At 70.8% G+C, this 115,343-nt stretch carries 96 protein-coding genes, 14 pseudogenes and 1 other annotated feature; of the genes and pseudogenes, 67 read left to right on the forward strand and 43 right to left on the reverse strand.

Annotated elements, in window-relative coordinates; translation table 11 throughout:
• The first annotated feature begins 89 nt into the window (after positions 1-89).
• Positions 90-947: pseudogene (locus KPL60_RS21555) on the forward strand (transposase family protein).
• A gap of 589 nt (positions 948-1,536) precedes the next feature.
• On the opposite strand, the pseudogene KPL60_RS21565 reads toward KPL60_RS21555, so the two are convergent.
• Together KPL60_RS21565 and KPL60_RS21570 are read right to left on the reverse strand one after the other, a co-directional pair.
• Positions 1,537-2,793, reverse strand: a pseudogene (locus KPL60_RS21565) (IS3 family transposase).
• Positions 2,378-2,509 (reverse strand) — a sequence feature (AL1L pseudoknot). (Overlaps the previous pseudogene by 132 nt.)
• A 400-nt stretch (positions 2,794-3,193) precedes the next feature.
• The gene (locus KPL60_RS21570; RefSeq protein WP_226366998.1) at positions 3,194-3,535 is read right to left on the reverse strand and encodes a hypothetical protein; all 342 of its coding nucleotides are present in this window, start codon (positions 3,533-3,535) and stop codon (positions 3,194-3,196) included.
• Positions 3,536-3,863: 328 nt separating this feature from the next.
• Between KPL60_RS21570 and KPL60_RS21575 the strand changes: the two genes are divergently transcribed.
• Complete coding sequence (locus KPL60_RS21575; protein ID WP_226366999.1) at positions 3,864-4,076, forward strand: hypothetical protein; 213 nt, start codon at positions 3,864-3,866, stop codon at positions 4,074-4,076.
• Positions 4,077-4,152: 76 nt separating this feature from the next.
• Positions 4,153-5,196: an alcohol dehydrogenase catalytic domain-containing protein gene (locus KPL60_RS21580; RefSeq protein WP_226367000.1), complete on the forward strand. Its 1,044-nt coding sequence runs from the start codon at positions 4,153-4,155 to the stop codon at positions 5,194-5,196.
• Positions 5,197-5,295: 99 nt separating this feature from the next.
• Here the strand turns inward: KPL60_RS21580 and KPL60_RS21585 are convergent, their stop codons facing one another.
• Entirely contained in the window at positions 5,296-6,030 is a 735-nt protein-coding gene (locus tag KPL60_RS21585) for a GntR family transcriptional regulator (protein WP_226367001.1), read from the reverse strand.
• Positions 6,031-6,086: 56 nt separating this feature from the next.
• Between KPL60_RS21585 and KPL60_RS21590 the strand changes: the two genes are divergently transcribed.
• The 6 genes from KPL60_RS21590 (at position 6,087) to KPL60_RS21615 (ending at position 12,298) form a co-directional block, all read left to right on the forward strand.
• Positions 6,087-7,280, forward strand: a complete 1,194-nt coding sequence (locus tag KPL60_RS21590) for a TIGR03364 family FAD-dependent oxidoreductase (protein WP_226367081.1) — start codon at positions 6,087-6,089, stop codon at positions 7,278-7,280.
• 14 nt (positions 7,281-7,294) lie between these two features.
• Complete coding sequence (locus tag KPL60_RS21595; protein ID WP_226367002.1) at positions 7,295-8,206, forward strand: phosphate/phosphite/phosphonate ABC transporter substrate-binding protein; 912 nt, start codon at positions 7,295-7,297, stop codon at positions 8,204-8,206.
• Positions 8,203-8,982: a phosphonate ABC transporter ATP-binding protein gene (locus KPL60_RS21600; RefSeq protein ID WP_226367003.1), complete on the forward strand. Its 780-nt coding sequence runs from the start codon at positions 8,203-8,205 to the stop codon at positions 8,980-8,982. Before KPL60_RS21595 ends, KPL60_RS21600 begins: the two co-directional genes overlap by 4 nt.
• A complete protein-coding gene (phnE, locus tag KPL60_RS21605) occupies positions 8,979-9,809 on the forward strand; it encodes a phosphonate ABC transporter, permease protein PhnE (protein ID WP_226367004.1) in 831 nt (276 codons plus the stop codon). The genes KPL60_RS21600 and phnE overlap by 4 nt, the downstream gene beginning before the upstream one ends.
• Positions 9,806-10,480, forward strand: coding sequence for a phosphonatase-like hydrolase (locus KPL60_RS21610; RefSeq protein ID WP_226367005.1), 675 nt, complete (start codon positions 9,806-9,808; stop codon positions 10,478-10,480). The genes phnE and KPL60_RS21610 overlap by 4 nt, the downstream gene beginning before the upstream one ends.
• Before the next feature lie 417 nt (positions 10,481-10,897).
• Positions 10,898-12,298: an IS1380 family transposase gene (locus tag KPL60_RS21615; RefSeq protein ID WP_226365313.1), complete on the forward strand. Its 1,401-nt coding sequence runs from the start codon at positions 10,898-10,900 to the stop codon at positions 12,296-12,298.
• Positions 12,299-12,693: 395 nt separating this feature from the next.
• Here the strand turns inward: KPL60_RS21615 and KPL60_RS21620 are convergent, their stop codons facing one another.
• Both KPL60_RS21620 and KPL60_RS21625 read right to left on the reverse strand, forming a co-directional pair.
• Positions 12,694-12,855: a hypothetical protein gene (locus KPL60_RS21620; protein WP_226367006.1), complete on the reverse strand. Its 162-nt coding sequence runs from the start codon at positions 12,853-12,855 to the stop codon at positions 12,694-12,696.
• Between the two features lie 456 nt (positions 12,856-13,311).
• A complete protein-coding gene (locus tag KPL60_RS21625; RefSeq protein WP_226367007.1) occupies positions 13,312-13,878 on the reverse strand; it encodes a L,D-transpeptidase in 567 nt (188 codons plus the stop codon).
• Positions 13,879-14,483: 605 nt separating this feature from the next.
• Between KPL60_RS21625 and KPL60_RS21630 the strand changes: the two genes are divergently transcribed.
• Positions 14,484-15,263: a M23 family metallopeptidase gene (locus KPL60_RS21630; protein ID WP_226367008.1), complete on the forward strand. Its 780-nt coding sequence runs from the start codon at positions 14,484-14,486 to the stop codon at positions 15,261-15,263.
• A gap of 20 nt (positions 15,264-15,283) precedes the next feature.
• Here the strand turns inward: KPL60_RS21630 and KPL60_RS21635 are convergent, their stop codons facing one another.
• On the reverse strand, positions 15,284-15,994 hold the full coding sequence (locus tag KPL60_RS21635; protein WP_226367009.1) for a cytochrome c biogenesis CcdA family protein: 711 nt from the start codon (positions 15,992-15,994) through the stop codon (positions 15,284-15,286).
• 128 nt (positions 15,995-16,122) lie between these two features.
• On the opposite strand from KPL60_RS21635, the gene KPL60_RS21640 reads away from it, so the two are divergent.
• The 13 genes from KPL60_RS21640 (at position 16,123) to KPL60_RS21700 (ending at position 31,563) form a co-directional block, all read left to right on the forward strand.
• Complete coding sequence (locus tag KPL60_RS21640; protein WP_226367010.1) at positions 16,123-16,740, forward strand: ATP-binding cassette domain-containing protein; 618 nt, start codon at positions 16,123-16,125, stop codon at positions 16,738-16,740.
• On the forward strand, positions 16,737-17,414 hold the full coding sequence (locus KPL60_RS21645) for a heme exporter protein CcmB (RefSeq protein WP_226367011.1): 678 nt from the start codon (positions 16,737-16,739) through the stop codon (positions 17,412-17,414). The genes KPL60_RS21640 and KPL60_RS21645 overlap by 4 nt, the downstream gene beginning before the upstream one ends.
• On the forward strand, positions 17,411-18,187 hold the full coding sequence (gene ccsA, locus KPL60_RS21650) for a cytochrome c biogenesis protein CcsA (protein ID WP_226367012.1): 777 nt from the start codon (positions 17,411-17,413) through the stop codon (positions 18,185-18,187). The genes KPL60_RS21645 and ccsA overlap by 4 nt, the downstream gene beginning before the upstream one ends.
• Before the next feature lie 115 nt (positions 18,188-18,302).
• The gene (locus KPL60_RS21655) at positions 18,303-18,749 is read left to right on the forward strand and encodes a cytochrome c maturation protein CcmE (protein ID WP_226367013.1); all 447 of its coding nucleotides are present in this window, start codon (positions 18,303-18,305) and stop codon (positions 18,747-18,749) included.
• Entirely contained in the window at positions 18,746-20,743 is a 1,998-nt protein-coding gene (locus tag KPL60_RS21660; RefSeq protein WP_226367014.1) for a heme lyase CcmF/NrfE family subunit, read from the forward strand. Before KPL60_RS21655 ends, KPL60_RS21660 begins: the two co-directional genes overlap by 4 nt.
• Positions 20,744-20,768: 25 nt before the next feature.
• Positions 20,769-21,236 (forward strand): cytochrome c-type biogenesis protein, encoded by a 468-nt coding sequence (locus tag KPL60_RS21665; protein ID WP_226367015.1) that lies wholly within the window; start codon positions 20,769-20,771, stop codon positions 21,234-21,236.
• Positions 21,233-22,021 carry a tetratricopeptide repeat protein gene (locus KPL60_RS34795; protein WP_226367016.1) on the forward strand — a complete coding sequence of 263 codons (789 nt, stop codon included), beginning with the start codon at positions 21,233-21,235 and terminating at the stop codon, positions 22,019-22,021. The genes KPL60_RS21665 and KPL60_RS34795 overlap by 4 nt, the downstream gene beginning before the upstream one ends.
• A complete protein-coding gene (locus KPL60_RS21675) occupies positions 22,018-22,647 on the forward strand; it encodes a redoxin domain-containing protein (protein WP_226367017.1) in 630 nt (209 codons plus the stop codon). Before KPL60_RS34795 ends, KPL60_RS21675 begins: the two co-directional genes overlap by 4 nt.
• A gap of 531 nt (positions 22,648-23,178) precedes the next feature.
• Positions 23,179-23,874, forward strand: coding sequence for a thioredoxin domain-containing protein (locus tag KPL60_RS21680; RefSeq protein WP_226367018.1), 696 nt, complete (start codon positions 23,179-23,181; stop codon positions 23,872-23,874).
• A 789-nt stretch (positions 23,875-24,663) separates the two neighbouring features.
• Positions 24,664-26,418, forward strand: a complete 1,755-nt coding sequence (gene ctaD / locus KPL60_RS21685; protein WP_226367019.1) for a cytochrome c oxidase subunit I — start codon at positions 24,664-24,666, stop codon at positions 26,416-26,418.
• A gap of 5 nt (positions 26,419-26,423) precedes the next feature.
• On the forward strand, positions 26,424-28,727 hold the full coding sequence (locus KPL60_RS21690; RefSeq protein ID WP_226367020.1) for a cation-translocating P-type ATPase: 2,304 nt from the start codon (positions 26,424-26,426) through the stop codon (positions 28,725-28,727).
• Complete coding sequence (locus KPL60_RS34800) at positions 28,724-30,595, forward strand: cytochrome c oxidase assembly protein (RefSeq protein WP_226367021.1); 1,872 nt, start codon at positions 28,724-28,726, stop codon at positions 30,593-30,595. Before KPL60_RS21690 ends, KPL60_RS34800 begins: the two co-directional genes overlap by 4 nt.
• Positions 30,592-31,563, forward strand: a complete 972-nt coding sequence (locus KPL60_RS21700) for a cytochrome c oxidase assembly protein (RefSeq protein WP_226367022.1) — start codon at positions 30,592-30,594, stop codon at positions 31,561-31,563. Before KPL60_RS34800 ends, KPL60_RS21700 begins: the two co-directional genes overlap by 4 nt.
• A 4-nt stretch (positions 31,564-31,567) precedes the next feature.
• Here KPL60_RS21700 and KPL60_RS21705 read toward each other — a convergent pair whose 3' ends face one another.
• Positions 31,568-32,302 (reverse strand): hypothetical protein, encoded by a 735-nt coding sequence (locus KPL60_RS21705; RefSeq protein WP_226367023.1) that lies wholly within the window; start codon positions 32,300-32,302, stop codon positions 31,568-31,570.
• Positions 32,303-32,905: 603 nt separating this feature from the next.
• Between KPL60_RS21705 and KPL60_RS21710 the strand changes: the two genes are divergently transcribed.
• Together KPL60_RS21710 and KPL60_RS21715 are read left to right on the forward strand one after the other, a co-directional pair.
• On the forward strand, positions 32,906-33,193 hold the full coding sequence (locus KPL60_RS21710; protein ID WP_226367024.1) for a hypothetical protein: 288 nt from the start codon (positions 32,906-32,908) through the stop codon (positions 33,191-33,193).
• A gap of 57 nt (positions 33,194-33,250) precedes the next feature.
• Positions 33,251-34,509 (forward strand): annotated as a pseudogene (locus KPL60_RS21715) (IS256 family transposase).
• Positions 34,510-34,637: 128 nt separating this feature from the next.
• Here KPL60_RS21715 and KPL60_RS21720 read toward each other — a convergent pair.
• Positions 34,638-35,878: pseudogene (locus KPL60_RS21720) on the reverse strand (IS256 family transposase).
• Between the two features lie 430 nt (positions 35,879-36,308).
• Between KPL60_RS21720 and KPL60_RS21725 the strand changes: the two are divergent.
• Positions 36,309-37,520: an IS256 family transposase gene (locus KPL60_RS21725; RefSeq protein WP_226367082.1), complete on the forward strand. Its 1,212-nt coding sequence runs from the start codon at positions 36,309-36,311 to the stop codon at positions 37,518-37,520.
• Positions 37,521-37,919: 399 nt separating this feature from the next.
• Here KPL60_RS21725 and KPL60_RS21730 read toward each other — a convergent pair whose 3' ends face one another.
• From KPL60_RS21730 to KPL60_RS21740, 3 genes and pseudogenes are all read right to left on the reverse strand, one after another.
• Entirely contained in the window at positions 37,920-40,109 is a 2,190-nt protein-coding gene (locus KPL60_RS21730) for a bifunctional SulP family inorganic anion transporter/carbonic anhydrase (protein WP_226367025.1), read from the reverse strand.
• Between the two features lie 286 nt (positions 40,110-40,395).
• On the reverse strand, positions 40,396-40,728 hold the full coding sequence (locus KPL60_RS21735) for a hypothetical protein (protein WP_226367026.1): 333 nt from the start codon (positions 40,726-40,728) through the stop codon (positions 40,396-40,398).
• Between the two features lie 683 nt (positions 40,729-41,411).
• Positions 41,412-41,525, reverse strand: a pseudogene (locus tag KPL60_RS21740) (transposase); the annotation flags it as partial.
• Between KPL60_RS21740 and KPL60_RS21745 the strand changes: the two are divergent.
• Positions 41,511-42,291, forward strand: a pseudogene (locus KPL60_RS21745) (IS256 family transposase); the annotation flags it as partial. The pseudogenes KPL60_RS21740 and KPL60_RS21745 sit on opposite strands and share 15 nt — an antisense overlap.
• Before the next feature lie 76 nt (positions 42,292-42,367).
• On the opposite strand, the gene KPL60_RS21750 reads toward KPL60_RS21745, so the two are convergent.
• Entirely contained in the window at positions 42,368-42,853 is a 486-nt protein-coding gene (locus KPL60_RS21750) for a hypothetical protein (protein ID WP_226367027.1), read from the reverse strand.
• Positions 42,850-44,358 (reverse strand): hypothetical protein, encoded by a 1,509-nt coding sequence (locus tag KPL60_RS21755; RefSeq protein WP_226367028.1) that lies wholly within the window; start codon positions 44,356-44,358, stop codon positions 42,850-42,852. Before KPL60_RS21755 ends, KPL60_RS21750 begins: the two co-directional genes overlap by 4 nt.
• A 233-nt stretch (positions 44,359-44,591) precedes the next feature.
• Between KPL60_RS21755 and KPL60_RS21760 the strand changes: the two genes are divergently transcribed.
• From KPL60_RS21760 to KPL60_RS21775, 4 genes and pseudogenes are all read left to right on the forward strand, one after another.
• Positions 44,592-44,864, forward strand: coding sequence for a hypothetical protein (locus tag KPL60_RS21760; protein ID WP_226367029.1), 273 nt, complete (start codon positions 44,592-44,594; stop codon positions 44,862-44,864).
• A 51-nt stretch (positions 44,865-44,915) separates the two neighbouring features.
• Positions 44,916-45,864, forward strand: a pseudogene (locus KPL60_RS21765) (IS3 family transposase); the annotation flags it as partial.
• A gap of 139 nt (positions 45,865-46,003) precedes the next feature.
• Positions 46,004-47,305: an IS30 family transposase gene (locus tag KPL60_RS21770; RefSeq protein ID WP_226367080.1), complete on the forward strand. Its 1,302-nt coding sequence runs from the start codon at positions 46,004-46,006 to the stop codon at positions 47,303-47,305.
• A gap of 7 nt (positions 47,306-47,312) precedes the next feature.
• Positions 47,313-47,629 (forward strand): annotated as a pseudogene (locus tag KPL60_RS21775) (integrase core domain-containing protein); the annotation flags it as partial.
• 41 nt (positions 47,630-47,670) lie between these two features.
• Here KPL60_RS21775 and KPL60_RS21780 read toward each other — a convergent pair.
• Both KPL60_RS21780 and KPL60_RS21785 read right to left on the reverse strand, forming a co-directional pair.
• A pseudogene (locus tag KPL60_RS21780) lies at positions 47,671-48,020 on the reverse strand (IS5/IS1182 family transposase); the annotation flags it as partial.
• 676 nt (positions 48,021-48,696) lie between these two features.
• Positions 48,697-49,245, reverse strand: a complete 549-nt coding sequence (locus KPL60_RS21785) for a hypothetical protein (protein WP_226367030.1) — start codon at positions 49,243-49,245, stop codon at positions 48,697-48,699.
• A gap of 111 nt (positions 49,246-49,356) precedes the next feature.
• Here KPL60_RS21785 and KPL60_RS21790 point away from each other — a divergent pair, with 111 nt between their 5' ends.
• Positions 49,357-49,689, forward strand: coding sequence for a hypothetical protein (locus KPL60_RS21790; protein ID WP_226367031.1), 333 nt, complete (start codon positions 49,357-49,359; stop codon positions 49,687-49,689).
• 307 nt (positions 49,690-49,996) lie between these two features.
• Here KPL60_RS21790 and KPL60_RS21795 read toward each other — a convergent pair whose 3' ends face one another.
• Positions 49,997-50,929, reverse strand: coding sequence for a GNAT family N-acetyltransferase (locus tag KPL60_RS21795; protein WP_226367032.1), 933 nt, complete (start codon positions 50,927-50,929; stop codon positions 49,997-49,999).
• A gap of 1,027 nt (positions 50,930-51,956) precedes the next feature.
• Here KPL60_RS21795 and KPL60_RS21800 point away from each other — a divergent pair.
• Together KPL60_RS21800 and KPL60_RS21805 are read left to right on the forward strand one after the other, a co-directional pair.
• Positions 51,957-52,244 carry an AbrB/MazE/SpoVT family DNA-binding domain-containing protein gene (locus tag KPL60_RS21800; RefSeq protein ID WP_226367033.1) on the forward strand — a complete coding sequence of 96 codons (288 nt, stop codon included), beginning with the start codon at positions 51,957-51,959 and terminating at the stop codon, positions 52,242-52,244.
• Positions 52,241-52,687, forward strand: coding sequence for a type II toxin-antitoxin system VapC family toxin (locus KPL60_RS21805; RefSeq protein WP_226367034.1), 447 nt, complete (start codon positions 52,241-52,243; stop codon positions 52,685-52,687). The genes KPL60_RS21800 and KPL60_RS21805 overlap by 4 nt, the downstream gene beginning before the upstream one ends.
• Positions 52,688-53,355: 668 nt before the next feature.
• Here the strand turns inward: KPL60_RS21805 and KPL60_RS21810 are convergent.
• Positions 53,356-54,639, reverse strand: a complete 1,284-nt coding sequence (locus tag KPL60_RS21810) for a hypothetical protein (RefSeq protein WP_226367035.1) — start codon at positions 54,637-54,639, stop codon at positions 53,356-53,358.
• Between the two features lie 661 nt (positions 54,640-55,300).
• Here KPL60_RS21810 and rfbB point away from each other — a divergent pair.
• The 12 genes from rfbB to KPL60_RS21870 all read left to right on the forward strand — a co-directional run bounded on the left by rfbB (position 55,301) and on the right by KPL60_RS21870 (position 64,955).
• The gene (rfbB, locus tag KPL60_RS21815; protein ID WP_226367036.1) at positions 55,301-56,308 is read left to right on the forward strand and encodes a dTDP-glucose 4,6-dehydratase; all 1,008 of its coding nucleotides are present in this window, start codon (positions 55,301-55,303) and stop codon (positions 56,306-56,308) included.
• Positions 56,305-56,646, forward strand: a complete 342-nt coding sequence (locus KPL60_RS21820) for a TcmI family type II polyketide cyclase (protein WP_226367037.1) — start codon at positions 56,305-56,307, stop codon at positions 56,644-56,646. Before rfbB ends, KPL60_RS21820 begins: the two co-directional genes overlap by 4 nt.
• Positions 56,643-56,957, forward strand: coding sequence for an antibiotic biosynthesis monooxygenase (locus KPL60_RS21825; RefSeq protein ID WP_226367038.1), 315 nt, complete (start codon positions 56,643-56,645; stop codon positions 56,955-56,957). The genes KPL60_RS21820 and KPL60_RS21825 overlap by 4 nt, the downstream gene beginning before the upstream one ends.
• Before the next feature lie 59 nt (positions 56,958-57,016).
• Positions 57,017-58,399 carry an NDP-hexose 2,3-dehydratase family protein gene (locus tag KPL60_RS21830; RefSeq protein ID WP_226367039.1) on the forward strand — a complete coding sequence of 461 codons (1,383 nt, stop codon included), beginning with the start codon at positions 57,017-57,019 and terminating at the stop codon, positions 58,397-58,399.
• On the forward strand, positions 58,396-59,661 hold the full coding sequence (locus KPL60_RS21835) for a beta-ketoacyl synthase (protein WP_226367040.1): 1,266 nt from the start codon (positions 58,396-58,398) through the stop codon (positions 59,659-59,661). The genes KPL60_RS21830 and KPL60_RS21835 overlap by 4 nt, the downstream gene beginning before the upstream one ends.
• Positions 59,662-59,669: 8 nt before the next feature.
• Positions 59,670-60,830 carry a beta-ketoacyl synthase N-terminal-like domain-containing protein gene (locus KPL60_RS21840; RefSeq protein ID WP_308016805.1) on the forward strand — a complete coding sequence of 387 codons (1,161 nt, stop codon included), beginning with the start codon at positions 59,670-59,672 and terminating at the stop codon, positions 60,828-60,830.
• 51 nt (positions 60,831-60,881) lie between these two features.
• On the forward strand, positions 60,882-61,154 hold the full coding sequence (locus tag KPL60_RS21845; RefSeq protein WP_075334875.1) for an acyl carrier protein: 273 nt from the start codon (positions 60,882-60,884) through the stop codon (positions 61,152-61,154).
• A gap of 36 nt (positions 61,155-61,190) precedes the next feature.
• Positions 61,191-61,643, forward strand: a complete 453-nt coding sequence (locus KPL60_RS21850) for an SRPBCC family protein (protein ID WP_226367041.1) — start codon at positions 61,191-61,193, stop codon at positions 61,641-61,643.
• A complete protein-coding gene (locus KPL60_RS34805; protein WP_226367042.1) occupies positions 61,640-62,071 on the forward strand; it encodes a cupin domain-containing protein in 432 nt (143 codons plus the stop codon). The genes KPL60_RS21850 and KPL60_RS34805 overlap by 4 nt, the downstream gene beginning before the upstream one ends.
• Positions 62,072-62,248: 177 nt before the next feature.
• Positions 62,249-62,956, forward strand: a complete 708-nt coding sequence (locus tag KPL60_RS21860) for an AfsR/SARP family transcriptional regulator (protein WP_226367043.1) — start codon at positions 62,249-62,251, stop codon at positions 62,954-62,956.
• Between the two features lie 11 nt (positions 62,957-62,967).
• Positions 62,968-63,696 carry a BTAD domain-containing putative transcriptional regulator gene (locus KPL60_RS21865; protein WP_226367044.1) on the forward strand — a complete coding sequence of 243 codons (729 nt, stop codon included), beginning with the start codon at positions 62,968-62,970 and terminating at the stop codon, positions 63,694-63,696.
• A gap of 101 nt (positions 63,697-63,797) precedes the next feature.
• Positions 63,798-64,955 carry a nucleotide disphospho-sugar-binding domain-containing protein gene (locus KPL60_RS21870; RefSeq protein WP_226367045.1) on the forward strand — a complete coding sequence of 386 codons (1,158 nt, stop codon included), beginning with the start codon at positions 63,798-63,800 and terminating at the stop codon, positions 64,953-64,955.
• Positions 64,956-65,008: 53 nt separating this feature from the next.
• On the opposite strand, the gene KPL60_RS21875 is transcribed toward KPL60_RS21870, so the two are convergent.
• Both KPL60_RS21875 and KPL60_RS21880 read right to left on the reverse strand, forming a co-directional pair.
• Positions 65,009-65,590 (reverse strand): dTDP-4-dehydrorhamnose 3,5-epimerase, encoded by a 582-nt coding sequence (locus KPL60_RS21875; protein ID WP_308016806.1) that lies wholly within the window; start codon positions 65,588-65,590, stop codon positions 65,009-65,011.
• A 111-nt stretch (positions 65,591-65,701) separates the two neighbouring features.
• Positions 65,702-66,211 carry a MarR family winged helix-turn-helix transcriptional regulator gene (locus KPL60_RS21880; RefSeq protein WP_226367047.1) on the reverse strand — a complete coding sequence of 170 codons (510 nt, stop codon included), beginning with the start codon at positions 66,209-66,211 and terminating at the stop codon, positions 65,702-65,704.
• Between the two features lie 108 nt (positions 66,212-66,319).
• On the opposite strand from KPL60_RS21880, the gene KPL60_RS21885 reads away from it, so the two are divergent.
• The 8 genes from KPL60_RS21885 to KPL60_RS21920 all read left to right on the forward strand — a co-directional run bounded on the left by KPL60_RS21885 (position 66,320) and on the right by KPL60_RS21920 (position 74,536).
• Positions 66,320-67,540, forward strand: coding sequence for a class I SAM-dependent methyltransferase (locus KPL60_RS21885; RefSeq protein ID WP_226367048.1), 1,221 nt, complete (start codon positions 66,320-66,322; stop codon positions 67,538-67,540).
• Positions 67,541-67,543: 3 nt separating this feature from the next.
• Positions 67,544-68,446, forward strand: coding sequence for a glucose-1-phosphate thymidylyltransferase RfbA (gene rfbA, locus KPL60_RS21890; protein WP_226367049.1), 903 nt, complete (start codon positions 67,544-67,546; stop codon positions 68,444-68,446).
• The gene (locus KPL60_RS21895) at positions 68,443-68,886 is read left to right on the forward strand and encodes a DUF1772 domain-containing protein (protein ID WP_226367050.1); all 444 of its coding nucleotides are present in this window, start codon (positions 68,443-68,445) and stop codon (positions 68,884-68,886) included. The genes rfbA and KPL60_RS21895 overlap by 4 nt, the downstream gene beginning before the upstream one ends.
• A gap of 21 nt (positions 68,887-68,907) precedes the next feature.
• On the forward strand, positions 68,908-70,017 hold the full coding sequence (locus KPL60_RS21900) for a DegT/DnrJ/EryC1/StrS aminotransferase family protein (RefSeq protein WP_226367051.1): 1,110 nt from the start codon (positions 68,908-68,910) through the stop codon (positions 70,015-70,017).
• A 94-nt stretch (positions 70,018-70,111) separates the two neighbouring features.
• The gene (accA, locus tag KPL60_RS21905) at positions 70,112-71,713 is read left to right on the forward strand and encodes a carboxyltransferase subunit alpha (RefSeq protein WP_374228734.1); all 1,602 of its coding nucleotides are present in this window, start codon (positions 70,112-70,114) and stop codon (positions 71,711-71,713) included.
• Positions 71,710-72,192 carry an acetyl-CoA carboxylase biotin carboxyl carrier protein subunit gene (locus KPL60_RS21910; RefSeq protein WP_226367053.1) on the forward strand — a complete coding sequence of 161 codons (483 nt, stop codon included), beginning with the start codon at positions 71,710-71,712 and terminating at the stop codon, positions 72,190-72,192. Before accA ends, KPL60_RS21910 begins: the two co-directional genes overlap by 4 nt.
• Positions 72,189-73,544 (forward strand): acetyl/propionyl/methylcrotonyl-CoA carboxylase subunit alpha, encoded by a 1,356-nt coding sequence (locus tag KPL60_RS21915; protein ID WP_226367054.1) that lies wholly within the window; start codon positions 72,189-72,191, stop codon positions 73,542-73,544. The genes KPL60_RS21910 and KPL60_RS21915 overlap by 4 nt, the downstream gene beginning before the upstream one ends.
• Positions 73,541-74,536 carry an NAD(P)-dependent oxidoreductase gene (locus KPL60_RS21920; RefSeq protein WP_226367055.1) on the forward strand — a complete coding sequence of 332 codons (996 nt, stop codon included), beginning with the start codon at positions 73,541-73,543 and terminating at the stop codon, positions 74,534-74,536. Before KPL60_RS21915 ends, KPL60_RS21920 begins: the two co-directional genes overlap by 4 nt.
• A 64-nt stretch (positions 74,537-74,600) precedes the next feature.
• Here KPL60_RS21920 and KPL60_RS21925 read toward each other — a convergent pair whose 3' ends face one another.
• The 4 genes from KPL60_RS21925 to KPL60_RS21940 are packed head-to-tail and all read right to left on the reverse strand — an operon-like array spanning position 74,601 to position 78,005.
• A complete protein-coding gene (locus tag KPL60_RS21925; RefSeq protein WP_226367056.1) occupies positions 74,601-75,053 on the reverse strand; it encodes a nitroreductase/quinone reductase family protein in 453 nt (150 codons plus the stop codon).
• A gap of 39 nt (positions 75,054-75,092) precedes the next feature.
• Positions 75,093-75,695 carry an ester cyclase gene (locus KPL60_RS21930; RefSeq protein ID WP_226367057.1) on the reverse strand — a complete coding sequence of 201 codons (603 nt, stop codon included), beginning with the start codon at positions 75,693-75,695 and terminating at the stop codon, positions 75,093-75,095.
• Positions 75,692-77,152, reverse strand: coding sequence for an MFS transporter (locus KPL60_RS21935; RefSeq protein ID WP_226367058.1), 1,461 nt, complete (start codon positions 77,150-77,152; stop codon positions 75,692-75,694). The genes KPL60_RS21930 and KPL60_RS21935 overlap by 4 nt, the downstream gene beginning before the upstream one ends.
• Before the next feature lie 34 nt (positions 77,153-77,186).
• Positions 77,187-78,005 carry an SDR family oxidoreductase gene (locus KPL60_RS21940; RefSeq protein WP_226364806.1) on the reverse strand — a complete coding sequence of 273 codons (819 nt, stop codon included), beginning with the start codon at positions 78,003-78,005 and terminating at the stop codon, positions 77,187-77,189.
• A gap of 191 nt (positions 78,006-78,196) precedes the next feature.
• Here KPL60_RS21940 and KPL60_RS21945 point away from each other — a divergent pair, with 191 nt between their 5' ends.
• Positions 78,197-78,919 (forward strand): hypothetical protein, encoded by a 723-nt coding sequence (locus KPL60_RS21945; RefSeq protein ID WP_226364807.1) that lies wholly within the window; start codon positions 78,197-78,199, stop codon positions 78,917-78,919.
• 37 nt (positions 78,920-78,956) lie between these two features.
• On the forward strand, positions 78,957-79,667 hold the full coding sequence (locus tag KPL60_RS21950; RefSeq protein ID WP_226364808.1) for a class I SAM-dependent methyltransferase: 711 nt from the start codon (positions 78,957-78,959) through the stop codon (positions 79,665-79,667).
• A gap of 155 nt (positions 79,668-79,822) precedes the next feature.
• Here KPL60_RS21950 and KPL60_RS34810 read toward each other — a convergent pair whose 3' ends face one another.
• The 3 genes from KPL60_RS34810 to KPL60_RS34815 all read right to left on the reverse strand — a co-directional run bounded on the left by KPL60_RS34810 (position 79,823) and on the right by KPL60_RS34815 (position 81,587).
• Positions 79,823-80,524, reverse strand: coding sequence for an Lsr2 family protein (locus KPL60_RS34810; RefSeq protein WP_308016632.1), 702 nt, complete (start codon positions 80,522-80,524; stop codon positions 79,823-79,825).
• Positions 80,525-80,700: 176 nt separating this feature from the next.
• On the reverse strand, positions 80,701-81,273 hold the full coding sequence (locus KPL60_RS21960) for a Fic family protein (protein WP_226364804.1): 573 nt from the start codon (positions 81,271-81,273) through the stop codon (positions 80,701-80,703).
• Positions 81,270-81,587: a type II toxin-antitoxin system Phd/YefM family antitoxin gene (locus tag KPL60_RS34815; protein WP_226364803.1), complete on the reverse strand. Its 318-nt coding sequence runs from the start codon at positions 81,585-81,587 to the stop codon at positions 81,270-81,272. The genes KPL60_RS21960 and KPL60_RS34815 overlap by 4 nt, the downstream gene beginning before the upstream one ends.
• Before the next feature lie 176 nt (positions 81,588-81,763).
• Here KPL60_RS34815 and KPL60_RS21970 point away from each other — a divergent pair.
• A pseudogene (locus tag KPL60_RS21970) lies at positions 81,764-83,027 on the forward strand (IS256 family transposase).
• A gap of 652 nt (positions 83,028-83,679) precedes the next feature.
• Here KPL60_RS21970 and KPL60_RS21975 read toward each other — a convergent pair.
• The 3 genes from KPL60_RS21975 to KPL60_RS21985 are packed head-to-tail and all read right to left on the reverse strand — an operon-like array spanning position 83,680 to position 86,407.
• On the reverse strand, positions 83,680-84,471 hold the full coding sequence (locus tag KPL60_RS21975; RefSeq protein ID WP_226364809.1) for an ABC transporter ATP-binding protein: 792 nt from the start codon (positions 84,469-84,471) through the stop codon (positions 83,680-83,682).
• Positions 84,468-85,595, reverse strand: coding sequence for an iron ABC transporter permease (locus tag KPL60_RS21980; protein WP_226364810.1), 1,128 nt, complete (start codon positions 85,593-85,595; stop codon positions 84,468-84,470). Before KPL60_RS21980 ends, KPL60_RS21975 begins: the two co-directional genes overlap by 4 nt.
• Positions 85,592-86,407: an ABC transporter substrate-binding protein gene (locus KPL60_RS21985; RefSeq protein ID WP_226364811.1), complete on the reverse strand. Its 816-nt coding sequence runs from the start codon at positions 86,405-86,407 to the stop codon at positions 85,592-85,594. Before KPL60_RS21985 ends, KPL60_RS21980 begins: the two co-directional genes overlap by 4 nt.
• Positions 86,408-86,470: 63 nt before the next feature.
• On the opposite strand from KPL60_RS21985, the gene KPL60_RS21990 reads away from it, so the two are divergent.
• Genes KPL60_RS21990 through KPL60_RS22010 form a run of 5 tightly spaced genes read left to right on the forward strand, consistent with a single transcriptional unit; the run spans position 86,471 to position 92,308 of the window.
• Positions 86,471-86,773 (forward strand): hypothetical protein, encoded by a 303-nt coding sequence (locus KPL60_RS21990; protein WP_226364812.1) that lies wholly within the window; start codon positions 86,471-86,473, stop codon positions 86,771-86,773.
• 37 nt (positions 86,774-86,810) lie between these two features.
• Positions 86,811-88,181 carry an MFS transporter gene (locus tag KPL60_RS21995; RefSeq protein ID WP_226364813.1) on the forward strand — a complete coding sequence of 457 codons (1,371 nt, stop codon included), beginning with the start codon at positions 86,811-86,813 and terminating at the stop codon, positions 88,179-88,181.
• The gene (gene asnB, locus KPL60_RS22000) at positions 88,181-90,022 is read left to right on the forward strand and encodes an asparagine synthase (glutamine-hydrolyzing) (RefSeq protein WP_226364814.1); all 1,842 of its coding nucleotides are present in this window, start codon (positions 88,181-88,183) and stop codon (positions 90,020-90,022) included. The genes KPL60_RS21995 and asnB overlap by 1 nt, the downstream gene beginning before the upstream one ends.
• 10 nt (positions 90,023-90,032) lie before the next feature.
• Complete coding sequence (locus KPL60_RS22005) at positions 90,033-91,277, forward strand: cytochrome P450 (RefSeq protein ID WP_226364815.1); 1,245 nt, start codon at positions 90,033-90,035, stop codon at positions 91,275-91,277.
• Between the two features lie 59 nt (positions 91,278-91,336).
• Positions 91,337-92,308, forward strand: coding sequence for an isocyanide synthase family protein (locus tag KPL60_RS22010; RefSeq protein ID WP_226367059.1), 972 nt, complete (start codon positions 91,337-91,339; stop codon positions 92,306-92,308).
• A gap of 225 nt (positions 92,309-92,533) precedes the next feature.
• Here KPL60_RS22010 and KPL60_RS22015 read toward each other — a convergent pair.
• The 3 genes and pseudogenes from KPL60_RS22015 to KPL60_RS22025 all read right to left on the reverse strand — a co-directional run.
• Positions 92,534-92,947, reverse strand: a pseudogene (locus tag KPL60_RS22015) (transposase); the annotation flags it as partial.
• 51 nt (positions 92,948-92,998) lie between these two features.
• Positions 92,999-93,934: an IS3 family transposase gene (locus KPL60_RS22020; protein ID WP_226367060.1), complete on the reverse strand. Its 936-nt coding sequence runs from the start codon at positions 93,932-93,934 to the stop codon at positions 92,999-93,001.
• A 59-nt stretch (positions 93,935-93,993) separates the two neighbouring features.
• Positions 93,994-95,121 (reverse strand): IS30 family transposase, encoded by a 1,128-nt coding sequence (locus tag KPL60_RS22025; protein WP_226367061.1) that lies wholly within the window; start codon positions 95,119-95,121, stop codon positions 93,994-93,996.
• A gap of 69 nt (positions 95,122-95,190) precedes the next feature.
• On the opposite strand from KPL60_RS22025, the pseudogene KPL60_RS22030 reads away from it, so the two are divergent.
• Positions 95,191-96,197, forward strand: a pseudogene (locus KPL60_RS22030) (IS3 family transposase); the annotation flags it as partial.
• Between the two features lie 41 nt (positions 96,198-96,238).
• Here the strand turns inward: KPL60_RS22030 and KPL60_RS22035 are convergent.
• The 3 genes from KPL60_RS22035 to KPL60_RS22045 are packed head-to-tail and all read right to left on the reverse strand — an operon-like array spanning position 96,239 to position 98,333.
• On the reverse strand, positions 96,239-97,084 hold the full coding sequence (locus tag KPL60_RS22035) for a hypothetical protein (RefSeq protein ID WP_226367062.1): 846 nt from the start codon (positions 97,082-97,084) through the stop codon (positions 96,239-96,241).
• Positions 97,081-97,944 (reverse strand): ATP-binding cassette domain-containing protein, encoded by an 864-nt coding sequence (locus KPL60_RS22040; RefSeq protein ID WP_226367063.1) that lies wholly within the window; start codon positions 97,942-97,944, stop codon positions 97,081-97,083. The genes KPL60_RS22035 and KPL60_RS22040 overlap by 4 nt, the downstream gene beginning before the upstream one ends.
• The gene (locus KPL60_RS22045) at positions 97,941-98,333 is read right to left on the reverse strand and encodes a GntR family transcriptional regulator (RefSeq protein WP_226367064.1); all 393 of its coding nucleotides are present in this window, start codon (positions 98,331-98,333) and stop codon (positions 97,941-97,943) included. The genes KPL60_RS22040 and KPL60_RS22045 overlap by 4 nt, the downstream gene beginning before the upstream one ends.
• 279 nt (positions 98,334-98,612) lie before the next feature.
• Between KPL60_RS22045 and KPL60_RS22050 the strand changes: the two genes are divergently transcribed.
• Positions 98,613-100,013, forward strand: a complete 1,401-nt coding sequence (locus tag KPL60_RS22050) for an IS1380 family transposase (RefSeq protein ID WP_226365313.1) — start codon at positions 98,613-98,615, stop codon at positions 100,011-100,013.
• A gap of 344 nt (positions 100,014-100,357) precedes the next feature.
• Here KPL60_RS22050 and KPL60_RS22055 read toward each other — a convergent pair.
• The 6 genes and pseudogenes from KPL60_RS22055 to KPL60_RS22080 all read right to left on the reverse strand — a co-directional run bounded on the left by KPL60_RS22055 (position 100,358) and on the right by KPL60_RS22080 (position 108,719).
• A pseudogene (locus KPL60_RS22055) lies at positions 100,358-102,071 on the reverse strand (ABC transporter ATP-binding protein).
• 33 nt (positions 102,072-102,104) lie between these two features.
• Positions 102,105-102,650 (reverse strand): DUF2076 family protein, encoded by a 546-nt coding sequence (locus KPL60_RS22060; protein ID WP_226367065.1) that lies wholly within the window; start codon positions 102,648-102,650, stop codon positions 102,105-102,107.
• Between the two features lie 105 nt (positions 102,651-102,755).
• Positions 102,756-103,742 (reverse strand): sensor histidine kinase, encoded by a 987-nt coding sequence (locus KPL60_RS22065; protein ID WP_226367066.1) that lies wholly within the window; start codon positions 103,740-103,742, stop codon positions 102,756-102,758.
• 137 nt (positions 103,743-103,879) lie between these two features.
• Positions 103,880-104,527: a response regulator transcription factor gene (locus KPL60_RS22070; RefSeq protein WP_226367067.1), complete on the reverse strand. Its 648-nt coding sequence runs from the start codon at positions 104,525-104,527 to the stop codon at positions 103,880-103,882.
• 71 nt (positions 104,528-104,598) lie between these two features.
• A complete protein-coding gene (locus KPL60_RS22075; RefSeq protein ID WP_226367068.1) occupies positions 104,599-105,912 on the reverse strand; it encodes an alpha/beta hydrolase family protein in 1,314 nt (437 codons plus the stop codon).
• An 11-nt stretch (positions 105,913-105,923) separates the two neighbouring features.
• Positions 105,924-108,719: a phosphatidylglycerol lysyltransferase domain-containing protein gene (locus KPL60_RS22080; RefSeq protein WP_226367069.1), complete on the reverse strand. Its 2,796-nt coding sequence runs from the start codon at positions 108,717-108,719 to the stop codon at positions 105,924-105,926.
• 237 nt (positions 108,720-108,956) lie between these two features.
• Between KPL60_RS22080 and KPL60_RS33970 the strand changes: the two genes are divergently transcribed.
• Together KPL60_RS33970 and KPL60_RS33975 are read left to right on the forward strand one after the other, a co-directional pair.
• Entirely contained in the window at positions 108,957-109,691 is a 735-nt protein-coding gene (locus KPL60_RS33970; protein WP_255656349.1) for a cation:proton antiporter, read from the forward strand.
• Positions 109,643-110,266 (forward strand): cation:proton antiporter, encoded by a 624-nt coding sequence (locus KPL60_RS33975; protein WP_308016807.1) that lies wholly within the window; start codon positions 109,643-109,645, stop codon positions 110,264-110,266. The genes KPL60_RS33970 and KPL60_RS33975 overlap by 49 nt, the downstream gene beginning before the upstream one ends.
• Here KPL60_RS33975 and KPL60_RS22090 read toward each other — a convergent pair.
• Entirely contained in the window at positions 110,258-111,475 is a 1,218-nt protein-coding gene (locus KPL60_RS22090) for a DUF418 domain-containing protein (protein ID WP_226367070.1), read from the reverse strand. The genes KPL60_RS33975 and KPL60_RS22090 overlap by 9 nt on opposite strands.
• Before the next feature lie 2,086 nt (positions 111,476-113,561).
• On the opposite strand from KPL60_RS22090, the gene KPL60_RS22095 reads away from it, so the two are divergent.
• Entirely contained in the window at positions 113,562-114,497 is a 936-nt protein-coding gene (locus tag KPL60_RS22095) for a CorA family divalent cation transporter (RefSeq protein WP_226367071.1), read from the forward strand.
• Between the two features lie 248 nt (positions 114,498-114,745).
• On the opposite strand, the pseudogene KPL60_RS22100 reads toward KPL60_RS22095, so the two are convergent.
• A pseudogene (locus KPL60_RS22100) lies at positions 114,746-115,173 on the reverse strand (transposase); the annotation flags it as partial.
• Positions 115,174-115,343: the final 170 nt, after the last annotated feature.

Consider the following 115,343-nt stretch of genomic DNA (forward strand, 5'->3'; position numbering starts at 1 on the left):
GCGGTGACAGGTCGTGGCGACACACCGAGGGCGGTGAAATGACCGGAGACTGGACAGGACCCCGGTAGATCAGGTCGGTCCGACCAAAGATCGACTCCGCTACCGAGGTCCTGCGTGCCCGATCCTGTCACCTACACCGGTGTGCTCCCGATCGGGGTATCCACCGTGCGCTATCTGGCCCGGCTCCTGGCCGGCGAACGCGCCCGCCGCGGCACCCGAGCCGGCCGCCGGGCTCTGGATCCGCTCGGTCAGGCGGTGCTGGTTCTGCGATGGTTCCTCGACGCGAACCGGGTGGTAGGCCTGGCAGCCGACAACGAGGTCAGCACTGCGACCGCCTACCGCTACCTGCACGAAGGCATCGACGTCCTCGCCTCAGCCGCGCCCGGTCTCCACGGCGACCTGCTGTCGACGGCGCCCTGCTCGCCGCCCGCGCAGCCGGCCACACCCATGTGAGTCTCGACGCCACCCTGATCGCCACCGACCGGTGCCGCGCGCTCGGACCCACCGCCGGGGTGGACCTGTGGTGGTCGGGCAAACACCACCGCCACGGCGGCAACATCCAGGTCGTCACCGCACCCGACGGATGGCCGTTGTGGACCTCTCAGGTGCGACCAGGCCGCGAGCATGACACCCACCCCGGCCTGCTCGACACCCTGGCCGCGTTCACCGACGACACCCACGCCGCGCTGGGTGACCTCGGCTACGAAGGCGAGGCCGACCGCCTCACCGTGCCGATCAAAGCCGTCCACGGCGGCGGGCGAACGGTCGACCAACGCACCGTCAACAGCCTGCACTCGGCCGTCCGTGCTCTGGCCGAACGAGGAAACGCCCTGCTCAAGACCAGCTTCGCGGCGTTAAGGCGAGTCACGCTGTGTCCCTGGCGGATCGGCGCGATCACCGCTGCCGCGCTCGTGCTGCTCCACATCGAACACAACCGCACGACATGATCACCGCGCTACTGAGAACACCTCACTGCACGCCAGCGGTTCTGGGCGGCCTCGATGAGTTTGAACGCCATCGCCAGCCCAGCCGCCCAGGAGCCGGGCCCGTGAGTGATCTTCGTGCCGTGCCGCACGGTCGCGAACGTGGACGGGTCTGTAACAGGAACGGTGGTTCCGGCGTTATTGGTCAGTAGTGCTCGGCGGACGGCCAGCGGTCACCGAACGTGATCGCGAAGGCGTTGATCACCGGCTTCCAACCACCCGGCCGCGGGTCGGGCGACCGGGAGCGCGACCGCGCAGTCTGCTGACGGCAACGGTCTCCCTGGTAGGGGCCACCAAGGTAACCACGATGCGAAGTGCTGTCGACAGGGCCTCATGGGCAATGTGGTTTCTATCGCCGGACGGTTCATAGGCGGCATCTGCTTCGAGGCCCGCCGGTGGTGGTTCAAGGACCGGCTCGGACTCCACTAGGTTGCGAACCTGCTCGACCCCGAACCGGGATGGGCCGGCCGACCCACGGAGCGCGACTGGAACCGTGGGTCGGCCGGTTGCGGTGCTGGACGGTTGCTGAGCCTTGGGCTGAACCGCCCCGGGTTCAGTGGAGGCTGGGTTCTGCCCGTTCAGCATGCTGCTGCGGGGCGTGATTGCGGTAGTAGGTGGCTTCGGCTTCGGTCGGTGTGATCATCCCGAGTTGGCCGTGCAGGCGCCGATGGTTGAACCAGTCGATGTACTCAAGGGTGGCGATCTCGAGGTCGTCCACGCCGCGCCACGGGCCCCGCGGACGGATCAACTCGGTCTTGAACAGGCCGTTGAAACTCTCCGCCAGAGCATTGTCGTAGGAGTCCCCGCGACTACCGACCGACCCGACCGCGCCTGCCTCGGCGAGGCGTTCGGTGTAGCGGATCGCCAGATATTGCACCCCGCGATCGGAGTGGTGCACCAGCCCCGAGATGTCGGCCTGTTGCAGCTCACGACGCCACAACGCCATCTCCAGAGCGTCGAGGGCCAGGTCGGTGCGCAGATGCCGGGCCAGTTGCCAGCCGACCACCATCCGGGAATACACATCGACGACGAACGCGGCATAGACCCAGCCCGAGAACGTGCGCAGGTAGGTCAGATCCGCCACCCACAACCGGTTGGGCCCTGGCGCCCGGAACCGGCGTTCAACCAGATCCGCCGGCCGCTGCGCGCCGTGCTCGACAACCGTGGTGCGCACCGTGCGGCCCCGGACCGCACCGCGAATCCCGAGCTCACGCATCAGGCGCTCGACGGTGCAGCGCGCCACCCGGGTGCCTTCCCGGTTGAGCGCGGCCCAGATCTTGTCCGCCCCATAGACCCGGTAGTTCTCGGCGAACACCCGCCCGATCTCAACCTTGAGGACCTCATCGCGGCGCGCCCGCAACGAGAGCGGACGGGTCTTGGCCGCGTAGTAGCTGCGGGGCGATCGGCACGCCGGCCGCGGCCAGCACTGTGCAGATCGGCTCGACCCCGAACCGGTCGCGATGGGTGTCGATGTAGTCGATCACTTGCTGCCGCTGGGGCGGTCGAGCTCCGCCGCGAAGAAAGCCGACGCCGTGCGGAGAATCGCGTTCGCCCGCCGCAGCTCAGCGTTCTCCTTCTCCAGAGCCCGGATCCGGTCCCGCTCCGAGGTCGACGTCCCCGCCCGCACGCCCTGATCGATCTGGACTTGTTTGACCCAGCCCCGCAACGTGTCCCGATTGATCCCCAGCTGCTCCCCGACCCGGGTGCACGCCGCGGTCACGTTCACCTGCTCCTCGCCCTCGACCAGGTCCAGGACCAACCGGACCGACCGCTCCCGAATCTCATCGGGGTACTTCTTCGGCGCTGGCATGACTCCAACCCTTCCGTGGGTTCAGAGCCTCCATCAAGACCGGGGCGGTTCAGGCCATCGGGCCCCGGGTCGGGCCAGCGCCTCCGGGCGTGGTCGCCGCTGTCGTCGCGGATCATGCCGCCGCCGAAGTCGGTGGCGCTCGTCTCCACGTCGACCCCGCCAGAGGGAACAGGCATACCAGCGCGGTGGCGCGCAGCAGAGATGACCAACCCCGCCGGCTGGCTCCGCGAGCAACCCCCACGGCATGCCAGCCAGCACTAGATTCGATCGCCATGATGGTCCAGGAACACCACCACCAGATCCACCCAAGGTACGGCTCCCGGAGCAGCTCGCCGGCGGGCTGAGCGTTCACAAGCCCAGCCGGGTTACGGCGTTGCCGACGAGGGGGGCGTGGTCGCGGTCATAGGGCCGGCAGTTCCTCGGCCGACACCTGAGATGATGAGTACGGGCGACCGATCACGCCGCATCCGGTAGCTGCTGTCGGTAGGTCGCCGTCATCGAGGCCCGTGGCAACGGCTGTCGATGACGGCGGCTGGCAGCAGCCTAGCCGCGAGAATGCGCGAGGATCCTCCACGGCTCCAGCCTCGCCGACGCCGCCTACCAAGGCTCCGCGCCCGCCGTCGCAGTCCCGCAGCGACGGCGTTGCACGGGGCCCCGACACCGGCCGGTACCGGAGGCCGCCGAGGTTCCAGAGCACCGCCGACGAGCTTATCGCCGCAGTCCAGAGCTTCATGATCGCCATCGCATGATCGGAGATCCAAGACCAACCAGACCGGTGACCAGGCAGAACTCATCGGCCTACCCCGCGCCGAGCGCCCCGACTACTGCCCGCTCACCGCCCTGGAGGCCTGGCTCGACGTCGCCGTCATCACCACCGGCCCGATCCTGCGCAAGGTCTCCACCGGCAACCGCGCCCGCGACCAACCCCTGCACCCCGAGTCGATCAACAACCTCGTCCAGGCCGCCACTACCCGCGCCGGGCTACCCGGCGGCCCCTACGACACACAGGCCGACTCCGGCCGTTCCCACCGAGCGGGCCGACCACCGGTGGGGTCGCGGTCCCGATCGCGATGCCGTCGGGCCCGGCCTCGCTGGATCCCGTCCGGCCGTTCGGTGCCGACCTCCACGCGGCGTGGTGGAAGCCGCCGGTGCTCCTCGTCGTGCTGTCCGCTGGTCCTTCTGGGGTGCAGGTGGCCCGCCGGGCGCTGGGGGCGCGGCGGTGCCACCAGCCGTTCGGCTGCGACCGGGTGTGGCGGCTCGTGACCGGTGGCGGGCCCCTGTGATTGTTCACCAACTTGTCAATACAGGGTAGTGGACGCCCCGGCGAGGTGGTGCGACGGTGGGGGAGTGACGGTTCCCGTGACGACCGCTCGCTATGCTCGCTGGGACGGCGCCGGCACCCCGTTCCGGCTGGTCGGGACCCCACTCGCCGAGCCGGGGCCCGGTGAGGTCCTCGTCGCGGTCGACCTGGCGACGGTGTGCGGGTCGGACCTGCACACGACCCGCGGCCACCGGCTGTCGCCGGTGCCGGGGGTGCTGGGCCACGAGCAGGTCGGACGGGTCGTCGCGACGTCCCCGGGCCGGCGCCACGTCGACGGCACGCCGGTCCGCACCGGCGACCGGATCGTCTTCTCGGTCGCCGCATCCTGCGGGGACTGCGGGCGCTGCCGTCGCGGGATCCCGCAGAAGTGCACCGCCCTGCACAAGTACGGCCACGCCCCGCTCGACGAGGCCCGCCCGCTGACCGGCGGGTTCGCCACCCACTGTCTGCTCGCCCCGGGCACCGCGACGGTCGTCGTCCCCGACGCGGTGCCCGACGAGGTCGCCGCCCCGGCCTCGTGCGCGACGGCGACGGTCGCCGCCGTCCTCGACGCCGCAGGCTCGCCGGGCCCGGGGTCACGGGTGCTGGTGACCGGCGCGGGCATGCTCGGCGTGACCGCCGCGGCGATGGCCTCGGGCGCGGGCGCCGAGGTCGTGGTCACCGACCCGCACGCCGACCGCCGTGACCGGGCCCGCCGCTTCGGCGCCTCCGCCGCGGTTGGTGTCCCGCCGGAGCGGGCGTTCGACGTCGTACTGGAGCTGTCCGGCGCCCCCGCCGCCGTGCGCACCTGCCTCGACGCGCTCGACGTCGGCGGCACCGCGGTCCTCGCCGGATCGGTCTCGCCGGGCCCCGCGGTGGGCCTGGATCCCGAACGCCTGGTCCGCGGGCTGCACACCGTCGTCGGCGTGCACAACTACGCCCCCCGCCACCTCGCCGCCGCGGTCGCCTTCCTCGTCGCCGAGCACACGCGGTTCCCGTTCGCCGAGCTGACCGGCGGCCCGTGGGCCCTCGACCAGCTCGACGACGCCTTCGCCGCGGCCGGGGCACCGGGTGCGGCGCCGCGGCAGGCCGTGCGGCCCTGACGCCGCGTCCGCCGGCGGGACCGATGCCGGGCTGCCGTCGTGCCTCTGCGGTCGCGGACGGGCGTCCGGCGCCGCCCGGCCCCCGGCGCGCCGGCCCGGTCACTCCCGGGCGAAGCCGACCGGCCCTGTGCGGGTGTTGGTCACCGTCACGGTCGCGACGTCCGGGCGGTAGCGGTCCTCCGACCACTCTAGGGCGTTCCCGGCGGAGTCCCAGGTCAGCCGCCGTTCGCGGAGCAGGGGATGCCCGACCTCGACGTCGAGGAGGGAGGCGTCGAGCTCGTCGGCGGCGACGGCGTCGAAGGTGTGCCGGGCCTCGTGCAGGTCGACGCCCTGGCCGGTGAGCAGGGCGTAGATCGACCCGGCGTTGAGGTCGGTGTCGAGCAGCGCGCGACCGACCTTCTCGACGTAGGTCATCCGCTCCAACATCGCGGGCCGGTCGTCGAGCAGCCGCAGCCGGACGAGCTGGACCGCGTAGTCCTCCGGCTCCAGTCCCAGCGCCGCCGCGACCCCGGCCCCCGGGTGCCGCAGCGCGATCTCGTGCAGGCACTGGCCCGGGACGTGACCGGTCAGCTCGGCGCGCCGGGTGAACGACAGGAACGACTCGAACGGCTGCGCCGGGACCGCGTCCAGCACCACGGGGCGCCGGCCTTGCCCGCCCCCGATCAACCCCTCGTCGCGCAGGGCGGCCAGGGCCTGCCGGACCGGCCCGCGCGAGGCCGAGAACTCCCGGCACAGCTCGGCCTCGGACGGCAGCGCCTCCCCAACGCCGATCGCGCCGCTGCGGATGCGGGAGCGCAGCTCGTCGGCCAGTGTGCGGTGCAACGGAGTCCCCACGCCGGGTGACTCTACAAGCGCGGGGCCGCTGAGCAGTACCTCCAGTGATCGGCCAGGTGAACAACGGTCAACTTGTATCGACAAGTCGTTGCAGTCCGGGACGGGCGGCTGGCACCGTCCCCGCTGTGACCCGGACGAGTGACCTCCTGATCGTCGGGGCCGGCGTCGTCGGCCTCGCCCACGCCGTCGAGGCCGTCGAGCGCGGCCTGACCGTGACCGTGCTCGATCGCGACGAGCGGGCCGTCGGCGCGTCGGTGCGCAACTTCGGCCACGGCTGCCTGACCGCACAGACCGGTGACACCCTCGCCTACGCGGCCCGCGGACGCGGCACCTGGCTGCGGCTGGGCGCGGCGGCCGGGTTCGGCGTCGCCGAGTGCGGCACGGTGGTCGTCGCCCGGTCGGCCGAGGAGCGCGCCGCGCTCGATGAGCTGGCCGGCACCCGCGGTGACGACGTGACGCTGCTGGACCCCGCCCAGGTCGCCGAGCGCGTCCCGGTCGCCCGCGACGGACTGCACGGCGGGGCGTTCCTGCCGCGCGACGTGCGGGTCGAGCAGCGCCGCGCAGCCGGGGCGATCGCCGCCTGGCTCGGCGGGCGGCCCGGTGCCGCCGTCCACTTCGGCTGCCCGGTCCACGGCGTCGAGACCGGCTCCGCGGACGGGCCGGTGGTCGTCCGCACCGGGCGGGGGGAGTTCCGCGCCAGCCGGGTCGTGCTCTGCGTCGGTCACGACCTGGACCGCCTCGTCCCCGGCGTCGCCGACGACGCGTGCCTGCAGCGCTGTGTCCTGCAGATGCTGCAGGTCCGCCCGCGCACCCCGATCACCGTCGGCCCGGCGGTGCTCACCGGCAGCTCGATGCTGCGCTACCCGGCGCTGTCGGGCACCGCGGGCGCCGCCGCGCTGCGCGAGCGCTGGCGCACCGAGCGGCCGGAGCTGCTCGACGCGGGCGTCAACCACATGCTCACCCAGCTGCCCGGCGGCGACCTCGTCGTCGGCGACACCCACCACTACGACCGCACACCCGAGCCCTGGACCGACGAGACCCTCGACGACCTGCTGCTCGCCGAGACCCGGGCGCTGCTCGGGACCGGCGTCGACGTCGTCCGCCGCTGGCGGGGCGTCTACGCCGATGCCCCCGGCGAGTTCCTGATCCGCCCGGTCGCACCCGCGACGACCGCCGTCACCGTCACCTCCGGGATCGGCATGACCACCGCCTTCGGTCTCGCACCGGCCGTGCTCGACCGCGTCCTCTGAAACGGGAGACCCCCATGCGCCGCCCCCGCCTGCTCGCCGCCGCCGTGCTGGCCGCGAGCCTCACCCTCACCGCCTGCGGCGGACCGTCCGGCCCCGCCGCCGCCGACTCACCCACCTGCCCCGGCGGGCAGATCCGGATGGGCGTCGAGCCCTTCGAGGACCCGGCGAAGCTCGTCCCCGCCGCGGAGATCCTCGGCGACGCCCTCGAACGCCGGCTGTCCTGCCCGGTCGAGGTGCAGGTCACCGAGGACTACTCCGCCGAGGTCCTCGCGATGCGCAACGACCGTCTGGAGCTGGGCATCTTCGGCCCGCTCGGCTACGTCTTCGCGTCCGAGCGCGCCGGGGCCGAGCCGGTCGCCTCGTTCGGCACCGCCGCCGGCGAGCTCTCGACCTACACCGCCGGCATCTGGGTGCCGGCCAGCTCCGACGTCACCGGGGTCGAGCAGCTGCGCGGGCGCACCCTCGCGCTCGGCGCCGTCGGCTCCACCTCCGGCGACGCCCTGCCCCGCCAGGCCCTGCTCGACGCCGGCCTGGCCCTCGGCGACGTCCGCGTCGACTACGCCGGCGGCCACCCCGAGGCGCTGCTGGCGCTCACCAGCGGCAAGGTCGACGCCGCCGAGATCAACACCCAGCAGCTGGCCTCGGCCACCGCGTCCGGGATCTTCGACCCGACCCGCTTCCGGCAGGTCTGGACCTCACAGCCGATCCCGAACGACCCGGTCACCGTGCGCGGCAACCTCGACCCGCAGTTCAAGGCCGCGGTCACCGACGCGCTGCTGAACCTCGACGCGCAGGCCGTCGGCGAGATCGGTGCCCTGCTCGACGTCAGCCCGCCCGGGAAGCTCGTCCCGGTCACCCGCGACACCTACGCCCCGCTGTTCGAGCTCGCCACGAAGCTCGGCCTCACCGAGAGCGATGTCGAGTGAGCACTACCGGCCCCCTGCTGCACGTCCGCGGCGCCCGCGTCCGCTACGGCGTCCGCGAGGTCCTGCACGGCGTCGACGTCCGGGGCGCGGCCGGCGAGCTGCTGGCCGTGCTCGGCGCCAACGGCTCCGGCAAGTCGACCCTGCTGCGCGCCGCCGCCGGGCTGACCCCCTGCGACGGCGAGGTCCTTGTCGACGGCCGCCCCCGCGGCCGCCTCGACGTCGCCCTGGTGTTCCAGCGCATCCACCTCGTGACCAGTCGCACCGTCATGGACAACGTGTGCGCCGGGGCGCTGGGCCGGCTCCCGCTGCGGTCCTCGCTGGTCCCGGCCCTGTTCCCGCGCGCGGTGCGGGAGGAGGCCATGGGCTGCCTGGAGCGGGTCGGGCTCGCCGACCGCGCCCACGACCGCGCCGGGTCGCTGTCGGGCGGCCAGCAGCAGCGGGTCGCCGTCGCCCGCGCGCTGTGCCAGCGGTCCCGGGTGCTGCTCGCCGACGAGCCGGTCTCCGCGCTCGACCCGGCCGCCGCCGAGCAGGTCCTCGGGCTGCTCGCCGAGCTGGCGCACACCGAGCGCCTCGCCGTGCTCGCCGTGCTCCACCAGCCCGACCTGGCCGCCCAGCACGCCGACCGCGTCGTCGGCCTGCGCGACGGGCGCGTCGTCCTCGACGGCCCGCCCGGCCTTGACGTCCGGGAGCTCTACCCCGCACCGCCCGCCGACGGAACCGGCCAGGACCTGGCACCCGCCGGTGTCGCCGGCCCCACCCGGGAGGCCGCACCGTGACCACCACCGCCCCGAACGTCCGCCGCGTCCCCGTCCCGCCGCGCCGGCGCGAGCCGCGCACCCTCGCCCTGGCCGCCGCGATCGTCGCCGGGCTGCTCGTCGTGCACATCATCGCCTGGCGCACCACCGAGATGTCGTTCGCGACGCTCGTCGACGGCGCCGGCGGCATGGCCGACTTCCTCGCCGAGTCGATCCCGCCCGACCTGTCCTGGGCGGTGCTCGGGCCCAGCCTCGAGGGCGCCCTGGTGACGCTGTGGATCGGGCTGCTCGGCACCACCCTGTCCATCCCGTTCGCGCTGCTGCTCGCCCTCGCCGCGGCCCGCGGCACCGCCGCCGGGCCGGTCACCTACCAGACGGCCCGCGGGCTCCTGTCGTTCCTACGCGCGGTCCCCGACGTCGTCTTCGCCCTGATCTTCGTCACCGCGGTCGGGCTCGGCCCGTTCCCCGGCGTGCTGGCGCTGCTGCTGCACAACGTCGGCGTCATGGGCAAGCTCTGGGCCGAGACCCTCGAGGACGCCGACCCCGGACCGCCCACCGCGCTGCGCTCGGCCGGCGCCGGGCGGCTGCAGGTCGCCGCGCACGCGCTGCTGCCCTCGGTCACCCCGCAGCTGGTCGGGCTGCTGCTCTACCGTTTCGACGTCAACGTCCGTTCGTCGCTGGTGCTGGGTCTGGTCGGCGCCGGCGGCATCGGGTTCCTCATCAACCAGTCCATCCAGCTGTTCCGGTTCGACGAGATGCTCACCCACATTCTCGTCGTGCTGGTGCTGATTGTCGCGGTCGACCGGGTCTCCGCCCTGGTCCGACGCCGCCTCGGGAGTGACGCATGATCCGCCTCGCCGCACTCGACATCGCCGGCACCACCGTTGACGAGGGGGGCGCGGTCTACCGCGTACTCGCCGACATCGTGGCCGGCGCCGGGAACCCGCCCTCCGAAGCCGCGATCCGTCGCTGGATGGGCGCCGACAAGCGCGAGGCCCTCGCCGCACTGACCGGACGCAGCGCCCCCAGCGAGGTCGAGGAACTACACGACGCGTTCGTCGCCGCGCTCGCCGACGCCTACGCCGCCGCCCCGCCGCGCCCGCTGCCCGGCGTACTGCGGGCCTGCGCCACGCTGCGTGCCGCGGGCGTCGCTGTTGTGCTGACCACCGGGTTCGACCGGCAGGTCACCGACCCGCTGCTGGCCGCTCTGCCCGGAAAGTTCACAGGCGCCCTTGACGCCGTAGTGTGCGCCGAGGAGGTCGGTGCCGGCCGCCCGGCTCCGGCGATGGTTCACCGGGCGATGGCGCTGGCCGGCGTCGACGACCCCGCCGCCGTGCTCACCGCGGGTGACACCGTGCTCGACGTCGAGGCCGGGCGCAACGCCCGCGCCGGACGCGTCGTCGCGGTCCTGACCGGCGCACAGACCCGCACCGAGCTGATCGCGGCCGGGCCGACCAACATCGTCGACGGAGTCGCGGACCTGCCGGGCCTGCTGACCCTCGCTGCCCGGACGCGGTGACCGGCGCAACCGCCCCCGCAGTCAGCGACTGCGACTCGTGCGCTCGAGGTCCAGCGAGTAGAGATTGCGCCCGTTGAGGACCAGCAGTTCCTTGACCCGCCCGGTGACGAACAGTCGCCGTCGTCGAGGGCGCCGAGGTCACCGGTACGCAGGAACGGCCCCGCCACGGGATCGTTGTGCAGTCGGGCGCCGAACACCGCGGGACGAGGCGCGTCGAGCACGAGCTCCAGCACCCCCCGTTCGTCCAACGACCAGACTGCCCGGCGCGATCGCCGCTACTGATGGTGCCCACTGAGCCTGGATCCACCGCAGGTATGCGCCGGTAGGGGCGGGTCGTGACACACGAATGCCCTTCTGAGCTGGGAAGATGTGCTTACCACGGCAACATCGATCCCTGCAGAGAAGGGCATCCGCTGGATGCGACTATCCCACGCCTGCCGCGCGATCAGCGTGCGCTTCGATGATCCGAATCTCGTGTCGTGTGTCGGGCTGGTCCCGGTCATGGCGCTGGCCGCCAGGTGCGGGCTGCGGTCCCTGCTGGCCGAGACGTTGACCCTGACCGGGACGGGCGCCGCGAACGCGGCCGCGAAGATCACCGCGCTGATCGGCGGGATGGTCGCCGGGGCGGACTCGATCACCGACATGGACATGCTGCGCCACGGCGGCATGGGCCGGGTGTTCGACCAGGTGCGGGCTCCATCGACGCTGGGGACGTTCCTGCGCCGGTTCACCTTCGGTCACGTCCGCCAACTCGACGCCGTCGCCGCGCGCCTGCTGGCTCGGCTCGCCGCGGCGACCCCGCTGCTGAGGAGCGCCGATCAGGTCGCCTACCTCGATCTGGATGACACGGTGCGCCGCACCTACGGGTACGCCAAGCAGGGCGCCGGACGCGGCTACACCGGGGTGAAAGGGTTGAACGCGCTGCTCGCGGTGCTGTCCGCCCCGGCCGCGGCGCCGGTGATCGCGGCGACCCGGCTGCGGCGCGGCGCGACGAACTCCGCCCGCGGCGCGCCCCGGCTGCTGGCCGAAGCGCTGGGCACTGCACGCCGGATCGGTGCCGGCAGCGCCCGCCACGCGATGCTGCTGGTCCGCGCGGACTCGGCCTACTACGGCCACGACATCATCAACACCTGCCGCCGCGCCGGAGCCCGGTTCTCGGTCACCGCCCGACTCACCAAGACCGTGACCAGGGCGATCAGCAGCATCGACGACGATGCGTGGACCGCGATCCGCTACCCGAACGCGATCTACGACCAGGACGAGCAACGCTGGATCTCCGACGCCGAGGTCGCCGAAGTGTCGTTCACCGCGTTCACCGGCCGCCGCAAGGCAGACCACGTCACCGCCCGGCTGATCGTGCGCCGCGTGCGGCGTCTCAACCCCCGCACCGTCACGGCCGGGCAGTCGGAGATGTTCGCGGTCTACCGCTACCACGCGGTGTTCACCGACACCCCCGAGCCGATGCTGGCGGCGGAGGCCACCCACCGTGACCACGCCATCATCGAGCAGGTCATCGCCGAACTGAAGAACGGCCCGCTCGCCCACCTGCCCTCCGGGGTGTTCACCGCGAACGCCGCCTGGCTGGTCTGCGCCGCGATCTCCCATAACCTCACCCGCGCCGCCGGTGCCCTGGCCGGCGGCCGGCATGCCCGTGAACGCGCCGCGAGCCTGCGCCGACGACTCATCGTCACCCCCGCCCGGGTCGCGCACTCCGCGCACCAACAGGTAGTCCACCTCCCCCGGGACTGGCCCTGGGAACCCGGCTTGGACGAACTGTTCCGCCGCGCTCTGCACGACCCCCTCCCCGCAGCGTCCTGACCACCCCCCACCAGGGCCGACCGGAGAACACCAGTGGAACAGCCGGACAGTCCGGCGGCTCACCCGCGCCCCGGCACCACTACCAGTCCCAAAAGATCAACAACCTGGCGGCTCAAGATCGACGGTGGATCCAGGCTGAAGCGAGCCAGAACCCTGAAGTGGGCCAGTCCCGCTTCCTAAACTTCCCCAGTTGATGAGTCCTTGCGGCGCGTCGTTCTGCGCTGCTCATGAGCACTTCGCACCACGGTTCGATGATCACCGGGTCGTCGGGCTGGAGGGTGGATGCTTTCACCGGAAGAAGATGTGTATGGTCGGCCCTCCGGCCAGGGCTGGGCAGTCGCAGCCACCGGAGAGGATGACCTGCTCCGCGAGCCCGCTCAGCCCGGTCCCCGCGGTCAGGTCGGCACCGCCGCGTCCGCCGTCGCGGATTTCGAGGACCAGCTGGTCGGCGTGCCGGGCCCGTTGATCGCCGCTGTGGCGGCCTCGCTGTGGCGGATGAGGTTGGTCAGGGTCGCGGTGAGCACGAAGTAGGCCGGTCGCGGCGATGGGGGAGTCATCTGGGATCGAAAGGTCCACCTCGACCGGGACCGAGCAGGGCCGCGCCTCTCATCGAGGGCCGCGGGGAGCCCGTCGTCGGCCAGGGTGGCGGGGCCAAGGCCTCGGACCAGGTCACGAAGCTTGGCGAGTGCGAGTCTCAGCTCGTCGCGCACGGTGTTCAGGTGTGTCGCGCACGCCGAGCCGTCGACGGCGTCGGGGCGGGCGAGGCCGAGGTTTCACGCCGAGCGCGACCAGGCGTTGCTGTGCTCTGTCGTACACGCCCCGCGGCTCCTGGGCTCGCACGACTCCGGTCCGCTCGACGTCCCGGACACGTGCCGCACGGGGCGCTGCTGTCTGGCGCAAGTCGGCCCCTGTTTCTTCCCCGGATGACCATCAGTGGATTGCGCTGTGGGTGGGCTCGTTACGAACCGTCGCCCTGCCACCCCGACATGGCGCCACTTGCGGCGGCCCAAATCTCAGCGGACTGCCCCGCCTCCACGCGCTTTCGCCTCGGCGGCGGCGCGGACGACTTGGACCTTGTCGCCCTCGATGAGATCGTTGAAGAACACCTCGGCTTCGCCGGCGTCGAGTTTGATGCATCCTGCCGACGCTCTCGCCCGGTCACCGCCGTGGAAGGCGACGCCGCCGTCGGCGAAGAAGACCGACCACGGCATCGGCGCAGGGTTGCCGTCAGGGCCGGTGAACTCACCGCTGACGTGGTCTTTGTTCTTGCGGTAGACCCGGAAGGAGTGTCCCAGGGGTGTCTCCTGGCCGGCTCCGCCGGACGCGATCGGAACCGGACCACGGGTGACCTTACCGCCGCGCAGGAGCCAAGCGCGTTGCGTGTCGAGATCGACGCACGCCCGTGCCGAGACCGAGCAGGGAGTGCCCGGTGCGACGGCCTCCGCGTGGGCCTGGGTCGCAACGTCGCCCTGCTCGACGTCGGCGAGCGCGGTCCCACCGAGGCCGATCCCGGCTGCGGCGGCGATCGCGGTGACAACGATCCGGCTGCGGCAGGGTCGTCGGGTCGTCGGGTTCGCCATCTGGTGCTCCTGTTCGTGGGTCGCCGTCACCGCACTCGAGGCAACGAGACTGGGCGTCATCCGTAACGAAAGACGTCCGAGAGTGACTGAGGTTGTCACGCTTCGGAGTAGGATCTGGCGGTGGGTAACCCCGGGGAGTCCCGGAGGCCGGTGACCGGGTGGCCGATCCTGCACCGTTAGCCTGGTTAATGACGGAGGGAGTGCACGTGCGGCGGAGCGCTCGGTGGACAAGTGCCATCGCGGTCGCCGTACTCACCGTGCTCGCGGTCGGTGTCCTGTGCGCGGGTGGCGCGACGGCGGGGGAGTCCCCGGCCCCTGTTGGTCAGGAACGCTCGCACGGATGCCACGGTGCTCCGCTGCAGGACATCGAGCACTCCGCCGCGAGTCCGGTCCGCCTCGCCGACGACGGGACGAGTGTCCCGACCGTCGGTCTCACCGTTCTCTGCGTCCGAACCGTTCCCGCAGGAGTGGTCCGCTCGGCGGTGCCGGACGACACCCCGCCGGCTCCCGCACGCGCCTCGACAGCTGATCTCCAGGTCTTCCGGATCTAGACACCGCTGCGCGCTCCCACGCCCGCAGACCCTTGTCAGATTCGGGATACCCGTATGTCGACGTCCTTTACGTCCCTGTCCGCCCGCCTCCCTGCTCCCCCGCCCGCCGGTGCCGGAGCCGTCGTCGCGCTCGCGGCCGGAGCCCTGGTCACCGGTGCTCAGGCCACCTACGACGAACTCGATCTCCAACTGGTCGACGACAAGGTCCGTCCGGCCGCGGCGCTGTCGCTCGAACCCGCCTCGATCCAGGCTCCCGACCGCCCCGCGGTCGTCACGCCTGTCGCTACCTCCGAGCTCCCGGACGCCGCCGATCCGGACGATCTCGCCGCCCTGGCGAAGGGCACCCGGATCGGACAGGAGTCCGCCCGGCGAGCCGACCAGCTTTCGGCCGCCCGGGCCGAGGGGGTCCCGGCCGCCGTGATGGCGGCCGGGGGTGAGGTCACCGTGCAGCCCGTCCGGGGTCGGATCACCTCGACGGCCGGTCCGCGCTGGGGCTCCACCCACTACGGCCTGGACATCGCCAACCGCATCGGGACCCCGATCTTCGCGGTCGCCGACGGTGTCGTGGAGAAGTCCGGTCCGGCGAACGGGTTCGGACTGTGGGTGGTCGTCCGCCATCCCGACGGCAGCCGATCGGTGTATGGCCACATCAACCAGGCGTTCGTCGCGGTAGGGGAGCACGTGGCGGCCGGGGACCGGATCGCCGAGGTGGGCAATCGCGGTCAGTCGACGGGGCCACACCTGCACCTGGAGATCCGGCAGGGCTCGGTGTCGGGCGAGAAGGTCGACCCTGTCGGATGGCTGAGAGCTCGCGGCCTGGAGCTGACCGGATGACGACGCAAGCCGGGGGTGCCTCAGATCGGAGGCCAGCCCCACCGCGCATATCCGGAGACGGCATCGGCCATCACGGTCGACCACACCCCGCTGAGCATCAGGACGCCGGTGACCACCAGCATCACGCCGCCGGCGACCTCCAGACGGTGGATATTGCGGCGGAGCCAGGCGAATCGGTCGCGGCCACGCAGGAGAGCCCGTGCCAGCAGCAGGAAGGGAACTCCGAGCCCGAGCGCGTACGCGGCGAGAAGCACGACACCGGTCATGAGCCGGCCCGAGGTCGCGGCAACGGTGAGGATCGTCGCGAGCACCGGACCGACGCACGGGGTCCAGCCGAGCGCGAACGCCGCTCCCAGGCCGAACGAGCCGATCGTGCCGGATGTCGCCCGGCGCAGGCCGGGCCGGAACTCGCGGGCGATCAGCGGAATTCGGAGGACCCCGGTCATCCCGAGCCCGAGAACGACGACGACCACTCCGGCGACCCGGGTGAGGACGTCGAGGTTCTGCCGCAGCAGGAGCCCGACCGCCGAGGCCGTGAGACCTATGGCGACGAAGACCGCGCCGAACCCGGCCACGAACAGCGCAGGTCCCCGGTGCGGTCGTCCCCTGTCCTGGCCGCCGGAGCGGCTGACGAAGGAGACGTAGCCGGGCAGCAGCGGCAGGACGCACGGGGAGCTGAACGACACGGCCCCGGCGACGAGTGCGAGCGCCGTCATGGCCAGGAGTTCCACGACACCTCCGAGGGCGACCAGGGCCCCGGTGGACCCGTCATGCGAAGTATGTCAGCTTCTATGGTCTGTAGAAGTGGGGAGTCCTCGTGAACGATGCGTCGCCGGTGGCCCGTCTCGCAGGAGTGCGGGTGGACCTGCACCGGACCCCGGTCCTGCGCGATCTGGACCTGTGTCTCGAACCTGGCGAGGTCGTCGGCCTGATGGGCGCCAACGGTTCGGGGAAGTCGACGCTGCTCTCCGTGCTCGCCACGCTCGTCCGCCCTACCGCGGGAACGGTCGAGCTGTTCGGCCGGCAGATCGACGCCACCAGCGCTCGCGCGGCGAGGTTGCGCGTCGCGCTCGTCGGGCACTCGGCGGCGCTCTACGACCGGCTCACCCTCGAGGAGAACCTGCGGCTGGTCGCTCGCCTCACCGGCCGTCCGCGTCGCCGGGTGCCCGAGGTACTCGCCGACGTCGGTCTCGCCCGGGCAGCCAGTCGGCTGACGATCGCCTGCTCGCAGGGAATGCGCAGACGCGCGGAGCTCGCCCGGGTGATGCTCACCGAGCCCGACCTGCTGCTCCTGGACGAGGTGCACACCGGCCTCGATCACGATGCCGCGCCGTTGGTGGGCCGGGTTCTCGCAGAGGTGTGCGCCCGGTCGGGAGCAGGAGTCCTCGTCTCCCACGAGGCCGGAACGGTTGCGGACCTCTGTGACCGGACTGTCGGTCTGCGCTCCGGTCGGGTCGAGACGGTGGTAGGTCGATGACTCCGTCGGTGTCTCCACTGGCGCAGGCGCTTGTGCTCGCCCGCAAGGATCTGTCTGTCGACCGTCGTGCCGGTGAGGTCTTCGGGGTCGTGGCGCCGTTCGGTGCGGTCGCGCTGTTCCTGGTGCCGTTGGGTGTGGGCGCCGAGACCGCCTTGCTGACCGCCGTCGGACCGGCGCTGTTCTGGTTGGTCGTGCTGCTCTTCGGAGTTCTCGTGACCATGCGGGGCGGCGCGGTCGACAACCCCGCCCATAGAGCGCTCCTGCATCTGTCCGGGGTGACACCCCGGGTCCGTCTGGCCGGTCGCGCCCTCGGGAACACGGCGCTCATGTTGGGGTTCCAGCTGGTCATCGCTCCGGTAGCAATCGTGCTCTACGCGCCGAACCTGGGCGGGTGGCCGTGGTTGCTGCCGATGCTCGTCCTCGTCGCTGCGGGCCTGGGCACGCTCGGCGCCTTCGCCGACCTCGTCTCCGAGGGGCTCGCCGGGCGCACCACACTCGGTCCCCTGCTCATCACCCCGATCGCGGTGCCGTTACTGCTCGGCGCCGTCGGAGTCGTCGACGCCACCCACTACGAGCGCCCGGCGTGGCCGTGGCTCGTCCTCGTGCTGGCCGTCGACCTCGCTGTCGTGTTGTCGGCCGCGTGGTGCGTCCGGCACCTGGAGGACCAGACATGACCGAACCAAACATGATCGAACCTGATCTGACCCGTACGACTGCGGTGACACCCCGGACCGTCTTCGGCCTCCGGTTGCCCCTCGCGGTCGCGACCGTCGTCGTCATCGCGGCGGGCGCCGCGTTGCTCTCGCCGCCCCACCGGTTGCAGGGTGAGCTCGTACGGCTGATGTATGTGCATGTCCCCGCGGCGTGGACGGCGTTCCTCGCCTACGGCGTGACCCTCGTCGCCGGCCTGGTCTGGTTGCGGCGGCGCACCGCCGTCTGGGATCGGCTGGCGGCATCGAGCGCCGAGGCCGGGGTGTTCTTCACCGGTCTCGCCATCGTGCTGGGCTCGATCTGGGGTCGGCCCACCTGGGGCGTGTGGTGGACGTGGGACGCCCGGCTCGTGACCACGGCGTTGCTGTTCTTCGTCTACCTCGGCTACCTCGCCCTGCGGCGCGCGATCGACGACCCGGTCGCTCGGGCCCGCCGGTCGGCGGTGTTCGGCGTCGTCGCTTTCGCCATGGTCCCGCTCGTGCACTTCTCGGTGCTGTGGTGGCGCACGCTGCACCAGCCGCCGTCGCTGCTGCGTCCCGCTGCACCGGCGATCGGCGGCGGGATGCTGGCAGCGCTGCTGCTTTCCGTCCTGGCCTTCACCGTCCTCTACGTGCTGGTCGTCCGGACCCGGATGCGGATCACCGCCGCCGAGGACGCCGCAGACGCTGCCGAGAGCGCGGGCGACCGGCCGGTCGCCGGTGATGCCGTGACCGCACCCCGAGGGGAGACCGAGTGATGCAGTGGGCCTGGGTGGTTCTCGGGTACGGCGTGACCGTGACCGCGACCGGCGCCTATCTCGGGGTGCTCCTGCGGGCCGCCGCCCGGATCGGCGAGAGAACGGAGGAGAGGCGATGACGACCTCACACGTCCGTGAGCGCCGTGTCGTGCGGCGCTATCGCCTGCTCGGCGCTTCGGCGACCGGTGTCTTGGCCGTCCTGGTCGGCCTGCTGCTGTTCGGTAACCTGAACGGCAACCTCGTCTACTACCTCGAGCCCGACGAGGCGCTGGCCCAGCGCACGAGCCAGGCCGACGGCACCCGGTTCCAGCTCGGCGGCCTAGTCGCGGACGGCACTGTTGTCGGAGAACCAGGCCGGGTGCAGTTCGAGGTGACGTCCTCGGCCGGGCCGGACGGTGTCCGGGTGCCCGTGGAGTTCAGTGGCGCCCCGGCTCAGCTGTTCGGCGCCGGCGTCGGGGTCGTGCTCGAAGGGGAGTGGCGGGGGGACACCTTCGTCTCGGACTCGATGAAGGTGAAGCACGACGAGAACTACCAGCCGCCCGGCGACGAGGGTTCGGTATGACGACGGCGGTGCCCTCCGCCGGGTGGACCGGCCTCATGCTCGGCCTCGCAGGGTCGGTGGTGCTGGCGGTCCTCGGCTTCCTTGCCCAGCACCGGCCCGGTGCCGTGCGTCGCAGGCAGCTGCTGGTCGGGGCGGGTTTCATGCTCGGTGGTTCGGTGCTGGCGATGGCGGCGCTCCAGGTCGCCCTGCTGACCGACAACTTCGCCGTTGCCTACGTCGCCGAGAACCACTCCCGTGCCACCTCGACGTTCTTCAGCATCACCGGGGCCTGGGCGGCGCTCGAGGGCAGCTTGGTCCTGTGGGTGCTCGTCCTGTCCGGGTTCACCGCAGCGGTGATGCGCGGGGTACGCGACACCGATGACCGGCTGGGCACCGGAGCGCTCGGCGTGCTGGGTTCAGTCGGCGCCTTCTTCTTCGCCCTGGTCGTGCTGGCGGGCAATCCTTTCGAGATTCTTGCCGAGGTACCAGCAGACGGGCCCGGGCCGAACCCGATCCTCGCCGACCACGTGCTTATGGCCGTCCACCCGCCCTTGCTGTATGTGGGCTACGTCGGTCTCACGGTGCCGTTCGCGTTCGCGATGTCCGCACTGCTCGGCAGTGTTGCGGGAGTGGAGTGGCTGCGCCGCACCCGCCGCGCGAACCTGACGGCCTGGAGCTTCCTCACCGCGGGTCTCGTGGTGGGCGCCGGGTGGTCCTACGAGGTCCTGGGCTGGGGCGGCTACTGGGCCTGGGACCCGGTGGAGAACGCTGCATTGGTTCCGTGGCTGGTCGCCACCGCCTTCCTGCACTCGGCCGTGGTACAGGTCCGGCGGGGGATGTTGCAGTCCTGGAACTTCGTCCTGGTGCTGGCGGCATTCGCCCTCACCGTCCTGGGCACGTTCCTCACCCGGAGTGCGGTCGTCCAGTCGGTACACAGCTTCAGCCAGTCCGACGTGGGCCCGCCGCTGCTGGTGTTCTTCGTCGTCGTGGTGGTGACGGGGTTCGTGCTCATAGCCCTGCGTGCCGAGCGCATCGCATCCCGGGGCGGTCCCGAGTCGCTGGCCAGCCGAGAGGGCATGTTCCTGCTGAACAACCTGCTCCTGAGTCTGTTCGCGTTCGTGGTGCTGCTCGGAACCCTCTACCCGGTCGTCCTCGAGGCGATCACCGACGAGCAGGTGTCGGTCGGACGGCCGTTCTTCGACCGGATGGCGGTTCCGCTCGGGTTCGCTCTGCTCCTCGCGATGTGGGCCGGCCCGGCCACCCCGTACCGCCATGCGTCGCCGGCGGTGGTCTGGAGACGCCTGCGCGTGCCGCTGCTCCTCGCGGCCTGTGCCGCGACGACTGCGGTCCTCGCCGGGGTGCGCTCACCGGGGGTCCTGGCCGTCGTGGCCCTGGCTACCGGGATCGCGTCGAGCACCGTGCGCCAAGCCCTGGTGACCGCCCCCGCACGGACTCCCGCCGGTCTGTGGCGCCTAATCTGCGGGCAGCGCGGATACTGGGGCGGGCAGCTGGCCCACCTCGGTGTTGCTCTCTTCGTCGTGGTCGTCGCCACCTCATCCGGTCTGGCCGAACGGAGCACCGTCACCGTCGACCGTGGAGAGTCCGTCGAGTTCGCCGGCTACACGCTGACCTTCGACTACGTCGACGAACACGAGCTGCCCGACCGGCTGCTCTCCGACGCCCACCTCACCCTCACCGACGGGGAGCGCGTCGTCCGGGAGATGTCACCGCTACTGAACTCCTTCCCCGGCAGGCCACAGGCGGTCGGCAACCCCGACGTATGGACGACCCCGATACAGGACGTCTACGTCGCCCTCGGAAACCTGGAGCCCGAGCGCGTCACGCTCAGCTTGTTCCGCTACCCGCTGATGGTCTGGATGTGGGTCGGCGGGGGCATGGTCGCGGCCGGTGGGTTCTGGGCGTTGGGCCGGCCGCGCCGGACCGCGTGGACCGCGTGGACCGCGGTCGATCCTGGCATGTCGCGGTCCGGGGAACCGGTGAACAGCGATGCCTAGCCCGCGCGAGAGGGCGGTCTCCGTCGTGATTGGCGGGACGACCCTTCTGCTGACCGTCGCCGTCGCACTGGTGCTCGCCATGGCCCCCGCAGCGGGGCAGGACCGGGTGCAGGAACTGGCCGAGCGGTTGCGCTGCCCGGTCTGCACGAGCGTGTCGGTCGCCGAGTCGCCGTCGGACACCGCTGTCGCGATGCGGCAGGTGATCGAGGACCAAGTGGCGGCGGGGCGGTCGGACGACGAGATCGAGGCCTACTTCCGTGCCCGGTACGGCGACTGGGCGGTGATCGACCCACCCGCGTCGGGCAGCACGCTGCTCCTGTGGCTGCTGCCCGTCGCGGCGACGACGGCCGCAGGTGCGGCACTGCTGCTGACCCGCCGGTCCCGGCGCGCCGGCCTCGACGCGCCGGAACCGTCCGAGGCAGAACAGGCACGAGTCGACCAGGCGCTCGACCGGAGCCGCGAATCGCAGGCCCAGCGGGAGCTCGAGCTGTGAGCCGGGATGACGAGATCGCCGACCAGGCGCTTGCGGACATCCTGGAACTCGAGGCGCAGGTCGCCGGAGGCGAGATCGACGAGGAACGAGCCCGGCGGATGCGCCGGCACTATGTCTGCGTCGCCGCCGAGGCGATGTCCTCGCCGGACGACACCGGATCGCCCGCCCCCCGGATCCCGGCAGGTCGAGCACCCCGTCCGTGGACACTCGCCTACGTGCTGGGCGCCACGGTGGCGCTGGTCGCCGGGATCATCGTGCTCCCGGCGTCGATCGTGGAGCGCCCCGAAGGTGGAGCGGTCACCGGGATCGAACCGATGGCCGACGCCCCCGGTGATGCCCCGGTGGTCGACCCGGCCGCGGTCGACGACGAACAGCTGGAGCAGGTGGTCGCCGAGAACCCCGAGGTGATCGGGATGCGGTTGGCCCTGGCGGACCGCTACGTCGCGGCAGGCGACCACGGTGCCGCGATGCGCCACTACGTCGAGGCGGTCCGCCTCCGGCCCGACGACCCGCAGGTCCGCACGCGGCTGGCCTGGCTGCTGCTGACGATCGGGCAGACCGGACCGGCCCTCGAGAACGCCGACCGGGCACTCGCCCTGAGCCCCGGCTCCCCTGACGCGGCCTGGGTCCGGGCAAATGTGCTGATCGACGGCACCGGCGACGTGCCCGGTGGCGTCGGTGTCCTCGACGGCCTGCTGGCCCGTCCGGACCTCACCCCGGACATCCGGGGCCAGGTGGAGGACCTGCGCCGCCGCGCGCTGACCGACCCAGGAGGTGGGCGATGACGACGCGCACTCGTCGATGGAGTGGGGTCCGCGCAGCGGCGGTCGCGGTGGTCGTCGTGGCGATCGGGGTCGGTGCCGTGTTCGGTTGGCGCCTTGTCGGAGGATCGACGGTCGTCGACAGCCCGCTGATCGGCCGCCCGGCCCCAGCAGCGGCCCTACCGCAACTGGACGCCGACGGCACGGTCTCGCTGGCCGACCTCCGCGGTGATGTGGTCGTCGTCAACTTCTGGGCCTCGTGGTGCGTCGCGTGCCGTGGCGAGCATCCGGTCCTCGTGGAAGCGGCCCGTGACTACCGGGACCGTGGGGTGATCTTCCTCGGCGTCGACTACCAGGACTCGCCGGACTCGGCCCGGGCGTTCCTCGACGAACTCGGCCGCGGCGGCCCGAACTATCTCTACGTCAGCGACCCGGGATCGCGCGTCGCGCTGGACTTCGGGCTCTTCGGAGTCCCGGAGACCTTCGTCCTCGATCCCGGCGGCGTGATCGCAGCAAAGATCACCGGGCCGGTGACGACGGGGCAGCTGGACGGTGTTCTCGAGACCGTGCTCGCCGGGGAACGCCCTGAACCCGGGACACCCGGGTCCGTCCAGCCCGCACCGGGCGCGCCCTACAGGTCCCCCGGATGACGGCGCCGCCCACTACCGGACGGGTATCGGACGATCCCGGTCGCAGGCGGTTGCCGTGGAGCGTTCTGCTGCTCGCCCTCCTCCTGCCCGTGGCGATGGGATGTCTGCCGGGCTCCGAGGCCACCGCAGGTTCGGCGGACTCTGCAATCGGAGCCTCGGCGACCGCGGTGGTGCTCACTTCCGCAGAGCAGGATCACGACGTCTGCCCGTTGCAGCCTCTCTGTCCGCACGATGCGGGGCAGGACCATGCCACCGACGACGCCCCGCCGCGCCCGGCTGGCCTAGCTGCGCAGGATCTGCTGTGTCCGTCGGCCCAGGGCGTCGACGGGATCCGCGGGGAGTCCGGGACGGCCGCAGTCCCACGCGGCGAGCCGATCGTTCTTCCCGCCGTCCGCACGCCGGTCTCGGTCCTCTGCGTCGACCGGAACTGAACGACCGCACGAGCCGGCGCCTGTGCGTCCCACCATCGGCCCGCCCGTCAGTTCAGTCCCGATACCCGCGGCCCCACAGCCGCAGAGCCCGAGGTCTCCCATGTCCCGCAAGACCCGCACGCGTTCGACGCCCTCGCTTCCCGCCAAGGGCGGGATGTCCAACCTGAAGTTCTCCCTGATCATCGTTGTGGTGTTCGTCGTCGGAGTCGGCGCCCTGTTCGGCATCAGCCGCTTCAACGCCGACGACACGTCGGATGCTGCGGCGGTTGCCGTCCGGGAGAATAGCCTGAGGCTGTCGAGTGCACCGGGCGCCACCGTCGACTTCGTCGAGTTCCTCGACTTCGAATGCGAGGCGTGTGGCGCTGCCTACCCCGCGATCGAGCAGTTGCGCCAGGAGTACGGCGGCCGTGTCAATTTCGTCATCCGGTACTTCCCGGTGCAGAGCCACGCCAACGCCGAGCGGGCCGCTCGCGCCGTCGAGGCCGCTGCACAGCAGGGCGCGCTCGAGCCGATGTACAAGCGGATGTACGAGACACAGGCCCAGTGGGGGGAGCAGCAGGTGCCGATGGACGATCGGTTCCGCGGCTACGCCCGTGATCTGGGCCTGGACCTGGTCCGCTTCGAGGTCGCATACAACGACCCGGCCACCACGGATCGTATCGACGCCGACCGGAGCGACGGCCTGAGCCTGGGAGTGCAGGGCACCCCGACGTTCTTCGTGAACGGCGAGCGAGTCACAGTCCAGACCTTCGACGATCTGCGCCGGGCCCTCGACGATGCGCTCGCCGCGAGCTGAGGCTAGTCGCCGGGCGACCCCGTCGGTGCCTGCCGTGCCGACCGGACTGACCGTGCTGAGCTGCGCGGTCGTCGCTGCCTGGGCCTGCCTGCGGTTCACCGCCACGAACGACCGGGGTACCTCGGCCCCCGGTCGTCGCCGGTGATGCACGGGAGCGACGAGCTGATGTGCGCAGGGACCGCATATTCTACGCTGTGTCGGAGTTCGAGGGAGCCGACGGTGGAGCTGGTCACGTGATGTCGAATCGGGGTGCGGTCGTGCTGGCCGTTCTCGGCGCGCTCCTGGGCCTGCTGGCACTGCACCCGTTGTCGGCGGCGTATACGGGAGTGGCACCGCATCCGCCTGCGGTGACCGCGGAGCCCGCCTCCGCTCCAGCTGCGTCGTCGACACTCGACGCCGCCGGACATGTGGTGGGGTGTCCGGAGTCGCTGGCCGATAGGCATCCTGCGCCGCTGTCGCCGAGCCGTGACGACGATCGGCCGATGCCCACGCTCGTGGGCACGGTGGCGGCGACGGCCCCTGCCGGGTGGGCATCGGCTCTACGGTCGCCGAGCACTGCAGAACCACCTGCGCTCGCGGGGGCACGTCTCCTGATCGGGATCTGCGTCTCCCGGACGTAGAGGTACCCGCGACTTTTGCCTCGCCTGTCGCCGTCCCGCGCGGTCCTCCGCGTGGATGCCCCTCGGCGTCGGTCGTCCCGACGACCGCCGCCCCTGCTCTGTTCCGCGCCCGGATCCGGCACGTCGTCGACGACCCGGATTGCCGCACGGAGCCGAAAGGACTCCAACGATGACCCAGGTCGGTCCACGGCCGGTCACTGCGCGCCCCTACCTGGAGCGCAGGACCGGCAAGGGATCCACGTTCCTCAGGATGCTGAGGACGACGGATCCGAAGGACATCGCGATCCTGTACCTCTGCACGTCGTTCGCGTTCTTCGCGGTCGGCGGCGTGATGGCGCTGCTGATCCGCGCCGAGCTCGCGCGCCCGGAGCTGCAGTTCCTGTCGACCGAGCAGTACAACCAGCTCTTCACGATGCACGGCACGATCATGCTGCTGCTGTTCGCGACGCCGATCGTCTTCGGCTTCGCGAACTACATCGTCCCGCTGCAGATCGGGGCGCCCGACGTGGCGTTCCCCCGGTTGAACTCGTTCTCCTACTGGCTGTACCTGTTCGGCGGCATCATCGTCGTCTCCGGCTTCCTGACCCCGGGCGGCGCGGCGGACTTCGGCTGGTTCGCCTACACCCCGCTGTCGGACGCGGTGCGGTCGCCGGGGCCGGGCGGTGACCTCTGGATCATGGGTCTGGTCGTCTCCGGGCTGGGCACGATCCTCGGTGGCGTCAACTTCGTGACGACCATCGTCTGCATGCGCGCGCCGGGCATGACGATGTTCCGGATGCCGATCTTCACCTGGAACATCTTCATCACCGCGCTGCTGGTGCTGATCGCGTTCCCGATCCTGACCGCCGCGCTGCTCGCGCTGGCCGCGGACCGCCACCTCGGCGCCCAGATCTTCAACCCCGCCAACGGCGGTGTGGTGCTCTGGCAGCACCTGTTCTGGTTCTTCGGCCATCCGGAGGTCTACATCGTGGCGCTGCCGTTCTTCGGCATCGTGTCCGAGATCTTCCCGGTGTTCGCCCGCAAGCCGATCTTCGGTTACAAGGGCCTGGTCTTCGCGACCATCGCCATCGCGGCGCTGTCGGTCGCGGTGTGGGCGCACCACATGTACGCCACCGGCGCGATCATGCTCTCGTTCTTCGCCTTCACCACGTTCCTCATCGCGATCCCGACGGGCGTCAAGTTCGTCAACTGGATCGGCACCTTGTGGAAGGGCAAGATCACCTACGAGACGCCGATGCTGTTCTCGGTCGGCTTCCTGGTCACGTTCCTCTTCGGCGGCCTGACCGGCATCCTGCTCGCGATGCCGCCGGTGGACTTCCACGTGTCGGACACCTACTTCGTGGTCGCGCACTTCCACTACGTGCTCTACGGCACGATCGTGTTCGCGACCTTCGGCGGGATCTACTTCTGGTTCCCGAAGATGACCGGCCGCTTCCTCGACGAGAAGCTCGGCAAGATCCACTTCTGGCTGACCTTCGTCGGGTTCCACCTGACCTTCCTGGTGCAGCACTGGCTGGGCAACGAGGGGATGCCGCGCCGGTACGCCGACTACCTGCCCTCCGACGGGTTCACGGTGCTGAACACGATCTCCTCGATCGGTGCGTTCGTGCTCGGTGCCTCGACGCTGCCGTTCTTCTACAACGTGTTCAAGAGCTACCGGTACGGGCGGGTCTGCGAGGTCGACGACCCGTGGGGATTCGGCAACTCGCTGGAGTGGGCGACCAGCTCGCCGCCGCCGCGGCACAACTTCACCGAGCTGCCCCGGATCCGCTCCGAGCGCCCGGCGTTCGACCTGCACTACCCGCACCTGGTGCAGCGTGCCCGCGCGGAGGCCCACGTCGGCGGTAGAGCACACCCGAGTGAGGTACTGGCCCACGAGGTCGGCAAGGAGTCCATGCCTACCGACGACCCGAAGGAGAACTGAGAGGCGTGGAGGAGCAACGCCGATCGACCAGCCCCGGGAGCGCGTCCGGGACCGTCGGGCACAACGGTGACAGGGCCGGGCCGGTGGAGGTCCACCAACTCGCGATCGGAGGGATGACGTGCGCGGCCTGTGCCGGGCGGGTCGAGCGGAAGCTGAACCGGATCGACGGGGTGCAGGCAACGGTCAACCTCGCCACCGAGCATGCGCGGGTGGTCGCTCCGGCCGGCACCGGTGTGCGCGCGCTGGCCGACGCCGTGCAACGGTCGGGCTACACCGCCCGCCCGATGAACGCGGTCGAGGCATCCAAGGGCGCCGGGGCCGCGTCCCGGACTCGTGACCTGCGACGTCGGCTGGCCGTCGCCGCGGTGCTCGCGATGCCGCTGGCGGACCTGTCGCTGGCGCTGTCGTTGTTCCCCGAGCTGCGCTTCCCGGGCTGGGAGTGGGCGTTCCTGGCGCTGGCGCTGCCGATGGTGCTCTGGTGCGGGTGGCCCTTCCACCGGGCGGCGTGGGCCGCGGCCCGACACGGCGGTGCCACGATGGACACACTGGTCTCGGTCGGCACCCTCGCCGCGACGGCATGGTCGTTGTGGATCATGCTGCGCGGCGGGGCCGCGCAGCCGGGATTCGGCACCGGTTGGGCGGCGCTGACCCGGACCGAGGACGCGCTCTACCTCGACGTCGCCGCGGTAGTGATCACCTTCCTGCTCGCCGGCCGCTACTTCGAAGCCCGGGCGAAACATTCGGCCGGGTCGGCGTTGCGAGCCCTGCTCGGCTGGGCGGCGAAGGACGTCGAGGTGGTGCGCGGCGGCGAGACCTTCCGCGTACCAGTCGGCGAGCTTCGGATCGATGACCGCTTCACCGTGCGCCCCGGCGAGAAGGTGGCCGCCGACGGCGTCGTCGAACGGGGGCGCTCCGCCGTGGACACCGCGGTGATCACCGGCGAGTCCGTACCTCGAGAGATCGGCCCCGGTGACCCGGTCGTCGGCGGCACGATCAACACCGCCGGGCATCTGCTGGTCGTCGCGACACACGTCGGGGCCTCGACCCGGCTGGCCCGGATGACCCGACTGGTTGAACAGGCTCAGGACGGCAAGTCCGGTGCGCAGCGACTCGCCGATCGTGTGTCCGCCGTGTTCGTGCCCGCCGTACTGGCCCTCGCCATGACCACATTCGGCGGGTGGTTGGTGCTCGGCCCGTCCACCGCGGCCGCGATGACGGCCGCGCTGGCCGTGCTCGTCGTCGCCTGCCCGTGCGCCCTCGGTCTGGCCACCCCGACCGCTCTGCTGGTCGGCACCGGGCGCGGCGCGCGGCTCGGGGTGTTCCTGAAGGGACCGGAGGCACTGGAGTCGACCCGGCGCATCGACACCGTGGTATTCGACAAGACCGGCACCCTGACCGAGGGGAAACTTCAGCTCGACGCCGTTGTTCCGGCGCACGGAGAGCAGGCCGCCTCGGTGTTGCAGCACGCCGCGGCCGTCGAGCGTTCCTCCGAGCATCCGATCGCGGCCGCGCTGCTCGCGGCCGCACCCACGGTCGAGCGGGCCCGCGGGTTCACCGCAGTGGCCGGGCTCGGCGCCCGCGGCAGCGTCGACGGTGTCGAGGTACTCGTCGGCAGCCCCCGCATGCTCGCCGAACACGGGTACGAGATGCCCCACGAGCTCAGAACCGAGCAGAACCGAGCCGAACAGACGGGGGCCACCGTCGTCGCCGTCGGCTGGACGGGCCGGGTCCGGGGGCTCTGTACGGTCACCGACCGGATCCGGTCGAGCGCGCCGGCGGCTGTCGCGGCCTTGCGCGGGCTCGGGATCGAGCCCGTCATCGTGACCGGGGACAATCCGCGTAGTGCCGCTGCGGTGGCCGCTGCCGTCGGCGTCGACCGAGTGGTGTCCGAGGCGATGCCTGAGGACAAGGTCGACCGTGTCCGGCTGCTGCAGGAGGCCGGCCGCGCGGTCGCGGTCGTCGGCGACGGCATCAACGACGGCGCTGCGCTGGCCGCCGCGGACCTGGGGATCGCGGTCGGCAGCGGCACCGACGTGGCCATCGAGGCTGCCGACGTCGTCCTCGGTCGTGACGACCTGGCCGCGGTGGCGGACGCGATCGAGCTGGCCCGTCGCACCCACGGCACGATCGTGAGCAACCTGCGGTGGGCGTTCGGCTACAACATCGCCGCGCTACCGCTGGCCGTGGCAGGCCTGCTGAGCCCCTTGATCGCTGGGCTGGCCATGGTGCTCTCGTCGGTGTTCGTGGTGTCGCAGAGCCTGCGGCTGCGCCGGTTCGTCCCGTCCGGACAGGCAGGAACCGCAGCGTGACCGCGGTGCAGCACCGACGCGGCGCAGCGGCCCGCGACCGCTGGTCCTGGCTGGCGTGGTGGCTGCCCGTCGCGGCGGTGACCGGTCTGGTGGCGGCTGCGGTGGCACCCGACATCGCCGTGCTGTTCGGCTACCGTTCGCTCGGGCCGGCCGCGGCGATCGGCCAGCCGCTGGCTCGCACGCTCGCCGCGGGCGCGGCCTCGGTCGCTGCGGCCGGGCTGATCACCGCGGTGATCCACGCGCCGGGCTCCGGCCAGGGGGCGCTGAGCCTCACCGGATACGCGGCGATGCGGGTGGTGCGTCCAGCGACCGCGGTGTTCACCGTGGCCGCAGCCACGATCGCGGTGCTGACAGTCGCGGAGTCGATCGGGCTCAGTCCCGCTGCGCTGCTCTCCGCCCCCCCGATATTTCTGCTGGGCCTGGTCACGGTCGAGGCCGCGGCCGGCTGGGCCCTCGCCGCCGTATTGCTGGCCCTCGTCGGAGTCGTCGCCCGGACGGTTCTCACCTGGCGGGGCGCGACGTGGCTGTTCGTCCTGTTTCTCGCCGGCCTCGTCGTTCCGCCTGCGACCGCGGTGTCGAACTCGGAGCGCTCGCACGACTGGTACGGCGATGCCGTCACCGTTCATGTCGTGGCGGCGGCCCTGTGGATCGGCAGCGCGGTGGCGATCTGGTGGCTCGCGCGCCCCGGCCCGGTCGGTGAAATCGCATGGCGCCGCCATGGACGCCTTGCCACCGGCGCCGCGCTCACGCTCGTACTCAGCGGTGCCGTCCCGTTCGCCCTCGACGTCGGGCTCACCGGACTGACCAGCGGATACGGGCTGCTCGTCATCGGCAGCTCGGTGATGCTGGTCGCGGCACTCGTCGCGGTCGGGCTATGGCGAGGTGCTCCGGTCCGGATCCGCCTGGCGATCGAACTGGTGCTGCTCACCGCTGCGGCGGCCGCAGGGGCGATGATGACCCGTCTGGTCCCGCCGCAGGCCCGCGTTCCCGAGGCGCTCGACGCCGACAGGTTGGTGTTCCTACTGGGCTATGAGCTGCCCGACCAGCTCGGCTGGCCCGAGCTCGCCGGGGTGTGGCGGATCGACCTGCTCTTCGCCCCGGCCGCCGCAGTGGGCCTGGTCCTCTACGTGCGCACGGTCCGCCGCGTGCACCGATCCGGTGGCTCCTGGCCGGTGCACCGCACCATGCTGTGGATCGCCGGATGTGTCACGGTGCTCGTGGCGACCTCCTCCGGCATCGGCGCCTACTCGACCGCCGTCTTCGGCGTCCACCTGCTCGGACACGCGCTGCTGTCCACCGTCGCTCCGCTACTGCTCGTGGGGGGACATCCGCTCACGCTCGTCCGTGCAGGCGCCTCAACCGGGATGGTCGACCGGGTCACGGCTCTGACCACCGACGGGCCGCTGCAGTGGCTGCGCAACCCGGCGGCCGCGTGGTGCCTCGCCGCGGTCGCGTCGTTCGGCGTGTACGCCTCGGGCCTGTTCGAGGCCGTGGTGCTCGAGCACTGGTCGCATCCGGTCATGGACGCCGTGGCGCTGGGCACAGGGCTGCTGCTGTTCCGGTCGGTGCTCGGGGCACGCGAGGATGACCAGCCTGCTTTCGTCCGACTCGGCATGCTGTTCGCCGTCATGATGCTGCACGCCGGTTTCGCGATCTGGCTGCTGCTGCGGGCCGAACCGGTGGCGGGACCGTTCTACGCCGCGCTCGCGATGCCCTTCGTCCCCGACCTGCTCGCCGCGCAGCGTCAGGGCGCGGTGCTGGCCTGGGTGGTGTCCGATGTCGCGATGGTCGCGGCAGCCGCGGGCGTCGTCTGCTCGTGGGACCGAGAAGGCACGAGCCCGGCAGCTGCCCCGGAGGTGAGTTCGTGATCGGCGGCGTTCCGGCGGGCCTGCCGCCTCAGGACCCTCCACCGCTGACGGTGGAGACGATGCTGCTGAGCTGGACGTTCGACCCGGTCGTCCTGGTGCCGCTGATACTCGCCGGCCTGCTCTACCTGTGGGGTGTCGGGAGGCTGCGGCGGCGGGGCGATGTGTGGCCACTGCGCCGTAGCGCGTTGTTCGGGCTCGGACTCGTTCTGGCGGTCGTCGGGATGGCCTCGTCGCTCGGGGTCTATGACCGGGTCTTGTTCTCCGTGCCCGCTGTCCAGCACATGGTGTTGCAGATGATCGCGCCGGTGGGGCTGGCGCTGGGCGCCCCGGTGAGCCTGGCACTGCGGGCGCTCCCGGTCTCGGCGCGGCGAGTCCTGCTCGCGGTGCTGCACAGCCGGTGGAGCCGGGTCGTGTCGCATCCCGGGGCCGCTTTCGCGATCTTCGCGATCACCCAGTTCGTGTTCTACTACACCCCGCTCTACGCGCTGTCGCTGACCGACATGTGGGTCCACGACTTCATGCACCTGCACTTCGTGGCTGTCGGGTTCCTGTTCTACTGGGCGCTGCTCGGGGTGGACCCGACCCCGCACCGGGTCCGGTTCAGCCTGAAGATGATCCTGGTCGTGGGCATGGGCCCGCTGCACATCCTGCTCGGCGTCCCGATCATGATGACGAGCACACTGTTCGCTGCGGAGTACTACACCTCGCTGGGCCGCGACTGGGGGCCCACGCTGCTCGACGACCAGCACCTGGGCGGCGCGATCCTCTGGGGGTTCGGCGACATCGCCGCCATCGGACTGATCGGGGCCTTCGTCCGGCAGTGGTTCGCCTCCGACGAGCGCGCAGCACGCCGGACCGACCGTCAGCTCGACCGCCTCTACAGGGACGAGCCCACGCTGCGACCGTGGTGGCTGACCCGCGACGAGGACACCCCCGACGTCCTCGGACCGCAACGGGACGGCTCGTGAGGTCTCAGTCGAACGAGACGTGCACGTGGTCCATGTGATTCGCAGTGGTCCCGCCCCGGTCTTCCTGCTGCTCCCAGCCGCTGCCGGTGTCGATGCGCTGCCGGTAGATCACATAGCTGATCCCGAGCTCGTCCATGTTCTGCCGGGCGTACTCGGCGAGTCGCTCACCGGTCGCGCGGTCGACCATGAAGTCCAACGCCTTGCCCTTCGGGTGGTCGGAGGCGTTGGCGCGGCCCGCGACGCCGTAGACGGTGTCGACCCCGAACATGCAGCGCAGCGCTTCACCCGCGATCGCGGTTCCGTCGGCGACGCCACCGAAACCTTCGGTGCCCGCAGCACAGCTACTCGGACCGCCTCCCGCCCCGCCTCTCTCCTGGTCCTCGGCGTCGTCGAGGCCCTGCGCGTCACGTCCGGCCTGCACTGCCTCGTCGACGGCAGAAGTGGCGGCACCGGCGATCGCGTCGACATCGATCGGCGGCGGCTCGGCCAGGGCCCGGACCGCCCCGTCCGACGGCGCAGGGGCAGTTGCGGCCGGGAGCCGGGTCGCCGGGGACGGCAAGGATTCGCCGGCCGGTGTGACGAACGCTTGGAGGGCGAGGTCTTCGACATGGACGGCGTCGCCGCTGAGGGCAACGTGTCCGGCGACGAGTCCACTGCCGGCCAGCGCCGAGGTCAGGATTCCGGCGGCGCTGCCGCGGTGTCGGGTCGGCTCGGGCCGGACAGCAGTGTCTCTGCTCACGTGGGTACGATGCGGTACCGGCCGGGCCGGGGAGCGCCGATCGTGCCCCGCGCTGCCGCGATGGTGCCTCGACACAGTGGGTCGCCTCTCGTCGATCGGGACCTGCGGCGCCCGCACGCGTGGGGAGCGGGGCGCGCACGACCAGAAGCCGTTACCGTTCTGACACTTACCTTATGTGTCGCAGACCTCGTAAGGCCGGCTATTGGGCAACACCGACGGTGACCGGTCGCGTGGATGCTGCGGGCGGAACACCGTTTCGGTCGGCCCCCCCCCCGCACGTGGCCGATCGGGTGACGTACCGGGGCACATCGCCGTACTATCAATGCACATATTCGTATGTGTTGATGGGCGACGGTGATGGGCCACTGTCACGGGCACGGCACGCAGAACGCGAGTACAGCCGGCCGGGCGTACACGAGACGACTGGCGACGGCGCTGGTGCACCGACATCACCGAATGATGCGCTAACTGAATCTCCCCAGTTCTGCTAGATCAACTTCCTTAGGTTGAGCACGGGTCCCGGCGTGGCGTCGAGGCCGAGTCAAGGCTTGCCGCTGAGCTGCCGGTGATGAGTGAGCACCGGCGGAGTGGTGGGAGGCCCGGGTGTTGTCCTGGGAGGCTGATGTGGAAGCGCACGCGCTTCGGGAGCAGGGCTGGACGGTCTCAGCGATCGCCCGGCATCTGGGCGATGACCGCAAGATCATCCGCGCGTACTTGTCCGGCGCACGGGTCCCCGAGCGGCGGGTCCGCCGGGAACCGACCCTGACCGATCCGTTCCTGGAGTACTGCCGGCTGCGGCTGGGCAGCGCGGGCGGCGGCGCGCTGCGGAGTGGCGTCCACCAAGGTGGTGTGCGACCCGGTCCTGGTCAGGGCCGTGGCGTAGAGGTGTAGGGCGGCCACCGCGTGATCTTCTGGAGACCTACCACCGTGCTTCAGGAGTTCCACGCGATGACCGCACCGTCCAGTATCGATCCTTCCGAGTTCCTGCACGAGCAGCTGGCCCAGGCGAGTCCGGATCTGCTGCGCCAGATGTTGACCACGTTCATCAACACGCTGATGTCTGTCGATGCCGACGCCGTGTGCGGCGCCGCCTGGGGCGAGCGCTCCGAGGCCCGCACGAACACCCGCAACGGGTACCGCCACCGCGACTTCGACACCCGCGCCGGCACAATCGGCGTCGCGATCCCCAAGCTGCGCAACGGCTCCTACTTCCCCGATTGGCTGTTGGAGCGCCGTCGCAGAGCTGAGCGGGCACTGACCACGGTGGTCGCGACCTGCTATCTGCTCGGGGTGTCGACCCGACGGATGGAGAAGCTCGTCGAGTCGCTCGGGATCACCCGGCTGTCGAGATCGCAGGTCTCGGTGATGGTCGCCGAGCTCGACGCGCAGGTCGAGCAGTTCCGGACCCGCCCACTCGACGCTGGGCCCTACACCTTCCTGGCCGCGGACGCGCTGGTGCTCAAGGTCCGCGAGGGCGGGCGAGTAGTGTCAACGTGCATGCCCTCCTGGCGACCGGGGTCAACGTCGACGGGCACCGGGAGATCCTCGGGCTGCAGGTCACCTCGGCCGAGGACGGAGCGGGCTGGCTCGGGTTCTTCCGCGACCTCACCGCCCGCGGCCTGACCGGGGTTCGGCTGGTCACCTCCGACGCTCACGCCGGACTGGTCCAGGCGATCGGGGCGACGCTGCCCGGGGCGGCCTGGCAGCGCTGCAGAACGCACTATGCGGCGAACCTGATGGCCGCGACCCCGAAGGCATCCTGGCCGTGGGTGCGCGCGCTTCTGCACTCGGTCTACGACCAGCCCGACGCCGCGAGCGTTCACGCCCAGTTCGACCGCGTCCTCGACGGGGTGACCGAGAAGCTGCCGAAGGTATCCGAGCACCTCGACCAAGCGCGCGCGGACGTCCTGGCGTTCACCTCGTTCCCGAAGGAGGTGTGGCGCCAGATCTGGTCGAACAACCCGAGCGAGCGACTGAACAGGGAGATCCGGCGGCGCACCGACGTCGTCGGGATCTTCCCGGACCGCGACTCGCTGATCCGCCTGGTCGGTGCAGTGTTGGCCGAGCAGCACGACGAGTGGGTCGAGGGACGGCGCTACCTCGGGCTCGAGGTTCTTGCCCGCTCCCGCGTCACCGCGGTCCCTGACACGGCTTCCAGCGGCGAGGAGGTGACCTCGACCGACACGATCCCGGCGATCAGCGCTTGACAGAGCCAGAAGATCACGCGGTAGTCGTCACACACCACGCCAGCGGACTTGACCCCGCCGGCAGGTCGCGTCCGCGGAGGTGGTGGATGGGGATAGCCACCGCGTGATCCTTCGCGGGTCATTCTAGGCTAGGCGCTGATCGCGCCGGCGGTCACCTCCTCGGACGCGGTCGGTCGCTCAACGACAGCTCGGGCCTTGGCCAGGACCTCGAGCCCGATGTAGCGGCGGGCCTCGGCCCATTCGTCGGTCTGCTCGGCCAACACTGCACCGACCAGGCGGATCACGGCGGTGCGGTCGGGGAAGATCCCGACGACGTCGGTGCGCCGGCGGATCTCCTTGTTCAACCGCTCCTGAGGGTTGTTCGACCAGATCTGGCGCCAGAGCTCCCGTGGAAACGTCGTGAATGCCAGCAGGTCGGCTCGGGCCTTGGCGAGATGCTCGGCCGCGGCCGGGAACTTCGCCTCCAGCCCATCGACGACCCGCTCGAACTGGGCATGCACCGACGCGGCATCGGGCTGGTCGAACACCGTGCGCAGCAGGGTGAGCACCCAGGGCTGGGCCGACTTCGGGACCTTCCCGGCGAGGTTGCGGGCGTAGTGGGTCCGGCACCGCTGCCACGCCGCCCCGAGCAGCGTGGCCTCGATCGCACCGACCAGGCCCTGGTGGGCATCAGAGGTCACCAACCCGCCCCCCGACAGGCCCCGAGCCACCAGCGAACGCAGGAACGCCAGCCAGCCCGCACCGTCCTCCCCGGACACGACATCGAGGCCGAGGACCTCACGTTGCCCGTCAGCGGTGACTCCGACCGCGACCAAGGTGTGCACGATCACCGTCCGCCCGTTCTCCCGCACCTTCTGAGTCAAGGCATCGAGCCAGAGGAACGTGTAAGGGCTGGCGTCGAGTGGACGTGATCGAACGCTTCGATTTGGGCGTCGAGGGACTTGGCCATCTCACTGACCTGCGACTTCGACAACTGCGTGATCCCCAGCTGCCCGACCAGCTTCTCCACCCGCCTCGTCGAGACCCCGAGCAGGTAGCTGGTGGCCACGACCGACACCAGCGCTTGTTCAGCCCGTCGACGGCGTTCGAGCAGCCACTCCGGAAAGTAGGTCCCGGTGCGCAGCTTCGGGATCGCCAGCTCCACCGTCCCCGCGCGGGTGTCCCAGTCCCGGGCCCGATAACCGTTGCGCGAGTTCACCCGCCCGTCGCTGCGCTCGCGATACCCGGCACCGCACACCGCGTCGGCCTCCGCGGACATCAACGCCTCCGCGAACCCCTTCACCATCGACCGAAGCAGGTCCGGACTCGCCTCGGCGAGCCGGTCATCGAGCCAGCCCACCACATCGTTCACACTGTCTGACGCGGCCATCGCGTCTCCTCCCTCGAGAACCAGAGCACTCGAAGGATCACGCGGTGGCCGTCTCACATCCCGACGCCACGCCGCTGAGCAGCAACTACGCCGTACACCACGTCCCTGGACGCAACCCCTGTGGGGTGATCAGTGACTGCCTCATCTCACAGGACTCGTTGCACTGACCGCTTGAATCCGCCCACAGGTGAGCCGTCCGGCTTTTTGAATTCCCCGCTGACGTGGTCCTTGTTCTTGCGGTACACCCGGAACGAGTGCCCGATGGGCGTTTGGGCCTGTGCGAGGAACGGTGGTTCCGGTCCGACACGCCGGGCCTTGAGGTCCAGCGAGATGGGCACTGTGAGTGATGGCATCAGACCCTGTGGGTTCAGCCAAGGATAGGAAGGGTTCGGGTCGGCAGCTCTCGCCCGAGCAGGCGGCTGCGGCGGCGATGGTGGTCGACGCGCGGGCGCGCGGGTTGGAGCTGACCGGCCCGGACGGGCTGTTGAAGCTGTTCACCAAAAACGTCCTGGAGACCGCGCTCGGCGAAGAGATGACCGAGCATCTCGGCCATGAGAAGAACCGGGTCGAACCGGGCCGCGAGTCGACGAACATCCGGAATGGTCACCGGTCGAAGACGGTCATCTCTGACGCGGTCGGCGAGGTCGCGATCGAGGTGCCGCGAGATCGGGACTCGACGTTCGAACCGCAGATCGTGCGGAAACGGCAACGACGACTCGGAGATGTCGACGAGATCGTGTTATCCCTGTATGCGAAGGGGTTGACGACCGGGGAGATCTCGGCGCATTTCTCAGAGATCTACGGCGCGTCGGTCTCGAAAGAGACGGTGTCGCGGATCACGGACTCGGTGGTCGCCGAGATGCAGGAATGGGTGTCGCGGCCACTGGATTCGGTATATGTCGCGGTGTTCGTGGACGCGATCATGGTCAAGGTCCGTGACGGCCAAGTCGCGAACCGGCCCGTCTACGCCGCGATCGGCGTCACCGTCGACGGCCGCAAAGACGTGCTGGGGCTGTGGGCCGGCACCGGTGGCGAGGGCGCGAAGTTCTGGCTCGGGGTGCTAACCGACCTGCGCAATCGCGGCGTGCGCGATGTGTTCTTCTTGGTCTGTGACGGGCTGAAAGGCCTGCCTGACGTGGTGGAGGACGTGTGGCCGCAGACCATCGTTCAGACGTGCATTGTGCATTTGATCAGGAATTCGTTCCGACTGACATCGCGGCGTGACACCGATGCAATCAAGCGTGGGATTCGTGCGATCTACACGGCGCCTACCGCCGACGCGGCGCTGGCCGCCCTCGATGGACTCGACGAGAAGTGGGGTCGCACCTATCCGGCGATGATCCGACTGTGGCATAACGCCTGGACAGAGTTCGTTCCGTTCCTCGACTACAACACCGAGATCCGCACGGTGTTGTGTTCAACGAATGCGATTGAATCGCTCAACGCCCGCTATCGGCGGGCGGTACGTGCGCGAGGTCATTTCCCGAGTGAGCAGGCAGCGTTGAAGTGCCTGTATCTTGTGACTCGCAGCCTTGACCCGACCGGTCAAGGCCGCGCACGGTGGACGATCCGTTGGAAGCCGGTGATCAACGCCTTCGCGATCACGTTCGGTGACCGCTGGCCGTCCGCCGAGCACTACTGACCAATAACGCCGGAACCACCGTTCCCGTTACAGACCCCTTGCCGTCGCGCGTCAGCCACGCCTGCTGGGAATCCAGGTCCATGCACGATCGTACCGTGGCCGAGCAGGGGGTGCCGGGAGTCACTGCTTCCGAGTGCGCTCGCCGCGCGGGCTCGCTGGCCTCGACATTGGCGTTCGCCAGTGCCGTACCGCCGAGTCCGAACCCGGTCGCGGCGACGACTCCGAGAACCATGGCCGCTCGGCGGCGGTGGCGTCTGATCACGGTGGTGGGCACTGTTGTCATCCATCCTGTCGTGGGTTGGTCGTGGGGTCGGGAATCGAGTTCGTCGTGTCGCGAGCGGACTCGGGGAAGTTCGGCGGGGTACCGGCCGCGGCGACAGCGCACGGCGGTTACCTCGTTCACGGGCGTGTCCATGGCTTGGTCCCACCGGCGTGGCCGGTGGCCTCGGCGATCGCGGAGGGGGCGGATCGGTCGCCTGCGGCCGGCTGCGTCGCCGGCCAGGTGACGCGTTCGAAGCGCTGCGCGCTGTCGTCGAGGACGAGCACCTCGGCCGTGGCGAGATCGTAGAAGAGGCCGAGGAGCCGGTTGTCGCCTCCGCGGGCATGGAGCTTGTCCAGCTGAACGGCCACGTTGACCATCGCCAACTGGTCGACGGGGCCGAACCCGTCCGCTGCTGCGGCGATTCCGACAGGATGCCCGAGACGCCATGCCCGCAGCGTCGGCTGGAGCCTGGCCAGCCAGAACCGCATCGCCGGGGTCAAGGCGTCCGGCCCGGTCAGCGCTCGAATCGCGTCACAGTCGGAGTGACCGCACACCGCGACGAGCGGAACCCCGAGTGGCGAGCCGGCGAACTGCACAGCCGCACGGGTCTCGACCTCGTCGACGAGGTTGCCGACGTTCTGCACGGTGAATACATCACCCGGCCCGCTGTGCGTGATCACGTGCGGCATCACCCGGGAGTCCGCGCAGCTGATCATCATCGCGGACGGCGACTGCCCGGAGGCCAGCTCGGACATCGTCGGGCGGATCTCGTCGGCGGTCCGCGCGTGGTAGGCGGCCACCCCGGCCAGCAGGGGGCCGCCCGGCCGGTTCTGCACCTCGTGACCGTCCTGCCACTGCGACCACCTCCCATACCGCAACCCGCCGACGCCTCCGTCGTTCGCCGTCGCGGCGTCGGCGGGCTCGATCAGCCGCACGGTCGCGCCGGTCGCGCGGTGGCGGGCCTGCCAGGCCAGCAGGTGGTCGTAGGCCGCGTGGTCGAGGTAATCCGTGACCAGGCGGACGGTGACGTCGGTGCCGGATGGGATCGCGTCCAGCTCACGGGCGAGCCGGGGCACGGCGAGGAAGGACAGCGATCCTTCGACGACGAGTTCCTTCGGCCCGCCGTCGGGGCCCTCCAGACGCGGGCGCGACCGCACGGCCCGCCACACCAGCAGCACCGCCGCCAGCCCGAGGCCGATCAGCACGCCCTCCAGAAGGTTCAGCGTGACGACGCCGAGCAGCGTGACCACGTAGACGGCGAGCTCCTTGTGCGTGCGCGCGGTGCGGATGTCCGCGGGCTTGACCAGCTGGATCCCTACGACGACGAGCAGGCCCGCGAGCCCGGCCATCGGCACCATCTCGATGACGCCGATCAGCCCGATGGCGAAGATCGCGATCCAGACCCCGTGCAGCACGGCCGATGCGTGGGTCCGTGCGCCGGCCCGGACGTTGGCCGAGCTTCTTACGATCACGCCGGTCACCGGTAGACCGCCGAGAATGCCGGACACGGTGTTCGCGGCGCCCTGCCCGAGCAGCTCACGGTCGGCGTTGGTGTGCAGGCCCGGGCGCATCCGCTCGACGGCGACGGCCGAGAGCAGGCTCTCCACGCTGGCGATCAGCGCGACGGTCAGCATGCCGCCGATCACGCCGGCCCAGTCGGACTGGGGCAGCATCGGCAGCGCCACGGCGTCGAGCAGCGAGCCCCCCAGCTCGACGCGGGTGACGTGCGGGAACGCCAGTGCGACCATGGTGGCGACGACAACGGCGACCAGCGCACCGGGAATGAGCGTCAGCTTGCCGGGCAGCTTCGGCCAGCTCAGCATGATCGCGACGACCAGCCCGCCGATCAGCAGCGTGGCGGGCGAGAGGTTCATCACCGAGCCCGGCAGTGCGGCCAGGCTGTCCAGCGCACCGGTCTGTGACTGCCCGCCGAACACGACGTTCAGCTGGGCCAGCGCGATGGTGACGCCGATGCCGGCGAGCATGCCGTGGACGACGGAGGGCGGGATGGCCTGCGCGAAGCGCGCGAGGCGGGTCAGGCCGAAGACGATCTGGATCAGGCCGGCGCCGGCGGTGATCAGGCAGGTGACCTGCCATCCGAACCGGTTGACGAGCTCGGCGACGATCACCGTCAGACCGGCTGCGGGCCCGCTGACCTGCAGCGGGGACCCGCCGAGCAGGCCGGCGACGACGGCGCCGACGACCGCTGCGATCAGCCCGGCCAGGATCGGCGCGCCGGAGGCGACGGCGATACCGAGCGAGAGCGGGACGGCGACGAGGAACACGACGATCGAGGCCGAGATGTCGGTCCGCGCGTGCGGGAACAACGACCTCAATCCGGTCGGCCGGTCGGGCCGACCGGATGACGGAATAGCTGGTGAAGGCTGTGTTTTGTCAGGGGTCACTGAGACTCCAGCGAGCTACGGAACCGAGGCGCGCTCGTAAGGCGGAGCAGACGTCGGTTCGCTTGGACAGATCAGACGTCGCGCCCGCCGGGTGATGCCGTCGCAGATCGAGCTAAGGGGCAAGGGGACCTCGTCCACTGCTCGACGCGGGCGATCACGCGCGGGTCAGAGGACCCGTGCGGCGCGGGGATGGGCAGTCTTCAGCGGCCTATGTCCGGCTGATGCACAACTCGCTGAGGCGAACAGGCGTTGCGTATAGGCTCTCGGTCGGCAGCTGTCGCGCTGTTCTTTCGACCGGCGATTCATTGATCTCCGACTCGAGCCCGGCCGGTCCGATCATGTCGGGATCGGTGGAGGCCGAGCTGCCGACGAATCCGTCATGGAGGCTTTGGTGCGCTGCGGTACAGATCGGGTCCGGCGTTCCGTCGCCGTCGCCACCCGTCTCGAGAACGATCTTGGACGGGCTGGCGGCGGCCGTCCGCTCGGAGAGCTCATCGGTCGCTCCCACGTGCAGGACCAGACCCGCCAGGAAGAGCAGCACGACGAGCGGGAACCAGCCCGGAACAACAGAGCGACGCATTGGCCGATGCAGACGGCGGCCCAATCGCCGTTGCGCTGCTCGGCCCATCACCCCTCGGAGGCTAGCAGTGCCCCGGCCGACCGGATCCGGCCGACCGTCCAGGCCGCGGCGCAAGGCGACCGGCACAGCAGTAGTCGGCGCGGCGGCCGCTACTCACGCTCCGTCCGACCGGTGTCACGCTCCGCTCGCCGCCGCGAGCCTGAACCGAGCAACCCTCGAGATCCCATGCACGTCCTGGCATGTGACGATCAGGGTGGTTCGGGTGGGTTCGGACCGCAGCGAGGAGGTTCAGTGGTCGGCAGGCGCTCATTTCGGCGAGGCTCACGACGAGGCGTCGCCCTCGTGATGGGACTGACAGCGGTCGTAGGAGTAGGTATGGCCGGGTCCGCCGCCCCCGCCCGCCCCGCCCCCCGCCCGACGCGGCGCAGGCACATACCCACCGGTGCCCTTGAGCACGGTGAACACCGACCCAGGTGGGCGCAGGATCGCCCGAGCGATCTCGGAGATCGACTCGCCGCGTCCCCAACCGGTCCCACAGCTGCTGCCTATCCTCGTCCGACATCCCCGGACGACCCAACTTCGCCAACGCCAGCACCTCCACCATGACCATCTACCACGGTGCTGCGCTGACCGGTTGAGTCCAAGACCTCGGACTTCGAGATCCCGGAGTCGGCGCCGAGGGCCTTGACCAGGTCGTCGACCTTGCGGGTCGACACGCCGTGCAGGTAGGCCTCCATCACCACCGCGAACAATGCCTGGCTGAGCAGGCCTTCCCGTATGTGTTCCTGGACGCGACCTATTGCAAGGCCCGGGTCAACCACCGCGTCGTCTCACAAGCGGTCGTGATCGCCACCGGCGTGCGCGCCGACGGCTGGCGCGAGGTCCTCGGGTGCGCCGTCGGCGACAGCGAGGACGGGCGCGTTCTGGACGGCGTTCCTGCGCAGCCTCAAGGCCCGCGGCCTGGGCGGGGTGCAGCTGGTCATCTCTGATGCACACACCGGCCTCAAGCAGGCCATCTCCGCAGTCCTGCTCGGCGCGGCCTGGCAACGCTGCCGGGTGCACTTTCTGCGCAACGTGCTGGCCCAGGTCCCGAAGGGCTCCGCGGAGATGGTCGCCGCGGCGATCCGCACGATCTTCGCCCAGCCCAAGGCCGACATGGTCCGCGAACAGCTCAACGTCATCGCCGGGATGCTCGGGCGTCAATCGGCGAAGGTCGAGACGATGCTGCGTGACGCCGCGCCCGACCTGTTGGCGTTCGCCGACTTCCCGGTCGCGCACTGGAAGAAGATCTGGTCGACCAATCCGTTGGAGCGGTTGAACAAGGAGGTCAAACGCCGCACCGACGTGGTCGGAGTGTTCCCAAACCCGGAGGCACTGTTCCGCTTGGCCGGCGCGGTCCTGATCGAGGCCCACGACGAATGGCAGGCCACCGATCGCCGCTACCTCGGCGAGACCACTATGGCCCTGCTCGCGCCACCTGTTCCCGCCGAGGAGGTGGCCACACCGGAACTCATCACGGCATGATCTAGACCGCAGAGACCCTCGCGGCCGATCTACACCACCCGAGGGGACGCGGCCCCCCGGTCCTGGTATGTCGCCATCACCGCTTCTCCTCGTCATGCAAGGGGAGCTGGCGACGCGGTCGGCAGTCGGGGCACACCGGCCCGTCGAGGCGCCAGCCCGCGGCGGTGAGCCACTGCTGGGCGGCTGTGGGGAGTGCGTCGTCGGGGTCGGCAGGGTCGGCGGCGAGGTCGCCGACCAGTAGTGGGCCGTCGCCGCAGCGCAGGCAGGTCAGGTCGGCGATCGGGCCGGCGGGCGGGCAGGTGCGGCAGTAGCGCGCGGTGGTCGGGCCGGTGGGGCCGGGGACGAGCCAGACTGCGCTCATCAGGATGTGCTGCAGGGGGTCGGTCGGGGCCTGGCCGCACTGGTCGCAGCACAGGGACTGCTCCCGGCCGGGGCGCGCGGGGGAGGCCATCACCGGGCGCGCCGCCGAGCTGGAGTCCAGTGCCCTGGAGTCCAGCGCCCTGGGGGCCTGTGCTCTGGGGTGCTGCGGGCGCGGGGAGGGGCTGGGGGAGAAGGCGTTCACGGGAGGTCTCCTGAGGCGTCGGAGGAGTCGCCGGGCGCGGGCTTCGTGGGCTGGGTGGGGCTGGGGCGGCGTTGCGCGGCGCGGGGCCTGGCTCGTCGTGCACCGGCAGGGCGCGACGAGCCAGCAGCCCCGGCCTCGCTGCTCCCGTCGACGGCGAGGTCGACGTTGTCGACGTCGTCGTCCGCGGCGCCGGGGCTGGCGCTGTCGGTGTGGTCGAGGTCCTGCTGCGCCGTCCGGCCGGCGGACCGACGTCGTGCTCGGGCCAGCTCGGTGCGCAGGTCGGTGAGCTGGGCGTCGTGGCGGGTCTCGGCGTCGGCGAGGCGCTGTTCGCCGTAGGCGCGTTCGCGGTCGAGGTCGTGGGCGAGCTGCTCGCGCAGCGCGGCCAGGCCGCTCTCCGCCGCGGCGCGTCCGGCCCGGTGCTCGGCGGCCTGCTCGCGGACCTCGTGCAGCTCGTCGGCCAACCGCGCGCGGTCGGTCTCGGCCCGGTCCAGGGTGCGGCGCACCGCGGCCAGCTCCGCGGCCGCGGTGTCGCGTCCGGCGGTGAGCGACTCGATGTGCCGGCGGGCTTCGGCGAGTTCGGTCTCGGTGCGGGAGTGCTCGCGGGCCAGGGTCTGCAGCTCGGCGGTGACCCGGGCGGCCTCCGCGGCCGCGGTGTCGCGCGCGGCGATCGCGGTATCGCGTTCAGCAGTGACCGTGTCCTGCTCGGAGTGGACCGCGGCCAGCTCGGTGTCGCGCTGCTCCAACGCGGCGCGGAGCTGGGCGGCCTCGGCCTCGAGGGCCTCGCGTGCGGCGATCGCGGTGTCGCGGGCGAGCTCGGCGGAGTCGCGGGCCTCGGCAGCGTCGACGGCCTCGGCATCCGAGGCGGCCGCCGATCGGCGCGCGGCCGCGGCGTCGTCGCGGGCGGCGCGTGCCTGGGCGCGGGCCTCGTCGGTCGCGGCCTGGGCCTGGTCGATCTCAGCACGCGCGGCGCGCCGGACAGCGGCGATCTCCGCGGCGACCGCGTCGGGATCGGCCAGGGTGCCCAATGCCTCGCGCAGCTCTGCACCGCTCACCTCCAGGCGCGCGATGAGGGCGGTGACCTGCTCGGCGACGGTCTGTCCTGCGCGGGCGATCGGCCGGGCAGGGGCGTCGTCGGGCTCCCGACGCCGGCGAGCCGGGACACCGCCGTCCACGACCCGCTTGGCGTTGACCCGGTCGTGCATCACCCCGTCCACGACCTGGTAGCAGTACTTCGGCGGCCGCCCGGACCCGGCGTACTCCATGCTGTTCGCGCAGCCCCCCGGGAACTGGCACGCCACCAGCTCCAGCGTCCCCGTGCGGGCCCGCCCCGCCGGACCGCCGGCCCCGGGCGACGCGGTCTCGCCGGACTCGACCGGCCCGGTGCCCGCCGACGCGCTCCCCGGCGGCCCGGCACTGCCCGGCGCCCCAGCAGTCGGAGCGGCCGGTGTCGCCGCGGTGTCGCCGTTGCGGTCGGCCGGCTCGGCGGGGGAGGGCTGCTCACTCACCATCCTAGGCTAGCGTTTTCGTATCGTTCCGTCAATCGTATCGTTGCAACGAAACGAAACAGAAGGGCATCTACTTGGCGGGATCATCCAGCGATGACCAGATGGCCGCGGTGTACTCTTTCACGAAGGAGTGGTATTCTCTTCTCTTGCTCAACAAGAATAAATGAGTCAAATCTTTCCCGAAGATTGTTCCCGAAGACTGAACGGCATCAGGGATGCGTAGGATCCGATTGATGAACGAGTACGGCGTCCGATTTCCGGTGTGGGGTGAGATTGGGCCCGTCGATTCTGTCGACTGCGCGATAGAAGCTGAACTCAGTGTGGATCTGCACGAGTGGGCTTCAATATTCAATACCCACTTCGATCACATCGCGGGCTGGGATGACTTGGGAGTCGCCGCCGAACACATGGCTCGTGGAGCGGCCTTACGCGACCGGCTCCAGGTTGCCCTTGGCTCCGATTGTTGTGTCGTTCTAAGCCAGTGGGAGCATGGAGTTCCCGATTGAGCCGCTCTGGGTCCGGTGGAGACTCCTGGCCTTGGAAACGAGGATGGAGTCATGCCGTCAGAACGAACTGCGGGCAAGCCCACGACGCGGCGGTACTCGCCGGAGGAGAAGGCCGCGGCGGTGCGGATGGTCCGCACCCTGCGCGCTGAGCTGGGACACGATCACGGCGTGGTGAAGCGGGTGGCCGATCAGCTCGGTTACGGCGCGGAGTCGGTGCGGTTGTGGGTGCGCCAGGCCGACATCGACGATGGCCACCAGCCCGGCGTGTCCACGGACGAGGCGTCCCGGGTGCGTGAGCTCGAGCAGGAGGTCCGGGAGCTGCGCCGGGCCAACGAGGTGCTCAAGCGGGCTGCGAGTTTCTTCGGGGCGGAGCTCGACCGCCAGTACCGCAAATAGTGGAGTTCATCGACGCCCACCGTGACGAGGTCGTGGAGGGGCGCCGGCTCGGGATCGAGCTCATCTGCCGTGTGCTGCAGGTGGCCCCGAGCAGCTACTACGCGTCCAAGACCCGCCCGGCCTCGGCGCGGGCCAGGCGGGACGCCGAGCTGACCCCGCTGCTGGTCGGGTTGTGGGAGAACAACTACCGCGTCTACGGGGCGCGCAAGCTGTGGAAGGCGGCGCGGCGCGCCGGCCTGGATGTCGGGCGTGATCAGGTCGCCCGCTTGATGCACACGGTGGGGATCGAGGGCGCGCGCCGGACGAAACGGGTCCGCACCACGCGGGCGGATCCGGTCGCGGCCCGGCACCCGGACCTGGTCGAACGCCGGTTCCGGGCCGAGGCGCCGAACCGGTGTGGGTCACCGACCTGACCTACGTGCCGACCTGGGCCGGCGTGGCCTACGTGTGCTTCATCATCGACGCCTTCTCACGGATGATCGTGGGCTGGCGGGTCGCCGGGCACATGCGCACCAGCATGGTGCTCGATGCGCTGGAGATGGCCCGCTGGTCGCGCGGTGCCCGGCTACCGGATCTGCGCTGTCACAGCGATGCCGGAGCCCAGGGCGGATTCAACCGGTCGTCGCAACACCCTGATCCCGAAGGAGTCCAGGGTGGCGACGGACGACTGGAGCAAGAGGACCAGCGATGCGCCCGAGGGGCTTCGCCGGCAGTGGCGTGCTGATCGGGCCCTGCGACCGCCGATGCGCTCGCCCGGGCGGCCTGAGCCCTCCCGTGCGGTGCAACGGGAGTTTTGGCGGCAGATCGCAACGGGCATCACCTCAGCCGAGGCGGCGCTGAAAGTGGGCGTGTCCGTCTCGCTGGCCGAGCCCAGCAGCCGCTACTTGTCCTTTGAGGAACGCGAGGAGATCGCGATTCTGCACGCCAAGAACAAGGGAGTGCGCGAGATCGGCCGGGCGATCAGGCGTGATCCAGGGACCGTTTCTCGCGAGCTACGCCGCAACGCGGCCACACGGGGAGGGAAGCCGGAGTACCGAGCGCTGGTGGCGCAGTGGAAGGCCCAGCAGGCGGCGAAACGACCGAAGACCGCGAAGCTCGTGATCAACGAGAGGCTGCGGGAGTACGTGCAGCAGCGGCTCGCCGGTAGCGTGCGCCGGCCAGATGGCAGCGTCGTCGTCGGCCCGCAGCCGCCGGCATGGAAGGGCCTGAACAAGCCGCATCGGCAGGATCGACGGTGGGCGACCGCGTGGAGCCCGGAGCAGGTTTCGCACCGTTTGAAGGTCGATTTCCCGGATGATGAGTCCATGCGCATCAGCCACGAAGCGATCTACCAGTCGCTGTTCATCCAGGGCCGTGGCGCGCTCAAACGCGAACTCGTCGCCTGCCTGCGAACAGGCCGTGCACTTCGGCAGCCGCGGGCTCGAGCACAGAATCGCCCGCACGGCCACGTCACCGACGATGTCGTATTTTCGAAGCGCCCCGCCGAGGCGGCGGACCGTGCCGTTCCCGGGCACTGGGAGGGTGACTTGATCATCGGCACCGGTCGCTCCGCGATCGGCACGATCGTTGGACGCAAGAGCCGCTCGACCCTGCTGGTGCACTTGCCGCGGCTGGAGGGCTGGGGTGAGATCCCGCCGGTCAAGAACGGTCCCGCGCTGGGCGGATACGGCGCCGCAGCGATGAACGCCGCCCTGACCGTGTCGATGACGACGCTGCCCAGACAGCTCCGCAAGACGCTCACCTGGGATCGCGGCAAAGAGCTCTCCGGACACGCCCAGTTCGCGCTCGAGACGGGCACGAAGGTGTTCTTCGCCGACCCTCACTCACCCTGGCAGCGGCCGACGAACGAGAACACCAACGGGCTTCTTCGACAGTACTTCCCGAAGGGCACGGACCTCTCGCGCTGGTCCGCCGAGGACCTCGAAGCCGTCGCTCTCACGCTCAACAACAGGCCCCGAAAGAGGCTCGACTGGAAGACTCCCGCCGAGGTGTTCGAGGAACAGCTACGCTCACTCCAACAACCCGGTGTTGCAACGACCGGTTGAACCCAGGCAGTTCACATCGGTGCGCTACGGCGAGCGCCTGGCCGAGATCGGTGCGGTCCCGTCGATTGGCAGCGTCGGGGACTCGTTCGACAATGCGCTGGCGAGACCGTGAACGGCTACTACAAGGCCGAGCTCATCCGCGGTCCCACCCGAGACGGTCGGTGGAAGACCGTCGAGGACGTCGAGCTCGCGACGCTGGGCTGGGTGCACTGGCACAACCATCAGCGCCTGCACGGCTACCTCGACGACCGGCCTCCGCACGAGTACGAGCAGGCGTTCTACGCTGCCCACCGGGACGACCAACACCCGGTCGGAATCCCATAGCGCGGGTCTCCATCAGACCCAGAGCGGCTCAGTCCGAGCGCGCGGCACCGGTCGGTGGCGATCAGGGTGGCGTCGAGACTCACATGGGTGTGGCCGGCTGCGCGGGCGGCGAGCAGGGCGCCGTCGACAGCAGGTCGCCGTGGAGACCGGGCGCGGCTGAGGCGAGGACGTCGATGCCTTCGTGCAGGTAGCGGTAGGCGGTCGCAGTGCTGACCTCGTTGTCGGCTGCCAGGCCTACCACCCGGTTCGCGTCGAGGAACCATCGCAGAACCAGCACCGCCTGACCGAGCGGATCCAGAGCCCGGCGGCCGGCTCGGGTGCCGCGGCGGGCGCGTTCGCCGGCCAGGAGCCGGGCCAGATAGCGCACGGTGGATACCCCGATCGGGAGCACACCGGTGTAGGTGACAGGATCGGGCACGCAGGACCTCGGTAGCGGAGTCGATCTTTGGTCGGACCGACCTGATCTACCGGGGTCCTGTCCAGTCTCCGGTCATTTCACCGCCCTCGGTGTGTCGCCAGGACCTGTCACCGCCCTACTGAGAACACCTCAGTGCCCATCCCGCCGGACCTCAGCCCGGCGTGTCGGACCAGAACCACCGTTCCTTGCGCAGGCCCTGCGTGGGTTCGGGCTTTGCTCTGAACGAACCTGGCGGGTCGAGTAGCTCGATCAGGTGTGACAGACACGGTGGGCTCGTCGATTCGGTAGCGCTCCAGCAGGCGAGAGATCGCGGCCAGTCAGCGTCACGCAGACGGCGAGAAGTAACTCCGGGGGCGCGGTGAGGTGGGCGCTCGACAGCGCCGTCCTACGTGGGTCTGCCCGCTGCGGCACCGATTGACGTTGTGCGGGTTGGCGTAGGGGCTGGCCGGACGACCCGGTGCGGCACGGCCGACGTACACCGCACCGTCCGGGGACCTGTCCATGGAACAGAGCGCCGTGGACTCGGACTCGCGTCGGGCTCCGGACCAGCTCCACCGGCAGCTCTGTGAGTGACGTTAACGTCGAGGTCGCCGTGGCCTCGTCCTTGTGGCGCTGGTTCTGGGCGAGGGTGAGGTTCGTGACCGGGTGCTCACCTCACTCGCAGGATCTCGTTGGTGAACCAGCTGTCGAGGCGGCCGCCGTGGTCGCGGCTGCTCACGACGATCCCGATCTCGAGATCGAGTGCCAGCTCGACGCCATCGGGTAGTTCCCCGGGCTGTGCTGTCCAGTCTTCGCCGTGTTCAAGCCGTTCTGAGGCTTCTGAGAAGATCAAGGGACAGCACGAGCAGATCGGGGCGTAGCCCGGCACCGCGCGGGCGAGGAAGGAGACGACCCGCCGGCCGAAGAGCTCACCATCTCGTGGATCGATGATCGTGACACCGGTGGTGAGCTCGTAGGGATCCAGCATCGCCGACCACTGGTAGTTGGTCGGGTACGGCTCCAACGGGCGCACAGTCCACGACGAGGGCGGTGCACCGCGCTCCTGGATACGCTGGCCGTCATCGAGCCGTACCCCATCAAGCTCGCCGTGCCGCAACCACGCGCGCACACTGATGTCGTTGGAGCGATGAACCAGCTCGAGTTCGGCCCATCGACCAGGTGCCGACGCTGCCAACTGACATACATTCTCAGGGGTCACCCAAGAATACTACCTTCTTTCAACAGCAGCGTTCAGTCGCCGACGGCGCGGGTCAGCAGTCAACCCGCTTACCGTTGATAATGCTGATTCCCGCTCGGGCATACTGGACAGGTGCTGGCATTGAAGACGTTTCAACGTCTCGATCGGGTCATTCAGTTGCATGAGGAGGGCGTCCTCGTCGGGAGCTGGGACACGGTACTCGGCGGCCTGGAACGCGCCTATGAATGGATGGTGGAGACGATGGACACCCACCGCATCGACACAGGGGGGAACCCTCCGATCTGGGCCTGGTCAGGCACGCTGCGGCTGATCGATGCTTACCTGCTATTCGACGAGACTCACGAGCTTAGCACTGGCTACGCCGTCATCACCTTCAACGCCTCATCTGACCTCGTCCTGCTCGGCGGCTACACCACCTTTGCAACCTTCTCGACCCAGCCATGACAGATCACGAGATTCGAGCCTGGCGGCCGAACCGTCGTTCACCACAGAGTCCGCATCCAGAGCGGGCTTGCTTGCCTTTCCTGAAAAGTGAACGGGTCTCCAATACTGCCCTGCTCTCCACCGCGGGATGGGAACTGTTAGGCCTTGAGACGGTCATCAGAATTAATGGAGCTCTCGGCAAGTCTGCCCTGTCTGGCCGTAAGGCTACTTTTCTTCAAGGCGCACTCGCTACCCGGCCCCGTGTTGATGGAATGAGCTTGGCTCCGATGCAGGACAGCGTCCGGGCAGGGGTCAAGCCCAGGAAGTGTCAGCCGGTTACACTGTTGGCATTGCGGATGAGCTGCTGAAGGACCTTTACAGTGGTGATATAGTCGGCGCCGTCGATGCCGTTATGGAGTCTGGCGCGTAGCTCGGGCCCCCTACGTAAGAGTTCTGCAATTATGCGACAGCCCGTTTCAGTAATCCGGTACTTATTCTCTCCGTCTTTGTTCTCCTTGGTTAGCCAGCCGCGTTGGACGAGACCTTCGGCCTCCACCGTCAGGTTGTCTTCGGAGATGGAGGAGATAGGCAGGCTCGCCCGCATCTCGGACATGGTCTTTCCTTGGCATTCGGAAGTGGGGCCACTCTCCGACAGGGCGCACAGCAATAAGAACTGCTTCCTGGTGTACTCTTCACCGGTTCGCTGAGCTTTTGCAAAAGCAACGAGCGCCTCATGAGTGACACCGGTCCAATAAACTGCTGATTGACAAGCAAGATCCGTATCTGACAGATGCGCGTGCATCATTCTGGTCGACTTCAAGGTAGTGTCTGAGTTGGTGGCCTGCGGGTGCGACGCTAGCGCGTCTTCGGTGGCGGAGAGCACCATCCTCAATGATGCTAACTCGAATCCGCATCCGACCCAGAAGTTCTGCACGGTGTAATCGTGAAGCCAGGTTTCCAGATGAATTAGGCTGGCATCGTGATCTTGCAACCACTTAATCGCGGCTGTGGCCAATGCCGAGCCTGCGCCACGTCGTCGCGACTCGGGCGCGACATACAGAGTCTCGATCTCGCCGTCGCGGCCAGGCACAACTTCATCTTCGGGCTTCACCTCTCCGTTGACGAATCCGACAATGTCGCCATCGTCATCGGCTACCAGGCAGAAGTACCGGTCCCCGTTTGCGCTCCGCGCTAGAAGCGTCGCGACGTCGTCGCTCTCTTCAGCAGTCATGGTATTGCCGCCTGCTAGCTCCAGACTCATAGCATCCCATAATCGCGTCACTGCGGCGCTTTCTTCGCGACGGATACGACGTACTTCTATCGACATTATCCCTTCATCTCTGTTCGATTCTTGATTCGAATCCAGGTCTCAAGGCACTCGATTCTCGAGGTCGCCGGATCGTCAACCCTGTCAAGATGATTCGTCGATCTGATCTCACTCCGCGGAGTCATAGCGGGCCACTAGTCGGTGCGGGCACCGAGATTCGATGACGCAGTTGGGTAGCGTTCCGTCGTCTACCACCTCGTACTCGTAAGACTTGTCGCCGTTTAACGGGAACTGAGCGACACGCTGCTCATCAAGGAGCACGCTAAGATCCATGGAAGTCATGGTAGCGAGCTGTTCCTGAGAGTCGGATGTCGCGTGGATCACACCACGGTCGTGCCTTGCCGTACTCGGACGGGGCCGGCGAACGTGGTGATCTCCTCATCGTCGGTCCGGGTTGGCGAAGCGCGCGGCAGCCACAGCGTAGCTCTGGCAGAGCTTCGCGGGTTGGCGATCCACGCGCGCGCCGCGCTCGGTCTGTGACGACCGCCAGCGCGACGGGCAGCCATGGGCAATGGAACGTTGGGCGGGCCGATAATCTGAATTATGACAGTCCAACCAATAGCGAGCGGCATCCGTTGGCGACTACTCGTCCACCTTCCACCTCCGCGGGGTCCCCGATTGCCGACGAGCCGTCTGGACAGAGAGTCCGGGTCCGCTGCAACGCGTATCGGGGCGACGTCTCGAGCCCGAAGACACCGGAAGCATCCGGCACCCCAGGTGAACGAGCACCGCTTGCTCGGCTGGCTCGGCGCTGATTGCCGTGATCAGCGCAGCGGCTGTTGCAGCGGGTCGGGCGTGGGGCGGGATCATCCGGCACGGAATGTCGTCTAGCAGAGGAGCGTGCTAGGCGACAAAAGCAAAGTTATGTTGCGTAGCAATGGGTTGCGGGTCTGTAGCCCTCCTTGTCGTTGGACGGGGCGGCCTGACAGATCTCGGCCATACCTGCGGTACGCTTGCTGGTATGTCGGAGCAGGTGGACGATGCGGGACGTACCGAGGTCGTCGTCAATCGGGACGGCCGGATCCTGATCCCCGCGCAGGTACGTCGTGATCTGGGGTTGGCTGCCGGGTCGACGTTGTTGCTGTCGGTCGAGGACGGGCGGGTGGTGATGGAGTCCCGGGCGCAGCTGGTCGCGCGGATGCGCCGAGAGATCGCCGCGGAGTGGCAGGGCGACCCGCAGGACTCGGCCGCCGACGAGCTGCTCGCCGAGCGCCGGGCCGAGGCCGCGACCGAGGACACCTCCTCGTGACCGGGCCGGACCGGCCGGCGGCCAGCGACTCCCCTGGCTCCCCTGACTCCCCCGCCTCCCGCGGCCCGGCGGTGCTGGACGCCTCTGCGGTGCTGGCCTGGCTGCGCGCCGAGCCGGGCGCCGAGGTGGTCGAGAGCTACCTCGAGGCGGCGGTGATCTCGGCGGTGAACCTCTCGGAGGTCTACCAGAAGCTGGCCCAGCGCGGCGTCGACGCCGACCGCACCCTGCGCCAGCTACGCGCCCTGGGGATCGGCGTTGAACCGCTCACCGGCGCCGACGCTGTCACCGCCGCGACCCTGTGGCCGGCCACCCGCACCGCCGGACTCTCGCTCGGCGACCGGTGCTGCCTGGCCCTGGCCACCCGCCTCGCCGGACCCGCGATCACCGCCGACACCGCCTGGACACAGCTCGACGTCGGCGTGACGGTCGTACCCATCCGCTAGGCTCACGGATGCACCACCGTGCACCCGTCGAGCTGAGACAGCTGAGAGGTCGGCTTGCTCGGCTACCTGCTGGGCAGACATGTAGCTCGGCGCGGGGCGGATGACGTCCCGGACCTTCTGCAGCGTCGGAGTCTCGGTCCGCGGTGAGTCGACCGCCTGGCCAGGTGCGATCAGCGGGAAGAAGCGCCCGACCTGCTCGGTATCGAGGACCTCCAGGTATCCGGTCTGGGTCACGAGCTCAGCCCGCTGCCGCCATAACGAGGCCTGCGTGGCGAGCTGCTCCTCGCAGAGCGGCAAGGTCAGACATGACACCACTCCAAGCCGTACCCCCGCGAGTACGAGTGCCAGGGTCGGACGTGTGGCGACCAGTACAAGATCGCACTGGTGTCGGCCCTCGTCGCGGAGCCGCCGAAGGTCATCGATCGACTGATACTCGTGACCGTCACAGAGGTACATCACGATGTCGGGCCGGAGGGCTTCCGCTTGCCGCAGCATCTCGGCAAGGCTCGTAGCTGATCCGACCACCTGGACCTTCCTGGCAATCTGGCGGCGTAGGTCGGCCGGTATCGGCTGAACACTCCCGATGATCACGCGCGGTGGAGGCTGCGACGAGATTGCGCGGCACGGCCGTGTTTCGTGGGCGGGGGCCACGAGCGGCGACTTGTACATCAGCGGACCTCCCCATCCCTGTAGCGGGTATCGGCGCTCGCACAAGTTCCGGCGTCGATGTCGCTGTCGACGGTTGGGGTTGAGGTCGCGGCCTCCTCGAGAAGTCGGCCGCTGAAGGTGCGGGTGTTCGCGATCGACGCGGCCAGGCCGAGAGCGGCGGCGATCGGGGCGATGATGAACGCCGGTATGGCGCCGAGCCGGTCGGCGAGCAGACCGGCGCCAAGCTGGCCAGCTGCGGTGCCGATTGGTCCGCCAGCGCACAAGACGGCCATAGCAGTCACCATGGGCGGCAACGGTGTCTGGGCTTCGGTCAGTGAGTACAGGGTGACCATGTAGGGGCCGACAGCCACGCCGGCGGCCGCGATCGCGACCGGCAGCAAGCCGGCCGCTGCGCCCCAGAGGAGCACCAGCATCCCCAGCACCAGGGCGAGAGGGAACAGCCAGCGGCGTAGGCCGAGGCTGAACCCTGGAGGCAGCCAGGCACACGCCGCGCCCGCGACCGCACTTCCGATCCCGAGCTCGGCGAAGTACAGACCTGCCAGCTGAGGGGTGCCCTCTTCCGCCGCGTAGGCAGCGACGCCGGTCTGTACCGCCCCGAAGATCGCCCCGGCGCTGACCATCGCCACGGTCAGTGCCATCAGCGACGGCCAGTGCAAGCTGGTCCCGGCCCTGTTCGCATCCGAGCTCGGGACCGGCCCGGCGGCCGCGGACGACCTACCTGTCGTGGGCTCGCTGGAACCGGCCCCGGGAGTGGCGTCTTCGCTTGGCAAGTCTGCGTACTGGCGAGCGAGCGGGGCGGCCGCGACCACGAGCAGAACTGCGGCGCCAAGTAGCGGGCCTGCCTGCGGGAACCCCCACGCGGCGGTAGGCACCAGGAGAAGGACACCCACCAGGGTCGGCCCGAGGACGAAGCTGGTCTCGTCAGCGGCCCCCTCGTATGACATCGCGGTCCGGATGAGGTGAGCGTCGCCGCTCCGTAGCTGCCCGGACCAGTGCACCCGCACCAAGGGGCCAACCTGCGGTTGAGTCAGCCCAACGAGGACCGCAGCACAGACGATGACGACTGACCCGGCTCCACGGCTGGCGAGCAGCAACAGCACGATGCTGGCTGCGTTGAGCAGCGCCGCCCAGAACCCGATCCGGCGCGGCGGGACCCATCGTGCCACCGCACCTACGCACAGACCGCCTAAGGCGATAGCGATGCTCTGCGCGCCCGCGGCGAGCCCAGCGAAGGCGAAGCTGCCGGAACTTGCCTGCAGCAGCAAGATCGTGCCGAGAGGCACGATCGCATACGGAAGGCGCCCGACGAGAGCTAGAGCTGGGAAGGTCGGGCGCGCTGAACGGAAGAATCGACGGTAGGACATCGGCGTCTCCTGGCCACAGCAAAGAGACGCGCCTACCCAGCCACCAGACGCGTGCCGTTCCCGATTCTGTCCGCAACGCTACCGCCCGACGGCCGAGCCGGCACCTGGATACGACACGGTCGTAGCGCCGTGACGACGATCGATCAGCGCGCCGGCACCACGGCGCGGGCCAAGCCAGGCTCGCGGACAAACCGGCAGGAACGCGTTGCCGACCCGGCACAAGCGGTACGCCCGCCGAGAGTTGGACCGAGGTCGAGGCGGAGGCGCTGCTCAGCTGTCGGTGGATGCCGGCCGTGACTGGGGTAGCTGACGGAGCCCGACAACGGATCACGCACGTAGCAAACTGATCCGGTCTCCAGAACAAGCGGTTGTGTGCGACCGCAGAGGTCGGGGCGCTGGTTCAGCGTTTTCGCGGCGGTACTGCCCCATCCCGAGCACTGGCCCCGGGCGTTCCACTGCCCGCTCCTGGGTCTGGGTTCGGTCCGAGAAGGGCCGTCGATCCTGTCTCCAGCGTCCGTCGAGACGCCCGTGTGACCGTTCGTGACGCCGAACGCACCGCGTCACGAACGGAGCGCCACCGATGGTCCGATATCTCGTCACCGGCGGAGCCGGTTTCATCGGTTCACATCTCGTCCACGAGCTGCTCGCCGCCCGGGCGGACGCCGAGGTCGTCGTCCTCGACCGGCTGACCTACGCCGCCGACCCGGACGGCCTCCCCACGCACGAGCCCCGGATGACGTTGGTGGTCGGGGACGTCGCAGACGCGTCGCTGGTGCGGGACCTCTGTGCAGGCACCGACGTTGTCCTGCACCTCGCCGCGGAGTCGCACGTGGATCGGTCCATCGCCGATGGCTACGGATTCGTCCAGTCCAACACGCTGGGGACCGCCGTCGTTCTCGACGCCTGCCGCGCAACCGGGGTGCAGCGGATCGTGCACGTCTCCACCGATGAGGTGTACGGCTCGATCACCGCCGGGCGCTGGACTGAGGACGCACCGGTCGACCCGCGCTCGCCGTACTCGGCGTCGAAGGCGGGAGCCGACTTGCTGGCGCTGGCCCAGCACCGGACGCACGGCCTGCCGGTGCTCGTCACCCGGTGCTCCAACAACTACGGCCCGGGGCAGTACCCGGAGAAGCTGGTTCCGCTGTTCGCCACCCGGCTGCTCGACGGATTGGATGTCCCGCTCTACGGGGACGGCCGCCACGTCCGGGACTGGCTACACGTGCGGGACCACTGCCGGGCCCTGCTGCTGCTGGCGGAGCGAGGCACGCCGGGCGAGATCTACAACATCGGTGGCGGGACCGAGCTCACCAACCGCGAGCTGACCGGGATGCTGCTCGAGTTCACCGGCGCCGGATCCGAGCGGATCCGGCCGGTCCCCGACCGGCCGGGGCACGACCTGCGCTACGCGGTGGACGACTCCAAGGCCCGCGCACTCGGGTACCGGCCGACATGCGATCTCCGGTCGGGACTGGCCGCGACCGTCGCGTGGTACCGGGACAACCGCGGCTGGTGGGAGTCGCGACGGCCGGCATCCATCCCTCTCGACCGGGCGCGCGCACTGAGCTACCCGGAGCCGGTCCGATGAGCGACCGTCCGGTGGAGCGCACCCTGATGGTGGCCCGGATGCCGGTCGGGCGAGCCGAGCAGGTCGCCCGCCTGTTCGCCGAGTCGGATGCGACTGGTCTGCCACAGCGGATGGGGGTCCGGCACCGGGCGCTCTACTCCTTCCACGGGGTCTACGCGCACCTGATCGAGGCCGAACCCGGTCTGGCGGACCGCATCCGCCGGGCGCGGGCCGAGGACCCCGGGTTCGGTCGGATCAGCGCCGCGGTCGATGCGCTGGTCGAGCCGTGGGACCCCCAGACCTGGCGCGGTCCGCTGGACTCCCGGGCCACGAGCTTCTACCGCTGGAGCCCGGAGTGAGCGCCGGATTCCGCGCCGTGATCGAACTGGAGATGACCGGAACCGACGCCGTCCGTTTCGTCGCCGAATGGCCCCGGATGGCCGAGGAGGTCGCCGAGGCGCCGGGATGCCTCGAGCAGTGGTTGTTCGGGCCGGACCGGGACGGAGTGGTGATCATGAGCGACTGGGTGGACGAGGACGCCTTCCATGACTTCGAGGCAGGCCCCGTGCACGCGGCGCACCGCACCCGGATCGCTTCGGTCCGGACCGGGGGCCGATTCCGCGGGCTACGCACGACCGCCGCCCATCAGGTGAGAGAGGGCCGACGGTGATCGTCCGACCGCTACCCCACCAGCCCGGCAGCGCCGGGACGGCGGGAAGCGGACTCGCGTTGGCCCGATCGGCCCTGTCCGACGCCGCGACCGCCGAACGCCGGTCCGCCACGCTCGGCTGGCTCGCCGACCGGGCACGGGAGCGGCCGATGACGGTCCGCCGCACTCCGCTCGACGAACTCGACGGCTGGAGAAGCGACCCGGCGACGGGGACGATCCGACACCACACCGGGCGGTTCTTCTCAGTGGAAGGGGTGGAGGTCCGGGTCGACGGTGGCGCGGTGCCCTGCTGGCGGCAACCGATGCTGAACCAGCCTGAGATCGGGATCCTGGGGATTCTCACCCGGACCGTGGACGGAGTCGCACAGTTCCTGCTCCAAGCCAAGGTCGAGCCCGGCAATCCGCGGGGCTATCAACTGTCCCCGACGGTTCAGGCGACACGGTCCAACTACACCGGCGTCCACAACGGACGCCCGGTCCGCTACCTGCAGCACTTCCTGCAGCGCGGCGGACACCGGGTCATCGCCGACGTGCGACAGTCCGAGCAGGGTGCGTGGTTCCTACAGAAGCGCAACCGAAACATGATTGTCGAGGTCGGAGCCCAGGTCGGCGCCGAAGCCGGTTTCCGGTGGTTCACCCTGGCCGAGATCCACCACCTGCTCGCTGTCGAGAACATCGTCAACATGGACAGCCGCACGGTGTTGTCCTGTTTGCCCGTCGGTGTGGACGCGGTGCCCGCCCGCGACCGGTTCACCGCAGCGCTGCAGGCGTCAATGGCTCGCACCGACGGCCGGCACGACATGATGACGGTGCTCAGCGCCGTCACTGAGGCCCGGACCAGCACCGAGACCAGGACCCGTCCGGTCCCCCTGCGCGAGACCACCGGCTGGATCCGCCGCGACGGACGCATCCGGCACGAGAGTGGAGCGTTCTTCGAGGTGGTCGGGGTCGACGTGCGCGCAGCGGGTCGAGAGGTCGACGGCTGGTCACAGCCGATGTTCGCGGCCCGCGGCCGGGGCCTCGCCGCGTTCGTCGTCAACGAGACGTCCGGGGTGTTGCACGTGCTCGTGCAGCTGCGCGCCGAGCCCGGCCTGGTCGACGTCGTCGAGCTGGCCCCGACCGTGCAGTGCACCCCGGCGACACTGCAGTCCCTGCCGGCGCTCCCGGCGCCGCCGCTGCTTGACCTGGTGGAAAAGGCCCCAGCTGCGGACGTCCGATTCGACTGTGTGATGGCCGAGGAGGGCGGCCGCTTCCTCGACACCGAGACCCGCTACACGGTCGTCGAGACCACAGACCCGGCCGAGCCGCCCGGCTACCTCTGGGTGACCGTCGGCCAGCTGCAGGAGCTGCTGCGGCACAGCCACTACCTCAACGTGCAGGCCCGCAGCCTGGTCACCTGCCTGCACAGCCTGTCGACCCCCGCGCCGAGGAGGACACTGTGAGTCGACGCGTTGCCGTCACCGGGATCGGCGTGGTCGCACCCGGGGGTATCGGGACAGCAGCCTTCTGGGACCTGCTGACGGACGGCCGGACCGCGACCGGCACCATCACCCACTTCGATCCGGCCCCGTTCCGGTCACGGATCGCGGCCGAGTGCGACTTCCGCCCGGCCGAGTTCGGTTTCAACGGCGAGGAGACGACCAGGCTGGACCGGGCCGTGCAGTTCGCGCTGGCGGCAACGGCCGAGGCGCTGTCGGACAGCGGTGTGCGCCCGTGGTCCGAGCCGGAGCGCTGGGGGGTCGTCCTCGGGAGCGCGGTCGGGGCCACCATCGGGCTGGACCGCGAGTACGAGCGGGTCAGTCACGGCGGCTCCCGCTGGATCGTCGACCACACCCGCGCGGTGTCGCACCTCTACGACTACTTCGTTCCCAGCTCGATGCCCGCCGAGATCGCCCGCCGGTACGGAGTGCTTGGCCCGGTTACGATGATCTCCGCCGGCTGCACCTCCGGTCTGGATGCGGTTGCCCACGGCGCCGAGCTGGTGCGCGAAGGCAGCGCCGATACGGTTCTGGCTGGCGCGAGCGACGCGCCGATCTCGCCGATCACAGTGGCCTGCTTCGACGCCATCAAGGCGACCAGCTCCCGCAACGACGACCCGGCGACGGCATCCCGGCCGTTTGACGGGACCCGCGACGGGTTCGTCCTGGGTGAGGGCGCGGCGATGTTCGTCCTGGAGGACCTGGAGGCGGCCCGTCGGCGCGGGGCGAGGGTGTACGCGGAGATCGTCGGGACTGCGTCGCGGTGCAACGCCTACCACATGACCGGGCTGCGGGCCGACGGCCGCGAGCTGGCGGAGGCGATCACCGCCGCGCTGGACGAGGCCCGCTGCGCACCGGACGACGTCGACTACGTGAACGCGCACGGCTCGGGGACCCGGCAGAACGACCGGCACGAGACGGCCGCAGTGAAGAAGGCACTAGGCCCACACGCGTACCGGGTCCCGATGAGCTCGATCAAGTCGATGGTCGGGCACTCGCTCGGTGCCATCGGTGCCATCGAGCTGGCCGCATGCGCGCTGGCCATCGACGACCAGGTCGTACCGCCCACCGCGAACCTGACCACTCCCGACCCGGAGTGCGACCTCGACTACGTGCCGCGGATCGCCCGTGACCAGGAGCTGGACCGGGTGCTGAGCATCGGGTCCGGGTTCGGCGGCTTCCAGAGCGCGGTGCTCCTCGCCAGGGACGGGGTGCAGGACAGGTGAGGGCACTGGTGACAGGGATCGGCGTGCTCTCCCCGGTGGGGATCGGTGTCGAGGAGCACTGGGCGAGTGTTCTGGAGGGCCGCTGCGGGATCACCGAGCTGGACCGCTGGGACGCCTCGGGTTACCCGGCGGGACGGGCCGGACTGGTGTCCGGGTTCGACCCGGCCGAACACGTCTCGCCCCGCCTGATGCCGCAGACCGACCACATGACCCGGATGACACTCGCCGCCGTCGACGAGGCGCTGCAGGACGCCGGCCGGATCGGCACCCGCCCGGAGTACGCGATGAGCGTGGCGACGGCGGCCTCGGCGGGCGGGTACGAGTTCGGGCAGCGGGAGCTGGGCAAGCTGTGGTCGCAGGGGCCCGGGCACGTGAGCGCATACCAGTCGTTCGCCTGGTTCTACGCGGTCAACACCGGTCAGATCTCGATCCGGCACGGGATGCGCGGCCCGTCCGGCGTCGTCGTCGCCGACGACGCGGGAGGGCTCGACGTGCTGGCGCAGGCCCGGCGGCATCTGCGGCGTGCCAGCACGCTCGTCGTCACCGGCGCGGTCGACTCGAACGTCTGTCCTTGGGGCTGGGTCGCGCACCTGGCCGGCGGCCGCGTCAGCGGCGAGCGCTACCGGCCGTTCGACCCCGACGCCGACGGCAGCATTCCCGCCGAGGGCGGTGCGATCCTGATAATCGAGCCGGACGGGGAGGTCGACGGCACGCAGGTGTACGGCTGCATCGCTGGCCACGCCGCGACCTTCGAGGGGGCGTCCGAGGCGCCGGGCTCGGCGCTGGGCCGTGCCGCCGAGGCAGCACTGAAGGACGCCGGGCTGGGCCCGTCGGACGTCGACCTGGTCCTTCCCGACGCGGCCGGGGTGCCCGCGCTCGACCAGGCGGAGCGGGACGCGCTCGTCGGGCTGTTCGGCAGGCGCGGCGTGCCGGTCGCCGTACCGAAGACCGCGACCGGCCGGGTCGCAGCCGGGACCGGGCCCCTCGACGTTGTGCACGCGCTGCTCGCGCTGCGCGACGGCGTCGTGCCGCCGGCGACTGGGCTGCGTCAGCCGCCCGACGACCTGGATCTGGTGCTGGACACGCCGCGCCCAGCGGCACTGTCCACCGCCCTGGTGCTCGCGCGCGGCCGTGGCGGGTTCCACTCCGCCGTCGTCGTGACCCGTTAACCCCACCGACGGCCGACCCGGCCGCCGGACCCACCGAGGAGAGGATCCGTCATGGACCGCACCACCACCCCCGAGCAGGAGAAGCTGGACGCTCCGTTGCTCGCCGAGCTGATGACCCGCGCGGCGGGCGCCCCGGAGTCCGTCCCGGGGGATTTCCTCGACGCACCGTTCGAGGACCTCGGCTACGACTCGCTCGCGCTGCTCGAGACGGCCGGTCTGATCCAGGCCCGATGGAGCACCGCGCTCCCGGACGCGGTCGTGGTCGAGGCCCGCACACCGCGCGAGCTGATCGCGCTCGTCAACGACGCGATCGCCAGCCGCTGAGCGTCGATCCACAGTTGCCGGAGGAGGGACACTGACATGGCAGGTCGAACCGACAACAGCGTCGACATCGCGGCGCCGATAGACCTCGTGTGGGACATGACCAACGACGTCGAGTCCTGGCCGACTCTGTTCTCGGAGTATGCCGCCGCCGAGATCGTCGAACGGCGGGGCCCGACTCTTCGGATCCGGTTGACACTGCATCCGGACCCGGACGGGCGGGTCTGGAGCTGGGTGTCGGACCGCACGCCCGACCCGGTGACCCGTTCGGTACGGGCGGAGCGGGTGGAGAAGGGGCCGTTCGAGTACATGCAGCTGCACTGGACCTACGAGGAGATCCCCGGCGGCACCCGCATGCGGTGGCGGCAGGACTTTGCGGTCCGCGCGGACGCGCCCTTCACCGAGGAGGCGATCACCGAGCGGCTGAATCGCAACACGGCGGCGCAGATGGGCGTAGTCCGGGACAACATCGAGCGGCGGGTGACGGCGTGAGCACCGACTCCACCGCGGGCGTTCCGGCCTTTCCTGCGGAGCGACCGGCCGAGCCGGTCACGGTCGTCCGGACCGACGACGTCAGCCCACTCCCGGGCCGCGGGGCCGACCTGCGGATCGTCCTGAGCCCGCGCTCCGGTGGGGCGCAGGAAGGGTTGCTCGTGATCGCCACGATCCGGCGCGGTGAGAGTGTCACCGAGCACTACCACCCGTACTCGGAGGAGCGGGTCACCGTGCTGGGCGGGGCGATGGAACTCACCGTCGGGGAGCATCGCCACGAGATCGGTCCCGACAGCTCGTTCGTGATCCCGCGCGGCATGCGGCACCGGATGACGTGCCTCGGGGACGCCCCGGTCCGGGCCGTTCTGACGATGTCGCCACTCGCTCCCAGACCTGAGTGGGGACACGTCGACACTGAGATGACGTGAATCGAAAGATCAACTGAACAAAACCGTTCATCTAACTGTGTTGTGCATCATACTCGATCGGGTCGAAATGTTGCAAAGGTGCGGGTAAATTCTCTTCTGTCGGGAAGATATCGATTTGGGGGATTCGTGCGGTATCGGGTACTCGGTCGAACAGTGGTGTCCGGAACGCACTCTCCGGTGGAGGACCTTCCGCCGAAACCCCGAGTCGTGCTTGCACTATTGATCATCAACATCGGTCGGGTTGTTCTCGTCGACGAGCTGGCCGACGAGGTGTGGGGTGATCGGCCACCGGCCACGGCGGTGACCACTCTGCAGACCTACGTGTACCGCCTCCGTCGCATGTTCGGGCGGCAGGGCGGTCCGGAGCTGCTGACCCGGCCGCTCGGCTACGAGCTCGTCGGCGAGCCCTCCGACGTGGATATGTACCGCTTCGTCGAACACGTCACTCTGGCCCGCCGGGACGCCGCACCGGAGGCCGTCGCAGCGTCCGCGCAGAGCGCGCTCGACCTCTACCAGGGTGAGCCGTTCGCCGACGTCCGGCCAGGACCCCGCATCCGGGCCCAGCGCGAGCGGCTGGCCGAGATGCGGATGTGCGCGAACGAACTGCTCATCCTGTCGGGAATCACGACGGGCCGGCACCGAGAGGCCGTGGAACAGCTCCGGCCGCTGGTCCGGGAGAACCCGCTGAACGAACTCCTGAACGGTTACCTCATATTCTCCCTCGCCGCCGCGGGCCGCCGTCAGGACGCGCTCGGTGTGTACTCGGTGCTGCGCGACGGAATGATCGAGGAACTCGGACTCGACCCCTGTGAGCCATTGGTGCGGCTGCACCGCCAGGTGTTGTCCGACGGCGATCTCACGCTGCCGTTCGCGGACACCCGGTGAGGACCGGGTCCGTGCGGCCGGGAGTGTTGGGTCCGCTCGCCGGTGACCGACTGGTCGACCCGGTCGCGGTACGGGCACCGAAACAACGACTGCTGCTCGCGCTGCTCATGGTCGAGGCGGACCGGTCGGTGCCGACTGACCTGCTCGTCGACGAACTCTGGGGCGGCGACCCACCGGTCAGCTGGGCGACGACCCTGCAGACCTACGTCTACCAGCTCCGGCGGCACACCCGCGACGGTTCACCCGGCCACATCCGGACGACCCGCAGCGGGTACCGGCTCGAAATCGATCCGGCGTTGCTCGACTGGCACCAGTTCGAGTGCCTGATCGAGGTGGCAGCCCGCACGTCCTGCTCGACCAGGGCGGCGGCCGGGTACCGGTCCGCGCTCGCGCTCTGGCGGGGACCGGTGCTCTCCGACGTCGACCGCGGACCGCGCCTGCTCGCCGTCGCCGGACGGCTGGACACAGCACGGCGGGCGGCCCAGGCCGCCCACCTCGCAGCGTTGCACGACACCGGGCGATTCACCGATGTCATCACCGAGGCGCGCGCGGTGCTCGTCGACGACCCGCTGGACACCGACGTGCACGTCTGCCTGATCCGCTCGCTGGCGGCCCGCGGTCGTCGACACGACGCGATCCGGCACGCCCGCCACTTCCACCGCAGGCTGCGCGAGCACGTCGGGCCCACCGGTCCGACCGCCGTCGACCACGCCTACCTGGAGATCCTGCGGGAGCTCTGAGCCCGGCCATCCGAACACCAGGCAGAGCCGAGGGGAGCCCGTGAGAGTGACCCGAGGGCCGCGCCCGCGGCCCGCCGACCCTCTCGAACGGAGCGTGATCCGTGCGCGTCCTCTTCGCGGTCTCGATGCAGAACTCCCACTTCTTCCCGATGGTGCCGCTCGCCTGGTCGATGCGAGCAGACGGGCACGACGTGCGGGTGGCGCACCCGCCCGCGCTCACCAGTCAGGTCGTCGAGTCCGGGCTGACCTCGGTACCGGTGGGCCGGAACCCGGTGATCACCGACGAGATGCGCTCCCGGCTCCCAGGGCGCGGCGACACCCCGGCGAGCGGGGACGAGAGCCACAACATCGCCCAGAACCTCGGGTTCTTCCGTGGCGTGGCTGGCCTGATGAACGAGGACCTGGCCGCGGTGCTCACCGACTGGCGTCCGGACGTCGTCGTCTACGACTGGCAGTGTTACGCTGCGGCGACGCTCGGCCGCGCGCTCGACATCCCGACGGTGCGGTTCCTGTTCGGGCCCGACTTCGCCGGCGGGGTGCCCGGCTGGCGGGACGCCGAGTGTCGGTTCCTCGGCGACATCCTCAGCGACGCGGGTCTGCCGCCGTCGGCGCTCGACGGCGACACCGGTATCGACGTCTGCCCGCCGTTGTTGCAGTTCGATGCGGCCCGCCCGAGCGTCCCGGCCCGCTATGTCCCGTACAACGGTGCTGGCTCGGTGCGGCGCGCCGGGGAGGCCATCGGCCGCCCACGGGTGCTGGTGACCCTCGGCGGGACCTACTCCTGGGTGACAGGCGACCTCGCACCGATGGACGCCGTGGTGTCCGCGCTCGCTGACGTGGACGTCGACCTCGTAGTGGCAGTGCCCGCGCACTCAAAGGCGCTGGCGCCGGCGCCAGCAGACCGGGTCACGGTGGAGGTCGACGTGCCGCTTTCCCTGCTGCTCGAGGGGTGCGACGCGATCCTGCACCACGGCGGCGACGGGACGGTGGCCACTGCGCTGGTGGCCGGGGTTCCGCAGATCATCGCGCCCAGCGGGTTCACCGGGTTCGCCAGCAACCACAGCGCCGACCGGATCGCCCGCTCCGGCGCGGGCACCCGCCTAGAGCTCGCCGAGGGGCCCGGTGCGATCCGGGAGACCGTCGAGCGGGTACTCCGCGACGACGTCATGCGGCACGCTGCGGCGGATCGGGCCGAGGGCGAACGTGCCCGGCCCGGGGTGGTGGAGGCCGGCCGCGAGCTGCTGGCGAAGCTCAGCTGAACGCCCCGGGCCTGCTCGTCGGGACGGACGAGGGTCGGCCCGGGGCGGCGGGGCTAGCGCGACGCGGACTCGGTGGCCCGTTCCGCCCGGGCGGAGGCCGCCCGGTCTGGCAGCAGCCCTGCCGCGGCTGCCTCCCGGAGGGTGGGGGCGTTCGCATCCCGCTCGGACAGCAGGCGCTCCGCCTCTGGCGGGAGCGGGAGACCAAGATCCGGGTCGGCCGGGTGCACTGCCCGCTCGAGTTCGGCCCGGTAGGGGGCGGAGAGCAGGTAGTGCAGCGTCGCGCCATCGCTCAGGGCGATCCACAGATGCCCAACGCCGACCGGAATGTAGAGCGCGGCGGTGTCATCCCCGGAGACCTCGAAGGCGTCCCACTGACCGAACGTCGGTGAGTCGGTCCGCAGGTCGACCGCGATGTCGAGGACCTGGCCGGCCACGCAATGCACCAGCTTGCCGGTGCCCGGCGGGGTAGCCGTGTAATGGACTCCGCGGACCGCGCCGAGGCGGGAGCGGGTGAGGATCGTCTGCTGCACCGCGAACATGCCACGACCGGCGGCCTCCCGGAACGCCGGGTCGGCGAACGGGACCTCGACCTCGCCACGGCGGTCGGAGTACCGGGCCCCCTCCAGTCGCAGCACGCCGTCGATAGTGGGTCGAGGCACCGTCGTGTCCTCTCCTCGGAGCTGGGCGGCCATTTCCGAGAATGACACGGGTGGATCTCGATACGGTCGAATCCTGGTGGAGTCCGGTCAGTGTCGTGGGCGCGGCGGACGGCTCGTCGACTGGATCTCCCGGGTGGCCGAACTCAGTTGTTCGAAGAAACGCATAAGAATTGTGCGTTCGGGCTCCGGATACGCCGATATCAGCCGATCCAGACGGCTGGCGATCGGGGCGAAGAGTTCCCCGCTGCTGCCGAGACGCTCATCGGCCTCGGTGTCCACGATGCCGATCCGTACCCGCCGCCTGTCCTGAGGATCCGGCCGGCGTGAGACCAGGCCCGCCGCGGCGAGGCGGTCGACGAGCTTGGTGACCGCGCCGGTGGTCAGTCCGGTGCGTCGGGCCAGCTCACCGGCCGTGACCTCCCCGATCAGGTCAAGGAGGTTCAGAGCGTAGAGGTCGGTGGCATTGAGGCCGGCCGCGTCCGCGGTGACTTGCCCGTAAAAGACCATCGCGCTGACGTACTCCCGGAAGATCCGGTTCTCGTAGGCGCTGAGCTCCCACCGGTTGACCGCCGGGCCGGCCCAGTCCTGCTGCTCCACGTACCCCCTGTCTGCGTCGAGGCGTCACCGCTGCCGCCGTCGAGCCGCTGTGGACCGGTTCTCGAGAACTCTCGCACAGACTACCGACACCGAAACGAAAGGAGTGCCATGTCCGGGTGCCGGGTCTGTGGTGGCGATGTCACAACATTCCTCGATCTGGGACAGCAGCCGCTGTCCGACGCCTTTCTTCTGGGTCCCGAACAGATCGAGAGCGAATTCTTCTACCATCTCCGGGTCGGTTCCTGCCGCTCCTGCCACATGATTCAGCTGCGCGACGAGGTGCCCCGTGAACGGATGTTCCACGAGGAGTACCCGTACCGGTCCTCGCTGTCCTCGGTCATGCGGGAGCACTTCGCGACCACCGCGCGGAGCCTGCTGGCGACCGAGCTGAGCGGGCCGGACGCGTTCCTGATCGAACTGGGTTGCAACGACGGGGTGCTGCTCGGGACCGTCGCAGAAGCGGGCGTACGTCACCTGGGGGTGGAGCCGTCCGGTGGGGTCGCAGAGGTTGCCCGAGGACGTGGGCTGTCAGTCCTCACCGCGTTCTTCGAGGAGAAGACGGCACGCCGGGTGCTCGACGAGCACGGCCGGGCGGACGTCGTCTACGCGGCCAACACCTTCTGCCATATCCCCTACCTGGACTCGGTGTTCGCCGGTCTGGACGTGCTGCTCACCCCGGACGGCGTGCTCGTCTTCGAGGACCCCTACCTCGGCGACATCGTGGAGCGGGGGTCGTTCGACCAGATCTACGACGAACACTTCTACCTGTTCTCGGCGACGTCGGTGGCCTCGATGGCCAACCGCTTCGGCTTCGAGCTCGTCGACGTCGTGCGTCTCGGCGTGCACGGCGGCGAGGTCCGCTACACCCTGGCGCGGGCGGGGGCGCGCGTCCCGTCCGCCGCCGTCGCCGACCTGCTGGCCGAGGAGGCCGGTCGCGCGCTGCACGCCCCCGGAACGCTGGAGGACTTCGCCAAGCGGGTGGACCGGATCTGCGATGATCTGGTCGGCCTGCTGGAGAGGCTGCGCGACGAGGGCCGGCGGGTCGTGGCCTATGGCGCGACCGCCAAGAGCGCGACAGTCACCAACCGGACCGGCATCGGCCCTGACCTGGTCGCCACGGTGTACGACAGCACGCCGGAGAAGCAGGGCAGGCTCACCCCAGGCGCGCACATCCCCGTCTCGCCGGCCGCGGAGTTCACCGCCCCCTACCCGGACTACGCGCTGCTGTTCGCCTGGAACCACGCGGACGAGATCATGCAGCGCGAGAGCGCGTTCCGCGAAGCAGGTGGCCGGTGGATCTCCTATGTACCCGACGTCCGGGTGATGTGAGCCGTGCGCGGGATCGTGCTGGCTGGGGGGACGGGCAGCCGGTTGCGGCCTGCCACCTCGGCGGCGTGCAAGCAGCTGCTTCCGGTCTATGACAAGCCGATGGTCTACTACCCGATCTCGGTCCTGATGCTGGCCGGGATCCGGGAGATCCTGCTCATCTCGACCCCCGAGGACCTGCCGTCGTTCCGGCGGCTACTCGGGGACGGCACCCACCTCGGGCTCCGGCTGGAGTACGCGGTCCAGGACGCCCCGCGCGGTCTCGCCGACGCCTTCCGGATCGGCGCCGACTTCGTCGCGGACGAGAACGTGGCACTCGTCCTCGGCGACAACCTGTTCCACGGGAGCGGCTTCTCCGACGTGCTCGCCCGATGCGTCCGCGACCTGGACGGGGCAGTCCTGGTCGGCTACGAGGTGGACGATCCCCGAGGCTACGGCGTCGCCGAGATCGACGACCGGGGGCGGCTGCTCTCCCTGGAGGAGAAGCCACAGAACCCGCGGTCCCGGCTGGCGGTCACAGGCCTCTACTTCTACGACCCCCTGGTGGTGGAGATCGCCCGCTGCCTACGGCCGTCGGCCCGCGGGGAGCTGGAAATCACCGACGTAAACCGGACATACCTGGAGGCCGGACGCGCTTCGCTGGTCGCGCTCGGCCGAGGTTACGCCTGGCTCGACACCGGCACCCACGAGTCCCTCCTGGAAGCATCCCAGTTCGTCCAGACCCTTGAACGACGGCAGGGCGTCCGGATCGCCTGCCTGGAGGAGATCGCACTCCGGCAGGGGCTCATCGGTGCCGAGGAATGCCTCGAGCTGGGCCTGCGGCTCACCGGCTCGGAGTACGGGGGCTACGTCGTCGGGGTCGCCCGGTCCTTCCTCGACGAGGGACCGACCGTCCTGGAAGCAGTGTGACCGGCATGCTCCCGCTGCTCGCCGCCGTGGTGTCGGCGGCGGTGGCGGGCGCGCTGACCGTCGCCCTGCTCGTTCTGCTGCCGCTGCTGATGGCGCAACCCGACGACCGGTATCCCGAGACGAACACGTTCGTGCTGCGGCGGATGGACACCGTCATGCCCCTGCTGACCCTGCTGGGAATCGGCCTCAGCGCAGGTGCGGTGCCGGCCGCCCCGGTCGTCTCCGCGGCCGTCCTTCACGCACTAGCCGTGCTCGGGCTGCTGGTGCTGCTGACGGTCTCCGCGGTCGTGCTGCGCCGGGTGAACGCCTCCATCGCAGCCGCGCCCGGGCCTGCGGAACTCCGGGTGCTGCGCCACCGGTGGCGGGGATGGCACCTGACGCGGGTCGGTGGAGCGCTCGCCGCTGCTGTCGCCAACACCGCCGCCGTTCTCCTCTCCTGAGCCTCCAAGAAGGGAACCCGTATGCCCACCAGAGTCTGGGACTACCTGCCCGAGTACGAGACTGAGCGGGACGATCTGCTGGACGCGGTGCAGACAGTCTTCGGGTCCGGGCAGCTCGTCTTCGGGCCCAGCGTCGCCGGGTTTGAGGCCGAGTTCGCGGCCTACCACGGTGTTGCGCACTGCGTCGGCGTCGATAACGGGACGAACGCGATCGAGCTCGGTCTCGAAGCAATCGGTATCCGACCAGGTGACGAGGTGATCACCGTGTCGAATACCGCCGCCCCGACCGTCGTCGCGATCGACGCGATGGGCGCCGTGCCGAGGTTCGTTGACGTCCGGGAGGAGGACTTCCTGATGGACGTCGACGCGGTCGAGGCCGCGGTCACCTCGCGCACCCGGTGCATCGTCCCGGTGCATCTCTACGGGCAGTGCGTGGACATGGCGCCGCTGCGCCGGATCGCGGAACGGCACGGCATCGCGATCCTGGAGGACTGCGCGCAGGCCCACGGCGCCCGCCACCACGGCGCGCTCGCCGGCACCTTCGGAGCCGCCGCTGCGTTCTCCTTCTACCCGACGAAGGTCCTCGGCGCCTACGGCGACGGCGGCGCGGTGCTGACCAGCGCGGCCGAGGTGGATCGTGCGTTGCGACGGTTGCGCTACTACGGGATGGACGACGTCTACCACACGGAGTCGACCCCCGCGCACAACAGCAGACTGGACGCGGTCCAAGCGGAGATCCTGCGTCGGAAGCTGACCCGGCTGGACTCCTACCTGACCGCCCGCCGGGCGGTCGCGGACCGGTACGCCGATGCGCTGTCCGGCACCGGTCTGGTGCTGCCGGCAGTCGCCGATGGCAACGATCACGTCTACTACGTCTACGTCGTCCGGCATCCGCGCCGGGACGCGATCCTCCAGAAGCTGCGCGCCGACGACATCCACCTCAACATCAGCTACCCGTGGCCGGTGCACACGATGCGCGGATTCACCCGCCTCGGGGTGCCGGCCGGCGCACTGCCGGTGACCGAGCGTCTGGCGACCGAGATCTTCTCCCTGCCTATGTACCCGAGCCTGCCCCGAGACCTGCAGGACCGCGTGATCGATGCGGTCCTGCAGGCCCTCGCGGCAGTCTGACCCGGGAGCCGTCATGACCCTCTCCCCCGCCCGTGAGACCCAGCCGTCCGGCACGCCAGACGCTGACTGGCTGCACTGCCCCGGATGCCGCGGCATGCTCTACCGTCCCCGCTTCCGGCGCGAGCTCGGCGTCTGCCCGTCCTGCGGTCATCACGCCCGGATGGGAGCGCGGGACCGCATCGCGTTCCTGCTCGACGCCGGCTCGGCCACCGAGTTCGGTGACCTGAGCGGGGTGCCGGACGACCCGCTCGGATTCACCGACCTGCGTTCATACCGAGATCGGCTCGCCGAGGCACGAGCCCGCAGCGGCCTCACCGACGCGGCCGCCTGCGCCACCGGCACCTTGCGCGGCCACCCGGTGGTGGTCGCCGCGATGGACTTCGACTTCCTCGGCGGCAGCCTCGGAGCGGCACTGGGCGCTCTCGTCGAGCAGGCCGCGCGGGCCGCCGTCGAACGCGGGCACCCGCTGCTCGTGGTCAGCGCCTCGGGCGGGGCCCGGATGCAGGAGGGCGCGATCGCGCTCATGCAGATGGTGCGGACCAGCCGGGCACTCGCGGATCTCGACGCCGCGGGGCTCCTGACGATCTCGCTGGTCACCGACCCCACCTACGGCGGTGTGGCGGCGTCGTTCGTCCCGCTCGCCGACATCGTGCTCGCCGAGCCCGGTGCGCGGCTGGGCTTCGCCGGGCCGCGGGTGATCGCTCAAACGCTCGGACAGGAGCTGCCGGAAGGGTTCCAGACCGCAGAGTTCCTGCTGGAACACGGGCTGGTCGACGCCGTCGTCCCGCGGGCGGCCCAGCGCGCGACGCTCGCCGCACTGCTGTCCGCGGCCCGGCCGTCGTCGCCGACCCGGGTGGAGCCAGTCGAGCTGGTCCGGGACCCCGGGGCTCTGCCGGACCGCTCGGCGTGGGATTCGGTGCGTGCGGTGCGCACCGCCGGACGGATCACCACCACCTCGATGATCGAACGCGCCGTCGACGACTTCGTGGAACTGCGCGGGGACCGCAGCGGTGGCGACTGCCCGGCCATCGTCACCGGGCTCGGGCGGTGGGACGGCGTGCCGGTGGCGATCGTCGGTCAGCAGCGCGGGGACACCGTCGCCGAGCGGGTGCACCGCAACTTCGGGATGCCGCGGCCGGAGGGGTACCGCAAGGCGGGACGGGTCATGCGGCTGGCAGAGAAGCTCGGAATCCCGGTGGTGACACTCGTCGACACCCCCGGGGCGCACCCCGGGGTCGACGCCGAGCGCCGCGGCCAGGCCCACGCGATCGCCGAGAACCTGAGGCTCATGGCCCGGCTCGCCGTGCCAGTGGTGTCGGTGGTGCTCGGTGAGGGCGGCAGCGGCGGGGCGCTCGGCGTGGCCGTCGCCGACCGGGTCTACGCCTTGGAGGACAGCGTGTTCTCGGTCATCTCCCCGGAGGGCTGCGCGGCGATCCTCTGGCGAGACGCCGCCCGCGCACCGGAGGCCGCCGAGGCGTTGCAGATCGGCGCCGCAGCGCTGTTGCGGAACGGCCTGGTGGAAGGTGTCATCCCGGGCCCGTCCACCGACGGTGCCCTGGTCGGAGACGCGGTGCGCCGCACCGTGACCACGGCACTCGCCGAACTCATTGGGCTGCCCGCCGAGGAGCTCCGCCGCACACGTGCTCTGCGCTACTCGGCGTTCGGCAACCACCGTGACCGAGGAGGGAACTCATGACGACGAACGGCACCACGGGCCTGCGTACCGGCCTATCCGACACCGACAAACGCGGCCGGCAGACCGACGCCATGGAGCGGCTCTGCCAGCATGCCCTGGATTTCGCGCAACAGAGCACACCCGCCCGGCTGTTCCTGCGCGACGGCGAGAGCAGTCTGGAGGTCGAGTGGGCCGCCGGCGCGGCCGCGCCGGCGGCCGCCGCTCCCACCCCGGAGACGGAGTCCGAGACGTCGGTGGCGGTGACCGCGACGCTCGTCGGCACCTTCTATCACCGTCCGGAGCCGGGGGCTGCGCCGTTCGTCGTCGAGGGCGACGAGGTCCGGCCCGGCCAGCAGCTCGGCATCGTCGAGGCGATGAAGCTCATGAACCCGGTCGAGTGCCCGGTCGCCGGCCGGGTGGCCGCGGTCGAGGCGCCGGACGGGGCGGGAGTCGAGTTCGGCCAGGTGCTGTTCCGAATCGAGCCGGGGCGGCCGGAGTGATCCGGAAGGTACTGGTCGCCAACCGAGGCGAGATCGCGCTGCGAGTGGCGAGGGCCTGTCGTGAACTGGGACTCGGATGCGTCGTGGTGCACTCGGCCGGCGATCCGGACCCGGCCGCCGCCCGGCTCGCCGACGACGTGGTGTGCATCGGGCCTGCTCCTGCCCGGCACAGCTACATGCTCGCTCCCGCGCTGGTCGAGGCGGCCCGCAACACCGGAGCCGACGCCGTGCATCCCGGATACGGGTTCCTCTCCGAGGATCCCGACTTCGCCGAGATCTGCGCCCGCAACGGCCTCACCTTCGTCGGACCGCCGCCGGAGGTCATGGCCGCGCTCGGTGACAAGGCCAGGGCCAAGGAGCTGATGGCCGCGGCCGGGGTGCCCGTCCTGGCCGGCAGCGAGGGCGCGGTGACCGGGCCGGAGGAGGCCGGCGCGGTGCTGAACCGGGTCGGCCTGCCGCTGATCGTGAAAGCGGTCGCCGGTGGCGGCGGCCGGGGGATGACTGTGGTGCACCGGGTCGAGGATCTCGCTCCCGCCGTCCGGCGGACCTCGGCGCAGGCGCGCGCCGTCTTCGGCGACCCCGCCGTCTATCTGGAGCGCTACGTGACCGGCGCCCGGCACGTGGAGATCCAGGTGCTCGCGGACGACCACGGCGAGGTGACCGCCGTTGGCGGCCGGGACTGCTCCATCCAGCGGCGCCACCAGAAGCTGGTCGAGGAGGCGCCGGTGCCGGGACTCCCGGCCGAGCTGGGCGAGCGGATCGCGGCAGCGGCGACCGCGGGAATGCGCGCGGTGGGATTCCGCGGGGCCGGAACCGTGGAGTTCCTGCTCACCGACGGCGGGGAGTTCTCGTTCCTCGAGGTGAACAGCAGGATCCAGGTGGAGCACCCGGTCACCGAGATGACCACCGCGCTGGACCTCGTCCAGCAGCAACTGCTCATAGCCGCGGGCGAGCGGGGACCCGGCCAGGTCACCGCCCCGTCCGGGGCGGCCATCGAGTGCCGGATCAACGCCGAGGACCCGGATCGGGCCTTCGCACCGACACCGGGCCGGATCGATCGGCTCATGCTGCCCGGTGGCCCCTTCACCCGGGTCGACTCGCACGTAGGAGCGGGTGACGAGATCGGGCCCCACTACGACTCGCTCCTGGCCAAGATCGTGACCTGGGGTCCCGACCGCGAGTCGGCTCGCCGCAGAATGCTCCGCGCGCTGGACGAGACGGTGGTGACCGGGCCGGGCTTGTGTACGACGGTCGGCTTCTTGCGCGGGATCCTGGACGACCCCGACTTCCGGGCGGCCCGGCACACCACCGCCACGCTGGACTCGCGGCCGGTCCCGGCCGGCATGCGGTGAGCGCCAGCGGCCCGGTCGTCGTACTCGGGGCGTCCGGGTACCTCGGCTCGCACGTGCTGCGCGCTCTGCTCGCGGCGGGGCACCGGGAGGTCCGCGCCGTCGCCCGCCGCCCGGCGCTGGTGCCGCCGGGGTCCGGGATCGAGGTGGTGAGGGCCGACCTGACCGAGCCGGGTGCGGCGGCCGCGGTCGTCACCGGCGCGTCGGCAGTGATCCACCTGGTCGCCGACATCGACCACACCGGGGGACGAGGCTGGCGTACCGCAGAGGGCCCCGCCGCACGGGACGTCCCCGCCGACCCGACGCTCGTCGCGGTGCTGGCGGCGCTGGCCGAGCGACGCTGTCCGGTGCCGGTGCCGGTGGTATGGAGCGGGTCGGTGACGCAGGTGGGCACACGATCCACCGCCAGGGTGGACGGTTCCGAGATAGACCGGCCGGAGACCGGCTACGACCGCAGGAAGTGCCGGGCCGAGCGGCTGCTGCGCGACGCAGGCCGGGCGGGCCACATCCGTGCGGTCGCGCTGCGGCTCCCCACGCTCTACGGCCCGCCTGCCGCGGACGGCTGCCCGGCAGGCGGCGGTGTGGTGGCGGCGATGGTGCGGCTGGCGCTGGACGGGGAACCGTTGACCCTGTGGAACGACGGCCGCATCACGCGGGACCTGCTGCACGTCCGGGACGCGGCGACCGCCGTCGTCCGCGGTCTGAACGTGGTCGCATCGGGCCGGGCCTGGCCGGTCGGTGGGGACTCCCCGGTCGAGCTGGGAGAGCTGTTCGCCAAGATCGCCGCGGTGGTCGCGACGGTGACGCGGACCCGGCCGGTCCCGGTCCAGCGGGTCCCGACGCCGGAGTTCGCGACCGCCGAGGACCTGCGGAGCATCGAGGTCGACTCGGCGGCGTTCCGCCGGGCCACAGGATGGGCGCCCAGGGTCGGCCTTGATGATGGTCTGCGCGCCACCGTCGAGCACGAGGTCGCGGCTCGCATCGCGGTGCGCTGAGCACTCTCGGAACGTGCCGGAACGGCCCGCCCGATCGGGCGGGGCCGTTTCCGTACGGTGCCGGTCAGCGGGGGTCGACCCGGAACACCGCGCAGCGGTCGGCGATGGCGACGAACTCCTCCGGCGTCCCGTTCGCGACGTGGCCGGCCCGGATCATCATCCGCGTGCCGACCGGGACCTGGCGGGGGAACTCGCGCAGGATCGGTGCCCGCTCCCCGACCGGGATCTCGACCATCGTGACGGCGTCGTCGCGCCGCCCGCGTGCCAGCCGGGCGCTACCGGGATTGGCACGGGCGTTGGCCACCCAGTTCGTACCGGGGAAGCCCACCAGGTACGTCGCGCCGTCGACGCTCATCGGCGTCACCGGCGTGGACACCGGGTTACCGCTGCGGCGACCGGGGATCGTGAGGACGGCGAGCCCGCTGACGCCGAGCCCTCGGCGCTGGAGCTGGACGAAAAGCTTGTTCAGCGGCTTGAGCCAGCGCGGGAGTCCACGCAGCTGCGTGCGTGCAGTCATCGTGCCCACCTTCTGGGAGAGGTCGGGTGTCGGGTCGGGTTATCGGGCGGGCGTGCTGTGCAGCACGGGTTCTTCGCCGCACCGCTGTGCCCGCTGCGCGCGGCGGGTTACCAGCAGCATTCGCGCCAGGTAGAGCGGACGGGGCGGCAACCAGCCGAGCTGGGTCGCGGTCCGGAGGTCGTCGCGGTTGGCCCAGTGCTCGATGATCAGGTCGTCGAGGAACCGGAACCAGTGGGTCTGCGTGGTGGAGAAGGTCCGGCCGGTCGGTGGGAACGCGCCGACCACCTGGCCCGCGCGGTCGTAGTCGTAGAGCACCCCGGTGTGCCGCCCGGACATGGTGGCGTGGGCGACGAGCGTGTCGTCCCTGGCCACCGCGGCGTGCGTGCTCCAGTCCAGGCCGGAGAACGCGTGCCGCAGCAGCATCGCGGTCGCGTGGAACCCGGCCGGTCCGGGGACCCGGCAGGCAAGTGGCTCCAGCGCCGCTTCCAGGTTCGTCCCGCGCGGGTGCACGATGCCGGCGAACGTGGCCTCGTCTCCGTCCCTCATGACGTCCAGGATCGACTGGGCCTGCGCGATCTCGGTGCCGTGCCTGTGGTCGGCCTCTCGGCCGGGCATCTCCGGTCGCGGGTTCAGGTCGGTCATACGGGGGCCTCCTCGGCCGAACGGCGCCGGATCCGGCGCGGCAGCAGCAGCGAGAGCGCCGCGCTGAGCAGCATGAGTCCGATGTTGACCCAGAGCGCCGCGCCGAGCGCGTCGGCCAGCTCGGTCTGCCCACCCGGCCCGGCCGCTCCGACGGAGCCGAAGAACACGGTGCCGACTGCGGCGACACCGAGCGCCGCGCCAAGCTGCTCGGCGGTGTTGAGCACCCCGGACGCGGCACCGGCGTCGTCGGCCGGCACGCGGGTCAGGACGACGTCGATGACCGGCGCTGTCACCAGGCCCATCCCGGACCCGACGAGCAGCAATGCAGGGGCGAGCCACCACGCCCGCAACCCGTCGTCGGCGAGCTGAACGGTCGCGGTGAGCAGCAGCAGACCGACCGCTCCAACCAGTGCGCCGACGGTGAGGACCCGGGTCCCGAACCGGCGTAGCAACGGCGTCGACAGCAGCGAGAACACGACGGTCGACACGGCACTGGGCACGAGTGCCAGCCCGGCGCCGAGCGGGCCGAACCCCAGCCCGACCTGCAGGTAGTAGTTCAGGACGAAGAACATGCTCATGAACGCCGCGAGGAACGTCAGCACGATCCCGAGGCCTCCGACGAACGAGCGTTCCCGCCACAGCCGGGGCAGCACCAAGGGCACCGCACCGGCCTGTTCCCGGCGGACCTGCGAACGGGCGAACACGACCAGCAGGACGAACCCGGCGGCGACCATGGCGAAGCCCCACCACGGCCACCCGAGCTCGCGGCCCTGCACCAGGGGCAGGAGCAGGGCGAACAGCGCGAGTGTGAGCAGTGCCAGCCCGCTCGGATCGAGGGCGGGTGGCCGAGCCGCGCGTGACTCGCGCAGATAGCGCCGAACGCCGAGGAACGCCACGACACCGATCGGTAGGTTGATCCAGAAGATGGTGCGCCAGCCCAGACCGCCGATGTCGGCGGCGACCAGCACACCGCCGAGGATCGGGCCCAGCACCGCGGCCGAGCCCAGTACCGCTCCGAAGACGCCGAGCACGCCGGGGCGCTCGGCCTCCGGGAACTCGACCTGGAAGATCGCGAGTGCCTGGGTGAGGATCAGCGACCCTGCCAGCGCCTGAGCGACCCGGCCCGCGACCAGGATCTCGGCGGTCGGAGCGAGTGCGCAGACCGCCGAGGTGACGACGAAGCCGAGAATGCCGATCTGGACGGCCAGCCGCCGACCGATGCGATCGCCGATCCGCCCGGCCGTGATCAGGGTGAGTGCGAAGGTCAGCGTGTAGGCGGCGGTGATCCATTGCAGGACGGTGCTGCCGGCGCCCAGGTCACGTTCCATGTCCGGGAGGGCGACGATCACGATGGTCGTATCCAGGATGTCCATCGCCACGGCGACCAGAACGAAGGCAGCGGCAGTCCGGCGACGCGGGTCTGGCTTCGCCGGGCCGGCAGATCGGAGATCGGTCATGGGACGGTTCTCCCGAGTCGCGTTCGGTCGGATGTCAGACGAATTCCGGAGCCCGTTCGACGGCCCACTGCCGGTAGCCGGTCGGCCGGGTGCGGGGGCGCAGGACCTGGCCGTGCTCCGCGGTCCAGCCGGTGGCCTCGACGGCGACCTGCGCGACGTCTGCGGGGAGCACCTCGGCCAGCGCCTCGCGGGCCCGGTCGGGTCCGGTCGCCGCGACCGGGATCGGCCGGCCTGCGGCCCGCGCCAGGATCGCGGCACGATCGACCGGGCTGAGCAGGTCAGGGCCGGTCAGCTCGACCACCGGTGGGGTTCCGACCGCGACGAGGGCGTCGGTCACGGTGGCGGCGACGTCGTCAGTGTGGACCGGGGCGACGGCGACGTCCGGCCAGGCCAGCGGCAGCTCCCCGAACCGGGCGAGCAGCCCGGCCCAGGCCAGGTCGTTGTCCATGAACGCGCCGGGGCGGATCGCGGTGACCGACAATGAGCGGGCGTGCAGCGCATCCTCGCAACGCCGGTGCAGCGGCCCGGTAGCGACGTCGCCGTCCGCGCCGGCGAGCAGTGAGGAGAGTACGACGACCCGTGGCGCGCCGGCATCGGCGAGCCCGTCGGCTGCCCGGTCCACCGCCTCGGGAACCGGGAACAGGTAGACCGCGGTGGTGCCCTCCGCCGCGGTCCGGACGGCCTCGCGGTCGTTCAGGTCCCCGCGCCGGATCTCGACGTCCGCCGGTAGCCCGGATTCGTCCGAGCCCCGGACCAGGGCACGGACCGGATGCCCGAGACGTAACAGGCGGGTGACCACGCGCCTGCCGACGTCCCCGGTCGCGCCGGTGACCAAGATCGGTGCGGAGCTCATGCTATTTACGCTACCACGAGAAGATACTTCCCAAGAGAAGTCTATTTGCCCTGGACAGCGCCTCGAGTGCGCGCTGCGAGCGTCGGCGACGAGGCTGGCCGGTGAAAGGGATGCCCATGCGCTCCGTCGTACCCCGACTACACCTGTTCGAGTTCGAGGACCAGTCGTGGTTCCCAAGCCGGCTACGGGACATGACCACCGACTTCCTCCAGGAAGCGCTCGTCCTGCGGCACCGCTTCTATGCGCCGGTCACGCCGGTGCTGGCAGGTTTGGTGCGGCGGACCGGCCAGCGGCGGGTCATTGACCTGTGCTCCGGCGCGTCGGGCCCGTGGGAGCACCTCAAGCCCGAGCTGCAGCAGGACGCAGGTCCGGTCGAGCTGGTGTTCACCGACCGCTTCCCTAACCGTCGCGCGCTGCAGGGCGCCTGCGATCGCATCGGTGATGGCCGCACCCACGTGCACCCCGACCCGGTCGATGCCACCGCGGTCCCCGAGGGGCAGGACGGCATCCGCACCGTCTTCACCGCCTTCCATCACTTCCCGCCGGACGTGGCCCGGGCCGTGCTCGCCGACGCATTCACCCGACGTGCACCGCTGTGCGTCGCCGAGTCCTCCGAACGCCGGTGGCCATCGCTGCTGGCGACGCTGCTCGCGCCGATGCTGGTCGTCGGCCACGTCCTGCGAAACCCGACCCCTCTGCGGCTGCTCTGCACCGTCCTCGGGGTACTACCGCTCGTGGTGACGTGGGACGGGCTGGTCTCAGCCCTGCGCACCTATGACGGCGCCGACCTGGCCTCGCTGACCGCGGGACTGTCCGCGCCCGACTACCGCTGGTGGACCGAGCGGATCGCGCCGGGCGGCCCGGCGCCACCGGTCCTGCTCCTGATCGGCGAGCCGGTGTCCGCGACCGACTGACCCACCCGCCCCGCCGTCACCGAGACCGGAGGTACCGATGTTCACCGACAACCACGCAGACGTCTACGAGACGATCTACCGTAGCCGCGGCAAGGATTGGGAGCAGGAGGCCCTCGATGTCGTCGCGGAAATCACCGCCGAGCGCCCCGAGATCACCAGCCTGCTCGACGTCGCCTGCGGGACCGGGATCCACCTCGAACAGTTCCGCCGGCTCGTCGAGCACTGCGAGGGCATCGAGATCGCGGAACCGATGATCGCGCTGGCTGCCGAGCGAGTCCCGGGCGTCCCGCTGCACCGCGGGGGTATGCGCTCCTTCCGCCTCGATCGCCGCTTCGACGCCGTGACCTGCATGTTCTGCTCGATCGGCTACCTCGACACAGTCGCCGACATGCGTGCTGCCGTCGCGACGATGGCCGGGCACCTGGTGCCCGGCGGTGTGCTCGTGATCGAGCCCTGGTGGTTCCCCGAGCGATTCATCGACGGTTACGTGGCCGGTGACCTCAGCCGCGGCCCGGACCGAACCATCACCCGAGTCTCCCACTCCACGCTGGTCGACGGGAAGACCCGCATGGAGTTGCGGTTCGTCGTCGCCGACGAGACCGGCATCTCCGACTTCACCGAGATCGAGATCCTCAGCCTGTGGCCGGAGCAGGCCTACCGCGAAGCGCTGGCCGACGCCGGATGCTCGGTGCGCTACGTACCAGGCGGGCCGACCGGGCGTGGCCTGTTCGTAGGTGTGCGGAGCTGAGGCTCTGGGAGCCGTCGGACAAGCCAGGGATGCTCGCGATCACGCGTCCGCGGAGCGGTGCAGCGTGCTGGATGAGCGACAGACACGCGGAGGCAGACCGCTCCACGGTGTTGCGGCTCCTCGGCCGAGCACCGCGGATATAGACCTGTGCGGGACTACCCGCTGAACTGGGCGGTCTGTGGCCGTGTCGTCGGCGCGGCCTTCTCCGGTACGGACGTCGAGGTGTCCGAGCCGTGTTCGCGGTAGGCCTCGACGACCTCGGCGGGGATGCGGCCCCGCTCGGAGACGGCGTATCCGTTCTCCCGCGCCCACACACGCACCGCCTGGCTGTGGCGCCGAGCCTCGGTCGAGCCTGCCGCCGCGGCCGCCTCGCGACGTCGTGCGACCCGGCCGCCTCCTGCGGTCCGTGCGGCGGACACGAACGGGGCGAGCTTGTCCCGGAACGTCGCGGCGTTGGTCGCATTGAGGTCGATCTCGAACAGCTTCCCGTCGACGGCGAAAGCGACGGTCTCATCAGCGGCCGCGCCGTCGAGGTCGTCGATGAGCTGTACCGTTTCGATTCGCGCCACTGTGTCACCCTCTGCTGTATTGATACTTGCGGCCGAGGGTAGTGCATGCTCTACGAGAGACATGTCTTCCCCCGGATTATCAATACTGTCGGTCAGCGTGGTGGTGATGGCCCGGGCGGTGGCGCTTCCTGGGTGGTAGGCGAGGTAGGTGGCCAGGACCCGCAGGGCGGTCAGGGCCTCGTTCTCCCGTTCGACCCACTCGATTCGGCGGGCATCGCGTGCGTTGCGGAATGCTGATTGCAGCTGACGGGACAGGGCGGTTCCTGCCACGATGACGGGGTCTGACATCGCGATCCTCTCGCACAGCGCCGGGGAAACGGACTCAGTGTGCGACAGGGGACCGACAATTCTTCAGCCCACTCGGCCAGACGCGGCGGACACACCGGCAGGAACGCCTTGCCGACTCCGGCACACACGGCACACCCCCTCGAGAAGCCGGACCGACGTCGAGACGGAGGCGCTGCTCAGCTGTCGGTGGAGGCCGGCCGTGACTGGGGTGGCTGGCGGAGTGGCCTGACGAGGTGGGCGAGCATGGTGTGCAGGGCGGAGCTGTCACCGGCCAGCGAGAGCGCGGAGGCTCGGTTGTTCTCGGCCGGGTCCATCGTGGTCCAGCGCAGCTCGTAGCCCGCGTCGTGGGCGAGCTGGGCCAGGAACGCCCGCTGGGTGCGTCCGTTGCCCTCCCGGAACGGGTGCAGGGCGTTGATGTCGCCCAGCAGTTCGGCCAGGCCGGTGACGAAGCCGTCGAGGTCACGCCCGCGCAGCACCTGCTGGGCCTGCAGGCGGGTGAAGATGTCGTCGGCGAAGGTTTCGAGGTGGTGGGGCAGGCAGAACAGCTGTCCCTTGCCGATGGACACGGTGCGCAGCTGCCCGGCCCAGTCGTAGAGGTCGCTGAAGATGTAGTGGTGGAAATCCTGCAGGTGGTCCAGGTCGTAGCGCCCGGTGAGCTCGGCCTCGGCCTGGGCGAGCTCGGCCGGGTCGGAGATGCCCAGCCGGTTCCGCAGGACACCGGTGTCGAGGTAGGGGTCCGGGCCGGTCAACGGCGGTAACGGGCCAGGACACGCTCACGGGCCTCGTCGGTGCTCAGCGAACCCGCCGCGACACCGTCGAGCAACGCCAGGCTCTGCGCGCTGGGCTCGAGGCCCTCCGCGCGCACCGAGGCGAGCGCCTCGTCGACATCAGCGCGCCGCTGAGCCGCTCCGACGAGCTGCTCGTAACGGGCCACCGACATCACCACCGCCTCGGGCTTGCGATGCGCACCCACGAAGACGGGCTCCGCATCCGGGTCCTGCACCCGCTTCAACGTCGCCGCCAACGCCGTACGAAACTCCCGGAACGACAACACCTCAGGCACCCACACACCTCACAGCGTACCCGAACGCGTACACATCCGAGTACGCAACGGCTTCTCGGTCTCAGCCCCCGCGAGCGCGAAGACGACAGTGGCGCACGGTCGCGTCGTGCGGGACTGTCCGGTCTTGGGTGTAACTGGTCCGACACGCCGAGCGCAGCTCGGCGGGAGGAGCTGTCATGACCGACACGATCGAGCCTGTGCCGAATCGGATTGATCAGCAGCAGTTGGCCCCGCAACTCGTCGAGGCCGCTCGCGCCGAGGGCGTCGAGCTCGTCGGTCCAGGCGGCCTGTTGTCCGGGCTGACGAAGACGGTCCTGGAGACCGCGCTCGAGGCCGAGATGACCGAGCACCTGGGCTATGAGCACCACGACCCGACCGGGCGTGACGGCGGGAACTCACGCAACGGCACACGCTCGAAGACGGTCCTGACCGAGATCGGCCCGGTCGAGATCGACGTGCCCCGCGACCGGGACGCCAGCTTCGCACCGGCCATTGTGTGCAAGCGCCAACGCCGTCTGGACGGGATCGATGAGATCGTTCTGTCGCTGACCGCCCGCGGGCTGACCACGGGCGAGGTCGCGGCGCACTTCGACGAGGTCTACGGCGCGAAGGTCAGCAAGGACACGATCTCGCGGATCACCGACAAGGTGGTCGAGGAGATGACCGAGTGGCAGAACCGGCCCGCTCGACCCGGTCTATCCGGTGATCTTCATCGACGCGATCCATGTGAAGATTCGCGACGGGAAGGTCGCCAACCGGCCGTTCTACGTGGTCATCGGGGTCACGGTGGACGGGCGCAGAGACATCCTCGGGATCTGGGCCGGGGAGGGCGGGGAGGGCGCGAAGTTCTGGCTGGCCGTACTCACCGAGATCAAGAACCGCGGCACCGCCGACGTGTGCATCGCCGTCTGCGACGGCCTGACCGGGCTCGGCGAGGCGATCACCACGGTCTGGCCGGCCACGGTGGTCCAGACCTGCATCCTGCACCTGATCCGCAACACCTTCCGCTACGCGTCGCGCCGCGACTGGGAAGCCATGGCCAAAGATCTGCGGCCGGTCTACACCGCGCCCACCGAGGCGGCCGCGAACGCCCGCTACGACGAGTTCGCCGAACGCTGGGTCGGCCAGTATCCGGCGATCGGCGCGCTCTGGGCGCGCGCGTGGTCGGAGTTCGTGCCCTTCCTCGACTACGACGTCGAGATCCGCCGCGTCATCTGCAGCACCAACGCGATCGAGTCGCTCAACGCGCGCTACCGGCGCGCGGTCCGAGCCCGAGGCCACTTCCCAACCGAGCAGGCCGCGCTCAAGTGTCTCTACCTGGTCACCCGCTCATTGGACCCGACCGGGAAAGGCCGGGCCCGGTGGTCGATGCGGTGGAAGCCGGCGCTGAACGCGTTCGCGATCACCTTCGAAGGCCGTATCGTCCCCGGCACCATCTGATATCCATCAACGCCGGTTACACCGTTGATCGGACACTCCCCTGTCCAGCCCGACCGGCGGACCGACCCTGCTACGGGTCGAGCTGCCCATCACATGACCCACTGGGCGCGTTGATGTGGAGCCTCCTGGCCACGCGGGTCTGGACCTGCTGCTGGGTCGTTCGGGCGAGTGCTGCGACTGTATCCGGCGCAGCACCCGCGGCGGCCTCGGCGAGGCGGCGGTAGGCCTCCTCGGTGTCGCCGGGCAACGGTCCGTTCATCGCTCGTGCGTTCCGGGAACCGACCGGTCGATGCGGACGACCTGTGCGGTGTGAGCTGTTGCGAGCGTTGCCGGGAGGCAGTGTCCGCGTCGCTCGCCGGGGAGGACCGGCCGCAGGACTCCTTCGTTCTCGACCATCTCCGCCGATGTCCGGACTGCCAGGTGGTCGCGGATCGGCTGACGCAGCTGCGCGAGGTGCTCCGGTGTCAGGAACCGGTGTCCGGGGTGGACCTGCTGGCCGGGCTGCTGGTGGCTCGCGCCGGTGGGGTACGCGCCTCCCGCCCCTGCTGTGCCGGGGTGGGCGCGGTCCTCTACGTGCTCGGCAACGCGGCGTGCGGCTGTATACCGGGGTGCGCCTCTGTGGCTGCCAGGACGGCGCCCGGTGCAGGTGCGGTCACGAGGTGGACTGACCGGCGTCCAGCTCGCGCAGCAGTACCCGGGGCGCCCCGGTCACGGGGTCCGCGACGATCGAGCCGTCGACCCGGAAGTGCGCCGCGAGCAGCCCGGGGGTCAACACCTCGGTCGGTGTGCCCAGTGCCGCGATGCGGCCCGCGGACAGCACGGCGACCAGGTCGGCGTACTGGGCGGCGAGGTCGAGGGAGTGCAGCGCGGCGATAACGGTGATCCCGAGGTCCCTGGCCAGCCGCAGGACTCCGAGCTGGTGGCGGGGGTCGAGGTGGTTGGTGGGCTCGTCGAGCACCAGGACCCGGGGCTGCTGGGCCAGCGCGCGGGCGAGGAGCACCCGTTGGCGCTCCCCGCCGGACAGCTCCGACAGCGGACGGGCGGAGAACGCGGTACAGCCGGTGCGTTCCAGCGCGTCGGCGACGACGGCGGCGTCGCCGGGGCCGGGACGCCCGAACGTGCTCAGGTGCGGGGAGCGACCGAGCATCACGGCCTCCCACGCGGTGAAGTCGAACCCGCCGGGGTCGTCCTGGGAGAGCACCCCGACCGCGCGGGCGTTGTCGCGGTGCGGCATCGCGGCCAGGTCGTCGTCGCCGAGCAGTAGATGCCCGCGCAGCGGCTTGAGCACCCGGTAGAGGCTCTTGAGCAGGGTGGACTTGCCCGATCCGTTGGGCCCGACGAGGGCGAGCACCGCGCCGTCGGGGACGGTCAGGGTGGCGTCGTGCACGACCGGGTCCCCGCCGTGGCCGACGCTGACGCCGTCGATCACGAGCCGGGAGCTCACACCCCCACCGCCCCGGTCGCGCTGCGGCGCAGCACGTAGAGGAAGAAGGGCACGCCGATCGCGGCGGTGAGGATGCCGATCGGGAGTTCGGTCGGGGCGAGCACGAGACGGGCGGCGGTGTCGGACCAGACGACGACCAGCGCGCCGAGCAGCACGCACACCGGCAGGGTGCGGCGGTGGTCGGCGCCGAACAGCAGCCGGGCCAGGTTCGGCACGACCAGCCCGACGAACCCGATGCTGCCCGACACCGCGACGACCGCCCCGGTGAGCAGCCCGGTGAGGACGAACAGCGCCGCTCGCAGCCGGGTCGGGTCGGTACCGAGCGCCGAGGCCGCGTCCTCGCCGAGTACGAGCAGGTTGACCCGGTTCGCCTGCCACCACAGCGGGACCAGCAGCACCCCGACCACCGCTGCGGACAACCCGAGCAGGTCCCAGCGGGCCCCGGCCAGGCTTCCGAGCATCCAGAACAGGACCTGCTGCTGGGCATCGGTGTTGCGGGTGCGCAGCAGCAGGAACGAGGTGACGCCACCGAGTAGCTGCCCGACCGCGACGCCGGCGAGCACCATTCGGGTCGCGTGCAGCCGTCCACGGACCCGGGACAGGACGAAGACGCCCACCCCGGTCAGCATCGCACCGGCGAACGCGGCGGCGGGCAGGGTGAACAGCCCGGCCGTCGCGGTCCCGATCGTGGTGATGACCAGGACGGCGCCGACCGAGGCACCCGACGACAGCCCCAGGATGTAGGGGTCGCCGATCGGGTTGCGGACCAGCGCCTGCACCAGCAGCCCGGCGACGGCCAGCCCCGCCCCGACGACGACGCCGAGCAGCACCCGCGGGGTACGCAGCTCCCAGACGATGAAGTCCTCGGCCCGGTCGATCCCGGAGGAGCCCCCGGCCAGGTGGGCCGTCACGGCGTCGAGCACCCTGCCGGGCGGGATCGACACGGGGCCGAGCCCGATCGCCACGACGACCGAGGCCAGCAGGGCGAGCAGCAGCCCGGCGAGCACCGCCGCCGGCGGGACCCGGCCGAGCAGGCCGCCGGTCGCGGGAGCCGGGTACGGCAGGGTTAAGCCCGGACCTCCGGAGGGCCTGCCGGTCCGCGCGGTCTCGTCGTGGGTGGTCATCCGGTGCCGTGGATGCCCTTGGCGATCGTGGCGACGGCCTGCCCGTTGAGCACGCTGGGGGACAGGGTGATCGACTGTGGGACGGTGACCAGCCGGTTCTCGCGGACTGCGGTCGTCGAGGCGAGGACGGGACTGGACCGGATGGCCGCGGTCAGCTCGGCGTCGCTCTGCGGGGAGAACCCGGTGATCACGACGATCGCCTGCGGGTCGAGCGCGGCGACCTGCTCGGCGGACAGGCTCGCGAAGTCGCCGTCCTGGTCGGCGGCGATGTTCTGCCCGCCGGCGAGGGTGATGATGGCGTTGGCGAGGCCGGAGCCGCCCTGGGTCATCAGCGGCTGGGCGGTCTGCGGGGCAGAAGACAGCGCCAGCACCCGGACCGGCGCGGCGCCGGGGGCGGGTGCCGCCGCGGCAACCTGGGCCCTGATCCGGTCGACCAGCTGCGTGCCCCGCTCCTGTGCGCCGAACACGGTCGCGACCTTCCGGATGAACGCGTAGGTCTCGTCGATGTCCTGCACCGGCGAGCGTGCGTCCTCGCAGGCCACCAGGCTGGCGGCGCCGGCCTGCCGCAGCCGCTCCACCGAGGGGGTGCCGTCGAAACCGCCGAAGCTGTAGCTGGAGATCCCGACGACGAGGTCGGGCTTCGCCGCGACGACCGACTCGGTGGTGCCGTGTCCGGGGTCCAGCACCGGGATCGAGTCGAGCTCGGTCCGCTCGGCGCCGGTGAAGGTCGCGAAGAAGTCCGGGGCGGCGGTACCGACGATCCGTTCACGTTGGCCGAGCTCGTTCAGGATCGCGGCGGCCCCGCCGTCCATCGTGACCACGCGCCGGGGCGGGGCCGCGAGCTGCGGGGTCGGGGGACAGGGGGGTGCAGCCGGATGACCGGCACCGCCCGCCGACGAACCGCCCCCGTCCCCACCCTCGTGACCTGCGTGGCCGGCGGCCGGTGCGCCGCTGCCGCACCCGGCCAGCAGGAGGACCGCGGCGGCGAGGGCGGCCACTGCCGTCGTGATCGTCCGTCGGTGTCGTCGCACCCGCACACGTCCTTCATGCCGTACTCGTCCTGGACACCTCACCAGTCGGCGGCCGCGGTCGATCAGTTCCTCCGGTCGTCGTCACGACGTGTGACGTGGATCGCGCCGTTCGGCCGTATCGCCCGGGAACTCGACCACGTGTGGTGACGACTCGTCACTCGACGGTGTGGCGATCGGAGGTGGAGTGGTCGAGGACGGAACGGCGTCGGAGCCGGCCGGGCAGGTGCGTGACGACCGGGCCGCGGTCGCGATGGCGGGCCTGCTGTCGTTCACGGCGATGTTCGACATGAACGTCGTCACCGTGGCCCTGCCGCGGATCGCGGAGGGATTCGGCGCCGATCCCCGGACGGTCCAGTGGGTCGTGCTGGCGTATGCGATCCCGGCCGTGGCGCTGCTGCTGCCGGCGGGGCGGTGGCTGGACCGGGTCGCCGTGCGACCCGCGCTGCTCACCGCCGTCGGTGTCTTCGCCGCCGCGAACCTCACGGCCGTGGTCGCGCCGTCGCTGCCGGTGCTGGTCGGGCTGCGCGTCCTGCAGGGTGCCGGCGGCGCGGTGCTGATGGTGCTCATGCCGGTGCTCGCGGTGGCCGCGGTCGCCCCGCAGCGCCGGGGCCGCGCGATGGCGGTGCCCGCGACGGCCGGACCGGTCGGCGGGGTGCTGGGACCCGCGGTGGGCGGGCCGACGATCGAGCTGGTCGGCTGGCGCGTCGCGTTCGTCCCCGCCGTACTGGTGTCACTGGTCGCCGTCGTGCTGGTCCGCCGCTCGCGGATCGTCGCCGGGGTGCTCGCCGGGCCGGACCGGGCGGGCATCGCCGACGCCTCGCTGCTCGTCGCCGGTCTCGGACTCGTGTGTGCGGTCGGCACCGGTCTCCTCGCCGGCACAGCGGTGGTCTCCGCGGCGGTCGTGGTCGCGGTCGCTGCGCTCACTGCGTGGGGTGCGCGGCCCGGGGCCCGTTCGGTCGCCGCGGCGCTGCGACCGCGTGGCGCCGCGCCGGCCGCGGCCGTGGCGCTGCTCGCCGGGGCGTTCGCGGCCGCCTCGTACCTGGTCGCCGTCGGACTGCAGGCCGGGGGCTCCGGGCCCGCCGCCGCCGGGTTCGTGCTGCTGGCGTTCCCGCTGGGGATGGTCGTGGCCGGGCCGCCCGCGGGGCGGCTCGCCGACCGCTTCTCCCCGCGCGCGGTGGCGGTCGCGGGTGTCGCCCTCGCCGCGGTCGGCTTCGCGCTGCTCGCCGCGTTGCCCGACGGGGAGTGGACCCCGGTCGACGTCGCCTGGCGGGTGGCGCTGGCCGGGCTGGGGACCGGCCTCTACGGCGGCCCCACGCAGGTGCTCGTCCTCGCCGGGGCCGCGCGGGAGCGGATGGCGACGGCCGGAGCCGGCGTGCAGTGCGCCCGCGCGCTCGGTTTCGCGGTCGGCCCTGCCGCCGCGGGGCTCGCCTGGAACACCGAGGGCACGGTGCTCGCGACCCGTCCCGCCCTGATCGTCGCGGCCGTCGCGGCCGTCGTCGCCGCGTTGCTGCTGATCGGGCACCGCGGCCGTCCCACCACCGAGGAGAACACCTGATGTGTGGCATCGCCGGCCTGGCCGAGCCCGTCCCCGTCGCCGACCCGGCGGGTCTGCGGGAGATCGCCGAGGCCATGACCGCGACCCAGATCCCGCGCGGGCCCGACGCGGGCGGGGTCTGGCACGACGAGCGGGCCGCGCTCGGGCACCGCCGCCTGGCCGTGATCGACATCGACGGCGGTGTGCAGCCGATGCTCGCGGGCAGCGAGGGGACCCGCACCGTCCTGTCCTACTCCGGCGAGGTCTACAACCACCACGAGCTGCGCGCCGAGCTCCGCTCGCGCGACCACCGGTTCGACACCCGCAGCGACACCGAGGTCGTCCTCGCCGCCTACCGCGAGTGGGGGATCGCCGCGCTGGACCGGCTGGAGGGGATGTTCGCCTTCGCGGTCTGGGACCAGCCGACCGGGCGGCTCGTGCTGGGCCGCGACCGGCTCGGTGTCAAGCCGCTGTACTGGGCGCGGACCCCGACCGGCGGCGTCGCGTTCGGCTCCGAACCGAAGGCGCTGTTCGCCCACCCCGGCGTCGACCCGGTCGTCGACGTCGAGAGCCTGCGCGAGGGCTACTCGCTGCTGTTCTCGACCTGGCCCGGCGTCTACGCCGACGTGCACGAGGTCGAGCCGGGCGGCTGGCTGGTCGCCGACACCGACGGCGTCCGCACCGGCCGCTACTGGGAGCTGGAGCTGCACGAGCACACCGACACCTCCGAGGCGACGGCCGAGCGGGTCGCCGCGCTCGTCGAGCGGGCCGCGCGGTCCCGGCTGGAGGCCGATGTCGAGATCTGCAGCCTGCTCTCGGGCGGGCTGGACTCCTCGGTGGTGACCGCGTTCGCCGCCGCGGAGCTGCGCGACCGCCGCGGACCCGACGCGGTCCTGCGCTCCTACGCGGTCGACTACGCCGACCAGGCGCGGGAGTTCACCGGCGACGTGCTGCGTACCGGGCACGACACCCCCTACGCGGCCGAGGCCGGGGCGCACATCGGCACCGACCACTCGGTCACCGTGCTCGACCCGGCGGCGCTGCTCGACCTGGAACACCGGCGCGCCGTCGTCGCGGCCCGGGACTCACCGATCGGTGTCGGTGACATGGACACCTCGCTCTACCTGCTGTTCGGCCGGATCCGCGAGCACTCGACGGTGGCGCTGTCCGGGGAGGCCGCCGACGAGGTCTTCGGCGGCTACCCCTGGTTCCACGCCGAGCGCCCGCGGGCCGCGGCGACGTTCCCGTGGTTGCTGGTCACCGGCGACGACGCGGCCGTCCCGCTGCACCCCGACCTCGCCGCCGCCATGCGGATCACCGAGTTCCGCGCCGACACCTACGCCGACGCGCTCACCGCCGTCCCGCACCACGACGACGAGTCACCCGAGCAGCGCCGCTCCCGGGAGCTGCAGCACCTGTCGCTCACCCGGTGGGTGCGCCAGCTCCTGCACCGCAAGGACCGGCTGTCGATGGCGCACGGGCTGGAGGTCCGCGTGCCCTACTGCGACCACCGTCTCGTCGAGTACGCGTTCTCGGTCCCGTGGAGCGAACAGACCCGTGACGGACGGGAGAAGTCGCTGCTGCGCAACGCCGCGGCGAAGCACCTGCCCGAGTCGGTGCTGTGGCGGGCCAAGAACCACTACCCGGCCACCCACGACCCCGGCTACAACGCCGGGCTGCAGCAGCTCGCCCGCACCTGCCTGGAGACCGAGCGGGTCACCGACGTCGTGGACCGCACCCGGATCGACCCGCTGCTCGACGCGCCCGCCGAGGGCCTCGACTGGGGCACCCGGCTGCGCCTGGAGCGGGTCGTCGACCTCGCCCTGTGGCTCGAGCACGCCCGTCCCGAACTGCGGATCTGAGAGGACCCCGATGACCGCCCCCGAGACCGAGCCGGTCCCGCTCGTCGGACCGGACTACAAGCGCGACCCCTACCCGCTCTACGCCGAGCTGCGCGGGCGCTGCCCGGTCCACCGGGTGGCGTTCCCGTCCGGTGTGCACGCCTGGCTGGTGACCGGCTACGACGCCGCCCACGCCACCCTGAACGACCGGCGTCTGGGCAAGGACCACCGCCTGGGCAACGACGGGTGGCGGGCCCGGGCGTCGATCATGCCCGAACCGCAGCACTCCCAGCTGCAGGTCCACCTGCTGCACCAGGACCCACCCACCCACACCGTCATGCGACGGCTGGTGACCGAGTCCTTCACCCCGCGGGCAGCCGAGGAGCTGCGCCCCCGGCTGCAGGAGTTCGCCGACCGGCTCGCCAACGACCTGACGGTCACCGACGGGCCGGTGGACCTGGTCGGCGGGTTCGCCGCCCACTTCCCCTTCGCCGCGCTGGCCCTGGCGATCGGGCTGCCCGAGGAGCTGGCGGCGGGGTTCCGGCGGGAGTGGGGCGGCGTCGTCGCCCCGGTCGGGCCGACCGACCCGCGCCGCGCCCACTACGAAGGGCTGCTGCACGGGCTCCAGGACTACATCGCCCGTGTCGTCGACGGCGTCCGTGACCTGCCCGGCGACGGGCTGCTCACCCGCCTCGTCGCGGCCCGCGACGCCGGCGACCTCACCGCGGAGCAGCTCGACTCCATGGTGTTCCAGCTGCTGGTCGCCGGGCAGGAGCCGGTGACCAACCAGATCACCACCGCACTGGTCGCGCTGCTGCACCGCCCCGACGAGCTCGACCGCCTCGCCGCCGACCCGGAGCGGCTGCCCCGTGCGGTGGAGGAGCTGCTGCGCTACGACAGCGCGTTCGAGCTCACCACCTGGCGGTTCCTCGCCGAGACCGACGATCTGCACGGCTGCGAGGTCCCCGCCGGGGACTCGGTGATCGTGTCGCTGTGCGCGGCCAACCGCGACCCGAGCCGCTTCGACCGAGCCGACGAGCTGGTGCTCGACCGCAGCCCCAACCCGCATCTCGCGTTCGGACACGGCATCCACTTCTGTCCCGGTGCCGCACTGGCCCGCGTCGAGCTGCAGGTCGCGTTGGGCACCCTGCTCGCCCGGCTGCCCGGCATGCGGTTCGCCACCGATACCGCCGCACTCGACTGGACCCCGGCCGTGCTGGGCCGCGGTGTCCGCGCACTGCCCGTGACCCACGACGCGTCGTCGCACGCCCGCTGACCCGACCGACACCCACCACGCCGTCGCCATCCCGTGGCGACCCGCCGATCGGAGCATCGTTGATCACCTGTGTTCCGGACCCGGTCGCCGACCGGACCCGCGTCGACGCCGTCGTCGAGGACGTCCTCGACATCCTGTTGCGCCACCGGCGCGCCCCGCGCGACGAGCCGGCGCCCGACCGCTCCGCCTTCGCCCCTCAGCGCGCCCAGATCCGGGCCGCCGTCACCGCCGGTACACCACTGCGGCTGGTGCTACCGGCGTTCCCCTGCAAGTCCCCGAACCCGGCCAAGGTGCTCGGCAGGCTCCCCGACGCCGGGGAGCGGCTGTCGCTGCACCACCTCGACAGGGTCCGCGCCGAGATCGCCGCCGTGCACGAGCCCGGTGCGCGCGTGCTCGTCTGCTCCGACGGACACGTCTTCGCGGACCTCATCGGTGTCCCCGACCCGCACGTCGACGAGTACGGCGCCGCCCTGCGCGCACTCGCGGCCGCCGAGCGGCTGCCCGGGTTCGAGTTCTTCGATCTCTCGCACGCCTACCCCGGGTACGGCCACGACGAGCGCCGGGCGCTGCTGGACCGGCTGTGGGCGCCGTCGGTGGAGCAGCTGCGGCAGCGCTGCCGCACCGATCCCTCCGAACGCGCCCTCTACCTGGGGATCGTGCGCTTCCTCGTCGAGGACGCCGGCGACCACGAGGGCAGCCGCGCCGCCCTGCAGCGCCGCTCCCGGGAGCGCGCCTACCGGGTCGTGGCCCGCAGCAACGCCTGGAGCGCGCTGGTCGCCGACCGCTTCCCTGACGGCGTGCGGCTTTCCATCCACCCGCATCCCGCCGGGTCGCCGAAGCTGGGGGTGCGCCTGGTGCCGGCCGACGACGCCTGGACCACCCCGTGGCACTCGTGCGCGGTGCGGGGGCGGGACGGGACCTGGTCGCTCCAGCGGGCCGACCGGGCCCGGCGTTCGGGTGCTCTGGTCAGCCGCGCGGGGCGACCGGACCACGTCGCCTCCGGTCGGCCCCGTACCGGATGGTCGCCGTGATCACGCGAGCCGTACTTCGACGATTGCCCGTCCCACCGCCGGACACCGGCGGCGCGGAGTCGTGTGCGCGCTCCGATGCTGTGGGCACCACCCTCAGCGGCGGGGCGTGCGCACCGTCCGGGGCTGAGATCATCAGAGGGGCCTGCGCCCACCGGTCGACGAGGGCGCGGACGTCGTCCCGGGTGAACCGGCGAGCAATCGTCAAGACCTGTGGATGAAGATCTTTCAGGTGGCTTCGGGTTGGGTGTGGTCGTCGGGTCGTTCGACGAGGCGTCCGCCGTCGAAGCGGGCTCCGGCCCGGACGAGGGCAACAAGGTGTGGTCCGTTGACCGCCCGCCAGCGGTCCTGGGCGGCTTTGATGAGCTTGAACGCTATGGCGAGCCCGGCCGCGCGTGAGCCCGGTCCGCGGGTGATCCGGGTGCGGTGGCGGACGGTCGCGAACGTGGACTCGATCGGGTTCGTGGTGCGCAGGTGCTGCCAGTGCTCGGCGGGGAAGTCGTAGAAGGCGAGCAGTTCGTCGAGGTCGTCGCGGACCGTCGCGACGGCCTTGCCGAACTTCGCCCCGTAGGTGGCTTCGAAACAGGTCACGGCGGCGAGGGCCCTGCGCTTGTCCTCGGCGTTCCAGATCTCGGTCAGGGCTTGTCAGGGCCTTCTTCGCCCTGAGGTTCCCCCGCCGGCTCGGAGTGCTGGTTAGCTGACTGGGGCCGGGTCGGCCCCGTCGGCGGGTGATGCGGGTTGATCGTCCAGGATGTTCTCCTGGGCGTGCCAGGTGGCCTTGTACTCATCCGGTGAGAGCCAGCCCAGGCGGGCCTGGATGCGTTCGGTGTTGTACCAGCCGTCGATGTAGGCGAACAGCTCGTTCTCCGCTTCCTCGCGGGTCCGCCACGATTCCCGGTAGACGAGCTCGGTCTTGAGCGTGGAGAAGAAGTTCTCCATGAGCGCATTATCGTAGGAATCGCCCACTGAGCCCATGGATGCGAGAATCCCGTGGTCTTCCAGGCGCTGCCCGAATCGCAGAGACGTATAGTTCGAGCCGCGGTCGGAGTGATGAACTATTTGTCCGCTGGCGATGTTTCGGGTCCAGACCGCGTACTCGAGTGCGCCGAGGATGAGGTCGGTGTCGCAGCGGTCCGAGCAACGCCAGCCCACGATGCGATTGGAGAAGGCGTCGCGGACCGCGGCCAGCCAGAACACGCCCTCCCTGCACGGGATGCGGGTGGCATCGGCGACCCACAACCGGTCCGGGGCGGCGGCGGTGAAGTCGCGATTGACCAGGTCCGGTGCCGGAGTGTGGCGCGGGTTCTGCCTGGTCGAGGCCACTCGCCAGCGTTTGCGCAGGAACGCGCCCTGCAGTCCGTGTTCGCGCATCAGCCGCTCGACCCGCTTGCGGGAGACGTGGCGTCCGCGGCGGCGCAGGGCGGCGTGTACCCGTGGAGCGCCGTAGGTGGCCCCGGAGCGGTCGTGGATCTCGCGAATCTGTTCGAGGAGCTCGGCGTCGGCGCGGCGCCGCTGCGACGGGTCACGTTGTTGAGCGAGCCAGCCGTAGTAGGTTGACGCGGCGACGCCGAGGACTTTCAGGATCGGGGCGATCCCGAACCGGTCCTTCAGCGCGGCGACGGCTTTCATCACTTCTTCCTTGTCGGGTCCATCTCCTGGGCGAAAAAAGCACTCTTGGACTCAACCGGTCAGTGCGCCACTGCCGCGATTCTATCGGCTGGGGTGTCGAAGTCGAGGGTCTTGCGGGGGCGGGTGTCGAGCCGTTCCGCGACGAGGTCGAGCTGGGCCTGCGTTATATGGTCGAGGCGGGTGCCTTTCGGGAAGTACTGGCGTAGCAGTCGGTTGGTGTTCTCGTTCGTGCCGCGTTGCCAGGGGCTGGCCGGGTCGGCGAAGTAGACGTCCAGTCCGGTCCGGTCGGTGACAATCTTGTGGCGTGCGAGTTCCATGCCGCGGTCCCAGGTCAGCGAGCGGCGCAGCTGCCGGGGTAGCTGAATCATCTGCTGGCTGAGCCGGTGGGCGACGGTGTGCATGTCGCGTTCGCCGAGTGCGACCAGCACCGTGAACCGTGTGGTGCGCTCGACCACGGTCGCTATCTGCGTGGTGCCGCGCCCGAGTAGCAGGTCGCCCTCCCAATGGCCGGGCACGGCGCGGTCGGCGACCTCGGCGGGGCGATGGCGAATCGACACGGCGTCGGTGATCTGCGAGCGCCACTGGCCGCTGGTGGTGTTGTGCACGTTGCGCCGGATCGGCCGCCCTGAGCGCAGATGCTTCTGCAGGTCCTTGGCCAGCACGCCGCGGGCCTGCACGAACAGCGACTTGTAGATCGTCTCGTGCGACACCCGCATCCCCGAGCTCGGCTCGTAATGCTTGGCCAGGTGCCCGGCGATCTGCTCGGGCGACCAGTCCTCGCCCAGCATGTCAGCGACGAACCCGCGCAGCAGCGGGCGACAGGCGAGCAGGCACACCTTGGGACGCTGGGCACGGCGCCAGGCGCGGTCCTCGGCGTCGACCGCCCGATACTTGCGCCGACCCTTGTTGCGGGCGATCTCCCGGCTCACAGTTGAGGCGGGCCGCCCGAGCCGACCGGCGATCGCCCGCATCGACACGCCCTCAGCCAGGCCACGAGAGATCTCCTCACGCTCGGCCGCGGTCAGCGTTCCCGGCCGGCGCCGGCGAGGCGGCGGGACATAACCACCAGAACCCTTGAGCACGGTGAACACCGATCCCGGCAGCCGCTTGATCGCCCGGGCGATGTCGCTGATCGTCTCTCCACGCCCCCATCGGACCCATAGATCCGCCCGGTCCTTCTCGGGCATCCCAGGCCGTCCCAGTCGTACCACCCTGCACCCCTATCATGATTATCCGTCAGGGTGTTGCGCTGACCGGTTGAGTCCAAGTCCGGCTTTCTTCACGGCCGAGCTCGACCGGCCCTCGACACGCTGGTGAAGTTCATCGCCGCCCACGCCGACCAGGACGTGGGCGGGCTGCGGTGGGGAGTCGAGCCGATCTGCAGAGTGCTGTCTGAGCACGGCTGCCCGATCGCCCCATCGACCTACTACGACACCATCGCTCGCGCCCGCAACCCACCCGCCCAGGACCCCCGTGACGAAGCCCTGAAGGTCGAGAACACGCGCGTGTACGCCGACAACTACGGCGTCTACGGCGCGCCCGCAAGGTCTGGCTCGCCCTCAACCGTGAAGGTGTCGCAGTCACACGCTGCACTATCGAACGGCTGATGCGCGAGCTCGGCCTGGTCGGAGCGCGCCGTGGGCGTCGGGTCCGCACGACAGTGACCGACACCGCGGCGGCCAGGCCGGCGGATCTCCTGGGGCGCAACTTCAACCCGCCGGCTCCCAACCGCACCTGGGTCACTGACTTCACCTACGTCCCGAGCTGGTCCGGGATGGTCTACGTCGCGTTCGTCATCGACGCCTACTCACAGCGGATCCTGGGCTGGCGTGCAGCAACGACCATGCGCACCGGACTGGTCCTCGATGCGCTCGAGCAAGCCGTCTGGTCCCGCGGCCGCCGCGGCAATGACGATCTGTCCGGGCTGATCGCACATTCGGATGCCGGGTCGCAATACACCTCGTTTGCCTACACCGAACGCCTCGCCGCAGCAGGGGTCGCACCGTCGGTCGGGTCGGTCGGCGACGCCGACGACAACGCGCTGGCCGAGTCCACGATCGGGCTGTTCAAGACCGAGCTGATCAAGCCACGAGGTCCGTGGAGCACGGTCGAGCAGGTCGAGATCGCCACCCTCGAATACGTCGACTGGTACAACCACCGACGCCTGCACAGCACCGCCGGGGATATCCCTCCAGCCGAGCTGGAGACCGCCCACTACCGTCAACGACTCGAGCAACCCGAGCTGGAGCACTCAACCCCGTAGCTCTCCGGACACGCCGGGGCGGTTCACTCTTACCGGTCTGATCAGGGTCTGGTTGCCTGTCTTAAGCCGATTCTGCCGGTGGCCACGACTATGACGCTGAGGGTAAGCAGGATACTGGTCTCTATCAGCTGGAGTGGCCAGTAGTGTGAGGGGGTCTGGTACCAGGTCCTGGTGGCTATGACATCTGTCCGACGGGCGCAGTCCGCGTCCAGGCCGTCGGTGCAGACCCGGTCGATCTCGGCATCGCCGATCGGCCGCCCGGCGCCGTTGATGTACTCGTGGGTCACCGGGAAGGCGCCGTCGGGGACGGTGCTGAAGTCGAGGGCGCCAGCGGGAGTCGTTACGGCCTCTAGAGGTAGGTAACTGTCCCGTAGCCGGAACAGGACAAACAGCACCATGAAGTGGACGACAGTGGCGGTGACAACCGCAGCGAGCGTGCTTCTGGTCAGTAGCCCGACCGTGGCAGTGACGGCGAAGGCCAGCAGGGCGTAGGCGATCACGACGCTGCCGGACGTCCCGAACCACACCGGATCGAGCAGGGCCGGTCGCGGCCGGTGCCCTATCAGACTGCTGACCAGCGATAGTGCGCCCGCGGCGAGTGCGGTCAGGACTCCTGCCGCCGCGATCGCCGAACTCCACCACGCCGTCCGTCGCACGCTCTGGGTGAGGGTGAAGAGGTGCTCGCCGTGGTCGAGCTCACGGGCGAAAAGTGTCGTCCCGGTGATCAGGCCGATGAGCAGTGGCATGAACGCGACCGGGAGCTGGGCCAGTCCGCTGGTCTGCCAGCTGGCGCTCGCCAGTGCCACGATCCACGCTGCGCAGAGTCCGACCACGCTGGCCACGGTGGCGATCGCTCCGCGCTGGCGGCGAAGGACGAGCGCGATCACGCGACACCTGCCGGGGTCGTGGCGGGCGCTTGGATGTAGCCCAGCACCAGCTGGTCGAACGTGGGCCGGGCGCTGTCGAACCCTACCCACTTGTCACCGCCGCGGACGAGTGTGGTGAGCTGCCGCCCCGAGGTCGATGCGTGCACGACGCCGGGGTCGGTAGGCGCGTCCGTTGCCGGTCCGACGAGCACGCGGTGCTCGTCGAGCAGGATCGGCAGGTCGCCGTCGAGCTGGAGGCGGCCGTCGCGGAGCAGGAAGAGGTGGTCGGCGGCGTCCTCCACCTCGGTCAGGATGTGCGACGACATCAGGACCGTCATGCCGGTCTCCGTGACCTCGGCCAGCAGCGTACCCAGCACCCGGGTGCGGGCGAGCGGGTCGAGCTCGGCCAGGGGTTCGTCGAGCAGGAGCAGCTCGGGGCGGCGGCCGAGCGCGATGGCGACCGCGACCCGGGCCCGCTGCCCAGCGGAGAGGTCACCGATGCGCTGGTCGTCGGCGAGCTCGGCGGCCGCGACGAGCCGTGCGGCGTAGGCGGCGTCCCAGGTGCCGGCGTTGAGTGTGGCGGCGGCGCGCAGCATCTCCGCGACGGTGAACCGCGGGTAGAGCGGTTTGCCCTGAGCGAGGAAGCTCAGGCCGGCGGGCATCCCGGAGTGAGCCGGATTGGTGCCGAGCACCTCGATGGTCCCGGCGGTCGGCGCGAGCAGGCCGGTGGCCAGCATTAGCAGCGTCGTCTTGCCGGCGCCGTTCGGGCCGACGAGCGCAGCGATCTTCCCGCGCGGCAGTTCCAGGTCGAGCCCGTCCAGCGCTCGTCGCCTGCGGTAGCTCTTGCCCAGCCCGACGGTTCTCAGCACGTGCTCGGTCATCTCTGTCCTCCCTGGCGGAAGTGCTGGTCACGGACGTCGGCGACGAGCGCGTCAACGTCGTCGCGGCCGAGTCCGGCGTCGGTGGCCCGGCCCATCCACTGCTCGAGATCGGCCCGCAGCGCGTCGTCGGCGGCCGACCCGGGTCGTGCCAGCGACTGCGTCACGAACGTGCCCGCCCCCGGCCGGGGCTCGACGAGCCCCTGACGCTCGAGCTCGCGGTAGGCCTTGAGCACCGTGTTCGGGTTGACTGCGGTCTGATCGACGACGGCCTTCGCCGTCGGCAACCGGTCACCCGGGGCCAGCGCACCGAGGCGCAGCGCCTGCGTGACCTGGTTGACGATCTGCAGGTACGTCGGCACCCCCGACCGGCGCTCGATGCGGAACTCCACCCGCCCACCTCTAAACAACTAAGTGAATAGCCGAAGTGTGGAGGGCGGCGCTGCACTTGTCAAGGAGCATGTTCATGAAACCTCGTCAGCCCGATCGGCCACCACAGCGTCCGGTCGCGGTCTGCAACAGAAACGGTGGTTCCGGCGTTGTCGGTCAGCCTGGATCCACCGCAGGTATGCGCCGGTAGGGGCGGGTCGTGACACACGAATGCCCTTCTGAGCTGGGAAGATGTGCTTACCACGGCAACATCGATCCCTGCAGAGAAGGGCATCCGCTGGATGCGACTATCCCACGCCTGCCGCGCGATCAGCGTGCGCTTCGATGATCCGAATCTCGTGTCGTGTGTCGGGCTGGTCCCGGTCATGGCGCTGGCCGCCAGGTGCGGGCTGCGGTCCCTGCTGGCCGAGACGTTGACCCTGACCGGGACGGGCGCCGCGAACGCGGCCGCGAAGATCACCGCGCTGATCGGCGGGATGGTCGCCGGGGCGGACTCGATCACCGACATGGACATGCTGCGCCACGGCGGCATGGGCCGGGTGTTCGACCAGGTGCGGGCTCCATCGACGCTGGGGACGTTCCTGCGCCGGTTCACCTTCGGTCACGTCCGCCAACTCGACGCCGTCGCCGCGCGCCTGCTGGCTCGGCTCGCCGCGGCGACCCCGCTGCTGAGGAGCGCCGATCAGGTCGCCTACCTCGATCTGGATGACACGGTGCGCCGCACCTACGGGTACGCCAAGCAGGGCGCCGGACGCGGCTACACCGGGGTGAAAGGGTTGAACGCGCTGCTCGCGGTGCTGTCCGCCCCGGCCGCGGCGCCGGTGATCGCGGCGACCCGGCTGCGGCGCGGCGCGACGAACTCCGCCCGCGGCGCGCCCCGGCTGCTGGCCGAAGCGCTGGGCACTGCACGCCGGATCGGTGCCGGCAGCGCCCGCCACGCGATGCTGCTGGTCCGCGCGGACTCGGCCTACTACGGCCACGACATCATCAACACCTGCCGCCGCGCCGGAGCCCGGTTCTCGGTCACCGCCCGACTCACCAAGACCGTGACCAGGGCGATCAGCAGCATCGACGACGATGCGTGGACCGCGATCCGCTACCCGAACGCGATCTACGACCAGGACGAGCAACGCTGGATCTCCGACGCCGAGGTCGCCGAAGTGTCGTTCACCGCGTTCACCGGCCGCCGCAAGGCAGACCACGTCACCGCCCGGCTGATCGTGCGCCGCGTGCGGCGTCTCAACCCCCGCACCGTCACGGCCGGGCAGTCGGAGATGTTCGCGGTCTACCGCTACCACGCGGTGTTCACCGACACCCCCGAGCCGATGCTGGCGGCGGAGGCCACCCACCGTGACCACGCCATCATCGAGCAGGTCATCGCCGAACTGAAGAACGGCCCGCTCGCCCACCTGCCCTCCGGGGTGTTCACCGCGAACGCCGCCTGGCTGGTCTGCGCCGCGATCTCCCATAACCTCACCCGCGCCGCCGGTGCCCTGGCCGGCGGCCGGCATGCCCGTGAACGCGCCGCGAGCCTGCGCCGACGACTCATCGTCACCCCCGCCCGGGTCGCGCACTCCGCGCACCAACAGGTAGTCCACCTCCCCCGGGACTGGCCCTGGGAACCCGGCTTGGACGAACTGTTCCGCCGCGCTCTGCACGACCCCCTCCCCGCAGCGTCCTGACCACCCCCCACCAGGGCCGACCGGAGAACACCAGTGGAACAGCCGGACAGTCCGGCGGCTCACCCGCGCCCCGGCACCACTACCAGTCCCAAAAGATCAACAACCTGGCGGCTCAAGATCGACGGTGGATCCAGGGTCAGTAGTGCTCGGTGCTCGGCCAGCGGTCACCGAACCTGATGGCGAAGGCACCGACATCCTCCCGGGCGGACCCTGGGCCTACCTCAGGTGAGGTAGTTGTTCTACGGCAACCGAATCACCCTGAACTGACAGAGACGATCACCGCCCACACACGATCTTCCGGACAGTCCCACACCCGACCGCCGCTTGACAGTCATAGAAGCATCTCAGGTGGATTGCGCCGCCGCGAGCGACCGGTAGAGCTCGTCGGTCGCGACCAGCTCCTCGTGCGTCCCCACGGCCCGGACCCGGCCGCCGTCGAGCACGACGATGGCGTCCGCGTCGCGGACGGTCCGCAGCCGGTGGGCGACCACGATGACCGTGCTGCCGGTCCGTCGTCCGGTGAGCACCTCGTGCAGGGCCTCCTCGGTCGCGCTGTCGAGATGCGCTGTCGCCTCGTCCAGCAGGAGCAGGCCCGGGCGCCGCAGCAGCGCGCGGGCGATCGCGACCCGCTGGCGCTCGCCGCCGGACAGGGTCACCCCGCGTGCCCCGACCGGGGTGTCGAGGCCCTGGGGCAGCCGCTCGACCAGCGCGGTCAGCCGCGTGGCCCGCAGCACCTCGGCGAGCTCCTCCTCGGCCGCCTGCGGGGCGCCGAGCAGCAGGTTCTCGCGCAGGGTCCCGTCGAGGACGGGGGAGTCCTGCTCGACGAGCCCGATCCGCTCGCGCAGCTCGGAGCGGGGGGATCCTCGCCAGGTCGGTCCCGTCCAGGCGGACGGCGCCGCCCGTGGGGTCGAGGAAGCGCAGCAGCAGTGCGAGCACCGTGGACTTGCCCGCCCCCGACGCTCCCACGAGGGCGACGCGGGCCCCGGCGGGCACGGTGAACCGCACCCCGCCCAGGACCTCCGGCCGCCCGGGATGGGCGAAGCGCACGTCGTCGAACACCACCTCGGGGGCGGCGGGGGCGGGCGAGGGACCCGACGGGGCCGCCCGGGGATCGACGCCGTCCTCGACCGGGAGGGTCTCCACCTCGGCGAGCCGGCGTGCGGCCCCGAGCCCCTGCTGCACCGAACCGACGGCCGTGGTGATCTCCGTCAGCGGGTTCGCGAGGTAGAACAGGTAGAGCAGGAACGCGACGAGCGTCGCGACCGTCATCGAGCCGGTCGCGACCAGGCCCCCGCCCACGGCCAGCACGACCAGGAACGACACCTGCAGCGCCAGCTCCGCGCCGGCCAGCACCACCGCCTCCCACCGCGCCTGCACGACGCCGGCGCGGTAGGCCCGCTCGGACGCGGAGTCGATGACCGACTGCTCACGCCGCTCGGCGCCGTGCGCCTTCACGGTGCGGGCCGCGCCCAGCGCACGGTCCAGGCTCGACCCCACGGCACCGACGGCGGCCTGCGCCTCCTCCGAGGCCCGCCGGATGCGGGGCAGCACGAGCGCGGCCGGTGTGCCGACGACGACCAGGACCGCCACGGTCACCCCGAACAGCCGCAGGTCGAGCACGGCCATCAGGACGAGTGCGCCGACGATGCCGACGGCCCCGTTCACCAGGTGCACGGGCGCGGTGGTGGCGGCGTGGCGGACCAGCCCGGTGTCCGAGGTGGCCCGGGTGACCAGGTCGCCGGGGGACCGGGCGTCGAGCACGGGGATCCGCAGCCGCACCAGGCGGGCGGCGAGCTCACGGCGGATCCGGAGCACCATGTGCTCGCCGGTCCGGTCGAGCAGGTAGGCGTTGACCCCCTGGGCGATGGCGCTGCCGACGACGAGCAGGCTCAGCAGCAGGACCGGGGTGAGCAGAGCGCCGCCCCGGCCGAGGGCGTCGATGACCGCCTGCGCTGCGAGGGGCTGGGCCAGGCCGGCGGCGCTGCCGAGCAACGCCAGCAGCAGGCAGGCGGCCAGCAGCCGGCGGTGCTCGGAGGCGTGGCGGAGCAGGTAACGCATGGTGCGGTGTCTTCCTCGTGGTGGGGTGGTGGCTCACCAGCCCCAGTCGTCGTCCTCGGTGGGTCCCTGCTCGGCCGGGGCGGCGGAGTTCTCCTGGGTGGTGGGGGGCTCGGAGAACATCGCGCTGACTCCGGTGGCGAGCAGGGCGCCGCCGGCGACGCCGGCCGCGACCCCGGCTGCGGTCTTCATGAAGCTCCCGCCCCCGCCGGCGGGGGCGGCCGGCTGCGCGGCACCCGGGTGGTTGGCCCAGGCCTGCTGGGCCGGCTGCTGTGTGCCCCCCGGCTGCTGCGGGTTCGGCTGCGGGTGCTCGGTGCGGCGGCCGAAGAGGTTCGACATGAAGCCGCCGCGGTCGGCGGCGGGCGGGGCCTGCTGTGCCTCGAGCTCGTCGACGCGTGCCTGCGCGGCGGCCAGCGCCTGCTCCTGCACCAGGACGGCCTGGGTGAGGACGTAGACGGCGGCGCGCGGGTCGCCGAAGGAACTGTCGATCAGGGCGGCGGCCTCGGGGTCGCGCCCGCCGGTGGCGGCGGCGCGGACCCGGTCGGCGAGGTCGGTGATCAGCTGGCGGTCGGTGGCGTCCATGGCGACCAGTCCATCGTCCGGCGGCCGGTCCCGGCACCGGCCGGTACGGCGGGCGCGGACCCCGGTCGGGTGCGCCGGACCCGCCGGTCGGCGGGGTCGGGGAGGTCAGGGGAGGCGTGGCGCGGGCAGGCGCAGGACGAGACGGAACCCGCCGTCGTCGTCGGGGCCCGCGTCGAACTCCCCGCCGGCGAGCTCGGCGCGCTCCCGCAGCCCGATCAGCCCCTGGCGGGAGCCGGGGAGACCGAGCGGCCGTCCGGTCGGCCGGCCGTTGTGCACGGTCACCTCGACCCGGCCGCCCGCGCGAGCGATCCGCACGAGGACCTGGGAGCCGGGCGCGTGCTTGCGCACGTTGGTCAGGCCCTCCTGCACGGTGCGGTAGACCGCGCGCTGAGCGTGCTGCTCCAGGTCGATCCCCGGGTCCCGCTCCAGGGTCGCGTCGACCCCGGAGGCCGCGACCAGCGCGTCGAGGTCGTCGAGTCCCGGCTGCGGCTGCGGCTGCAGCGGCTGGCGGTCCGCGCCCGGGGTACGCAGCACCGCAACCATGTGCCGCAGCTCCTCCAGTGTGGACACGGCGAGCCCGCGGACGGTGCGCGCCGCGTCGCGGACGGTCTGTTCGGCCGCCCCGACCTGCAGCGCCCCCGCCTGGACCGCGATCAGGCTGACCTGGTGGGACACCACGTCGTGCATCTCGCGGGCCAGCCGGTTCCGCTCCCGTTCCAGGGTCTGCTGCTCCCGCAGCCCCTGCTCGACCTCGTAGGAGTCGGCCAGCTCCCGCAGCCGGTCGCGCAACGACGCCTGCGCCTGCACGAGCTGACCGAGCGCGGCGGGGCCGGCGCCGGACAGGACGCCGTAGACCAGGTCGAGCAGGGTCTGGCGGTCGGCGAGCAGATCCGGCTGGACCGGCACCTTGATCACCGAGCCGACCGTCGTCACGACGGCCGCCGTGATCACCACCGCCCGGGCCGGCGTGCGCCGGGCCAGGGTGTAGAGCGCCACCAGGGTGGCGATCAGGGCGTAGGACGTCACGAGCGCCGGCACCGTCAGCAGGAACCCGACGCCGGGGTGGCGGCGCCGCAGCAGCAGACCGAGCAACGCGACCCCGGCGAAGCCCCAGGGTCAGACACCGTCGGCGTCGGTGACCTCCAGCAGCGAGTCCAGGGCGGCCGCGGCGAGCAGTGCGAGCTCGGCGCCGACCGCGAGCAGGGTGTCACGGCGGGAGCGGGCCGAGGTCACGAGCGGTCCCGTTCCAGCCCGGCGAGCTGGGCGACGAGCGCCGCCCGGACCCGGCTGGTGACCCCCAGCTTGCCCAGGACGGTGCTGACGTGGTCCTTCACCGTGCTCGGGGACAGGTAGAGCTCGCGGCCGATCTCGGCGTTCGACAGCCCCTCCGAGACCAGGGCGAGGACGTCGCGTTCGCGGTCGGTCAACGCGGCGATCTCCCGCTCGGCGGCGCGGCGGTCCGCCGACAGCCGCCCGCCGATCATCGGGCGGGCCGCGCCGGGGGACAGGACGACCGCGCCCGCGGCGAGCGCCCGCACCGACTGCACGAGCTGCCCGGGATCGGTGTCCTTGAGCAGGAAGCCCGACGCGCCCGCGGTCAGCGTGGCCTCGATGTACTCGTCGGTGTCGAAGGTGGTGAGCATGGCCACCACGGGTGGGGAACCACCGGAGAGGACACGGTCGAGGACGGTGAGGCCGTCGACCTCGGGCATGCGGATGTCGAGCAGGACGACGTCGGGCCGGGCCAGCGCGATCTCCCGCTCGGCGTCGGCGCCGGTCGCGGTGGCGACCACCCGGATGTCGTCGGCGGCCTGGAGGAGCATCGTGAATCCCGACCGCACCAGGGCCTCGTCGTCCACCACGACCACGCGGATCATCGTTGCGCTCCGTTCGTCACCGGTCCGCCCCATCGTGCTGGACCCCGTCGCGGGGCCGCGCGGGAGATCGCTCATCCCGGCGCCACCGGGAGGAGACCGGTGCGGGCTGCGCGGTCGGGCAGCGCGAGCTGCAGGGCGGCGGTCGCCACCGCCCAGGAGTGCCCACCCGGCAGCACCAGGTGGCGGACCTGCATCCCCGACGACCGGGCGAGATCGACGAGCCGGGCGGCCCGCACGACGTCGCCGCCCTCCTCTGACCCGACGACGACCGTGCCGGACACCCCGTCGTAGCGGTGCCGGCGCAGCAGGTCGGCCGGGTTGATCGCACGGAACCGGGCGTCGTCGCCGCCGAACAGCGCGCGCACCGTCTCGTCCCGGGTGCCGAGGGACGGCTCGTCCTGCCCGCCGATGTCGAGGAACGCCGGGTAGACCTCGGGGGCGCGCACGGCGAGCTGCAGGGCGCAGGTGCCACCGTAGGAGAACCCGCCGATGGTCCAGCTCCGTGGGTCCGGGTCCACGTCGAAGCGGGCGCGGATCCAGTCGGGGACGTCGCGACGCAGGTAGGTCTCGACGGCGCCGCGGGAGGAGTTGACGCAGAGCGGGTTGGCGAACGTGGAGCCGGTGGCGTCCGGGACGACGACGACCGGGGCGAGCCCGCGGTGCGCCGCGGCGAACACGTCGAGCACGGTGGCGAGCCGCCCGGCGGTCAGCCAGTCCCGGGGAGCCCCGGGCTGGCCCGCCACCAGGACGAGGACGGGCAGTCGCGGTGCGCCGGGGACGAGCGCGGCGGGCGGGAGGTAGACGGTGGCGGGGCGCGCCGCGAAGCCCGATACGGGCGCGGGGACGGGGAGGTCGAGCACTGCACCCCGCTCGGGGAGATCGGGGGGCGCGACCCACCGGACCGGGGGAAGGGCGGTACCGGTCCGGTGGGGGACCCGCGCCGGGTTCAGGGCGTTCGGATCGGTCAGGCCCAGCAGCGGGCGCGGGGTCGGGTAGTAGCCGTAGATCGCGTTGATCTTGACGCCGCTGGTCGCGAGGACCAGCAGCACCGCTGGGACGACGAGCAGCCGGGTGGCCCGGCCGCCCCGCCGGACGGCCACCGCCGCGGCGAGCACCGCTGCGATCGCGATTCCCGACCAGACGAACAGCCGGGCGGGGAGCACGTCCGGGGTCGGCCGCCAGAGCACGTTCAGCACGAGGGCGGCCACCGCCGGGAGGAGGACCGCCACGGCGACGACGAGCACGGACGGGCGGAGCCACCGCCGGCCACGCGGCCACGCGAGGAACACCGCCGCGACGACGCCGGCGACCGAGATCGCGAGGGGCAGCCCACCGTCGACGAGGGGGAGGTCGAGCACCGAGCGCACCGGCAGCGGCGGTGGCATCGGGTCGACAGTCACCGGTCGCCCCCGTCGTCGTCGGAGCCGTCGGCGGAGGTCCGGCCGTCCTGTGGCCCCTCGATCGTGGCCCCGGCGAGCGCGGCCAGGTCGGCGCGCAGCGTCGCGAACGGGAGCACCCCCCGTTCGAACGCGGCGCTGACCGGCCCCGGGCCGAGGACCCGCTCCACGAACCCGGCGTCGGTGCGCCCGGCGGCACCCTCCGCCACGTCCCGCCCGTCGACGACGACGCGCCAGGCGTCGGCGGTCCCGATCGAGCGTGCGCGGGGCCGGGCCAGCGGCACGGCCGTCACCGGGAGCCCGTCCTCGACCACGCCGGTCCGCCCCGGCACGGGTTCCCCGGGGAGGTCAGCGAGGACCGTGTCGAGGATCCCGCGGGCGGTGGCCGCGTCGGCCGGGGCCACTCGCAGGTGCAGGACCGGGCCGGACGGGGACCGCTCCAGGTGGTACACGCGCTCGGGTGCGCCGTCGGGGCCCGGGCCGGGGGCCCCCGGGAGGGCCGGGTGGGTCGGCGGCACGGCGACCTCGGAGAACCCGGCGGCGAGCAGCGTGCGCTCGGCGGCGTCGGCGAGCGGATCGGCCCGGCCGGGCCGGACCGGTGCGGCCAGCACCTGCCAGTCCGCGAGCAGCACCGACAGCTCCCCGGACCGCGAGGTGACGACCTCGCCGCTCACGAGCACCAGGTCGTCCGGCTCGACGCCGTCCTTCCAGCGGGCGAGCGTCTCGGGACCGACGGTGGCGGCCTCGACGATCACCTGGATGCGGGCCGGACCGGAGCGCAGGGTGGCGAAGGCGAGTGCGCCGAACGTCCGCTGCGCGCGGACCCGACCCACGACGGTCGCGGGCTCCCCGGTCCGCACGTCCCGGCCCAGCTCCGCATGGCGGTGCTGCAGCGCGGCGACATCGTCGACCTCTCCGGCCGGTCGGACCAGAGGGGCCAGGGCGAGGGAGCGGGCGCGCTCCGCGGAGCGCCCGGCGGTGTCCCCCGGGGTGCCGATGCCGAGGGCCCGGGCGCGGAACCGGTCGTCGCGCCGGCGGGCCGCGGCCCGTCGGCCGACCCCACTCGGGCGCAGGAAGCCCTCCGCGACCCCGGCGGCGACCACCGCCCGGACGCCGCCGCCGGACCAGCAGAGCAGGCGCGGGACCCAGTCGGGTTCGAAGGTACGGCTGAAGCGGTGCAAGGACTCGATCTGCACGAACGACGACACGCCGCGCAGCACCGTACGCCGGGTCCGCTGTCCCGGGCCGGCACCCAGCCGCGCGCCGGTCTCGAGCGTCTCCCGGAACACGACGAAGTTCAGCGAGGCCCGGCGCACCCCCAGCGTGGGGGCGACCGCGGCCAGCTTGCCGATCATGAACTCGGTCAGCCCCGCCGGGGCGTGCGACCCCCGGCGCATGACGTCGAGCGACAGACCGTCCGAACCCCACGGCGCGAAGGTCAGCAGCCCGCAGGCGACGTCGTCCGGACCGAACGCCTCGACCAGCAGGACGTCGGGGTCCGACGGGTCGGCCACCCGCCCCGAGGCCATCGAGAAGCCACGTTCGATCGCGCTGTCGCGCCACCGCTCGGCACGGCGGTCGATCGCGTCGAGATCGGCGGCGGGCACGTCGCGGACCCGCCGGACGGTCACCCGGTAACCCTCGCCGTCCAGCCGCCGGACCGCGCGCCGGACCCGGCCCTCGCGGCCGCCGGTGCGGGCCAGCCGGGCGAGGTCCACGACGGCCTCGTCCCCGATCCGGCGCACCCGCAGACCGTACCGCCGGTACACCGCGGCGCCCCGCTCGCCCGCGGCGAGGACGACGGGCTGCCACCCGAACCGGTGGGCCTCGGCCAGCCAGGCGGACACCGCCGCGGGCCAGCCGTCGACCGACCCGACCGGGTCGCCCGCCGCGACCGACGCGCCCGCGACGACCCGGTACGCGACGGCCGCCCGCCCGTCCGGCGCGAACACCACACGCTTGTCCCGGCGAGTGGCGAACCAGGCCAGCGAGTCCGGCCCGCCGTGGGCGGCGACGAGCGCACGCACCCGCAGCTCGTCGTCCGCGGTGGCGACGCCGTGCGCTCGCGCGCCGCGCAGGAAGACCGCGAGCGCACCCAGCAGCACCGCCCCGCCGACAACGTCCAGCGCGGGGGTCAGCCAGCCACCGCCCGGGCCGCCCGCGACCAGCTCGAAGGTGCCCCCGGTCAACCGGTCGAGCACCCACACCAAGCGGGGCCCGGCCGCCCCGGGGGCTCCACCGACCCACGGCGCCACCAGCCAGCCCACCCCGACCGCCCCGCCGAGACCCGTGACGAGGACGGCGGCCGCCCGACGGTGTGCCCCGGGGGCGACGTGCGCGGCGAACTCGCCCCGTCGTGCCGCGAGGAGGGCCGCCCACACGGCCGGGACGATCAGGTCGACCGGCTCGGCCTCCCCGGCGAGGACCAGGACCAGCTCCCCGGCGGCGGCGAGGGCGAGGAACGAGACCAGGGCCAGCCACGCCGCCCGTTTGCCGGCGCGCAGGGCCGCGGCCAGCAGGGCCAGTGCGAGGCCGACCACGACGCTCGGTCCGGTGGGGATGCCCACGAACCAGAACCACCGGTCCACGACGGTCCCGGCGTCGGCGAACGCCGCGCTGAGCTCCACCAGGCACGCCACCGCGGCCAGCGCGACGACGAGGGCGGACAGGGTCCGGACGGGTGTGTGGCGGGGACGGTCGTCCCCGGCCGCGCGGGCGGGCGCCGTCGGTGCCACCCCGCCGTCGTCGTCGCGCACCGGTGCACCGGCCGTCTGCAGTGCGAGCTTGGTCCGCATCTCCGCCCTCTCGTCGCCCCGGATACAGGCTGCTCGCGCCCGGCGGCCGGGGGGACCACCCGGGAGCGGTGCCGGGAGGGCCGTCAGGGCCCCGTCGACCCGCCGGTCGGCGGGGTGCGGAGAGCGGGGACGTCCGGATCGTCACGTCGGTGCGGTCGTGGCCGCCGCAGTCGCTACCGTCGCGCTCGGCGATCACGCCATCCGACCTGCCCGCTCGAGCCGAGGAAGCTGCTCCGGATGATCCCCACCCTGCTGGCCGCGGCGACGGCCGCCGTCCTCGCCGCGCTCGCCGCGCGCCGACTGGAGCGCTGGAACGTCGGTACGCCGTTCGTCATGGTGGTGGCAGGCGGGCTCGTCGGCGTGACCGTGACCAGCTCGGTCGGCGCGATCCTCAACACCACCGGTGCGCAGCGCGCCCCAGAGCTGATCCTGGCCGTGCTGCTGTTCGTCGACGCCACCGAGGTCCGCGGCGGGCGGCTGTGGGGCAGCGCGCCGGGCCTGGCCGCCCGTATGCTGCTGGTGGCGATGCCCCTGAGCATCGCGGCCGCCCTCGCCGTCGGCGGGTTCCTGTTCCCGGCCCTGGCGTTCCCGGTCCTGCTGGTGCTGGCCTGCGTGGTCATGCCGATCGACTTCGCCTCCAGCGAGCGGGTCGTGCGCGACCGCAGGATGCCCGCCCGGATGTGCAGCATGCTCAACGTGGAGGGTGGCTACAACGACGGGATCGTGTCCCCGCTGTTCCTGTTCGCGCTCGCCCTCGCGGGCGGCGCGGCCACCAGTGGGCACGGCCCGACCCACGCCCTGTCCACCGCCGTCCCGCACGCCCTGATCGCGATCGCCGTCGGTTCCGTCCTGGGCACGCTCCTCGGCGCGGCGCTCGACCGGGCCTCCCACCGGGCTGGACCGACGGCCGCAGCCGCCGCATCGTGGTGCTGCTCGCCCCGCTCGTCTCCTACACGGCGGCGGTCGCCCTGAGCGGCAACGGGTTCGTCGCGGCGTTCGTCTGCGGCATCGCGTTCCGCTACGTGCACCGCATCCTGCTCGCCCGCCGGCTGCGGTCCGGCGTCGAGGCCGAGCACACCGCGGGCAGTGCGTCGGCGGCGCTGTCCCGCGACTTCACCCTGCTGGAGGACGCGACCTCGCTCCTGACCGCGTCGATGTGGTTCGTCGTCGGCATCGCCGGGGTGTACTTCCTGTCCGCGGTGACCATGCCGATCCTGGTGTTCTGCCTGCTCGCGCTGACGGTGCTGCGGGGCGTACCCGTCCTGCTCGCGCTCATCGGGACCGACCTGAGCGGCCGGGAGCGGCTCCTGGCCGGCCTGCTCGGTCCCCGTGGGACCACGACGATCGTGTTCGGGCTGCTGGCGTTCAACGGCCTGCCCGACGGCGAGCCGGCCGACACGATCATCGTCAGCACGGTGCTGTGCGTGGTCGGCAGCGTGCTGCTGCACGGGTTCGGGTCGAGCCCGGCGATCGACCGGCTCACCGCGGCCGGGAACGGGCGTCGGCGGGTCCGCGTCCGACCGCCGGCCGGTACCCCGTCAGGGTGAGGGCCGCTCGCGGGGCCGACCGAGCAGCGCGGCGGGCGCCGTCGCGCGGTGCAGCAGCTCCTCCAGCGGGCCCCGGCGGAAGAACCGGCTCCAGACCAGCGCGAACACGACCGCCCCGAGGACGAAGGCCGCCAGGATGTAGCCGGGTTCGCCCGGCCCGGCGCTGAGTCCGAGCACCCCGATCGCGATCACGTGCAGGGTGTAGACGGTCAGCCCCATCGTGCCGACCGCGGCAACCGGTCGCCAGATCGCGGGCCACCGCTCGGTGGCCGCCAGCAGGAGCACGACGACGGTGACCGCCACCCCCGTCGCACCGAGGATCTCGAACGGGGTCCCGGTGTGCTCGGCCGAGCCGAGCAGACGGAGCGGGGTGTCGGTGTCGACCACCCCGGATGCCCGCCAGGTGCCCGACACGTCGGGGCCCGGGGGGTATGCGGACTCCGCTCCGTCCATCGCGGCGTCGGCCGGGCCCCCGGCCGCCGGTTCGGTGACGCCGAACAGCCGGGTCAGGAGCCGGGACCCGCCGTAGCCGACCACGGCCGCCACCGGACCGAGGACACCGACCCACAGACGGGTCCGGGCGTCGGTCAGGTCCACGCGGCCCAGCGCCATCCCCGCGAGGAGGAACGGCATCCAGGTCAAGACGGGATAGCCGCCGGTCAGGAACAGCCGGACCAGCCCCTCCCCACCGATCATCTCGACGGGGTCGTTCGCGGTCCAGACGTCGAGTCGGGCACCGGCCGCCCGGCGCACGGCGAAGGACAGCACCGGGCCCACCACAGCGGCGACGAGGGCCGTGACGGCGAGCGCCGGGGCCCGCAACCGGGAGAAGGGCAACGCGAGGAGGAAGAACACCCCGTAGTAGGCGAGGATCACGGTGACCGAGGTGCCCGTCATCGTCATCGCGGTCCCGAACACGAGCAGCACCGCGCCACGGATCGCGATCCGGCCCGCGGCACGACGCCACGATGCGCCGGACAGGGGCCTGGCGCGCCCCGACATGATCGCCAGCGACAACCCGGCCAGCACCGCGAAGAGCGCGGACGCCCGTCCGGAGGCGAGCTCGGTCAGCAGACCGCCGACGCCCTCCGACGGGTCCGGCCCGACGTGCGCCGCGAACATCCCGAAGACGGCCAGCCCCCGGGCGACGTCGATGCCGACCAGGCGGGCCGTGTGGAGTTCGTTCGGGGTATCGGATCGTATGGACATGATCCACACGGTCCTCGACGGTCCCCGGTTCGCGCATCGGGTGACAGGCGGGTCCGACCCCGCCGACCGGACGGTGCGACGGCCGGACACACGCCCACGACTCGTGACCCGGCAGCGGGACAGTTCCAAGATCGGCGCTTCTGGCCGCCCGCGATGCCCGAACTCTGCATCGTGCTCTCGCCGCACGGATGGCTGATCTGCCGCCCGCGTTGCTGCGCGCTCGATCACTTGGGACCAGGGCACTGAGATGGCCCGCTACGCCGGCATCACCGCCGAGCGCGGGGGTCCCGGGCCACTTCTGCGACCCCCACTCGCCTTAGCCGTGCGGCTCGAACGAGGACACCAACGGGCTCCTGTGTCAGTACTTCCCGAAGCGCACTGCCCTCGACGGGCACAATGCCCAGCACCTCCTCGCTGTCGAGGCGAGATCAACCGCCGACCCCGGCTGGTCCTCGGGGAGCAGCCGCCCGCCGCCGTGTTCGCGGCGTTGTTAGCCTCCGTCACCTAACCATCGTTGCGACGTTTGCTGGAACCTGCCCGTCGGCATCTCTCCAGTCTTCACCCGCCGGCGACGACACCCCGTTGACCAGCAACGCTGTCCGACGCCGCGCTCCCAACGCTTCGGTCGCGATGTGTGCTCTGCGACACATCTGCGTCGAACCGCTTGACTAGTGATGCCTTGCAGGCGTCTCGTCTACTGCAGACGGCAGGCGTTCGGCCCGCTGATCTCTGACCAAGGATGGAAGCGAGGTGAGCGGCGCATGCCGGACGACAGTTCTTGCTCGAGAGGTTGGATACCTTCCCGCTCTCTCGCAGCATTCTCTGCTTAGCAGCATACCGAGGGCCGCTATTCCTCGGATCTGTCTGGCCTGTGACACTCACCCCCCTATGAATGAGGGGGTTTCTACTATGCCGACTGCAGTCGGACCTACCGGCAGGATGCGCGCTCGGTGGATCATTGACCCCGGTGATGCGATGAACCGGCGGATGATCGCGATGTGGACGTGGGATGCTTCAGAAATTGACATCTCGATTTCCGCACCCCGGACTCAGCACAGTGGCAGGTGCCCTGCAATCAAGCGACTCCTCGGTGAGCGCTGTCAAGAAGCGTCGTCGTGTACGTGCGCTAGCCGCAGTTGACACACCTACCTCGAGGCGTGCGACATCGTCAGGAATAAGAACTCGAGTGGCCGGAATTTCGACTACAGAGGTGCTGGGCGTGCTCTGCGAGTTGGCCTGACCATGGATCATATTCGCGATAGGGCGGTTCTTGCCCTGACTGGTCAGATAGATCTGGCCTAGGGAAACGGCAGAGCAGGAACGCTTCACGGATCCTTTATCATCTTGCTTCTCTTGCACGCTCAGAGAGCAATTTGTAGCGGGAGCACAAGTTTCGCACCGACGAGGCGGGTCTTCGACCTTGTGCTGGCCGCAGCCGTCGTTCGCTCGCAGGTATTCCCGTAGGTGGGTGACACCGGGATCAACGATGCTGCCCGACCGAAGAAACAGCACTCTGAATCCTACTCAGACACGCTCAGAGTCGCTGCCGCACCGTGTCTCGGACGGACGGACGGACTGACTGAACTGGACGATCAAGCTCCTGCTGCCCGCCGCCAGATAGTACTGATCATCGATGATGGGAGAATCTCATGACCAACCTTGAGCGTAACACGAACCAGTCGCCAACTCGAACCCGACCGAACCTCGAGCGGCAGGCAATCGTCTTTACTGTCGGCCTTTATCTGTTCCTCAGCATCGCTTTGCTCGCTGTCCACTACGCGACGCCGCAACCCCCGCCGAACAACGCCGGAAGCTCATCGACTTCACCATTTAACCCCTGACAGCGAGCCTTTGTTAACCCGACAAGAAAGCTTCTGAGTCAGGCGGGGCCCGCGAAGGTCGTGGCGCGACTGCTCTAACCACAGCTGCACATGTCGCAAGCTCGGCCGCCAAGTACACGCAGCTAAGGCTCTGAGCTCTCGGAATGTTAAGGTCGAGGACCGCTCAGTACCCTTCTATCTGGGCATCTGAAATCAGATACTCTGGAGACCTAAGGGTTCCTGTAACTGATTGGAAGGACAAAATCGTGGCAAGCCAAGCATCAAGCGTCCGATTCGATCCCGAGGTGTTGCGACGGAGATGGATCCAAGTCCCGACCGACAACCCCTCTGCAGCGGAGGAAGCAGAACACTTCTCTGGTGTTGATTTTGCGGCCGCTGGCGGGCAGGCGTGGGAAACAGACTCTTTCGCCTACCTCCCGGTTGTGGTCAATTTTCGCCTCGGCGAAACGGTGGCCCGCGAAACGATTGTGTTCGCCTTGAACGGCGATCGAGTGATCACGCTGCAGCCCCAGAGCCATTTTCTGGTATTCGATACAGCTATCGCGCGGATGCGCCGCAATCCGCAGCTGGCGCACTCCTCGTACGGGGTGATGTATGCTCTACTCTATGCGCTCAACGAGGCCTCCGAACAGGTCATCGATTACGCGAGCGATACCCTGGAGAGCATGAACGACACGATCCAGCTCGCCACATCTGGATACGACGATCGCGGCAAGGAAATGGGTGTAGCCGACATGCAAGATGCGATCGCCCGCATGAACGATACAGAAGAGATTGTGTCACGCACGCAGGAGTCGCAGCTTCTCCTCGCTCGCGCGGCTCGCCACCTGCGGACAGAGGTTCCGGCTGAAGCAACTGACCTAGGAACACTGACTGACATCCTGATCTCCGATATAGACGGAGTAAAAGAGCACGCCGGCTTCGAGCACGACAAGGTCCGCTATCTCCAGCAGTCTATTATGACGTCACTGGAGATTAAACAGAACCAGATCGTAAAGGTATTCACGATCATCACCGCCGTATTTCTGCCACCCACTCTCATTGCAACATTTTATGGCATGAACTTCACATTTATGCCTGAACTGCAATGGGAGCACGGATTCCTGGCAACGACTCTCCTGACTCTGATCGTGGCATTGATTCCGCTCGTTTACATCAAGAGGAAGGGGTGGCTTCGCTAGCGCTCCAGCCTGGGCCCACAGCTGGCCGAGGGTGCGAGGTTCGGCGCGGTCATCGAACGCCACGGGGTCCAGGACCCGGGCGAGGCGGGCGACGAGCTCGCCGGTCGTGTCAGCGGTCATTCCTGGTCCCCCTTCCCATTCCGCGGGAAGGCTGGGGCTGTTGTACCGGATGGGTGTGACGGTCGATCTGACGTCGTCGGCAGCACACCGCCCACTCGGCAACAGCGGGGAGTGTCTCTATGGGTTTGTCAAGCGGCTATGAGCCCGGGATCGGGGTCCTTGATGACCGGGGGTGCATAGGGACGGCGGTCGCGGAGCATGGCGTAGATGACGTCGGTGCGGCGGCGGGCGAGACAGATCAGGGCGGCGTTGTGGCGCTTCTTCTCGGCTCGCTTGCGGTCGTAGTAGGCGCGGCTGGTCGGATCGGCCAGGGCTGCGAACGCGGAGAGGAACAGCGCCGACTTCAGGGCGTGGTTGCCGCGCGGGGAGCGGGTCTCGCCCTTGATCGAGGATCCGGACCGACGAGTGACGGGCGCGAGACCCGGCGTAGGCGGCCAGGTGCCCGGCTGTGGGGGAACCCGGAGCCGTCGCCGACGATGGTGAGGATCTTGATGGCGGTCCTGACTCCGAGCCCGGGCATCGAGGTCAGGACCGGCCCAAGAGGGTGGGCCTCCAGGCGTGTCCGCGTACGGGCTCTGATGTCGTTGTAGGTACGAGCTGATTTGTCGTTGGTCCGGCGCGTCGGATCGAAGATCAGCTCAGGGAGGGAGCGCCCTCCGGGCTCTGTCAGCTGCCAAGCAGACGAGCCCGGAGGGTGGTCGCCCGTGATCCCGCCCCGCTGCGCGT

Source organism: Pseudonocardia sp. ICBG162, from assembly GCF_020496225.1.
In the GTDB taxonomy this organism is placed as follows: Bacteria; Actinomycetota; Actinomycetes; order Mycobacteriales; family Pseudonocardiaceae; genus Pseudonocardia; species Pseudonocardia alni.

Coding starts and splice junctions, on each gene's coding strand:
- KPL60_RS21630 (WP_226367008.1), top strand. CDS start 14,484: ATGTCGACGTCCTTTACGTCCCTGTCCGCCCGCCTCCCTGCTCCCCCG.
- KPL60_RS21985 (WP_226364811.1), bottom strand. CDS start 86,407: ATGGACGGCGGGGCCGCCGCGATCCTGAACGAGCTCGGCCAACGTGAA.
- KPL60_RS22050 (WP_226365313.1), top strand. CDS start 98,613: ATGCGACTATCCCACGCCTGCCGCGCGATCAGCGTGCGCTTCGATGAT.
- KPL60_RS22070 (WP_226367067.1), bottom strand. CDS start 104,527: ATGATCCGCGTGGTCGTGGTGGACGACGAGGCCCTGGTGCGGTCGGGA.
- KPL60_RS22040 (WP_226367063.1), bottom strand. CDS start 97,944: ATGACCGAGCACGTGCTGAGAACCGTCGGGCTGGGCAAGAGCTACCGC.
- KPL60_RS33970 (WP_255656349.1), top strand. CDS start 108,957: ATGATCCCCACCCTGCTGGCCGCGGCGACGGCCGCCGTCCTCGCCGCG.
- KPL60_RS21620 (WP_226367006.1), bottom strand. CDS start 12,855: ATGACTCCCCCATCGCCGCGACCGGCCTACTTCGTGCTCACCGCGACC.
- KPL60_RS21900 (WP_226367051.1), top strand. CDS start 68,908: ATGCCCACCAGAGTCTGGGACTACCTGCCCGAGTACGAGACTGAGCGG.
- KPL60_RS22005 (WP_226364815.1), top strand. CDS start 90,033: ATGACCGCCCCCGAGACCGAGCCGGTCCCGCTCGTCGGACCGGACTAC.
- KPL60_RS21910 (WP_226367053.1), top strand. CDS start 71,710: ATGACGACGAACGGCACCACGGGCCTGCGTACCGGCCTATCCGACACC.
- KPL60_RS22060 (WP_226367065.1), bottom strand. CDS start 102,650: ATGGACGCCACCGACCGCCAGCTGATCACCGACCTCGCCGACCGGGTC.
- ctaD (WP_226367019.1), top strand. CDS start 24,664: ATGACCCAGGTCGGTCCACGGCCGGTCACTGCGCGCCCCTACCTGGAG.
- KPL60_RS21850 (WP_226367041.1), top strand. CDS start 61,191: ATGGCAGGTCGAACCGACAACAGCGTCGACATCGCGGCGCCGATAGAC.
- KPL60_RS21760 (WP_226367029.1), top strand. CDS start 44,592: ATGAACGAGTACGGCGTCCGATTTCCGGTGTGGGGTGAGATTGGGCCC.
- KPL60_RS21595 (WP_226367002.1), top strand. CDS start 7,295: ATGCGCCGCCCCCGCCTGCTCGCCGCCGCCGTGCTGGCCGCGAGCCTC.
- KPL60_RS21925 (WP_226367056.1), bottom strand. CDS start 75,053: ATGACTGCACGCACGCAGCTGCGTGGACTCCCGCGCTGGCTCAAGCCG.
- KPL60_RS21945 (WP_226364807.1), top strand. CDS start 78,197: ATGACCACCGACTTCCTCCAGGAAGCGCTCGTCCTGCGGCACCGCTTC.
- KPL60_RS21800 (WP_226367033.1), top strand. CDS start 51,957: ATGTCGGAGCAGGTGGACGATGCGGGACGTACCGAGGTCGTCGTCAAT.
- KPL60_RS21940 (WP_226364806.1), bottom strand. CDS start 78,005: ATGAGCTCCGCACCGATCTTGGTCACCGGCGCGACCGGGGACGTCGGC.
- accA (WP_374228734.1), top strand. CDS start 70,112: ATGCTCTACCGTCCCCGCTTCCGGCGCGAGCTCGGCGTCTGCCCGTCC.
- KPL60_RS21645 (WP_226367011.1), top strand. CDS start 16,737: ATGACTCCGTCGGTGTCTCCACTGGCGCAGGCGCTTGTGCTCGCCCGC.
- KPL60_RS21795 (WP_226367032.1), bottom strand. CDS start 50,929: ATGAGTCTGGAGCTAGCAGGCGGCAATACCATGACTGCTGAAGAGAGC.
- KPL60_RS21725 (WP_226367082.1), top strand. CDS start 36,309: ATGGTGGTCGACGCGCGGGCGCGCGGGTTGGAGCTGACCGGCCCGGAC.
- KPL60_RS21680 (WP_226367018.1), top strand. CDS start 23,179: ATGTCCCGCAAGACCCGCACGCGTTCGACGCCCTCGCTTCCCGCCAAG.
- KPL60_RS21845 (WP_075334875.1), top strand. CDS start 60,882: ATGGACCGCACCACCACCCCCGAGCAGGAGAAGCTGGACGCTCCGTTG.
- KPL60_RS21660 (WP_226367014.1), top strand. CDS start 18,746: ATGACGACGGCGGTGCCCTCCGCCGGGTGGACCGGCCTCATGCTCGGC.
- KPL60_RS21675 (WP_226367017.1), top strand. CDS start 22,018: ATGACGACGCGCACTCGTCGATGGAGTGGGGTCCGCGCAGCGGCGGTC.
- KPL60_RS21950 (WP_226364808.1), top strand. CDS start 78,957: ATGTTCACCGACAACCACGCAGACGTCTACGAGACGATCTACCGTAGC.
- KPL60_RS21935 (WP_226367058.1), bottom strand. CDS start 77,152: ATGACCGATCTCCGATCTGCCGGCCCGGCGAAGCCAGACCCGCGTCGC.
- KPL60_RS21615 (WP_226365313.1), top strand. CDS start 10,898: ATGCGACTATCCCACGCCTGCCGCGCGATCAGCGTGCGCTTCGATGAT.
- KPL60_RS21575 (WP_226366999.1), top strand. CDS start 3,864: ATGCCGTCGGGCCCGGCCTCGCTGGATCCCGTCCGGCCGTTCGGTGCC.
- KPL60_RS21930 (WP_226367057.1), bottom strand. CDS start 75,695: ATGACCGACCTGAACCCGCGACCGGAGATGCCCGGCCGAGAGGCCGAC.
- KPL60_RS22025 (WP_226367061.1), bottom strand. CDS start 95,121: ATGCCCGAGAAGGACCGGGCGGATCTATGGGTCCGATGGGGGCGTGGA.
- asnB (WP_226364814.1), top strand. CDS start 88,181: ATGTGTGGCATCGCCGGCCTGGCCGAGCCCGTCCCCGTCGCCGACCCG.
- KPL60_RS21625 (WP_226367007.1), bottom strand. CDS start 13,878: ATGGCGAACCCGACGACCCGACGACCCTGCCGCAGCCGGATCGTTGTC.
- KPL60_RS21980 (WP_226364810.1), bottom strand. CDS start 85,595: ATGACCACCCACGACGAGACCGCGCGGACCGGCAGGCCCTCCGGAGGT.
- rfbB (WP_226367036.1), top strand. CDS start 55,301: ATGGTCCGATATCTCGTCACCGGCGGAGCCGGTTTCATCGGTTCACAT.
- KPL60_RS22090 (WP_226367070.1), bottom strand. CDS start 111,475: ATGTCCATACGATCCGATACCCCGAACGAACTCCACACGGCCCGCCTG.
- ccsA (WP_226367012.1), top strand. CDS start 17,411: ATGACCGAACCAAACATGATCGAACCTGATCTGACCCGTACGACTGCG.
- KPL60_RS21820 (WP_226367037.1), top strand. CDS start 56,305: ATGAGCGACCGTCCGGTGGAGCGCACCCTGATGGTGGCCCGGATGCCG.
- KPL60_RS22080 (WP_226367069.1), bottom strand. CDS start 108,719: ATGCGGACCAAGCTCGCACTGCAGACGGCCGGTGCACCGGTGCGCGAC.
- KPL60_RS21990 (WP_226364812.1), top strand. CDS start 86,471: ATGACCGGCACCGCCCGCCGACGAACCGCCCCCGTCCCCACCCTCGTG.
- KPL60_RS34810 (WP_308016632.1), bottom strand. CDS start 80,524: ATGTCAGACCCCGTCATCGTGGCAGGAACCGCCCTGTCCCGTCAGCTG.
- KPL60_RS21610 (WP_226367005.1), top strand. CDS start 9,806: ATGATCCGCCTCGCCGCACTCGACATCGCCGGCACCACCGTTGACGAG.
- KPL60_RS21885 (WP_226367048.1), top strand. CDS start 66,320: ATGTCCGGGTGCCGGGTCTGTGGTGGCGATGTCACAACATTCCTCGAT.
- KPL60_RS21770 (WP_226367080.1), top strand. CDS start 46,004: ATGCGCTCGCCCGGGCGGCCTGAGCCCTCCCGTGCGGTGCAACGGGAG.
- KPL60_RS21570 (WP_226366998.1), bottom strand. CDS start 3,535: ATGGCGATCATGAAGCTCTGGACTGCGGCGATAAGCTCGTCGGCGGTG.
- KPL60_RS22075 (WP_226367068.1), bottom strand. CDS start 105,912: ATGCCACCGCCGCTGCCGGTGCGCTCGGTGCTCGACCTCCCCCTCGTC.
- KPL60_RS21655 (WP_226367013.1), top strand. CDS start 18,303: ATGACGACCTCACACGTCCGTGAGCGCCGTGTCGTGCGGCGCTATCGC.
- KPL60_RS22020 (WP_226367060.1), bottom strand. CDS start 93,934: ATGAAAGCCGTCGCCGCGCTGAAGGACCGGTTCGGGATCGCCCCGATC.